Genomic DNA, 103,498 nt, shown 5'->3' on the forward strand with positions numbered 1-103,498 from the left:
GGGGGTGGGGTGGTCGGGGAGGAGGCGTGCCGTATGGCGGAGAGGGCGCGTGCGGTGGGATCAGCCGGTGTCCAGAGTGTGCGGCCGATGGGTCGGGGTGGGGTGGGTGGGTGGTCGGTCAGGACTGGGCGGCGGCGCCTACGACCATGGGGGGGTCGGTGGTGGTGATGTGGTCGGATTCGATGACGTCGGCGACGACGGCGGTGATGTTGTCGGGGCCGCCGTTCTCGCGGGCCAGTTCGATCAGCCGGTCGACGGCGCGCTGCGGGTCGGCCTCGGCGGACAGGATCTCGTAGATGCGCTGGGCGTCGACGGGGCCGCTCAGGCCGTCCGAGCAGAGGAGGTAGCGGTCGCCGAGCCGGGCCTCGCGGAGGCGCAGGTCGGGTTCGCGGTCCTCGCGTCCGTCCAGGACCCGGTACAGGACGTGCGACAGCCGGGACGTCTCCGCAGGGTCGGCCGTCTGGCCCGCCTGCTCGGCCTCCGCCTTGAGGAGCTCGTCCATGGTGTGGTCCTGCGTCATCTGGAAGAGCTCGCCGTCCCGTAGGAGGTAGCCGCGCGAGTCGCCGACGTGCGCGAGCGCGACGGACTCGCCCGACCACAGCATGGCGGTGAGCGTCGTGCCCATGCGGCTCAGGTCCGGACGTTCCTCCCGGACGATGCGCAGCTTCTCGTTGGCCTCCGCCACGGCGCGGCCGAGGCTCTCGACGAGATCGTCCTGCGGGGTGTCGGTGTCGAGCGAGCGCAGGGAGCCGATGACGGTCGAGCTCGCGACCTCACCGCCCGCGTAGCCGCCCATGCCGTCCGCGACCGCGATCAGCCGCGCACCGGCGTAGCCCGAGTCTTCATTGTTCTCTCGGTTGCAGCCGATGTCGCTGCCTGCTGCGTATCTGATAGCTACGTTCATACCAATTTCGATGACGATCCGGTCAGAGGAGTTGTATCAGTCGCGGGCGGCTGCCTCGCCATCGGCGCCGGACGTGCCGACACCGTGCCGGACGGCGTAGAGCGCCGCCTGCGTCCGATCCTGGACTCCCAGTTTCATGAGCAGATTACTGACGTGTGTCTTGACCGTCTTCTCGGACACCACGAGCGCGCGGGCGATCTCCCGGTTGGATCTGCCCCGCGCGATGTGCACGAGCACCTCCCGTTCACGTTCGGTCAGCGCGGCCAGGCCGCGGTCGTCCTGCGCGTCCGGCCCGTCCGCCAGCATCGCCTCGGCCGCGTCGGGCGCGAACAGCACGTGCCCGTCGTGGACCGCCCGGATCGCCTGGACGAGCGCCTGTGGGTCGACGTCCTTGTACAGGTACCCGGCTGCGCCCGCCTGAACGGCCGGCAGCACGTGCCCGCGTTCGGTGACGCTGGTAAGGACCAGGACCCGTGACGCCACCCCGCGAGCCCGCAGCTCCGTCAGCGCTGTCAGGCCGTCGGCGCCCGGCATCTTGAGGTCCATGAGCACGATATCGGGCTCCAGGGATTCGGCCAGTGTCACGGCCGACGTGCCGTCCTCCGCCTCGCCGACGACCTCGATGTCGTCCTGGATGCCGAGGAAGGTGCGCAGCCCCTGCCGGACGACCGGATGGTCGTCCGCGATGAGGACCCTGATCGGTGCCCTGCCCGGGGGGCGTCGGGGGCCGTCCCCACTCGGGGAGCCCGGCTCGCGCACGTTCGCCGTCACAGCGGCACCTCCAGCCGGACGGTCGTGCCCTGCCCGGGCGCGGCGTCGATCGTGAGCGCGCCGCCGATCGAGTAGGCGCGGTCGCGCATGGACGCGAGGCCGAGCCCGTTCTGCTGCTCGGCGGCCGCCGTGTCGGACGCGTCGAACCCGGACCCGTCGTCGGCGACCTCCAGCACGGCCTGCCCGTCCCGCGTGCCGAGCCGCACCTCGACAGTCCGCGCACCCGCGTGGCGGAGCGCGTTGTAGAGCGCCTCCTGGGTGATGCGGAACGCGACGGCCTCCTGATCTTCGGGCAGGACGACGGCCTCGTCGGCGGCGATGCGCACGGTCGTCTCGTGCGCCCGGTCGAGGACCTCGACGTGCTTGCGCAGCGAGGAGACCAGGCCGTCGGTGAGGTCCGCCGGGCGCAGCTCGAAGATCACGGCGCGGAGTTCGGCGAGGGCCTCGGCGGCGAGCCGCTCGACCTGCTCCAGCTCCTGGACGGTCCGGACGGGGTCGCGCTCGGCCAGCGCGGACGCGGTGCGCGCGGTGAGGCGCAGCGAGAACAGCTTCTGCGCGACGGCGTCGTGCAGCTCGCGGGCCATGCGGTTGCGTTCGGCGACGACCGTCAGCTCGCGGTTGTGCTCGTACAGGCGAGCGTTCGTGACGGCGATCGCGGCGTGCGCGGCGAACAGGGTGAGGAGCTCTTCGTCGTCGCCGGTGAAGCCGCCGGGACGCTTCTTGTTGGCCAGGAAGATGATGCCGATGACGTCCTCGCCGTCCCGGATCGGCACGCCCAGGAAGTCTTTCAGGACGGGATGCGCCTGCGGCCACCCCTCGAACTCGGGCTCCCTGCGGATGTCGGCGAGCCGCTTGGGCGTGTCGCCGTGCAGCATCGCGGCGAGCATGCCGTGCTGGCGCGGCAGCGGGCCGATGCGCTCCCACTGCTCGTCGGAGATGCCCTCGACGACGAACTCGGCGAACGAGCCCGCGTCGTCCGGGACGCCGAGGGCCGCGTACTGGGCGTCCAGCAGCTGCGCCGCCGCCCGGACGATCACCTGCAGCACCTCGTGCACGGACAGGTGCCGGGTCACCGCGAGCACCGCGGAGCTCACGGCGCGCAAGGTCGCGCCCTGGCCGCCGCTTCCGCCGTCGGTGTCCATCCCGGCCTCTCGTCTCCGCTGGCCCGCGCGCCTCGCGGCGCTCACATGTGAAGACCGTACTCGCTGTGCGGGATTTCTCGAATCAGCCTCCGGTACGAGGTCACCGCCGGTCCCGTCCGCGGGTCCGGGACGGCGGTCCTAGGACCATCTGACCACCGTCCAGCGGTCCCGACGGCCGATGCCGCAAGCGGCGCCGATTTCTAGCGTCGGAGGCATGAAGACAGCACTGATCACCGGAGCCTCCCGGGGCCTCGGCCGGGCCCTGGCCCGCGAGCTCGTCCGGGACGGCTGGCACGTCATCATCAACGCCCGCGACGCGACCGCACTGGCCGCAGCAGCAGACGACATCCGCACCGCGACCAGCAACAACGCCCCCACTGACACCGTCAACGCGGCCACCGACACCGTCGGCGCGGCCAACAGCGGCGGCACGGGCACCGCCGGCGGCAACGCGGGCACTGGCGGCGGCGTCACCGCCATCGCGGGGGACGTCACCGACCCAGCGCACCGCGCCGACCTCGTCCGGGCCACGGACGGCGGCCTCGACCTGCTCGTCAACAACGCGAGCACCCTCGGCCCGACCCCGATGCACCGGCTCGCCGCACTGCCCGTCACCGACCTTGCGGACACGTTCGCCACGAACGTCCTCGCACCGCTGGCGCTCATCCAGGACGCCCTGCCGAGCCTGCGGGAGCGGCACGGCGCGATTCTCAACATCACGTCGGACGCGGCAGTGGAGAACTACGAGACGTGGGGCGGCTACGGGTCGTCCAAGGCGGCGCTCGAGCAGCTCTCGAACGTCCTAGCCGCCGAGGAACCGGACGTGTCCGTCTGGTGGGTGGATCCAGGCGAGATGAACACCGACATGCTCCGCGCCGCAGGCGAGGACGCCGATTCCGCTCCCCCACCGGAGGAGGCCGCTGCCGCCCTCCACCACCTGGTGACCGACCACCTCCCCAGCGGCCGCTACCGCGCCTCAGCCCTGGCAGCCACCCAATGACCACCGTCCTAGAACCCCCCGACCAGACCAATCCCACAGCACAGCCGCGCCCCGAACCGCTCCCTGACCAGGCGGGGCCCGTCCCGGCGCTCGGCAAGACGACGCCCGAACAGGCGCAGCCCGGCCCAGATTTCGGAAAAGCGGCGGCCGAGCAAGCAGGGCCCGCACCGGCCCTCGGGAAGGCGGAGCCCGAGCTGGCCGCACCCAGCAAAGCGCTCGGAACGGTCGAACCCGAACAGACCGGATCTGCGCCAACGCTCGGGAAGCCGGCGTCCAAGCAGGCAGGGCCCGCACCGGCGATTGGGGAGGCGGCGGCCGAGCTGGCCGCGCCCAGCAAAGCGTTCGGGACGGCCGCGCCCGAGCAGGCTGGACCTGCACCGGCCCCCGGGAGGGCGATTTCCAAGCAGGCGGGGCCTGGCCCGGTTATCGGGAGAGCGGTGGACGAGCGGGCGGGGCCTGCACCGGCGATTGGGGAGGCGGCGGCCGAGCTGGCCGTGCCCAGCAGAGCGTTCGAGGCGGCCGGCCCCGAGCAGGGCGGGCCTGCATCGGCGATCGGAGAGGCGGCCAAGCAGGCAGGGCCTGCATTGGCGGTTGGGGAGGCGGCGGCTGAGTTGGACGTGCCCGGCAGAGCGTTCGGGACGTCCGTGGACGAGCAGGGCGGGCCTGGGTCGGCGACCGGGGAGGTGGCGGCCGAGCGGGCGGGGGCTGAGTTGGCGGGGTCGAGGGGTGCGCGGGGTGTGCTTGGGGGCGGGTTTCGGGGGACGACGTTCGGGATCGTCATGGTCGTCACGCTGCTGGCGTTCGAGAGCATGGCCGTGGGCACGGTGATGCCGCTGGTGGCGGGGGATCTGGACGGGCTGGCGCTGTACGCGTGGGGGTTCAGCGCGACGCTGATCATGAGCCTGCTTTCGACGGTGCTGGCCGGTGGATGGGTCGATCGGTCCGGGCCCGTGCGGCCGTTCATGATCGGGCTCGGGACGTTCGTCGCCGGGCTGGTGATCGCGGGGGCGGCGCCGTCCATGTGGGTGTTCGTCGCCGGGCGGGCTGTGCAGGGTCTTGGCACGGGTGTGTCGCTGGTCGCGATGTATGTCGTGATCGCTCGCGTCTATCCGGAGGAGTTGCGCTCCCGGGTGTTCGCGGCGCTGTCGGCGGCGTGGGTGCTTCCTTCGCTGATCGGCCCGGCGATCGGGGGGCTCGTCGCTGAGCACGTCGACTGGCGGTGGGTGTTCCTCGGGCTGGTTCCGTTGGTGATTCCTTCGGCGTTGCTGCTGGTGCCTGCGCTGCGCAATATCAAGACGGTGGAGGCCGCACCGCCGGCGGGCAGGGGGCGGCATGTGGCCGCCGTTGCCGTGGCGGCGGGGACCGGCGTCCTGCTGTACGGGCTGGACAGGCCCGGCTGGACGATGGCGCTCGCCGCCGTCGCCGGGCTCGCGGGACTCGGGTTCGGGCTGCCGCGGCTGCTGCCCGCCGGGACGCTCCGGCTCCGCCGCGGGCTGCCGAGCGTCGTGCTCGTGCGGGGGCTGCTGTCCGGCGCGTTCTTCGGCACCGACGTGTTCATCCCGCTCGCGCTGACCCGGCTGCACGACTTCAGCGCGGCGCAGGCCGGTGTCGTCCTGACGGTCGGGGCGCTGGGCTGGTCGGCGGCGTCGCAGATCCAGGGCAGGTCGGAGCGGCCGCGCGAGTTCTACGCGCTGCTCGGCGCCGTGCTCACCACCGCCGGGATTCTCGCCGCCGCCGTGGCGCTGCAGATCTCCGGCTGGCTGGCCGCGCCCGCGTGGATCATCGGCGGCGCCGGGATGGGCTTCGCCATCGGCAGCCTCTCCGTCCTGCTCCTCGACCTTTCACCCGAGGACGAGCAGGGCGTCAACTCGTCCTCGCTGCAGATCAGCGACACCCTCGGCTCGTCCCTCGTGGTCGGGGTCGCGGGCGCACTGGTCGCTGGCTTCGGCGCGGACAGGCTCGGCACGGGCCTGGCCGTCGCCGGAGCGTTGTTCGCCGCGATCGCCGCGTTCGGCGTGATCGCCGCTCTCCGGCTGGAGGCCAGGAAATGACCGTCGAATTCACCCTTCCCAGCGCCCTGGAGGCCCACGAGCCCCCCGAGGCCCGCGGCCGGGCCCGTGACGGCGTCCGGCTCCTCGTCTCGCGCCGCGCCGCCGGCGAGGTCTCCCATCACGAATTCCGCGAACTGCCCGCACTGCTCACCCCCGGTGACCTGCTGGTCGTCAACACGTCGGCCACGCTGCCGGCCGCGGTCCGGCTCGACAGGATCAGTGTCCACTTCTCGACACCGGTCCCGGGCGCGGACGCGAACCTGTGGATAATCGAGCTTCGGCGGGTCGCCGGGAAGTCCAGTCACCCCTACTCGGGCGGCAGCCCGGGCGAGTGGATCCCGCTGCCCGGCGGCGCCAATCTGACTCTCGTCGGACGGCATACAGACCGGCTCTGGCAGGCGCGGCTGAGCACCGATGTGGTCCCCTACCTGCGGCGCTACGGGGTGCCGATCCGGTACGGGTACGTCCGCCGTGACTGGCCGGCCGCCGCCTACCAGACGGTTTTCGCGGGTGATCGATCGACGGGCAGTGCCGAAATGCCCAGCGCAGCCCGCCCGTTCACGCCTGAGCTGGTGACGCGGCTGGTCTCGCGCGGCGTCCTGATGGCGCCGATCACGCTGCACACCGGGGTCGCGTCCCCCGAGGCGCACGAACCGCCCTACGCCGAGCGCTACGAGGTCCCCGAACCGACGGCCGCGCTGGTCGAGCACGTCCGCGCGCGCGGCGGCCGGGTGATCGCCGTCGGGACGACCGCCGTCCGCGCGCTGGAGACGTCCGTGAACGCCGCTGGACGCGTCCAGGCGTCCAAAGGGTGGACCGAGCACGTCGTGACGCCCGAACGCGGCGTCCGCGCCGTGGACGGCCTCATCACCGGCCTGCACGAGCCCAAGTCGTCCCACCTGATGATGCTCACCGCCATCGCCGGAAGCGAGCTGCTCACCGCCACCTACGAGGCCGCGCTGGCCGAGCGTTACCTCTGGCATGAGTTCGGGGACGCGAATCTGATCCTTCCTTGAAGGCTACGGGCGGGGTCGGACGCCAGGGATCGGCCAGGACGCTACGGGTGGGGTCGGGCGCACGGGCCGGTTTTCGCGGCCGGTACCGTTGTGAATAGTTATGGACGGGTCAGCGCAGCGCACACTGCTCATCACGCTCACCGGACGCGACCGCCCCGGCGTGACGTCGCGCCTCTTCACCACACTCGCCGAGTTCCCGCTCACCGTCGCCGACGTGGAGCAGGTCGTGATCAGGGGCAGGTTGATCCTCGGCGTCCTGCTCTCCTACACCGAGGGCGCCGACATCGGCCGCGTGTGGAACGCCGCCGAACGCGTCGCGAACGACCTCGACATGGAGATCGAGCTCTCCACGGGCCGCAACAAGCGGACGCCGAAGCGCAGCGGGCGCCTGCACGTCACCGTGCTCGGCGCCCCGCTGAAGCCCGCCGCGATGGCGGGGATCTCGGGCCGGATCTCCGCGCACGGCGCCAACATCGACCGCATCGAGCGGCTCGCGCACACGCCCGTCACCTGCATCGAGATGGACGTGTCCGGAGCCGACCCCGACGCCCTCCGCGCCGGGCTGGCCGTCGAGGCCGCGCAGCAGCAGGTGGACGTCGCCGTCCAGCAGAGCGGCCTGCACCGCCGCGCCAAGCGCCTCGTCGTCATGGACGTCGACTCCACCCTCATCCAGGGCGAGGTCATCGAGCTGCTCGCCGAGCACGCAGGCTGCCTCGACGAGGTCGCCAAGGTCACCGAGGCCGCCATGCGCGGCGAGCTCGACTTCGAGGGCTCCCTCCGCGAACGGGTCGCGCTCCTCGCCGGGCTGGACGCGTCCGCCCTGGAGGACGTCCGCGACAAGCTCCAGCTCGCCGCCGGAGCCCGCACCATGGTCCGGACGCTGAAGCGCCTCGACTACAAGTTCGCCATCGTCAGCGGCGGTTTCACCCAGGTCACCGACGCGCTCGTCGACGATCTCGGCATCGACTACTCCGCCGCCAACACCCTGGAGATCGAGAGCGGCAAGATCACGGGCCGGATCGACGGCCCGGTGATCGACCGCGCCGGCAAGGCCACCGCCCTCGAGCGCTTCGCCCGCGAGGCCGGCGTCCCCCTCAGCCAGACCGTCGCCATCGGCGACGGCGCCAACGACCTCGACATGCTCCAGGCCGCCGGGCTCGGCATCGCCTACAACGCCAAACCGGTCGTCCGCCAGGCCGCCGACACCGCAGTCAACGTCCCGTACCTGGACACGATCCTCTTCCTCCTGGGCATCTCCCACGAGGAAGTAGAAGCCGCCGACGCTCTTGATGCCCAGAGGGGCGACCCCGTGGAATCCCCATCACGAGCCGGGCGACCCTCACACCACAACTAAGAACCCAGCGACCGCGCGGCACCGCGACGTGCCGCTCCGGTCGCCCGGCTCACCGGATCATGTGACCTCCGCTCGCAGCTCTCGCTCCACCTGCCTGCCCCGCACCCCGGCTGAGGTCAGGTCCAAGAAAGCCCAGACGTCGCAGCAGCGACGCAACGCACGTCCGCGACGGGAAGGCAGACCGCAACGGCGGCGTGAAGATCGCCTGTGCCGTTACCTGGGGGTTCCAGGGGGTCGCCCCGCTGGGTAGAGACTGATCATGTTCAGGCGGGCTCGGGGGGCCTATGCCCAGGTCGAGGGGTCTGCGGCGCCCATGTACGGGTTGGCGGCGGCGCTCGCCATGGCCGTGCCGTTGTTCGTCGGGACACTGACCGGGCACGGCGCGCAGGGGGCGATGATCGCGCTGGGCGCGTACCTGGTCGCGCTTCGCACGCCGGAGGGGCCGTACGGGGCGCGGGCGCGGGACCTCGCGGTCGGGGTGCTGGTGGTGACGGTCGGGTCCACGGTGGGCGGGCTGCTGGCCGGGCACACCTGGCTGGCCGTGGCCGTCGTGCCGCCGCTGATCGCGCTCGGCGTGGCCGTGCCGCGGATCGGGCCGACGGCGGGGCTGGCGGTGCTGCTCAGCGCGATCCGGCCGCCGTCCGCCGACGTCGTCGCCATCGGGATCCTGGAGCTGATTGGCGGGTCGCTCACCGCCGGGCTGCTGCTGGCGCCGTGGCCCGCGCGGCGGCTGCGGCCGCTGCGGACGGCGCTGAGCGAGGCCGCCGACGCGGTCGCGGAGGCGCTGGACGCCGTCGCGCAGGACGTCGGAACCCCCGACAGCACCCCTCTCGACGAGGTCGACCTCACGAATCCCGACCTGCTCGACGTCATCCGCATCCCTGACTGGGAGGTCAAGCGGCGGGCGGCGTCCGAGGCGCTGTCGGCCGCGCGCACCACCTACGGGCTGTACCGGTCCGGGCGCGGGGGCGGCGACCCCACCCGGCCCGAGCGGCTGCTCGACGCGCTCGGGCGCGTCCTGCACGAGACGGTGACGCTCCAGGCCGTCCTGGAGGCCGCGAAGAACTATCCGCCGGACCGCGAGTGGGAGCTGGAGACGCAGACGGCGATCTCGGCGCTCGCGGCGCGGCTGCGGCTGCTGTCGGGCGGCGTGGCGAGCGCGGGCGAGGCGCCGCTCGGCCGCGAGGAGTCGGCGGCCGTCCGGCGGATGGGCCGGGCCGCGGAGCACATCAGGCGCGCCGGGCAGGCCGGGGACGAGGACCTCATCGCGGTCTCGCTGATCGGGCAGGTGCGCCGGTCGATCGAGCGGATCGCGGGCGAGGTCGCCTCCGCCCGCCGGATCGTCGCGGGCGGGCTGCGGTTCGGTTTCGGCGCGCCGCGGATGCCGGAGACGCTCGACCCGCTGCCGGTGTGGGCCCGCGTGCGCCGCGCCGTCCGCACCCGGTCGCCGATGTTCCGGCAGGTGTCGCGGGTGTTCGTGACGGCCGTCGCGTCGATGGCGCTGTCCGCCGCGCTGGGTCTGTCGCACGGGCACTGGATGACGATCACCGCGATGCTGAGCCTGCGCGCGACCTACGGCGAGACGGTCGAGCACGTCTTCCAGCGCGTCGGCGGCACCGCGGCCGGGTCGGTGATCGCGGCCGTCATCCTGACGCTCGCGCCCGACGAGCCCGCCATCGCGATGATCATCTTCGGGTTCGCGCTGGCCGGGTTCGCGATGCGCGCGGTGAACTACACCTACTGGGCGCTGTTCGGGACGCCGCTGGCGATGATGCTGCTGGACTTTTCCACACCCGCCGACTGGGTCATCGCGGGCGAGCGGATCGTGCTGACCTTCGGCGGGACGCTCATGACGTACCTCGCCGTCCGCCTGCTGTGGCCCGCCGGGCACGTGGAGCGGCTGCCGGTCCTGCTCGGGCGGCAGCTCGGCGCCCTCGCCCGCCTCGTCCGGACGACGGCGGACGTGCTCGCCGGGGAGATCGTCCGGCTGCCGGACGAAACGGTCGCCGCGGCCGGACGGTCGGCGGAGGCCGTCGACCGCACCCGGGATCGGCTCGGCCACGAACGGCTCCCCGACACCGAGCTGATCGACGAACTGGGCACCGCCGTGGACGCCGCGCACCGCACCCGCGACCACCTCATCGCCGTCGCGCGGCTGTCCCGCGAGGAGGCCGTGGACACCGGCCCGATCCCCGAGATCCTCGACCGCCTCGCCGACGAGCTCGAAGAGGCAGCGGAGCAGCTGGAGGACCCGGAGAACCTCGACCCGAAGGGCGCCCTGCCCGCCGAGGAGCTCAGCGAGGAGCTCGCCGACCTCGACACCCACCTGTCCACGCTCACCCGCCGCCGCCGTGCCGAGATCAAGTCGGGCGCGAGCGGGGACACGTTCACCCCCGTCCAGCACGCCCTCTTCCAGGTCTCCGGGACCCGCTACACGATCAGAGCGCTGCGCCGCGACACGGGAACGGTCATCGAGTCGTCCCTGGCCGCCGCGCAGCCACGCACCTGACCCGCCACGCCAGAGGTGTCAGTCCTTCGGGGTGCGGACGGTGCGGAGCGTTCCGGCGCCGGGCCGGACGCCGGTCCACGCGCCCGGCAGGTCGATCACGGCGAGCGCGCAGGTCGGGAAGGCGTCCGGCGCCTCCCCGGCCAGATCATGGACGATCTGGTGCACGGACGGGTTGTGCCCGACCAGCAGGACGCGCTCGGCGTCGTCCGACGACCGGGCGACGAGATCGAGAAGCTCGTCGGCGTCGTTGTCGTAGATCCCGGACTCGAAGCTCACCTCGGCGTCGACGTCCAGCAGAGCGAGCGTCTCCCGCGTCCGCGCCGCCGTCGAGCACAGCACCGAATCGGGGACGAGGTCGTTCGCCCGCAACCACTCACCGGTCGCCGCGGCGTCGCGCCGCCCCCGGTCGTTGAGGGTGCGGTCGATGTCGGGAATCCCCAGCCCGGCAACGGCCTTGGCGTGACGAAGAACGATGAGCGTCGGCATTATTTGATTGTATTTCTCTCCTCCTTCGGCCCTAGAGGGCCTCCATCGTCGAGAAACACGGGCGATCGCTGGCATCGCTCCGTCTCGCCTGGCGGCTCGCTGCGCGATCAGGTTCTCGCAAGCTCGAACCTGCCTTCGGACGCGATCGCGGTGGCTCAGGTTGTTGCGTGGTTGCGGTGGTGGTTGCTGTCGTTGCTCAACGGGTTCGCTCAACGGGTTCGCTCAACGAGAGGCCGCTCAGCGGCCGGTGCGTTGTCATGGTTGCTTGGGGGCGGCCATACGCTGTAGACGACGCGTTACGCGTCCACTGGACGAAAGCATGAGAAAGCGGGAGGCGCTGTGGCGAGCGGCGGCGGGAAGTCGACGATGTCGGGGCCCAAGGGCTTCGCGCTCATGCTCGGCGTGATGCTCGGCATCATCCTCGCCATCTGGGGTCTGGCCGCTCTCGTCGCCCCCTAGCCAAACCAAAAGGGGCCGGTGGCGTGATGCCACCGGCCCCTCTGGTTGGACGAGGTTATGCCTTGTTAGCGGACGATTCCTCGGTGCCCGACTCTGCCGGGGTGCCGTTGGAGTCGGCGCCGACCGACGCCTCCTCCGGAGTGGCCTCCTCGATGGCGCCGCCCTCGGCCTCGCCGCTCTCCGTGGCGGACGGCGCCGGGGCGCCACCCGCGATGGCGGGCTCGGCGATCGGGTCCGCGCGCCGCTTGGACACCACGATGGCGGCCACCACGACACCGACGGACAGCGCGGTCACGACGACGCGCAGGACGGTGTTGCCCGCATACGTCACGACCGCGGGCGCGATCAGCAGCGCGACCAGGTTCATCACCTTGATCAGCGGGTTGATGGCTGGGCCCGCGGTGTCCTTGAACGGGTCGCCGACCGTGTCGCCGATGATGGTGGCCTCGTGCGCGGGGCTGCCCTTGCCCCCGAGGTGGCCCTCCTCGACGAGCTTCTTGGCGTTGTCCCAGGCGCCGCCGGAGTTGGCGAGGAACACCGCCATCAGGACACCGGCCGCGATCGCGCCGCCCAGGTACGCGCCGAGGGGCGCGTAGCCGAGCGCGAAGCCGACCGCGATCGGAGTCATGATCGCCAGCAGGCCGGGGGTGGCGAGCTCGCGCTGCGCGTCCCGGGTGCAGATGTCCACGACCCGGTCGTAGTCGGGCTTCTCGGTGTAGTCCATGATCCCGGGCTTGGTGCGGAACTGCTCGCGCACCTCGACCACGACGCGTCCGGCCGCACGGCCGACCGCCGAGATCGCCAGGCCGGAGAACATGAACACGACCGCGGCGCCGATGATCAGCCCGATCAGCACGTTCGGGTTGTCGATCGACAGGCTGAACACGCCGAAGTCGCCGAGCGCGTCCTTGGCGTCGTCGGACGCGTCGTTCAGCGCGGAGATCACCGTCGTCCGGAAGGAGCCGAACAGCGCGGTCGCGGCGAGGACCGCCGTCGCGATCGCGATGCCCTTGGTGATCGCCTTGGTGGTGTTGCCGACGGCGTCCAGCCGCTCCAGGATGGACGCGGCCTCGCCCTCGACGTCCCCGGACATCTCGGCGATGCCCTGGGCGTTGTCGGAGACGGGACCGAAGGTGTCCATCGACACGATCACGCCGACCGTGGTCAGCAGCCCGGTACCGGCCATCGCCACCGCGAACAGCGCGACGGTGGTGTTGCCGAAGCCGAGCAGGAACGCCCCGTAGACGGCGCCGCCGATCACGAGCGCGGTGTAGACGGCCGACTCCAGGCCGAGCGAGATGCCCGACAGGATGACGGTCGCGGGGCCCGTCCGGGCGCTGTTGGTGACCTCCTGGACGGGCTTGCGGTTCGTCTCGGTGAAGTACCCGGTCAGCAGCTGGATCGCGCTGGCCAGGACGATGCCGATGATGACGGCGCCGAGCGCCACGATGCGCGGATCGGCGTCCAGGCTCCGGATCTCGGGGTCGGTGACGCCGGTCAGGTCGGCGAACGACGACGGCAGGTACGCGAACGCGGCGATCGCGACGAGGATCGCGGAGATCCCCGCCGAGATGAAGAAGCCCCGGTTGATCGCGGTCATGCCGGAACGGTCGCCGTCGCGGGGCATCACGGCGAAGATCCCGATCACCGCGGTGATCACGCCGATCATCGGGACGATCAGCGGGAACACCAGGCCCTCGGTACCGAACGCCGCGGTGCCGAGGATCAGCGCCGCGACCAGCATCACGGCGTAGGACTCGAACAGGTCGGCGGCCATGCCGGCGCAGTCGCCGACGTTGTCGCCCACGTTGTCGGCGATGGTCGCCGCGTTGCGCGGGTCGTCCTCCGGAATGCCCTGCTCGACCTTGCCGACCAGGTCGGCGCCGACGTCGGCGGCCTTGGTGAAGATGCCACCGCCGACTCGCATGAACATGGCCAGCAGCGCGGCACCGAAGCCGAAGCCCTCCAGGACCTTCGGCGCGTCGCCCTGGTAGGCGAGCACGACGACGGCCGCGCCGAACAGCCCGAGGCCGACGGTGAACATGCCCGCGACGCCGCCGGTGCGGAACGCGATCCGCATCGCCGTCTTCTCGCCGTCCTTCTCCCGGGCGGCGGCGGCGACGCGGACGTTCCCGCGGACCGCCAGCCACATGCCGGTGAAGCCGGTGACGGCGGAGAACAGCGCGCCGATGACGAAGAAGACCGACCGTCCGATCCGCTCACCGGTCGAATCGGCGGGGAGCAGCAGCAGGACGAGCGGGATCAGGACGACGAAGACCGCGACCGTTCGGAACTGGCGTTTCAGATAGGCACTCGCGCCCACCTGAACGGCCCGCGCGATCTCTTGCATCTTGTCGGTGCCCTGGCCCGCGGCCAGCACATCCCGCACGAGACCTGCGGCGACGGCCAGTGCCAACAGTGCGATCACAGCGACGACGACGACCAGTGAGAGGTCGCCGCCGCCGAGATCCACTTCTGCGCTGGCCGGGCTTGACAGGGAAAGCCCAGCAGACATCCATCCTCCTCGACAGGGGTGTTGCGATCTCGACCGTCCGGTCAAAGACGATCTTTACCGCGTTACCCCGCGAGTCACGATTCCGAACGCCTCGCACGGCAGCGCGGGTCCCGGGAGTCTACGCAGGCGGCACTCGAATGTTAAGGCCGCACGGCCCTTCAAGAGGATGTCGCCGAATTGCAACAGACGATACGCCGGAATTTGCCGGATAAGCCGCCGCACGGGGCATCTCCGCAGGTCAGCAGGGGTTAGCCCGCTATTACCCCGCGGCTACATCGACGGCCGCGCACCGCTGCGGACGCATCGGCGACCCCGCCGACGCTCTATTCAAGCTAGGCATTAACACGGAATATGTCCAGACCCAAATCGGGAAAAGCTAGATCAACTTGCCGGGATTCTCGCAACACCCGCCCCACCGACCCCACCAGCCCAGCCCTGCGGCCCTGCGAAGTCAGCCCGCCGAGGCGAGACGCACCAGCAACGGCGCACCCCGGGCGCCACAGCGAAGGCGCGGCCCCGGCGCAACAGGGAAGGAGCAGCGCAGAAGGAAGGCGCGCCCCGGGCGCAACAGGGAAGGCGCGCCCCGGCGCCACAGAGCGCGCCCCCGGGGCAACAGGAAAGGCGAGCCCCCTGCAGGCCGGCGCGGCGCTACGGGGAAGGCGCACGCCTCGGCGCAGCAGGGCGCCCTCGGGGCAAGAGGGAAGGCGACTCCCCCTACAGGCTGGCGCGGCGCTACAGGGGAAGGCGCGTGCCCCGGCGCAACAGGGAACCCAGCGCAACAGGGACGGGCAGCGCAGGTGGGACGGCGCAGGTGGACGGCGAAGGCCCCGCCCGGGGTGGGGCGGGGCCTTCGGTCGTTTGCGGGCGGCGGGCGCGTCAGATGGCCGCCTCCGCCTCGGCCGACGTCTCAGGCTGACGCCTCAGATGGTCGCCTCGGCTTCGGCCGGCCAGCTCATCCGTATCTGGACCCCCTTGGGCGTCGCGGCGATCTCCACGTCGTCGGCGAGGCCGGCGATGACGGCCAGTCCCAGCTCGGTGGTGCCCTCGCCCAAGCCGAACTCGAAGTCGGCCGCGTCCGGGGGCTTCGGGAGACCCCCCGTCGCTTCGTCGCCTGGGACGGTGTCGCTCACGGTCACCTCGAAGCGGCGGTCGGCGCTGCTCAACTCCAGGCGGACGGGCTCATCCGGGCAGTGCCGGCGGTGCGCCTCCACGGCCCGCGAGCAGGCCTCGCCGACCGCGAGCCTGACCTCGTCCAGCAGCGACTCAGCGACGCCGCTGCGGCGGGCCACGGCCGTCACGATCAACCGGGCGGTGCGGACATGGACGGGCAGCGCACTGAAGGACAGTTCAACGGTCGCCATCTCAGCTACAGGCCGCCTACTTGGCGCCCTTGCGCTTCTCCTCGGCATCGGCGATCGAGTCGTGGATGCCGAAGACCTTGGTCAGCCCCGTGATCCGGAAGATCTTGAGGATTCGCTCCTGGGTGCACACCAGTTCCAGCGATCCGTCGTGGGCGCGCACCCGCTTGAGCCCGCCGACGAGGACGCCGAGCCCGGTGGAGTCGAGGAACTCCACTTTCTCCATGTCCACGAGCAGGTGGAACTTCCCCTTGTTGACCAGGTCGATGAGCTTCTCGCGAAGCTTCGGCGCCGTGTAGACGTCGATCTCGCCCTCCACGTTGATGACGGTGAGGCCATCGTCGGTGGTGTAGTCGTTCACCTTCAGGTCCACAGATCCTCCAGCGCGCCGTGCAGCACTATCCGATCTCGATTTTTCCAGCCCCCGGGAGGTGGCCGTGCGTCGAGACTTCGCCGTGATTCAACCACGCTCCGGCGTCGTGCACGCACGTAATCGCCCACACGGACGAAAGTTCGCGCCGTCCCGTTTGACCTGCTGATCTCATGGCCAGGGCAGGGGGGACGGGCCCCACCGGCGCCGGGGCGTTCCCGTTGTTTTGCCCCGGCTGGCAAACTGAAAACCTGATGGGCGTCCAAAGATCCTCACCCCCGCTCGACCGGCTTCTCGCCGATCCCACGCGACGCGAACGCATCACCCATGTGGAGAACGTTCCCGCACGTCAGGGCCGTCGCGCCGGATGGCCTGCCTGGTCAACGCCGCTGCTGGTCGAACGGCTGGCCGCGGCCGGCATCGAGGCCCCGTGGGAACACCAGGCCGCCGCGGCCGAACACGCCCGGGCGGGACGCTCTGTGATCATCGCCACAGGGACCGCGTCCGGAAAGTCGCTGGCCTACCTGCTGCCTTCCGTCGAGGCCATCTATAAGGAGGAGAACCCCCGGCACGAGGGGACGATCCTCTACCTGTCGCCGACGAAGGCGCTGGCGGCCGACCAGCTCCGGGCGCTCCGCTCGCTGCACCTCACGCGGGTGCGGGCGGCGACGTACGACGGCGACACGCCGCAGGACGAACGCACCTGGATCCGGCAGCACGCGAACTACGTCCTGACGAACCCGGACATGTTGCATCGGTCGATCCTGCCGAGCCATTCCCGCTGGTCATCGTTCCTGCGCCGGCTCCGGTACGTCGTCGTCGACGAGGCGCACGGATATCGAGGGGTCTTCGGGTCGCACGTCGCGCACGTCCTGCGCCGGTTGCGCCGGCTCTGCGCCCGCTACCACGCCGACCCGACGTTCATCCTCGCGTCCGCCACCACGTCCGAGCCCGCGACGACCGCGTCCCGCCTCACCGGCCTGGACGTCGTCGCCGTAGACGACGACGCCTCCCCACGTGGGCCGGCGACGTTCGCGCTCTGGGAGCCGCCCCTAACAGAACTGCGCGGCGAGCAGGGCGCACCCATCCGCCGCACCGCCACCGCTGAAGCAGGCGACCTTCTGGCCGACCTAGTCGTAGAAGGCGTTCAGACGCTCGCGTTCGTCCGCTCCAGGCGCGGCGCAGAGTCGGTGGCACTCAGCGCCAAGCGCGCGCTACACGAAGTCGCTCCCGCCTTGGCCGACCAAGTCGCCGCCTACCGCGCCGGTTATCTCCCCGAGGAAAGACGCGCTCTCGAAACCGCCCTGCGTTCCCGCTCTCTTATCGGCCTGGCGAGCACGAACGCCCTAGAACTAGGTGTGGACGTCTCCGGACTCGATGCCGTCCTCGTCTGCGGCTGGCCCGGCACGCGCGCGTCCCTCTGGCAGCAGGCCGGACGCGCCGGACGTTCGGGTCAAGCGTCCCTTTCCGTCCTGGTAGCCCGGGACGACCCCCTCGACACCTTCCTCGTCCACCACCCGGAGGCGATCTTCGGTACCCCGGTCGAGGCCACCGTCCTCGACCCCGACAACCCATACGTCCTAGAACCGCACCTCTGCGCCGCCGCGTCCGAGATGCCCCTCACCGAAGACGACATCCCGCTCTTCGGGCCGTCGACCGCCGACCTGCTCCCCGACCTGGTCCGCCGCGGCTTCCTCCGCCGCCGCCCCGCCGGCTGGTACTGGACCCGCCGCGACAAGGCCGCCGGCCTCGCCGACATTAGAGGCGCAGGCGGCGACCCCGTCCAGGTGGTCGAATCGGGCACCGGACGCCTGCTCGGCACCGTCGACGAGGCGTCCTCGCACACCACCGTCCACGACGGCGCCGTCTACATCCACCAGGGCGACTCGTTCATCGTCCAGACCCTCGACCTGGACGACTCCGTCGCCCTCGTCGAATCGGCCGACCCCGACTACTCGACCACCGCCCGCGACGTCACCGACATCGCCATCGTCGAACGGCTCCGCTCCCGCTCCTGGGGCGAGGCCACCCTCTGCTTCGGCACGGTCGAAGTGACCCGGCAGGTCGTCGCCTACCAGATGCGCCGCCTGCAGACAGGCGAGATGCTCGGCGAGAAACCCCTCGACCTCCCGCCCCGCACCCTCCGCACCCGCGCCGTCTGGTGGACGCTCTCCGAAGCCCAGATCGCCCGCCTGGACGACATCGACCTCGACCTCAGCGGCTCCGCCCACGCCGCCGAACACGCCGCCATCGGCCTGCTGCCCCTTTTCGCCACGTGCGACCGCTGGGACATCGGAGGCGTGTCCACGGCCGTCCACCCGGACACGGGCCTCCTGACCGTCTTCGTGTACGACGGCCACGAGGGCGGCGCAGGCTTCGCCGAACGCGGCTACGCCGACGCCTCCTCCTGGCTCCGCGCGACCCGCGACGCGATCGCGTCCTGCGAGTGCGACACCGGCTGCCCGTCCTGCATCCAGTCCCCGAAATGCGGCAACGGCAACGATCCCTTGGACAAACAAGGCGCGCTGGCCCTGTTGGCCGTCCTCCTATCCGAGGCCCCCACCCCGTAGGCGGAGACCAGCGGCCTCAATCAACGCGTAGGGCGTCGAGCATGGTTGCCAGGGGCGCCCACACTTCGGCCAGACCGGCGTCGAGATCACCGGACGCGGCCAGCCACAGCGCCGCCTCGTTCATGGCGCCGGACAGCAGATGGGCCAGCGGAGCGACCGGCTGCGGCGCGATGATCCCCTCCGCGATCAACTCACCGATCACGTCGGCGAGGTGGCCGGCCGAGCCGGACTCGTCCATCGCCCGCCACTCGTGCCAGCCCAGCAACGCCGGGCCGTCAACAAGCATGATCCGCTGGACGTCCGGCGCCGTGCTGGCGGTGAGGAACGCCCGGCAGCCCGCCGTGAACCGTGCCCAGACGTCGTCCTCGGCGTCGGCGGTCTGCGCCACCGTCCGGGACACCTCTTCCTGAACCTGCTCCAGGACGGCCCGGAACAGTTCGGCCTTGCTCTGGAACAAGTGGTACAGCGCGCCTTTGGTGACCCCCGCCGCAGCGACGATCTCGGAGAGAGACACCTCGCCGTACCCACGCGTGGCGAACAACTGCCTGCTCTCACGCAGCAACGCCGCACGCGTCCGCTCCCGCTGACGGACTCTGACGTTCACGCCACCTCCTTGACATACCAGCGGTATGTAAGGTTAGTCTGGTTCACATACCAACGGTACGCGAAAGGAGCATCCATGCAACTGACCAGCTTCTACCCGGTGATCTGCACGTCCCGGCTCCAGGAATCCCACCGCTTCTACACGGAGCTGCTGGGCTTCGACACAACCTTCGAGGCCGACTGGTACGTGAGCCTGCGCCGCCCCGGAACGTCCCCCTACGAACTGGCCCTGCTCGACCACACCCACCCAACGCTGCCGGACGCCTACCGCACCCCCGTCCAGGGGCTCCTCCTGAACTTCGAGGTCGAGGACGTGGACGCCGAATGGGAACGGCTCGTCGTCCAGGGCGGCCTGCATCCCGAACTTCAGCTACGCAGCGAGGACTTCGGGCAGCGTCACTTCATCGTCCCCGACCCCAACGGAGTCCTCATCGACGTCATCACGCCCATCGCCCCGACCGCGGCCTACGCAGAGCAGTACACGACCTCTTAGTCAGTTCGGCGCGACCCGCTGCGCCGGAACCGGTTGCTGATCGTCCATCCCGCGCCGCGCCTGGGCCAAGGCCTGCTGCAGCTTCCGCCGCTCCAGCTCCAGAGTCTGCAGGGACTCCTCGTGCTCGTCCCGCAGATCCCGCAGCTCCCGCCGCATCCCGAGCGCACGCTTGAGACCCAGCGTCACGATCATGACGCCCACCATGAACACGATCGCCACCACGGCGCCGGCCATGAACACGTGCCACTGGTCGGTGATCCCCGGCACCTCGTCCCCGAACACGGTCATCTGGGCGTCGCCTGTGTTGTCCAGCAAAACCGCGACGCTCACCGCGACCGCGGCAAGAATCACGATCAGCCCCAAGAAGATCATGCGGAGGGTCTCCTCTCCATCGGGCCCCTTCCCCGAACGGGACAGGACCGAAGTCTCGGACGACAGGCACGCATTGCCGGACGACCCGGGCGGTCCGACTGGCAAGGCAGCCTAGACCCTGCCCCAAACCACCCGCCAGCCCTTCTTGATCACCAGTACCGCCACCCCCACATCTCACAAGGCCAAAAGCCGATTCCCACCAAACCCACCCCCCTCAGTTCTCATCAATCGAGATCCAACCCCCGCCAATGGACATTGCCCCTCAAACGAACCCGCCCCCGCCGACCCACGACAGCACACTCAAACCAGACAATTCAGACCACCACCAGGCCGACAGCACGACCAACAACGCCGAAAGCCACCCCTCCAGCCAACCGACGAAGCGCACCACCCAAACCGACACGCAACCTGCGAGCCGCTCGCCTCCAGAGCCACAGCCTGGGCATTAGAGACCGCGGCGCCTTCGAATACCAAGAACGATGCGCAACCTGCGACATCCACCCTGTGAGCCACTCCCTCCAAGACCCCCAGCTTGGGCACTCAAAGACTTGGGGCCGCCACAGGCACCCACGCCAGCCATGAGGCGCCCCAGACGACGCCAACAACCGCGGACCCTGCTCACAGGCGGAACTCACCGCTCAGAACTGAGTGCAACCTGTAGGGCGCTTACCTGCGGCAGCCACCAGGCTGAGGCAGAGCAGAGCTTCGAGACCACCGGCGTGCCACAACCCCTTAAGCGATCACTGGCGGCACCGACAACCGTGCCTCTGCTTATCGGTGATGTTCGCCGCCAGGACGACGCGCAACCTGTGTGGCGGTTACTTCCGGCGGCGGCCGCGCTTGGGCCCGGCGCTGGAGGGGGACCGAGCGATACGGACGTTCACACCGCTTGAACGCTTACCGAGCGATGCGGGACGACGAGTTGCCTTCGCCGTGCCTGACGACGGAGCGACGGCCTTCGCCTCACCAGCCGGCGGGACGCTCTCCCCCACCCCTTCCTTGGCCTTCTCAGCGACAGACAAGACCGGGGCCGTCTTGGCGCGAGCTTCGGCGCGGGCGATGTGCCGACGTGCCTGGCTGACCCGTTTCCGGCCCGTTCCACTGCGCGAGATGCGGGCCGCCATGCCGTTCTTGCTCATCCCGGCCTGGGCAACGCGCAAGCGCCGCGTCCAAGTCCCGAGATGCGCGGCGGCAATCAGCAGGACCAGCGCGATGCCCACGCTCTTGCCCCACTGGAGCTGGTCGCTCGCCGCGACGTTCTGGGCGCTCGGCGAGTCGGCGGCGATCTGCGGCGCGGGGTAGGCGAAGCCGGGCGTCGCCCCGTCCGGCCGGACGGACGGGAGGGTGACCGGCGACTCGTTGTTGAAGGGTGTCAACGGGGTTCCGGACCCGGGCACTCCGCCCCCCGAGGGGAGGGACGGTGCCGCGCCCCCGGGCAGCAGCGAGGTGGAACCGGCGGCCATGGCGCTGGCGGTGACCGTGCCCGAGGACAGCGATCCACCCGAGCCGGTAGGACGCTGTGCCCGGACGCCCACGGACACCGGCCCGCTCGACCTCGTCATCGAAAGGCTCGCGGAGCAGCTCGTCCCCGCGCAGAGCGAGCCGACCGAGCCGGACGTGGATTTGACGCCAGAACCCGAGAGGGCGTAGCCGCTGAGGTCGTCCTCAAGACCGCGGTTCCACTTCACCACGAGCTTGCTGCCGGACACCCGCGCGGACACCCCGGTCGGCGCGGCCGGCGCGATGCGCACCTGGAAGGTGTTCTGGTCGTAGACCTTGCCCAGACTGCCCTTCAGGTAGACCGTGTAGCTACCGTTTCGAGGAATCGGGAACGTCCCGGACAAGGTGCCCGTGAGAAACCGTTCCTGCAGGAACCTGTCGCCGATCCCGGGACCCTTGACCCGCAGCTGCATCGTCGTGAGCGCCAGGTCGACACGAGCTCTGGCGGTGAGCTGGGAACCGCTGGTGACGACCGTGCCGTTCGCAGGGGCTGTGACGCCCGTCGAGGCCGCCTGCGCAGGGCCGGCTGCAAGTACCGGGACACCCATCGCAAGAGGCGCCGCTAGTACGACCGCACCGATCCTGCGAGCGATGGCCACGGCCTCAATCCCTTCGACAACGTCCTGCTCGTCTCGTCCCGCCAAAGGCTCGCGGGGCGCACCGCGCCGAATGATAACTACGTGCTTACGGCACAGTAACGTACCACTGGGTAGCAAAGGTCGCGGAGAGATGACAAAGAGCCCGATGTTTCACGCTCCGCCCCCTCCGCTCCCTATTGACACTCAGTTCAACGAGCCGTGTCGCGCCAGGCTACGCCGATTCCACCCACAGGACCAGCCCGTGCCCGAGACACGACCGTCAACGCACCGATCCCCATCGGCACGATCACGTCCGCCGCCACCGAGACCTCCACGACGTCTCCTTCCACCTGACAGTGCACCAGCCGCGCCCCGGACCCGGCCGCAATGCTCTCCGCCCTCCGGCACGCGTCTCGTCCGCCCTCCGCCACCCGGGTTGCCCCCGCCAGCGCCGCCAGATCAGCCGCGGCGTTCGCCCGATGCCGAGCCCCGCGCACCCCACCGACCGCGACAGCGGCAACCCCACCAATCCAGATCACGGCAGCGAAGGCCACAACCCAGAGCGTTCCCGCGCCTCGATCCGACCCCACCAAGTCCCGTAACCGAAGATCCTTCACCAGCTCCCCAATCCGCATCGCATCTCATCCAGACACCTAAGCCCCCACGCAGGGACAAACTCACAGCCCAGCCCCGACCACGCCCTCCGAGTTCCTTCCTGATCGGAGGTGACAGGCGGGTGGCTTACGAGGCGTCGGGCGGGACGCCTGGTTCTGTGGCCGCGGTCGCGTGAGCGTGGACGGTCAGGGCCGGCAGACCTGCGGCCGCGGGCGGCTTGACAGGGACCGAGACGTCCACCTGGACGGTGGCTTCGTCTCGGCTCACCTTGACCGTTGCCCCACGCGGGACGGCCTCCGCCACGAGCTCGCGTACGGCGGTGAGGGACTCGCCTCTCGCCGCCGCGCGGGCACCGGTCCGAGCGGCGTCCGTGCAGGTGAGCTGGACGGAGGCGACCGCCAGGCCCCAGAGCGCGATCGCGGTGATCAGGACCAGGGTGGGGAGTGCCACGGCGATCTCCACCGTGGCCATCCCCCGGTCGTTCAGCCGGCCAGTTTGAGGGCCTTCTCGATGATCTGTAAGAGGAGCGACTTCACCTGGGAACTGGTCACGATCCTGAACAGCACGGCGGCGAACGCCGCGGCGGTGATGGTGCCGATCGCGTACTCGGCGGTGGACATCCCTCGGTCTCCGCATGTTCTGCACCATCGACGCACCGCCATCTGTTTCGGCCGCATACGGGCCCCTTTCGTTCGTTGTCCTTCTCAAGGCTGGTCGGTCAGGACGGCGGGTGACGGGTGAACGCCGTCTTGTGGATAACCCCGGGCGTCACTGCGGCAGAAGGATCGTGGAGGCGATCCCGGCGATGGCCGGGACGACGCCGAGCAGCACGAACGCGGGCAGGAAGCACAAGCCAAGCGGGGCGAGTGCGTGGATGCCCGCCGCTCGGGCCCTGGCGGCGGCGGCCGTACGTGCCACGCGGCGTTGATCTCGCGCCAGACGGCTCAGGGACGGCGCCAGCGCCGCGCCGGTGGACGCTGCACGGATGACGGTGCGCGCCAGGGGAGCGAGCATCGGTTCTTTCGTGAGCGCCAGCCAGGCCTCGGCCGGATCAGCCCCCAACCGGATCTGAACGGAGACGGCATCCAATTCCTCACCGAGCGGGCCGCCCACCGCGTCGGCGACTGCGGCGACCGCCTCGTGCCAGGGGGTGCCGCCACGCAGACACGCGGCCAAAAGATCCACCGCCACGGGCAGGTCAGCGATGAGTCGCATCCGTCTGCGTTTGCGGTCCGCGTTTCCGAGGCGCCCGAACGAGAGCCAGACCGTGACCGCGACGAGGATGCCAGCCACTGCGCCAACCGCTCCGCCCAGCGTCACCACGCATAGCACCCCAGCTGTGCCTGCGGCCATGCACTGGAGGAGAGCGTCACGTCGCCCACCCTCTTGGCCGGGGACGTTGAGTCTTGTCTGCTGCGCGGTGGTGCTTGGTTCCTCCCTTGGTTGGTTTGCACCACGGACCGCTTCTCGGTGTCCATCGGAGGCTGGTCGGTGTGGGCTTAGGGGTGTGTGGCGCTTCGCTGGGGTGTCTGGGTGCCGGGGTCCTGCCGCCCGAGAGCGGGCGAGGGCTCGAGGCCAGGTCGTTGACCTGTGGTCGCGAGGTGGTCCGGGCAACTGCCCCGCGAGTCTCTTTGCGGCCGGGGCCGTCCACCTTGGGAGGAGGAAGCCTGATGCGGCCGCACAAAGGACGCACAGAAGGGCTACGAGGTCCGTCATCGTTCACCTGTTCGTCGGGGCTAGGGCGTGTATCGGAATGGGCCTCAGGCGTGGGAGCGGCTGACCCACCGGGCCAGCCCAGGCGATCCAGCCCAGCCGAGGCGGTCCGGCCAGCCAAGGCGATCCGGCCGATCCGGCCCGGCCCAGAAGACCCGGCCCGACCAAGGAGGACCGGCCGAGGAGGACCGGCCGAGGAGGACCGGTTAGGCGGTGCGGTCCGGCGTCCGGCGGTCCGGCGGCTCGGCAGCCCGGCAGTCCGGCGGCTCGGCAGTCCGGCATTCCCGCAGTCCGGCAGCCCGGCAGTCCGGCGGCTCGGCAGTCCGGCAGTCCGGCAGTCCGGCAGTCCGGCAGTCCGGCAGTCCGGCGGCTCGGCGGTCCGGCATTCCCGCAGTCCGGCAGTCCGGCAGTCCGGCAGTCCGGCGGCTCGGCAGTCCGGCGGCTCGGCAGTCCGGCAGTCCGGCAGTCCGGCGGCTCGGCAGTCCGGCGGCTCGGCAGTCCGGCGGCTCGGCAGTCCGGCAGTCCGGCAGTCCGGCGGCTCGGCAGTCCGGCGGCTCGGCAGTCCGGCAGTCCGGCAGTCCGGCGGTTTGGCGGTTTGGCGGTTTGGCGGTTTGGCGGTTTGGCGGTTTGGCGGTTTGGCGGTTTGGCGGTTTGGCCAGGCTGTTTGAACGGGGCTGCTTGGACGGGGTGATGGGGCTCAGGTGGATTGGACAGGGTGGCTGGGTCTGGGCGAGGGGTGTGAGGCGGCGTCGTGGTCGGCTTGGGGTGTGGATTGGGGGGGAGGGGCGGTGAGCGTCGTTGCGAGGGGCTCTGTGGCATGTCCTAGCGGGGGGATTCGGCGGATCTGGCTAGGCGGCGGGTCCAGTAGAGGCCGGTGAGGTTGAGGGTTACGCCAGTGATCAGGCAGGCCAGGCCTGGGAGCGTCCCGACGAGGAAGGGCAGCGGGTGTGCGCCGAGGGCGGCGGCCATGGCCAGGCCCAGGAGAGGTAGGGCCGCGAGCAGGCGGGCTGTTGCACGAGGGCCGGCGAGTTGGACGGAGACGTCCTGGCGTTGTGCCTCCTCGTCGCGCAGGGCGGTGGCCAGGCCGTCGAGGACGGTGGCGAGCGTGCCGCCGCGCTCGGCGCCGACCTGCCAGCAGGCCGCCAGCAGGCGTAGTCCTTCGGCGCCTGGCCGGGTCGCCAGTTCGCCCAGGTGGTCGGGAGGTGGACGGGGCAGGCTGTGGAGTTCCGCGGCGACGTACGGGTCCAGGACGGTGGTGGCCGCTTTGAACGCCTCGTCGGGGGTTCGGCCGGCGGTGAGCTCGGCGGCCATGGCGTCGCAGAGTTCGATGACGGAGGTGCGTCGGCGGTGCGGAAGGGTCCGGCGGTCGCGCAGGGCCGTTGCTCTGGTTTTGAGGAGGAGGAAGGTGGTGGTCGGTGGGTTAGTTCGGAGGCGGCTCAGGCGACGGGCGGCGGTGGACGGGGACAGGAACGTCCAGACGGCGGCGGCTGAGCAGAGCGCTGCGAGTAGGACGATCATGCTCGTGTCCTTGTCGCCAGGCGGGCGGCGAGGGCGTCGGCGTTGGGGCCGAAGATGATCTCGCCGGAGGCGGTGAACGACACCGCGGGGACGACGCCGACCAGCCCGTCGGACGCCCGGCGGACCAGGCATATCTCGTCCACGCGTCGGCGGCCTCCGCCTGGGTCGCGGACCAGGTGGACCACGATGTCCAGGGCGGCGGCCAGCTGGCTGTGGACCGCCTCCCGGGTCAGGCCCGCCGCGCAGGCCAGTGCTTCGAGGCGAGCCGGTACGTCCGCGGCGGTGTTTGCGTGGAGAGTGCCACAACCTCCTTCGTGGCCCGTGTTCAGCGCTTGCAGGAGGATGACTACTTCTTCACTTCGGACCTCGCCTACCACCAGGCGGTCCGGGCGCATGCGGAGGGCTTGGCGGACCAGGTCGTTCAAGGTCACGCCCCCGGCACCCTCCATGTTGGGCGGGCGTGCCTCCAGCCGGACCACGTGCGGGTGGGACGGTCTCAGTTCGGCGGAGTCTTCCACTAGGACCAGCCGTTCGGTGGGATCGATCAGTGAGAGTAGGGCGCTCAGAATGGTCGTCTTGCCGGTGCCCGTGCCGCCGGTGATCAGGAAGGCGGCGCGGGATTTGATCAAGGCGCCGAGCAGCTCTGCTCCCTTGGGTGGGACGGTGCCTGCCGCGGTCAGCTCGTCCAGGGTGAAGGCGCGGCGGCGCGGGAGGCGCAGGGAGATGCATGTCCCGGTGGCCGCGATGGGCGGGAGGACGGCGTGCAGGCGCACTCCGCCGGGGAGCCTGGCGTCGGCGTAGGGGGACGCGTCGTCGAGGCGTCGGCCTGCGGCGGCGGTGAGCCGCTGGGCCAGGCGGCGGACGGACTGCTCGTCCGGGAAACGCAGGGCCGTGCGGACGAGACCTGTGCCTGTGTCGACCCAGATCTCGTCCGGGCCGTTCACCAGGACGTCGGTCACGTCCGGGCGACGCAGGAGCGGCTCTAGAGGCCCGGCGCCTACGAAGTCGGCGTGTAACTCGTCGGCCAGCGTCAATATCTCGCGGTCGCCGAGCAGGCGGTCTTCGGCGCGTAGTGCCGCGGCGACCCGGCCGGTTGTCGGTTCGTCGCCGGTGTCGGCCAGCCGGTCGCGGACGGCGTTGGACAGCTTGGTCATGCGGCGGCCTCCTCCCGGTACGCGTACGGCTGGAGGGCTAGGTCTGCCAGGACGCTGGTGCAGAACTCTGCGAGCGGGCCACGGCGGCAGGCGCGTTCGAGGCCGCCCTCGTCGATGGCGGCGGGGAGGCGGCGGTCGCGCTCGAAGGAACCGGCCGAGGGGAGGTCGAGCGCGTGGACGACCGCGTCGGCCGTCAGCCCGCCCGGCGCTGGGCCCTGGACGACGAGGCGCACGTCGCTGGAGTGGCGGCGGAGTGCGGCGGCGAGGCCGTCGGCGGCGACGGTCGCGCGGACCTCGGCCGGGACCAGGAGGAACGTCACGTCGGCGGAGCGCAGGGCCGCGCGGCCGATCTCGCCTGGGTAGCGGGGGACGTCCACGACTACTAGGTCGAAGCCGCGCACGGCTGCATCGAACAGGGAGCGAGCGGCGTCGTCGGAGACGGGGACGGGCTCGCCGCGCCGCCACGACAGGACCGACAGGTCGCCGCACCGGGGGAGGGTTTCGCGCAGGGTGGCGGTGTTCAGCCGGCCGCGCCGTTCGGCGAGGTCGTGCCAGCGGACCCCTTCGTGCTCCTCCAGCCCGAGCATGAGGTCGACGCCGCCGCCGTACGGGTCGGCGTCGACGAGCAGCGTGCGCAGGCCCTGGCCCGCCGCCGCGAGGCCGAGCGCGGTCGCGAGCACGCTGGCGCCCGCACCACCCCGGGAGCCGACGACGCTGAGGGTGGTGGCCCAGCCGCCTTCCGGTTCGCTTGCCGCGGCGAGCGCGTTGATCAGCCAGTCTTCGTGGTCAGGGAGCGCGGCGACGTCCTGCGCGCCAGCCTCGACCGCGAGGCGGTAGGACTCGGACGCGGCACCGTCGCCGGTGACGAGGACGACGCCGGGCCTGCGCTGGAGGCCGGCGGACGCGACGTCTTCGGCCACGTCCGCGCCCACCAGGATGAGGGCCGGCCACGTCCAGGCGGCCCTGGCCTCGTCGGCGCCGTAGGCGACCTCCGCGTGGACGTCGGCGGCGGCCGCGAGGCGGAGCAGGCCGTCGGCGAGGGCGGGGTCGCCCGTGACGATCAGTGCCGCAAGGTTCATCGGATGCCCCTTCAACTCAACGTTTCGGAGACATCCACCATGCGGGCCGGGGAGGCGGCGGCGCCCTACTCCCGCAAACTGTGGATAACTTCGGCCCGGCGGCGTCCGGCGACAGCATCCGGCGGCGCCAGCTCGTGGTGGGTGGTGGGTGGCCGTGGGTGGTGCGATGCCGTTAGCGGTCTCGACGGCGCTTGTGATGTTGGCCGCGCGGGTGGCGGCTGGCGGGGGTGGTGTTGCGGTGGCGCGTGTGATCGCAGTACTGGCTGTGAAGTCGTGTTGCGGTGGGCGCCATGAGGGGGTGCCGTTGGCGGTTGTGGCGGTGTTCGTGCGTGCGGCGGGTTTGGGGCGCAAACGGGTTGGGTGGGCCGTGGTCGTGTGGGGGCGTTCGTGTGTGAGGGGGGCTTGTTGCCACGAAAGCTTGGGCGGCGGGCGGTGGCACTTGGGAGTTGTGTTGCGTGCCACCGCCCGGCCGCTGAAGCTGGGCGACCCCCGCCGGGGGGGAGAGCGGGGGTCGCCAGGCGGTCCGGCTCCGGGGGGGTAGAGCCGGCCCGCTTTCCCAAGAAAGTCTCGGGGGAGTTCGGGCTATGCCGTACGCAAGTTCGCTCTATAGGAGAGGCAAACTCACTGACTCCAGTCTAGGCAGATACAACATATGCTGCCCGATCGTTGAGAGTTCCGTCGAGGCGCAAACTCGTCCGACAGGTGACGATTTTTCTCACTTCGTTGGGCGATCCGCTCGACGGATGGCGGCGCGGTACCGCAAGGCGCCGTCCCCTCATCGACAGGGCACCCCGATCCCCCTGCACAAGGAGTGCATCGGGACGGGAGTGGGAGCGTACAGGAGATCTAAAGATCTTTCCTGCCGCCCCGCCGGATCGACTGTTCAAAAGGAAAATGATCACCGTGAGTGATCAATTGTGGAGAGGTCCGGAACTAGAGAGGGTTTCCGGTTAGTCCGGAATAGGGCTCTCCCTCCCGAGTTGACCTCACCTGGCACCCGCGTCCCCGCTTGCACCGCCTTGTGGGTTTTCCGGACAGGGGCTTGTCAACTGGGCAAATGAGGCGTAGACAGGTTCTACGGACCACGTGTCCGCGCACGGCAGCCGGGCACCCACGCGCGATCAGCCGCGGGAGGCGCGTCGAGACGGGCTTGACCCGGTCCGACGAATATGAGGTGCACGCTTGGTAACCCGGTGTGACGTGCTTGGCGGCGGCGTCCCCTTGAGGGGCGCCGTTCGCTTTGCGAGTAAGGGGAGTTAGTCGCGGACGTCCAGCCCGAGTGCAGTTGCCAGCACGACCGCCTGAAACGGATCGATCACCGCGCGCCGTAGTCCGACGGTGAAGGGATCTATCGCCGAGATGTCGCTTCCGCGTAGATCGGCGCCGGAAAAGTCCGCCTTGTGGAGTGCCGATCCCGACAAGTCGACCTTGCGAAACTCAGCTCCGGCACAGCGCGCACCAGTGAGATCGGCCTCACGCATGCGCGCCTCACTGAACGACGCACGACGCAGGTCGGCTCCAGGCAGGCCAGTGAATGACCAGTCACCGCCCTTAACCTTCAACAGGTCAAAGGTACCGCCGTCGAACATGCTGCCAACGAGCTTGCAACCCGTGAAGGTGGCGTCGAAGAATCCGCAGCGCACGAAGGTGCAGTTCACGAACGCGGCGTCGGTGTGGGTGGAGGCGTTGAAGCGCGCACCGCGGAACGTGCAGTCGGTGAACACGGCACCGGTGCCGGTGGCCTCGGTCATGTCGAGGTCCACGAACAGGACGTTCTCGTGGTTCTCGCCGGTCAGGTCCCGAGAGTCCCAGTCCGCTGACGAGATGGTGGTGTCGGTGGGAGCCGCGGGTCGTCCGTACATGCGTTCGGCCATGCGCCCAGCATGGACCAGACCACCGACAGAGTCAGCCGCGCATGAACGCTTCGCAGATCGCCTGCGAATCCCTGGCCGCGGCGACCACGGCTGCGGAGCAGTGCCCGATCCACTGGGCGACGCCCTCTGAGGTGCCGGACGAGTAGGCGCGGAGCGCTTCGGCGTAGTCGTCGGCGAGTTCCAGGTGGCCCACCTCTGGGGCGACCAGTGATTTGGGGTCGAGTCCGCGGGCCACGAGGGTGAGTCGTTGCGCGGCGCGGGCGACGATCCCGTCTCCCCAGCCGAACGGGCGCAGGGTCAGCAGCTCGCCGTGCACGATGGCCGCGGCCACCAGGGCCGGTGCTTTCGTCGGCTCGATCAGGAGTCCGCTGAGCGCGTCCAAGCGGAGGGCCACTTCGGATGGTGAGGGCGCCCCGGGCAGGGGCGGTCCGTCGGCTGAGCGCGGGCGTCCTAGGTCTGCGCTTTCGACTGCGTCCGCTGCGGCGAGGACGTGTAGGCGGGCCAGTGCCTGCCGGGGTGCCTTCCGCCATGTTTCCGTGAGTGTCCCCAGTTCGGCCGACACACGGAGAGACCCCTGGACGACGGGATCGGACGGGTTCTCAGTGGTGCGGAGCTCGTCCAATGTGACGGTGGCCCCATCGAGGACGGCCGAGGCCCTGGCTCCACGCAACGCGGACTCAGTGGACACCTCTGCGCTGCGGCGCCGGAGGATGCGGTGGCCTAGCAGCCGGTCCACGGCGGAACGCGCCTCGTCTACGGAACCCGCGACTCCGGGCAGATTCGCTACATCAGCAAGGGCATCGGTCACGGGCCGACCCTACGCGCCGACCAGCGGCGCTCTAGCCTGACCCCAGGGCACCCGGCGATTCCCTGACGGCAGACTGGGAAGGGCTGGTGTGTTGGGTATCACACGGCACCATCCGGAACCGCGAGCGTCCTGCCACGACATCCAGAACGTGGCCTTGTGGGACCGAGGACCTTCCTGGTGAAGTGGGGATACCGGGCGACCCCCGCTTCAGCTAGCAAGGAGTTTCGCGTTGAGCCAGAGCCAAGAGACACTGTCGAACCTGCTGCAGGAGAAGCGCCGTTTCTCCCCGCCCGCGGAGCTCGCCGCGTCGGCCAACGTCAAGGCCGAGGCGTACGAGCAGGCGGCCGGGGACAGCCTGGGGTTCTGGGCCGAGCAGGCGGATCGGCTGTCCTGGACGAAGCGTTGGGACGAGGTCCTCGACTGGAGCAACCCCCCGTTCGCGAAGTGGTTCGTTGGCGGCGAGCTGAACGTCGCCTACAACTGCGTCGACCGTCATGTAGAGGCGGGGCGTGGGGACACCGTCGCGTACCACTGGGAGGGTGAGCCTGGCGACAGCCGTACGCTCACCTACGCCGACCTCCAGCGCGAGGTGAACCGGGCCGCCAACGCCCTTCTGGAACTGGGCGTGCGCAAGGGCGATCGGGTCGCGATCTACCTGCCGATGATTCCCGAGCTGCCGATCTCGATGCTGGCGTGCGCGCGCATCGGCGCCACCCATTCGGTCGTGTTCGGCGGGTTCTCGGCGGAGGCGCTCCGGACCCGCATCGACGACGCGCAGGCCAAGCTGGTCATCACGGCGGACGGCGGGTTCCGCCGCGGCAAGCCGTCCGACCTGAAGGGCATCGTCGACGAGGCCGTCGCGCAGACGCCGACGATCGAGAACGTGCTCGTCGTGCGCCGCACCGGGGAGCCCGTGGCCGAGAACGAGCGCGACCTGTGGTGGCATGACGTCGTCGAACGGCAGAGTGACCAGCACACGGCCGAGCCCATGGACTCGGAGCACCCGCTGTACATTCTGTACACGTCCGGTACGACGGGTAAGCCGAAGGGCATCCTGCACACCACCGGCGGCTACCTCACCCAGTGCGCGTACACGCATTACGCCGTGTTCGACCTGAAGCCGGAGACGGACGTCTACTGGTGCTCGGCCGACATCGGCTGGGTGACCGGTCACTCGTACATCGTGTACGGGCCGCTCGCCAACGGCGCGACCAGTGTCATCTACGAGGGCACCCCCGACACCCCCAACAAGGGCCGCTGGTGGGACGTCATCCAGAAGTACAAGGTGACCATCTTCTACACCGCCCCTACGGCGATCCGCACGTTCATGAAGTGGGGCGACGACATCCCTGCGCAGTACGACCTGTCGTCCCTGCGCGTGCTGGGGTCGGTGGGTGAGCCGATCAACCCGGAGGCCTACGTCTGGTACCGCAAGCACATCGGCGGCGACAGGACACCGGTCGTCGACACGTGGTGGCAGACGGAGACCGGCGCCATCATGATCAGTCCGCTGCCGGGGGTCACGCACGGGAAGCCGGGCGCGGCGATGCGCCCGCTGCCGGGGATCGCCGCGGACGTCGTGGACGACCAGGGGCAGTCCGTGCCGAACGGCGGCGGCGGGTTCATGGTGGTCAAGGAGCCGTGGCCGAGCATGCTCCGGACGATCTGGGGCGACGACGAGCGCTACGTCAAGACGTACTGGTCGCGTTTCGAGGGCCTGTACTTCGCGGGTGACGGCGCGAAGAAGGACGAGGACGGCGACATGTGGCTGCTCGGCCGCGTGGACGACGTCATGCTCGTGTCCGGCCACAACATCTCCACCACGGAGGTGGAGTCGGCGCTGGTCTCACACCCGAAGGTCGCCGAGTCGGCGGTCGTCGGCGCGACGGACCCGGTCACCGGGCAGGCCATCGTCGCGTTCGTCATCCCGCGCGGGGACGCCGAGGGCGTGGAGGGCGAGGAGTTCCTGCGGGAGCTGCGCGACCACGTGTCCAAGACGCTCGGCCCGATCGCCAAGCCCCGGCAGATCATGATCGTGCCGGAGCTGCCGAAGACCCGCTCCGGCAAGATCATGCGGCGGCTGCTGCGGGACGTCGCCGAGAACCGCAGCATCGGCGACGTGACGACGCTCGCCGACAGCACGGTGATGGATCTCATCTCGGAGAAGCTTCCGAGCGCCAAGTCCGAGGACTGACCCTCCAGCGAAGCGCTTCCTAGAGGTTCCTCTGCGAGAACGGCCCGCGCCCGGTGCACATCGCCACCGGACGCGGGCCGTCGCATGAGAGCACCGTTCCCATGGCGGCGGTGTCATCTGGGGCGTTGTTGTGCAGGTAAGGTCGTTTGTGGTGCGCCGGGAAGTCTGGTCGGCAGCGTCACGATCCGTTGCGCATGGCGGTTCGTGGCCGGTCCAGATGTTCGCCACCTTCCCGGGAGTTCTCCATGGCGCGCCCGCCCGTCCGCCATCGTGTCGCTGCGACGTGGCCGTTCCGTCCCACCGTTCGCTACGGGACGCAGGTCGCGGCCGCATTGCGGACGGAGACGATCGGCGGCGTGGTCATGCTGCTCGCCGCTGTCGCCGCGCTGGTGTGGGCCAACACGCCGTGGGCGAGCGCCTACGAGGATCTGCAGACATTCGAGATCAGCCCTGACTGGCTGGGCATCGGGCACATGGACGTGGCGCATTGGGCGTCCAGCGGGCTGCTCGCAGTGTTCTTCTTCTGCGCCGGGCTAGAGCTGCGCGAGGAACTGGCCCACGGAGAGCTGCGCAACCCCAGGGACGCCGCCCTGCCGGTCGTCGCCGCAGTGGCCGGCGTGGCGGTTCCGGCACTGATCTTCCTGGCGGTGAGCGTGGGCGAACCGGGCGCGTCGAGCGGGTGGGCCGTTCCCACGGCGACGGACATCGCGTTCGCGCTCGCCGTGCTCGCGGTGACGTTCACCTCATGCCCGGCGCCATTGCGCGCTTTCCTGCTGACCCTGGCCGTGGTGGACGACCTCATCGCCATCACCATCATCGCGTTGTTCTACACCCACGAGATGCACTGGACGCCGCTCGGTCTCGGAGTGCTCCTGATAGCCGCCTATGGGTTGCTGCAGAGCAGGGACGTCCGGTCGCCGTGGGTGTACGTGCCGCTCGCCGTCCTCGCCTGGTACTGCCTTCTACGAAGTGGTGTGCACGCCACCGTCGCCGGTGTCGCCCTGGGAATGCTCACCAGCCCGAAGGTGACACCGGACGGACGGCCGACGAACGCGGAACGCGCCGACCATGCGCTGCGTCCATTCTCGGCTGGTGTTTGCGTGCCGGTTTTCGCGTTCGTGTCGGCCGGTGTAGGGCTCGGCGCGTCGCAACTTGGTGCGGTGTTCACCGACCGTGTGGCCCTCGGTGTGATCGCCGGACTGGTGATCGGTAAGTTCGTGGGCGTCTTCGGCGGTGCGTGGGCGGCCGTCCGGTTCGGCTGGGCGAACCTCAGCGAGGATCTGCACTGGCACGAGATCGCGGGGGTCGCTTTGCTCGCCGGGGTCGGTTTCACCGTTTCGCTGCTGATCGGCGGTTTGGCCTATACCGACCCGTCACAATTCGAGAGAGTGACGACTGCGGTCCTGATCGCGAGCGTTCTCGCCTCGGCGGCCGCGGCCGTCGTCTTCCGGAGAAGGGTGCGTGTCCGCGCGCGCCCGGACTGAGGGGAATTTCTATATGTCCGAGGCACTACCGGGCGATCGCGTCGAGGACAAGTCGCTCGGCGACCTGGCCACGCTGGCGTTGAGCGAGATGTCGGACATCATCAGGCTGGAGATGGAGCTCGCCAGGGTCGAGCTCAAGGCCGACGCCAAGAAGGCGGCCGTCAGCAGCGTGATGTTCACGATCGCCGCCGTGATGGGCGGAATCGTCGTCATCCTGCTGTCGATCTCGTTCGCGTACGGGCTGATCGGGCTGGGGCTCTGGCGCTGGGCGGCGTTCCTCATCGTCGCGGGCGTGTACGTGGTGCTCGCGGGCGGGTTGATGCTCATCGCCAAGCGGCTCATCAAGAAGATCGAAGGGGCCAAGCGCACCCGGAAGTCGTTGAAGAGCGACCTGTCGAAGCTGCGCCGCCGCGGCGATTCCGACACGCCAGAGCTGACGGGCTGACCGATCGCGATGTCCGGGCACGACGCGTCCCTGGTCGAGGTCGAAGGGCCGTGGACCCACCGGCAGATCAGCGCCGGCGGGACGCGCTTCCACGTCACCGAGGCCGGTGACGGGCCGCTCGTCCTGCTTCTGCACGGCTTCCCCGAATTCTGGTGGTCATGGCACAACCAACTGGTGTCGCTCCCAGCGGCCGGTTACCGGGCCGCTGCGGTCGACCTGCGCGGCTACGGCGGGAGCGACAAACCACCACGCGGCTACGACCTGGTCACTCTCGCCGGGGACGCCGCTGGGCTCGTCCGCGCGCTCGGTGAGGCCAACGCGATCGTCGTCGGGCACGACTGGGGCGGGCTCCTGGCCTGGACGATGGGCGTCTACCACCCGAAGGTCGTCCAGCGGCTGGCGGTGGTGAGCGCCCCGCATCCGCTGCGACTGCGGCAGGCCGTCACCGGTGACCCGCGCGGCCAGGGATGGGCGACGCGCCACACGTTCGGTTTCCAATTGCCGCTGTGGCCCGAGCGCCGCCTCATGCGAGACGATGCGGCACTGGTCGGAAAGCTACTGCACGACTGGTCAGGCCCAGGCTGGCCTGACGAGCGCACTGAGCAACTCGTCCGCAGGGCGGTACAGATCCCTGGGGCGGCGCACAGCGCGCTGGAGTATCACCGCTGGCTCATCCGTTCGCAGGCCCGCCCGGACGGTATCCGCTACGCGCACCGCATGCGCGCACCCATCCACGTGCCGACGCTCCAACTGCACGGTGCGCTCGACACGTGCACTCTCCCTTCAAGCGCCCAGGGTTCCGGCCGCTACGTGTCGGCCCCCTACCGCTGGAAGCTCATCGACGGCGCCGGTCACTTCCCGCATGAGGAACGCCCAAGCACGTTCGACGCGCAGCTTCTCGGCTGGCTCGCCGACCCCGAGCCCGAACACTGAGCCTCCGCGGAACGGCCACCGGCGCGCGGGCGTAGCGTGGAGGGATGCGGGATCGGGACGAGTCCGGAAGGCCACGCAACGCACGACCGCGCGACGCGTTCGGACGGCCGCTGCCCCATGACGCGTCCGGCATACCCACGATGCCGGACGACCTCGACATGCCACCCGAGCAAGCCTTGGTCGAAGCGCAACGCCTCCTGGACGCCGACCGTCCGTTCCATGCACACGAGGTTCTGGAGGCGGTGTGGAAGGCGGCACCGGACCCCGAACGGGAACTGTGGAGAGGTCTCGCACAGGTCGCCGTAGGGATCACCCATATCCGCCGAGGCAACGCACGTGGCGCGGATGCGCTCCTAAGCCGCGCCGCTGAACGTCTCGTCCCGTATGAGGACGCTCCTCCGCACGGGATCGACGTCCAAGGGGTTGTTCAGCGCGCGCGCCATCTGGCCCGCCATCCCCAGGAGGGTCCCATATCCGTTCGGCTCACGAAGCCAGCGAGGCCCTGAATCAGTCAGAGCAGCGCTGCGTCGACACCGGGGTGGTCGCGTTCGCGCTGGCGCGCACGTCCGGGGCGACCTCTTCCGCGGTGAGCGCGTAGCCGGTGGACGGCGAGTCGAGCGCGGCGGCGAAGATGACGCCGTAGACGCGGCCGTCCGTGGACAGCAGCGGGCCGCCCGAGTTGCCCGGCTCGACCTTGCCGCGGATGGCGTAGATCTCGCGGGTGACCTGGCCGGAGTGGTAGATGTCCGGGCCGCGCGCCGTCTGCCGGGCGCGGATCCGGGCGGCGCCCGGCGTGAACGGCTGGTTCTTCGGGAACCCGGCGATGATCGCGCTGTCCCGGACGCGGGCCTCCCCGGCGAACTTCAGCGGCGGCGCGTCCAGCCCCGGCACGTACAGGACGGCGACGTCGCGCTTCGGGTCGTACAGGACGACCCGTCCGCGTGCGGTCTCGCCGTTCACGGTGGCCACCGCGGACGACCCGCGCGCACCCGCGACGACGTGCGCGTTCGTCATGATGTGCTTCGGCGCGAACACGAACCCGGTGCCCTCGATCCGGCGCTGGCACTGCGGCGCCGTGCTGACGATCTTCACGATGCTGTCGCGGGCGGCGCGCAGCCCCCTGGTGTTCAGCACCGACTCGTCCGGCGGCGGCACCTGCACCACCGACTCGCCGCCGAGCCCGTTGAAGACCTGCGGGAACTCGCTGCTCTTCACGAAGCCCTGGAAGGAGGTGAACCAGGTCTGCGCCTGCGGCGGCATCACGTCGTTGATGCCGTTGATGATGGCGGAGCCCTTGACCTGCGTCCGGACGGGCTGGAACTCGGAGTTGGCGACCAGCGTCCCGAAGAACCAGGCGACGATCAGGAGCGACAGGGCGCTGACGAAGGTGCCGCCGACCGCGTCCACCGTGCGGGCGTTCAGGCCGGTCACCCGGTTGCGCAGGACGGCGCCGAGCGAGGACGCGACCAGCTGTCCCATGGTGGCGGCCAGGAACGCGATCACGATGGCGAGGAGTGCCTGCTGCGCGGCGCCGTCGACCGCGGCCTCGGCGATCGGCGGCGCGATCAGCACCCCGGCGACGCCGCCGCCGACGAAGCCGATGAAGCTCAGCAGGCTGACGATGAACCCCTGCCGGTACCCCGAGACCCCGAACAGCACGACGAGCACGAGCAGGATGGCGTCGAGAACGTGGTCGTGCAGCACCGCTTCACCGTATAGTGCCGCACCGCTGCATAACGTCCCCTCGATGTACCAGATTGGGGTGTGCGGCGTAGCCGTTGGGTGTGACGTTCAGCGGCCTACGTCGTCTGATGGACGGACAACGACCACCTGACCTGCGGGTGCGGATTTCCGCACCTGCGGGGCCGATGTTCAGTCGCGGGCGGCGAGGTTCAGATCTTCCGGCGGCAGGTCCTCGACACGGTCGGCGTCCCATGGGCGGTTCCAGCCGCCCGCGTCCAGCACGCGGGTGAGCAGCGCCGCCGTGAACCCCCACACGAGCATCTCGCGGACGCGGAACGCGGGCCCCATCCTGACCCCGGACGGGTGCCGGATCATCAGCCGGTTCGCCGGGTCGACCAGCTCCGCGATCGGGACGCGCGCGACGGTCGCGACCTCGCCGGGATGGCCGGGCGCGATGTCCGACGGCTCCCGCCACCAGCCGGCGACGGGCGTGACCAGATGCCTGCTGTGCGCCAGGTACAGGTCGGGCAGCGTGCAGAGGACGTCCACGCCGGACGGCTCGACGCCGGCCTCCTCCCAGGCCTCGCGCAGCGCCGCCGCGACCGCTCCGTCGTCGTCAGGGCCGACACGGTCGCCGGGGTCGATGCGGCCGCCGGGGAAGGCGGGCTGCCCGGCGTGGCTGTTGAGCGTCGGCGCGCGCTCGGTGAGCAGCACGTCGGGGCCGTCCGGACCCTCACCGAAGAGGATCAGGACGGCGGCGGCGCGCGCTCCCGGCACGGGCCGGAACATCGGCGGCACCGCCATCCGCGGCCCTTCAGCGCAGAAGCGTTCGAGCCATGGGGGGCTGGTGCGGGCGATGTCGGTCACGTTCGTCCCAACTCCGGAACGCTCCTCTTCCTTCCCAGGGCGCCGGTCGTGGTCGCGGGGTCCGCGGGCTGGGCCGGTCAAGAGAAGGGGCCGGGCTTGACGAGTTTGCGCGCGGTCTCCTCGTCGGTCGGTCCTTCGCCGAACGCCGGGCAGAGGCGGGCGAGTGGGCAGGCCCCACAGGCCGGACGGCGGGCATGGCAGATCCGGCGGCCGTGCCAGATCAGTCTGTGGGAGAGCATTGTCCAGTCCTTGCGCGGGATGAGCTCGCCGATCTCCTGTTCGACCTTCACCGGGTCGTCCTCGCTCGTCCATGCGAAACGGCGGGCGAGGCGGCCGAAGTGAGTGTCGACGGTGATTCCTGGAACGTCGAACGCGTTTCCTAGGACGACGTTGGCCGTCTTACGTCCGACCCCAGGGAGAGTGACCAGGTCTTCAAGGTTCCCTGGGACCTCGCCGTCGAACCTGTCCCGCAGCGCGGCGGACAGCCCCATCACCGACTTGGTCTTGGCGCGGAAGAAGCCGGTGGGCTTCAGGATCTGCTCGACGTCCTCGGGGTCGGCGGCGGCCAGCTCCTCCGGCGTGGGGTACTTGGCGAAGAGGCCGGGCGTGGTCAGGTTCACCCGCGCGTCGGTGGTCTGCGCCGACAGGACGGTCGCGACGAGGAGCTGGAACGGCGTCCCGAAGTCCAGCTCGCAGTGCGCGTCCGGGTACGTCTCGGCCAGGATCCGGTTGATCCTGCGCGCCCGCCGCACGAGCCCGAGCCGCGTCTCGTCCTGCCATTTCCGGGCTCGCGGCCGTTTGGACGCCCCCGCCCCCGCCTTCGCTCCCGCTCCCGCCTCCGTCGCCATACCGGCCAGCCTAAAGCCTCGACGCGCCTGCGCCCGGAGCTCCACAGAAGACGAGACCTGGCGCACCGCCTTAAAAAGACGGCCTTGTTCATTTATGTTACGCTCGCCCGCATGATCCTCGACTCCGCCCGGTGGACCGCGACCCTCGCCGGGCGGCGCGTCCTGATCACGGGTGCCGCGCGCGGCATCGGCGCCGCGCTGGCCGTCCGGCTGCACGAGCGCGGCGCCCGGGTCGCGCTCGCCGGCCTGGAGCCCGAGCACCTCGCCTCCGTCGCGGCGGACTGCGGCTCCGCCCCCTGGTGGACGTGCGACGTCACCGACCGTGCCAGGGTCGCCGAGGTCTGCGACGCAGCGGCGGACGCGCTCGGCGGCGGCCTGGACGTCGTCGTCGCCAACGCGGGAGTCGCCGCGCAGATGCCGATCATCGGCGGCGACCCGTCCGTGCTGGAGCAGAGCCTTCGGGTGAACGTGCTGGGCGTCCACAACACGCTGCGTGCAGCCGGGCCGTACATCAGCCATGAACGCGGCTATGCGCTGGCTGTGGCGTCCCTGGCGGCGGCCGTCCACGCGCCTCTGCTGGGGGCCTATAGCGCGTCCAAGGCGGCCGTAGAGGCGCTGGGCAACACGCTCAGGGTCGAGCTACGGCCGTCGGGGGCCAGGGCAGGAGTCGCGTACTTCGCCGAACTCGACACCGACATGACGCGGCGAGGGTTCGACACGGAGGCGGCGCACGCCCTGGTGAATTCGGGACGCGCGAGCAGCCTCGTCTCAGCGGTCACGCCACTGCGCGTAGGGATCGATGCCCTGGAGCGCGGAATCGCACGCCGCTCCAAGCGAATCGTCGCCCCCTGGTGGGTCGCCGGGGTGCTGCCGGTCAGGATGGTCGCGCAGCCCGTCGTCGACCGCGTCGTCCAGCGAAAGCTGCGCGAAACCCTGGAAATCGCACGCAAGGAGCACGTGGAGCTGACCACGCCCCAGCCAGGGCCGACGGCGCCCAAGCCGGAGCCTCGTCAATGACGGAACAGCTTCTGCCTCGCGTCGCGCCGGGCGGGATCCGGGACGTCGGCGCCGTGAACTGGCTCATCTGCCGGGTCGCGGGCCGGGCCACCGGGACGGGCCCGCCGAACCTGTTCCTGACCCTGGCCCGCCGCCGCGGCCTGTTCCGCGGCTGGCTGTGGTTCGCGGGACGGCTCATGCCAGGCGGCACCCTCCCGCGCCGCGAGACGGAGCTGGTGATCCTCCGCGTCGCCCACCTGCGCGGCTGCCGCTACGAGTTCGACCACCACGTGCGGATCGGCCGCCGCGCGGGCGTCCGGGAACGGGACGTCCAGCGCCTCAAGGAGGGACCGGACGCGGCCGGCTGGAACCCGCGCGAGCGCGCGATCATCGCCGCCACCGACCAGCTCCATGACCGGCGTGACCTGGACGACGAGACCTGGACGCGGCTCCGCACCCACCTGTCCGAGGGGCAGTGCGTCGAGCTGACCATGCTCGCCGCCCACTACGAGATGCTCGCCACAGTGATCGGCACGCTCCGCGTCCAGCCCGATCACTGAGGGCCGGACCGGGCCGGGCTGGGCCGCTAGGCGCTCAGTGCCCCGGAGCGCAGCAGAAGGCGGACGTGCTCGATGACCGGGGGCCCGACCGCGCGCAGGGCCGCCATGTCACCCGCGGCGACCGCCGGAGTCACCATGGCACCGACCGCCGACACGACGATCTGGCAGGCGAACCGGGCCGTCTCGCCCGTCGCACCCATCATCTCGGCGAGGGCCACCGCCAGCTCGTGCTGGACCTCCGCACGCCGCCGGATGGCATCCGGCCCTGCCGCGTACACCTCCACAAGGAACAAGCGCGCGTACCCCGGTTCGGACGCCAGCGCCTCCAGGTAAGCGGTGAAGGCGCGCTCGAACCGTTCCGCCGGATCGCCTCCGCCCTCCGCCACGGCGCCTTCCAGCCGGTGGCGGAGCACCGCGATCGCCTGGTCGAACGCCGCCATAAAGCAGTCGAGCTTGGACGAGAACAACCCGTAGAAACTCTGCCGGGAGACCCTGGCCCGCTTCAGGACGTCCTCTACCGACGTCCCCACGTACCCCTTCTCGGTCATCGCCGCCGCCATCGCCGCGCAGAGGCGGTCGCGATGCACCCGCTCCACCTCCGAGCGGGACAGCGCGTGCCGACCCCTTGGGAGGCGGCGCGGCGAAGCCTGGGACACCCGATCAGATTAGGGCACGGACGCCACCCTTCCCCGGCGCCCGGTTCAGGGTGTTGAGACCGGTGTGATGCCATTCACCCAATGGTCCGTACACTGGGCGAACGGGACCGCGGCGGCCCGGGGAGGACGGAAAGCCAGGTCCTCCGTTTCGGCGCGCCGTGACCCAGCCTTCACGTACGCGGTGGGACGTACGTCACACTAGGCATGTCGGTGTTGGAGGAGGAGAAGCGTGACGGATCGCGACGTGGACGTTCTGAGCAGAGCCCCGCTCTTCGAGGCCCTCGACGAGCAGGGCGCCAAGGCGCTGCGCGCCAACGTGACCGAGGTGCGCCTCGCACGCGGTCAGACGCTGTTCAACGAGGGGGAGACCGGGGACCGGCTGTACGTCGTCCTCGAAGGCAAGATCAAGCTGACCAGGACGGCGCCGGACGGCCGCGAGAACCTGCTGAGCGTGCTCGGCCCGAGCGAGATGTTCGGCGAGCTGTCGCTGTTCGACCCGCGGCCGCGCACCGCGAGCGCCATCGCGGTGACCGAGTGCCGGCTGGCCGGGCTCGGGCACGACGACCTGCGGCCCTGGCTGACCGGGCACCCCGAGGTCGCAGTCCAGCTCCTGCGCGCCCTGGCGCAGCGGCTGCGCAAGACCAACGACGTCATGGCCGACCTGGTGTTCACCGACGTCCCGGGCCGCGTCGCCAAGGCGCTGCTCGACCTGGCGGAACGGTTCGGCCAGCCGTCCGAGGCCGGGCTGCACGTGCACCACGACCTCACGCAGGAGGAGCTGGCGCAGCTCGTCGGCGCGTCCCGCGAGACGGTCAACAAGGCGCTCGCCGACTTCGCCCAGCGGAACTGGCTGCGCATCGAGGCCCGCGCCGTCGTGATCCTCGACATCGAACGCCTCCGCAAACGCTCCAAGTGACCACGCCGCCGGCACGCTGAGCCGACGCGTGGGACCGGGAACGGGGACGGGGAAACCTGGGACAGGGGCGGGAACGGGACGGGGAACGGAACGGGGTCCGCAGGGACGGAAGGGCCTGCGGGGGACGGGGTCGGCCGGCTCAGCGGCGGCCGTTCAGGTAGTCGAGCTGAGCCTGGACGGAAGATTCGGCCGCCGGCCAGAGCGACTTGTCGACGTCGGCGTAGACCCGCTCGACGACCTCGCGCGCCGTGCGCGCACCCGCCGCGACGGCGGCCTCCACCTGCGCGAGGCGCGCCCGCCGGTGGTCGATGTAGTGGTCGAGGACGGCGATCGGATCGTCCAGCTTCGGCCCGTGACCTGGCAGGATCGTCGCGGCCTCGACCTCGGCGGAGAACGCGCGGAGCCGGTCGAGCGACCCGAGATAGTCGCCGAGACCGCCCTCCAGGACGGTCGTGCCGTACCCGAGGACGGTGTCGCCGGTGAGGACGGCGCCGTCCGCCGGAAGCCAGAACGTGAGCGAGTCGTCGCTGTGGCCGGGCGTCTCCATGATCCGCAACTCCAGCCCGCCCGTCGTGATCACGTCGCCCTCGGCGAGGCCCTCGTCGCCGAGCCGGTGCCGCGGGTCGAGCGCCCGCACCTTGACCGAGCCCCCGGCCAGCCGCGCGAACTTCGCGGCGCCGGCGGAGTGATCGGGGTGGCCGTGGGTGAGCAGGACGAGTCCGACGCGGCGTCCCTGCGCCTCGACCGTGTCCAGGACGCGCCGCAGGTGCTTGCCGTCCTTGGGACCCGGGTCGACGACGACGGCCTCGCCGGAACCGGGCTCCGCGATGATCCAGGTGTTGGTGCCGTCCAGGGTCATGGCGGACGGGTTCGGAGCGAGCACGCAGGTCGCCCGTTCAGTACCCATCCCATCGATCTCGGACATGTCCCCCATCTTCCCCGAGGCCCGATCCGGGTGCCGGACCGGGTTCCAGCCGAGCCGGTCGAGGTGCCGCAGCGCCGACGTGCCCGCCAGCCGGTACATGAGGGCCTTGGTGACCGCGTCCCGCCGCCGCCCGCTCAACCGGCCCGCCCCCTCGCTTCGCCGCGGCGCCCGCACGTCACCGGTAGTGCCAGGCCACGGAATCGGGCAGGACGAGGTACGCCTCACCCTCGATGATCTCCGCCGTGGGCTCGTAGGCGACGATCTCGCGGGGCGCGGCCAGCACGTCCGCGACCGTCTCGAACTCGGCGAGCTCGGTGAGCGTCGCGATCGTCGGCGGGAGCATCGTCCATTCGCCCGTGCTCCCTCGCTCGGCCGCCTCCTCCGGGCGCACCCAGAAGACTTGGTCCGCCTCGGTGCTGACGTCCCGGGCCCGCTGCCCCTCCGGCATCGCCGCGACGAAGAAGCGGGTGTCGTAGCGCTTCGGCTCGATCTTCGGGGTGATCCAGTGCGCCCAGGGGCGGAGCAGGTCCGTCCGCAGGACGAGGCCGCGCCGGTCGAGGAACGCGCCGAACGACCGGGTCCGGTCCAGCAGCGCCTGCCGGTCGGCCTCCCAGCCGGCGCCGCGCGTGTCGTCCACGACCGTGCCCGCCGTCGGGCCCGCGAGCAGCACGAAGGTCTCCTCGAAAGTCTCCCGGACGGCCGCGCACACCAGCTCGCGGGCCAGCGTCTCGTCGGCGTTGAACGCGCGTCCCCACTCCGCGGGCGCCGGACCCGACCAGGCGAGGTCGGCGTCCCCGTCGCGCGGGTCGACCCCGCCGCCCGGGAACACGTAGGCGCCGGGCGCGAACGCCATGGACCGGACGCGGCGGAGCAGGAACGCCTGCAGCCCGTGCCGCTCGTGATCGCGAAGCACGACAACCGTGGCGGCGGGCCGCGCCGGGACGGGCTCGGCCCGCCCGGCCCGGATGTCCTCGACCCGGCCGCGGAACGACTCCGGCAGCTTGAGCGCGTTCACCATCGCCCCACCGCCCTCCAGCCCCCGCCCACCGCCGGCCGGACGGCGAGCTCCGCCCGACCTCCCGGAATCATGACCCTCATGGCGGCCAATTCGGACATACCGAACGACATTCCGTCAACTCCGGATGCCCTGGCCCCGGCGGGCGGCGGGGCGTCAGGCGATCTCGGCGATCAGCTCGACCTCGACCGGGACGTTGCGCGGCAGGGCGGCGACGCCCACGGCGCTGCGGGCGTGCCTGCCCGCGTCCCCGAACACCTCGACCAGCAGATCGCTGGCCCCGTTGATCACCTGCGGCTGCCCGTCGAAGTCGGGAGCGCTGGCGACGAAGCCGACGACCTTGACGATCCGCGCGATCCGCGACAGCTCGCCGACCTCGGCCTTGAGCGCCGCGATCGCGTTCAGCGCGCAGATCCGGGCTTGCCGGGCGCCCTCCTCCGGGCTGACCTCGGCGCCCACCTTCCCGACGAGGCCCAGCTCGCCCTTGACCAGCGGGATCTGCCCTGCCGTGTAGACGAGCGACCCCGTCCGGGCCGTGGGGACGTACGACGCGACCGGCGGGACGACTTCCGGCAGCTCCATCCCCAGCTCGCGGATCCGTTCTTCAGGCGTGCTCATGACCACTCCCTCTAGGACTGCACTTCGCGCTTGAAGTAGGCCACGAGGTTCTCAGGGTTCGGCCCCGGCAGGACGGTGACGAGCTCCCACCCGTCCTGTCCCCAGTTGTCCAGAATCTGCTTGGTCGCGTGCACCAGCAACGGAACGGTCGCGTACTCCCACTTCTTCATGCGCCTCACACTAGCGATCGGCCTACCCGAACCCCCTCCTAACCCACCCGTTCAGCACACCACCGGAACCGATTTCAGCCCGAACCGTCCACTGCGTGCCGTCAGGGATGTTCGGCGCGGATCATGACGCGGCGGAGAAGGTCGGAGAGGGTGCGTCGCTCGTCCGCGCTGAGCGTGCCGAGCAGCCGGTACTCCTCGTGACCCACGCGGTCCATCGCGCCGAGCCAGGCGGCGCGCCCTTCGTCGGTGAGCTCGACGACGACCCGGCGGCGGTCGGTGGCGGACGGCGTCCGGTGGACGAACCCGCGGCGCTCCAGCGCGTCCAGCCGTCCGGTGATCGAGTTCGGCGCCATGCCGAGATCGGCGGCAATCAATCGACGAGCTCCGCTCCGCCCATCCGCTTCGCGGCCGGGACTTCCGGCTGCTGTTCGGCGCGCGCGTCCTGTCCCTGACCGGCGACGCCGCCGTACCGGCCGCGCTCGCGCTCGCCGTCCTGCGCGCGACCGGCTCCACGTCCGCGCTGGCCCTGGTGCTCGGCTGCGCGATGGTGCCGCGGCTGCTCCTGCTGCCGATCGGCGGCGTCGTCGCCGATCGCCTCAACGCGCGGGGCGTCGCCCTCGCCACCGACCTCCTCGGCTGCGCCGCCCAGCTCTTCGCCGGAATCGAGCTGCTCGGCGGGCAGCCGGACCTCTGGCATCTCGCCATCGCCCAGGTGATCGGCGGCACCGCCTCGGCGTTCCAGACCCCGACCATCTCGCCGCTCGTCGCCGGAACCGCCGACCCGTCCGGCCTCCACAAGGCCAACTCCCTGCTGGGCGCCGCCAACGGCGCCACCCGGCTCGCCGGACCGGCCCTCGCCGGGACGCTCGTGCTGACCGTCGGCCCCGGCTGGACGTTCGTTCTCGACGCCGCCTCGTTCGCCGCCAGCGCCGCGCTGCTCGCGATGGCGCGCGTCCGGCACGTCCCGATCCCGGCACGTCCCGACGGCGGCCGGGGCGCTTTCGGGCGGCTCATCAGCGACCTGACGGAAGGCTGGTCGGAGGTCCGCTCCCGCGACTGGTACTGGACGAGCCTGATTGCGCACGCCGTGTGGAACGGCGCCTCCGCCGTCCTGCTCACCCTCGGGCCCGCCATCGCCATCGACCGGCTCGGCGGCGAGGGGGCGTGGATCGCGACCGTCCAGGTCGGCGCCGTGGGCCTCGTCGCCGGTGCCCTGCTGGCCGCGCGCGTCCGGCCGCGCCGGCCCGTCCTCGTCGCGAACCTCGGCCTCGCCCTCTTCGCGCTGCCGCTCGTCCTGTTCGCCGTCGCGGCGCCCGCGCCGCTCGCCATCGCCGCGTACGGGCTGTCGGGAGCCGGGCTGGGCGTTCTCAACCCGACGTGGGAGACGGTCGTCCAGCTGACCGTGCCGCAGCACGCGCTGGCCCGGGTGACCTCCTACGACTGGCTGCTCTCCCTGGGCGCCGCTCCCCTCGGCTACGCACTCGCCCCATGGGCCGCGTCGGCTTGGGGGACGTCCACGCCACTGCTGATCGCGGCCTTCCTGGTAGCGACCTCATGCCTGGCGACGGCGGCCGTACCCGGCGTCCGCCACCTGACCATGCTCACCGAGGCCCCAGCCAAGCGACTCGCCACCCCCGGCACCGAGCCCGCCCCGATGACCTAGGCGCCCGTTTCGGGATCGGCGCCAGGTCGGCGGTCGCCGCCGGCGATGCCCTGCTGCTCGGCGGACGGCGATTCGACGGCCTGCGGTTCGTCGCGCTGCTTGGGCTCGTCGAGGCCGATGACCGGCGGGACGTCCTCCGGGGACTCCAGCGCGGACGACGCCTCCGCCGCCTTCGCCAGTTCCTCCTCTGCCTTGGCGAGGCGTTCCCCGAGGTCGAGCCTGGCCTTCTCGCCTTCGTCGCCCTCCCTGGAGCGCCCCAGACCGCCCGCGGCGCGCTCGAAGAACCGCAGGATCTCGACCGGCAGCGGCATGACCAGCGTGCTGTTCTTCTCGGCGGACACCTCCACGACCGTCTGCAGCAGCCGGAGCTGCAGGGCCGCCGGGTCCTGCGACATGATCTCCGCGGCCGCGGCGAGCCGCTTGGACGCCTGGAACTCGCCGTCCGCCGTGATGATCCGGGCGCGGCGCTCGCGCTCCGCCTCGGCCTGCCTGGCCATCGACCGCTTCATGCCCTCCGGCAGCGAGACGTCCTTGATCTCGACCATCTCGATCCGGATGCCCCACGGCCCCTCGGTGATCTCGTCGATGATCGCCCGCAACCGCGTGTTGATCTTCGCGCGCTCGCCGAGGAGTTCCTGCATGTCGGCCTGGCCGATGACCGACCGCAGCGACGTCTGGGCGACCTGCGAGACCGCGTAGCCGTAGTTCTGGACGTTCACGATCGCCTTCACCGGGTCGATCACCCGGAAGTACACGACGGCGTCGACACGGACGCTCACGTTGTCCTGGGTGATGCCGTCCTGTCCCGGGACGCCCATCGTGACCGTCTGCCGGCTGACCTTCTGCATCCGTTCGACGACCGGCACGATCGCCGTGATGCCGGGCGCCCGGACCGCGCTGGGACGCAGCTGCCCGCCCCGCTGCACCTGCCCGAACCGGAACACGATGCCGTGCTCGTACTGCTGGACGATGCGGATCGACGACGCCAGGCCCAGCAGCCCGCCCACCAGCACGACGAGCAGTACGACCAGGATCACCGCTTCCATCACGGCCACCTTTCTCGCGCGGTGGACGGGGCCGCGGGGAGCACCTCTGGCCCCGGCAGTCCGGACCCGTGGGGTCCGGACGGAACCACCTGGAGGGCGGTTCACGTTTCCCAGCTAACCGCGCGGGCAGGCCGATTGACAGTGCCCGCACGAACGATCTTGGACGCACCGTGTCAGGGATCACTTGCATGAGGGCGGGAGCACTCTGAAGTGTTTGCCGAGTGAACGATATGGTCGATCGGGTGAGTGCGAGAGACACCGACTGGGACGGCGTACGCCTCCATGTGGTCACCGGCAAGGGCGGGACCGGGAAGACGACGGTCGCCGCCGCGCTCGCGCTCGCCCTGGCCGCCGGGGGCCGCAAGGTCCTGCTCGTCGAGGTCGAGGGACGGCAGGGCATCGCCCAGCTGTTCGACTGCCCGCCGCTGCCGTACGGGGAGCGGCGCGTCGCCGTCGCACCGGACGGCGGCGACGTCTACGCGCTCGCGATCGACACCGAAGAGGCGCTCATCGAGTACCTCGAAATGTTCTACAACCTCAAGCGCGCCGGTAAGGCGATGACCAAGCTCGGCATCGTCGACTTCGTCACGACCATCGCGCCTGGCCTGCGCGACGTGATCCTCACCGGCAAGACCAGCGAATCGGTGCGCCGCAAGAAGAAGGACGGCTCGTTCATCTACGACGCCGTCGTCATGGACGCCCCGCCCACGGGCCGCATCACGAAGTTCCTGAACGTCAACGACGAGGTCTCAGGGCTCGCCAAGGTCGGGCCGGTGCGCAACCACGCCGACACCGTGATGAAGGTCCTGCGCAGCCCTGAAACGGCCGTGCACTTCGTGACCCTCCTGGAGGAGATGCCCGTCCAGGAGACGATGGACGGGATCCGCGACCTCACCGAGGTCGGCCTGCCCATCGGCGGCGTCGTGGTCAACATGGAGCACCAGCCCGTCCTGACCGAGGACGATCTCGCCGCGGCCGCCGCCGGCGCCCTGGACACCGACGAGATCGTCCGCGGCGTGAAGGCCGCCGGCCTGGAGCACGACGCCGAGTCGATCGCCGCGGAACTCGCCGCCGAGGCCGCCGACCACGCCCGCCGCACCGCGCTCCAGCGCCGCGAGAAGGAGCGCCTGGAGTCGATCGACCGTCCCCGCTACACGCTCCCTCTCCTGTCGGACGGCATGGACCTGGCCGGCCTCTACGACCTGGCCGCCGCCCTCCGCACCCAGGGCGCCGCATGACCAGCCGAGCCGCCACCTGGGCCTGGGCCCAGCCGAGCCGCCGCATGACCGCCCTGGCCGCGCCCTCGCCCGCGCGGCCCCGGACGACGGGAGAGGCGAACCGATGAGCCCGAGCACCAGCAAGGCCCCGCCCGCGCTCGACGTGGACGCCCTCCTCGACGACCCCCGCACCAAGATCATCGTGTGCTGCGGCTCGGGCGGTGTCGGCAAGACGACGACGGCCGCGGCGCTCGGTGTCCGCGCCGCGGAGCGCGGCCGGGACGTGGTCGTCCTCACCGTGGACCCGGCCCGCCGCCTCGCCCAGTCGATGGGCCTGTCCGAGCTGGACAACAACCCCCGCAAGATCGAGATCGACGGCGACGGCGAGCTGCACGCCATGATGCTCGACATGAAGCGCACCTTCGACGAGATCGTCGAGGCGCACGCCGACCCTGACCGGGCCAAGCAGATCCTCGCCAACCCCTTCTACCAGTCGCTGTCGTCCAGCCTGTCCGGGACGCAGGAGTACATGGCGATGGAGAAGCTCGGCCAGCTGCACCGCTCCGGCGCCTGGGACCTGATCGTCGTGGACACCCCGCCGTCCCGGAACGCGCTCGACTTCCTGGACGCGCCCGAGCGGATGGGCCGCTTCCTCGACGGCCGCTTCATGAAGATCCTCGCCGCCCCGGCCAAGACCGGCGGCCGGTTCGGCGTCAAGGTGATCAGCGCCGGGTTCGGCGTGTTCACCGGCGTCATCAACAAGGTCATCGGCGTCCAGCTGCTGCGCGACGTGCAGACGTTCGTAGCCGCGTTCGACACGATGTTCGGCGGCTTCCGGGAACGAGCCGAGAAGACCTTCCGCCTCCTCCAAACACCCGGCACCGCGTTCCTGGTCGTCGCGGCTCCAGAGCCGGACGCGCTCCGCGAGGCTTCCTACTTCGTAGAGCGCCTGGCAGAGGAACGCATGCCGCTCGCAGGACTGGTCGTCAACCGCGTCCACGAATCCTCGACCGACACGCTCTCCGCCGCCCGGAGCCAGGCCGCCGCCGAGACGCTGGAAGAACGCGGCGAGCACACGCTGACCGCCGCGCTGCTCCGCCTCCACACCGATCGCATGCAGCTGGCCGCCCGCGAGGAGCGGCTGCGGGACCATTTCGCGTCCACGCACCCGACCGTCCCGGTAACGGCGGTTCCCGCGCAGGCAGAGGACGTCCACGACCTGGACGGCCTACGCCAGGTGGGCGAAGACCTAGCCGCCGCTCCCACCACCGCCCCACCGACCGCCGCCGCCTGACGGCGAAGCCCCGTCACCCGCGGTCGACGAACTGGCCGTGCTGACGTGCCGACGCCTGTTCGGCACGACCTCCCACCAGGTGAGACTGCGCCATACCCACTCCAGTGGCCCATACCGGGCATGACGCAGCCACCATGAGCTGAACGCCAGCTCGGCCAGGAACACGCACATCCCCAGCAGGACGGCCGTCCCGTAACCGGACACCTCAGCGAAATGGCCGACCAGCACGACCACCAATGTGGCTCCGACATATCCGGTCAGCGCCATCCTCCCGAGCGGCGCCAGCACCTCCAACGCGCCCCGGACACGCGAGCGCAGCAGCAACAGAATCGCCATCACATATGTGGCGGCCGTCACCAAACCCGCGACCGCGGCAACCCGCGCGCCAGCCCCCGGGCCGTCACCGACCTGCCAGAAGTTCAAGACGGCGGCACACAGAAAGCCAACCGCCAACGCAACACCCAAACGCATCCCGGACACTTCCAGAAGCTTCTCCACCCCGTACCGCTGCGCTGCGTATCCGAGCAGGAACAGCCCCGGGATCAGCACGCTCCCACCCCCGCTGACCAGCACCGCAGCCAGAGTGGTCACAGCCCCGAGCCCCAGGACGTACCGTCCGGCAAGAAACGACGCGGGCAGCAGCACCACGACCCCGACGACCGCGTAACTCAGCAGCACTTCGTCCGGCTGGAGCACCCGATGAAGTGCACCAATGGGAATCAGAAACCCAAGCCGGGCCAGCATCACCACGCGGGGATTGCGTTCGGTCTCCCCGACGGCGTCCATGAACAGCCCGAAACCGACCCCGAACAAGAAGGAGAAGATCGGAAAGAATCGCTGATGAAGGAGCGTCTCATGGACCCAATAGGCCGCGCCGTCTCGCGTCGCGACCGAAGACGCCCCACTGATGGCGACGGTGTTCGCGATGGAGATACCGAAGAGAGCGAACCCGCGGAGGACGTCCACCTCCGTGATGCGCGGCCGCATCCCGGGGACCTCCCTCTCTCGGAGCCCGAGCCGGCAGAACCACCACATCGCGCCCGATCCGCCCACGCGACCATGCCACGGCAGAACGCGCCACGCGGCAAGACGAGCAGCCAGAACCGCCCACAGGACGGGTAGCTGCAACCGCCCGCAGGACGACCACAAGCGCGTTGGCAGGCCCGCACCCATCAAGGTGCGGGCCTGCCACAACGCTTATTCGGCCGTGCTAGTCGTTGAACCTGTACGGGCCACTCCCAGCCCGTGGCAGCTGGACGATCGCCTTCCGGCGGATCGGGTCAGCTGGCGACGAGCTCCTGCTCGTCAATGTCGACCGACCGCTCGTACTCCTCCTTCGCGGTCTCCAGCAGGTCGCGCCACGATCGCACGTCCGGCCGCCGTCGCAGCAGTGCACGGCGTTCCCGCTCCGTCATCCCGCCCCAGACACCGAATTCGATCCGGTTGTCGAGGGCATCAGCGAGACACTCCGTGCGCACCGGACAACCGCGGCAGATCATCTTGGCCCGGTTCTGCGCCGCTCCCTGCACGAACAGGGCGTCCGGATCCGCGTTACGGCAGGCGGCGCGGGCGGTCCAATCCGTGATCCACATCTTGGCCCCACTCCCCTAGGGTCTGTGTGTCGATTTGCGCTCCTTGGCCGGACGGGCGCGGACGTCAGGCCGCCAAACGAAAGCCGTGGGGAAGAACTTACGGAAGCGAGGGACGTTTCAACAGCCCCCGATGGGCCCATTCTCGATATAGCCCACCAGGGCCATATCACCGGAACGGACTAGTTACCTGTAGTTGACGCGCCAGACACGGCGCCGGTTGTCATCTTGAGGGCATAACGGACGAACGTCCCGACGGTGACGGGCCCGGAAGGTGGGGCTACGGGAGCCCTGTCCCGAATGCACTGGTCATCACGCGTACCCTAGAGCCCGTGCGCGTTGCGAACACGGATCGAATGACGGATCGGATGAAGGCGGCGTCGACGCTGCTCAGGCTGCTCGGCGCCGGAGTCGTCGCGGGCGTCCTCGTCGCGTTCATCGCGCTGCCCGCCGTCGGCAGCGCGGGGCTGACGGCCCGCGACGCCGCGAACAACTTCGAAGACATGGACAGCCATCTGAAGACGACACCACCGTCTGAGAAGACGGTGGTGTACGACTCGAGCGGCAAGCAGATCGCCACGTTCTTCGACAAGTATCGCGAGTCGGTCCGGCTCGACCAGGTCGCACCGATCATGCGCCAATCGATCATCGATATCGAGGACTCGCGGTTCTACGAGCACGGCGCCCTCGACCTGAAGGGCACCATTCGCGCACTGGCGTCCAACGTGGAGTCCGAGCAGACGCAGGGCGGCTCGACCCTCACCCAGCAGTACGTCAAGAACCTTCTGGTCGACGCCTCCAGAACGCCGGAGGAGTACCGCGAGGCCACCGCGCCCACGGTCGGCCGCAAGCTCCGCGAACTCCGCTATGCGCTCGACATCGAGAAGCGCATGAGCAAGGACCAGATCCTTGAGGGCTACCTCAACATCTCCTACTTCGGTGCGGGCGCATACGGCGTCCAGGCCGCGGCCAAGCGGTACTTCAGCGTTCCGGCGTCCGAACTGACCCTCGGCCAGGCCGCGCTACTCGCCGGCATCACCCAGAACCCGACGTCCTACGACCCCATCCGCAATCCGAAGGACGCGCGCAAGCGGCGCGACGTCGTCCTCTACCGGATGGCGCAGCTCGGGCACATCACCAAGGCCCAGGCCGACGAGGAGGCCAAGAAGCCCATCGAGCTGAACCGCACCGACCCGGTCGGCGGCTGCGAGTCCAGCTCGGTGCCGTACTTCTGCGAGTACGTGAAGTACGACCTGCTGAACATCCTGTCGGACGGCAAGTACTGGCAGCTCGATTCGCAGGAGCAGCGCAACGTCGTCAACAAGCTCAACCGGGGCGGATACACGATCCGCACCACCCTCGACATGCAGAAGCAGCGCGCCGTCGACAGGGCGCTGCGCTCGACCGTCCCGCCCGGGGGCCACCGCGTCGCGGCGGAGGCGATGGTGGAGCCCGGCACCGGCAAGGTCAAGGCGATCGGGCTGAGCAAGCGGTTCGGCCCCGGCAAGGGCAAGACCACCCTCAACCTCCCGGCCGACTCGCGCCACGGCGGCGGCAACGGCGTGTCCGCGGGCTCGACGTTCAAGATCTTCACGCTGGCCGCCGCGATCGACCAGGGCATCCCGGTCAGCACGTCGATCAACTCGCCCGAGACGACGACCATCGGCGGCTTCCAGCCGTGCAGGTACACCGGGATGTACGACGGCAAGAAGGTCAAGGACGCGATGATCGGCGGCGGCACCTGGACGGTGTCCAACGCCGGCGACAGCGAGTCGGGCAACTTCAACCTCAAGACCGGCACCTGGCACTCGGTCAACACCTTCTACGCGCATCTGGAGAAGCGCGTCGGCGTCTGCAACGCCGTCAAGATGGCCGAGAAGTTCGGCATGAAGCAGGGCAACGGGAACCCGCTGCTGCCGATCGCGTCGCAGGTCCTCGGCGTCAACGACGTCGACATGGTGCACCTCGCCGCCGCCTACGCCGGATTCGCCGCCCGCGGCAAGTACTGCGCCCCGGTCTCGGTGACGGAGGTCGTCGACCCCGAGGGCAAGCAGGTCAAGCTGCCCAAGCAGGAATGCCACCAGGCCCTCGACCAGGACGTCGCCGACAAGGTCAACTCGATCCTCCAGGGCGTCCTCACCAAGGGGACGGCGGTGGGACGCGGCATCGGCCGTCCCGCCGCGGGCAAGACCGGCACCTGTGAGAGCCACTCCTGCGCCGTGTTCGCCGGTTTCACGCCGAACCTCGCCGCCGCCACCGCCTACTGGGACTTCCGCGGCCCCTGGAGGTACAAGGTGTACGGCGTGTACGGCGCGGGCATCCCCGGCGGCATCTGGCAGCAGAGCATGCGGAGCGCGCTCGCCGGCGAACCCGCGCCCGGCTTCCGGACCCCGACCCGCGACTTCGGCGACTCCACCCGCGTCCCGCAGGTGAAGGGCGCCACGGTCGCCGCCGCCACCGCCGCCCTCAGGGGCGCCGATCTGCAGGCCCGCGTGGCGCCCGCGTCCATCCGGTCGAACCAGCCGAAGGGGACGGTCGTCTCCACCTCACCGTCCGCCGGGAGCCAGGTCCCGCCCGGGACCACCGTCATCCTCTACGTCAGCAACGGCAAGGGCCGCGGCAACGAGGGCCCCGGCGGCAGCGGCTGGCCCCCGTGGGGCGGCGACTGACGCCGGACGGCCGCACGCCGCCTACTGGACGAGCTGCCGCTTGACCTCGGCGGCGACGCGCCCACCCTCGGCGCGTCCCGCCACCTTGGGGCTCACGACCTTCATGACCTGCCCCATCCCGCGCGGGCCCGCCGCACCGGTCGCGGCGATCGCGTCCGCCACCAGCGCCGCCAGCTCCTCGTCGCCGAGCTGCGCCGGAAGATACTCCTCCAGCACGACACCCTCGTCCCGCTCCGCCTGAGCCTGCTCCTCGCGCCCGGCGTCCCCGAACGCGGTCGCCGCCTCGCGCCGCTTCTTCGCCTCCCGGCCGAGGACCCGGACGACGTCGTCGTCGGACAGCTGCCGCGACTGCTTGCCGGCGACCTCCTCGTTCTTCACCGCCGTCAGCGCCATCCGCAAGGTGCGGGTCCGCACCTCGTCACGCGCCTTCATCGCGGCCGAAAGGTCGGTCTCCAGCTTCTCCTTCAAGGTCATGTTCCACATCATGCCCGTAGCGCACCGGAAGCCTCATCGGGATTACCACGCGATGCAATTCTCTGGAAGCATGGGAGGCGTGCGAAAGTTCTACGCCGTGCCCCTGGCACTCCTGGGCGCGGGCGCCGCGACCTTCGGGTACGCCTCGGTGATCGAGCGGAACTGGTTCCGCCTCCGCCGCATCGACGTCCCCGTGCTGCCGCCAGGCCGCCCGCCGGTGAAGATCCTGCACATCTCGGACGCGCACCTCACGCCCGGCCGGTCCCGCCTGATCAGCTGGGTCCGCTCGCTGGACGCCCTGGAGCCCGACCTGGTCGTCAACACCGGCGACTCGATCTCGCACCGCGACACGATCGGCCCCTTCCTGGACGCCCTCGGCCCCCTCCTCGACCGTCCCGGGGTCTTCGTCTACGGCTCCAACGACCTCTTCTCCCCGATCTTCAAGAACCCCCTCCGCTACATCTGGCGGACCAGCAAGTCCGACTACGACCGGCACCGCCGCGAACCCGACCTCCCGTTCCGCGAGCTCGGCTCGTCCCTCCAGGCCGCCGGCTGGCTCGACCTCAACAACCGCATCGGCCGCCTCAAGGTCGGCGAGCTGGACGTCGAGTTCGGCGGCATCGACGACTCCCACATCAACCGCGACCGGTACGACAAGATCGCCGGCCCGGTCGACCCGCAGGCCGACGTCCACCTCGGCATCATGCACTCCCCGGAGCCCCGCAACCTCGACCGCTTCACCGCCGACGGCTACGACCTGCTCCTCGCCGGCCACACCCACGGCGGCCAGGTCTGCGTCCCGTTCTACGGCGCTCTCGCGACGAACTGCGGCATCGACCGTCCCCGCGTCAAGGGCCTGCACCGGCACCGCGGCTCCTGGCTCCACGTCTCCGCGGGCCTCGGCACGTCCCCCAAGGCCCCCATGCGCTTCTGCTGCCCGCCCGAAGCGTCCCTCCTCACGCTCGTCCCCCGCGCGTGACCCACTGGAAGACCGCCCGCCTAACCGTCGCCGCCTACGACTACGGCGTCCAGAACCCCTTCATCTCCCGCGCCGCCGCCCGCCTCCTGTGGAGTTACGACATCCGCCACCTCCACCAGGCGATAGCCGCCCAGGACCCGGACGCCCTGACCCTCGACATCCCCTGCGGCGGCGGCATAGCCGTCCGAGACAACCCGCGCCACATAGCCGTAGACCTCTCCCGGACGATGCTCACCCGAGCCCGCCGCAAGACAACGAACCTCCTCCAGGCAGACATCTACGCCCTCCCCTTCCCAGACGCGACCTTCGACGCCTGCGTGACCTACAACGGCCTACACTGCCTCCCGGACCCGGCACGGGCCATCACCGAACTGACCCGCGTCCTCCGCCCAGGCGGCACCCTCCGCGGCACGACCCTGATCCGAAACACAAGCCGCCGCACCGAAGCCCTCTACACCGTCATGCACCGCCAGGGCATCTTCGGCCCGTCCGGAGGCCTTACCGACCTCCACACCTGGCTGACGAACGCCGGCCTGACCGACATCCACCTCACCCCCAACGGCGCCATGACCGGCTTCACCGCCCGTAAATAGGGACGCACCACCCCCCGGCATCCGCTAAGGTGGACAAGGCGCCGGGAGACCGTACGACTCCCGGGCAGCCACCACCGGGGTGTAGCGCAGCTTGGCAGCGCGCTTCGTTCGGGACGAAGAGGTCGTGGGTTCAAATCCCGCCACCCCGACCCAGGTCAGAGGCCCGTATCCCTCCATGGGAGACGGGCCTCGGGCGTTATTCGGGAGCCGACTGGGAGATCATCTTCAGATCGTCCCCGTCCCTCTGCCGCGACAACACCGCGCTATGAATGGTGCTGGGCGGCGGTGACCCACCATTTCCACGACAGGCCGGCCCGGACGCACCTACGACCTCGACGGGCGCTAGATCACAGACCTTGAGGGCTTTACTGCGCCCTCGGCGAGGCCGTCAACGGACCCGGGTAGCTACTTCGGCTGGAACCACCAGGCGCACCGTGAGCGCCTGCGCGGCGAGTGGGGCGGCCCCTTCGTTCCATTTGCGCTGGCACCAGTCCGACGACGTGCGAGGCCATCTCATCCCGGGCTACGACATCCGCCGCTGGGGGCTACACGTCACTCTGGAGGAAATACTCGACGCCGGAATTCACCGTCGACCTGCAATGACCGCGAACCTGCGCACGGCGCCTGCGGCCTGCCAGGCGGGGAGGACGTCCGACTGGATCACCGTTCGGGGGTGGTGCGGCTCCCGGCGTTAGCGGAGGAGGGTAGAGCTGCGGAAGAGGCGTGCCCAAGGGCGTCCGAAGCCGAGTGTGGTGCCGGCGCCGGCGAGTGCGACCGCGACCAGCATCGCGGCGTAGACCCAATGCATGTCCCTGAAGGTGTTGGTGTCGGGCCACGGGGACACGGCGGCGAACCCGAAACCCTTGAAAAGATCAGTCGCCGCTACGACTCACCCGTGAACGAATTCGGCATCTGGAAGTGAAGGCGCTGGACCAGATCCGCGATCACCTTCCCGAGGAGCTCCGCAAACAACTCCCTGCACGATCCCGCAAGCTCACAAAGAAGACCACTAAGAAGAAGCCTCGCAAGCAAACACGGAGATCTAAGTCATCGTCAGGCAGGATCAAGCGCTAGAGCGACGCATTTGTGCGGGCCGTGGTCGGATGCGTCGTCGGGGCGATCGTCTCCCGTATCGAGGCCGGGTTAAGAGTCATGTGGATCCGGACCAGTACGTGGACGGAGCGGCCACCGGGCTTCTCAGCGCGACCCGACAGACTCGCGAGAATCCCCCTTAAATCAGGCATATCATGCTTGTGTGGACCTATCGGTGATCACACGCGAAGCCGTCCTCAAGGCGATCGCCGAGTGTGACGAGCTCGGGCGTCACCGTTTCCTCGCCCGCTACGGTTTTGCCCCCGCCCGCCAGTACTTCCTCTACAACGAGGGTGTCCCCTACGACTCCAAAGCCATCGTGGGGGTGGCGTACCGAAACGCAACAGGTCGGACGCTGACCGCCGATCAGTTCTCCGGCGGACGGCAGACCGTCGTCCGACTCTTGACAAGCTTGGGCTTCGAGGTAGTGGACGAGGAAACGACCTCCTTCCGGCGACGCCTGATCGGGGCCCTTGAGGGGCTACGCATCGCCAGCACCGCGGATGGGCCCGCTCGGCACCAGCCCATCACCCTCCTGTGGGCGTTCGGGCGGGCACTGCACCGACGTCCGCGCCTTGTGCCCTGGCAAGATGCCCACGCTCAACTACGCGTCCTTATGCGCGAGTTCGGCCAACCCAGTTCAAAGCCGACTCCTGAGTATCCCATCATTGCGCTTGCACACACAGATCTATGGGAATTGCAGGGGCACGTCGAAGCTATTCCCGCAGCACACGGCAAGCCGATTGTCTGGCTTGAGGAACAGGACCCTCACTGCGGCCTCACCGCCTGGGCTTATGAACTCATCGCAACGAGCGAATCAGCACGGGAAGAAGCTGTCGCCACCCTGGGTAGTCGATTCTTCGGAGGAGTCTCCCCAGCCGGACTGCTCGCGGAGACCGGCCTGCTCCGGCCAAGGAACACCATCAGAGCCCCGTTTGCAGAATCGAGCCCAGTTGAAGCTTATCTGCGCCTTTGCCGGACGGTAGAGGCTGCCGAAGCACGTGGCGACCATGACCGAACCTCCACCACCATCCGAGAGCAGCCGGTACGCTCTTCAGCCGCTACCAAGGCCGTACTGATCCGAAGCAGCGGTCATGCGAAAATCCACTGTGCACGGGCCAGCCCAACGACGTGACCACGAACGGTGACCCCCTTCTCGAGGTAGACCACGTTCAAGACCGGGCCAAATGGGGCCGCGACCACCCAGTCCAGATGATCGCCCTCTGCCCCAATTGTCACGCCATAAAAACAAGAGGCCGAACAGGCGAACAGCTCAGGATAATCCTTCGCGCAGAGGCTCAGGCGAGACACACGGCTTGGATATCCCTAGCTTAATTCCGGTCGTGATGTTCTGGTCTTGGTTCCCCGGCTTGCACCATGGCCAGGCCTCTTCTCAGAAGCTGGTGAAGCGGGTGGTTTCGGCTAGTGCTTTCTCGGCGCCGTCGAGGTCGGCGAGGCGGGCCGCTACGGTCGCGGCCGCTAGGTGTGCAGGGAGGGCGACAGAGAACTTCAGGCCCCGGACGGCGCGGGCGTCGACGTCGGGCAGCACGAGCGGGGTTTTCGCGCGGGCGGCCTTCCACATGTCGGGTGTCAGGTCTTCTCGCAGCCGCACGTACAGGTCGGTGGGACGCTGGACCGGATCGGTCACGGACGACAGAGTCGCCGTCAAGGTGGCGTTGGCACGGTATCCGGCCCACGTCCACCAGCGGACGTCGGTCCCCTTGCGCGTGATGACCGGGCCCGCCGGATGAACGGACTCGGAGGCACTGTCGCCTCGAAGGCGCTCGAGCCGCGCGCTCGCCCGGCGGGTGAGGGTGACGGGCGGGTCCGCGAAACCCGGGCGAAATCGAAGAGATCACTCCCCGACGGAGAGGCCAAGCCCCGATTGACGTCTCGCTCCGCTAACCATGACAGCCACTTTCGCAAAAAGCGGGAGGTTGTTAGGGGAGTTGGTGGGTGTGGCGTTCTTCTTTGGTTAGGTCGCGGGTTCGGCGGGTCTTGGCTAGGGCTAGGACCTGGGGGGCGGGGGCGCAGATCTCGCAGGGGCGGGTTCGGGTTAGGGCTTGGCCCAGGCCCGTGGGGCCGACGAGTTGGGGGCTTAGGCCGCGGATGATCTGGTTGCCGTCTGGGGTGAATGCGGCGAGGCTGCCGGTCGCTCCCCAGCCGGTTAGGTCCACTGGCTCTCCGCCGGTGGGGCGCCATAGGCGGAGAGCGCCGGTGGGTTCGTTGGTGAGGAGCCAGGATCCGTCGGGGCTGAAGGTGAGCTTGCGGATGGGGTTGGCGGGGCCCTTCAGGAGGGTTGGGTCGGCCTTGCCCTCGGTGTTCCAGACGCGGATCGTGCCGTCGGCCGCGGCGGCGGCCAGGTGGTTTCCGGCGGGGCTGAAGGCCAGGGCGGTGAGGTCGTCCTGGTGGCCGCGCATGATCTTGGGTTCGTGTGCTTCGGTCAGGTTCCAGATGAGGACGGTGCCGTCGTCGCGGGCGTCGGCCAGGAGGGTGCCGTCGGGGCCGAAGGCGATGGTGCCCTCGGCCTTGGCCGTGGGTTGCGTCTCCCAGCCGGTGACGCGTTTCAGGGCTGGGGAGATCTGCCAGACCATCGGGTCGGTGTTGGTGGCGCCTGCGGCCAGGTGCCGCCCGTCAGGGCTGAACGTCAGTGTCGAGGGGAGGCCGCGGAGGTCGGCGGGGGTGGTGGTCGAGGTGCCGGTTGCGAGATTCCAGAGGGTCAGGGTTCCGGCTCGTCCCAGGCCGGCCATGTGGCGGCCGTTCGGGCTGAGGGCGATCTTGTAGCCGGAGTCGCTGGGGCCTTTGATTTCGGTGGTGTGGGTGCCTTGCCATATGTGGATGCGGACGTCTTGGGGAGTGGTCAGGGACATGGGGGTGGCGGATGTCGCCAGGGTTTTGGTGTCGGCGCTTAGGGCTAGGGGCCTGCCCTGGGTGGGCGTGGGCGTGGTGGTTGTGATGTCCCATTGGCGCAGTTTGCCGTCGGCTTCGATGGTGACCAGGGAGTTGTCGGTGAACGCCACTCCGCGTGGGTTTCCAGGGGGACGGAGGGTCAGAGGGTCGGCGTCGGCGCCTGTCGTCCAGATGTGGATGAGGCCGTCGGCTCCGTAGGTGGCCATGCGTTGCCCGTCGCCGCTGAAGGCTAGGCCGTTCAGTTGGGGGGAGTGGGCGGGCAGTTCGATCTGTGGTTTCCACTCGCTGGCTTGAGTGCTGAGGACGTCCCAGACCTGGGGCACGTCGCCCTCGACTGTGGCGGCCCAGGGGCCGCGCGGGCTGAACGCCACCTGTTCCGGTTCGCCGCGGGCGGCTGTGCGTTCCGGCTGGGGGCGGCCTTTGGCCAGGGACCATATTCGGAGGGGTGACCCGCCTCCTCCTGTGGCGAGGCGTCGGGCGCTGGGGCTGAAGGCCGCGCTTCGGCCGGGAAGTTTGACCGGGGCGCGGCTGGGCTGCCCCCAGAGGCGGACGCCGTCGGGATGTGCGCTCGCCACCTGGCCGGTTCGGCTGATGGTGATGCCCAGGACTCCCTGGGGAGCGGTGCCCACGATCGTCGGTGGGGCGGTGGAGGTCAGGTCCCAGAGGGTGACCCGTCCGGTGGCGTTGCCTGTGGCCAGGTGGCGGCCGTCGGGGCTGAGGGCCGCGCTCTGGACGTTCTGTGTGTCGGCTGGTGAGAGGCGGAGTGCGTCGCGACGAGGGGTGGTGCCGGTGAGATCCCAGATCTCCAGGCCCGCGGGCGCCGGGCCGGAGCCCCAGATCGCCATCTTGCGGCCGTCCGGGGTGGTCGCCGCCCCGTCCACCCGGCGCAGGCCGGTGGACTGCGAACCGCGGAGGCGTGCGTCCACGGTGGCCTGGCGGAGCACGGTGTCGGCTTCGGGTGTGGGAGCCGCCTCGTACGCTTCGATCGCCAATAGCAGCGCCAGTTGCGGGTCCTGCTGGAGTTGGCGGCGGGCCTCGCCCGCGAGGCGGACGGACGTGGCGCGGTCACGGGCGTTGCCGGCGCTGCCCGTCTGGACCAGGGCCAGGACGAGCAGGACGCTCGTCGCCGCGGCTGCGAACGAGAGCCCGCCGATGGTGCGGCGCCTCCGGCGGCGGGCCGCGGCGGCCTGGACTCGGGAAGCCGCGAGGAAGGAGCGTTCGAGCTCGTTCAGCGGCGTGCGGCCCTCGGTGTCCCAGGCGGCGAGCCGGTCGCCCCGGTACAGGTAGTCCTCGCCGCGATGGTCGCGTTCCCAGTCGACCGCGTCGGTGGTGAGCCGCTGGTGGCGCAGCAGGGCGTCGCGGTCGTCGTCGAGCCATCCCCGCAGCCTGGGCCAGCCGTGGACGAGGGCCTCGTGCGCGATCTCGATCGTGTCGTCGTGGTCCAGGACGATGAGTCGCGCGGCGGCCAGCCGGTCGAGCACGGTGTCCAGCTCGCCTGCGGGACCGATGCCGGTCAGCTCGTCCCGGCCGATGCGTCGGCGAGTGTCGGCAGTGCCTTCGCCCGGTGAGGTGAGGCGGAGTAGGACGGCGCGGAGCAGGTCGTGATGGGTTTCTTCCAGGTCGTCCCAGAGCCGCTCGGCCGTCTGGGCGATGGCGCCGGCGACCCCGCCCGCGGCCCGGTAGTCGGCGAGCCGCAGGACGTTGCCGCGTTGCCTGCTCCAGGTCTCCCGCAGCGCGTGGGCGACCATCGGGAGCGCCCCCGCCTGCCCGGCGGCCTCGGTCAGTACGGCGGCCACCAGGTCCGGTTCCACCTGGAGCCCGACCTGGGCCGCGGGTTCGACGACGACGGCGCGCAATTCCCGCTCGTCCATCGGACCGACCGGCACGTGCACGCTGTCGCGGAAGGCCGTGACCAGCCCGGCGTGCCGCACGCAGCGTTCGTAGAAGTCGGCCCGGACGCCGATCACCAGCGCCGGACCATCTCCTGCGGCGGCCACGGCGCTCAGCCGGTCGAGGTAGGCGTCGCGCTCCCGCTCGCCGGCGACGAGCGTGAAGACCTCCTCGAACTGGTCGATGATCAGGACGGCGTCGTCGCTCTCCTCGTACGCGGGGTGCGCGCCCGGCGTGACCCGCCTGGCGGAGATGCCGTCGGCGGTCAGCTTCGCCAGCAGCCCGGCCCCGAGCAGCGACGACTTGCCGCTGCCGGAGGCCCCCGCCACCACCGTCAGCGGTGCCCGCTGCACGGCCTTCAGCAGGTCTTCAAGCAGCTGGTCGCGGCCGAAGAACAGGTCCGCGTCGGCGGCGTCGAGCGCGACCAAGCCCGGGTACGGGCTGCGGCGCCGCGACCGTTCGACCTCGTCCGCCGCCAGATGCCATTTGCGTTCCCACTCGGCGCGGTCACCGCCGCACGCGACGGCGTACGCGAGGGTCGCCTCCAGCGTCGGAAGGCGCATGCCGGTCGCCGCCTCGGCGAGCGTGCTGCGCGAGAAATGCGCGCGCTGGGCGAGTACGCGGTAGCTGGGCCGCCCGGCCTCGTCACGGAGGCGGCGCAGTTCCCAGGCGAGACGTTCGACGGGGCCGGCCGTCGGGTCCACCGGTTGCTCAGGTCGCCCCAACGTCCGCTCCCGCCGTTTCTAGATCGTCCGCCGCTGACCCTAGACAGCCGAAGATCTCCGGCACAACACGAGAACCGCCCGGACGCACGGCATCCGGGCGGTTCGTCGCCTCAGGTCACACCAGATCAGCGAATGGCGGCGTACGACTTCGACAGAAAGCCCGCGTGCCCCCGCTTGACGCGCGCGCTATGGCGTACCGGACGACCAACCCACCCCGGGCTTCCTCCTGGTGCCCATCGACACCGAAAGGTTCCAGGAGCGCGGTTGGGGCAAGGTTGCGCGGGGCCCTGACCTGCTTGTCCGGACCTGGTACGGCTTCGTCCGGAGCCTCCGCGGACTCATTTTGGACAACATCCGGCCGTCCTAGAACTGCAGTATGAAGTTTCACGTACTGGGTCCGACGGAGATCCACACGGAGAACGGGTCGGTCCCATTGCGACCCAAGTGGCGAGACCTGCTCGCGGTTCTGCTGTGCCACCCCAACAGGGCCGTCCCGACCGACTGCCTGATCGACGCGCTGTGGCCCTGCACCGCGCCCCGCACGGCGACCAAGACGCTGCACGGCTACGTCCACCACCTGCGCGGCGTCCTCGGGCCCGGCAGGCTGGAGTCGCGCCGCCCCGGATACGCCGTCGTCCTGCGGCCCGGAGAGCTCGACGCCGACACGTTCACCGTCCACGCCAAGGCGGGACGCCTGGCCGTCGCCGCCGGCCTGATCGAGCAGGGCGCGGCGGCGATCAAGGATGCGCTCGCCCTGTGGCGCGGGGCCCCGTTCGAGGGACAGGACCACCTCGCGGCGACGCAGGCGGAGGCGTTCCGGCTGACCGAGCTCAGGCTCGCCGCCGCCGGGGACTGGGCCGACGCCGAACTCGCCCTCGGCCGCCCCGAAGAGGTCGTCGGGGAGCTTTACGGCCTCGTCGCCGACCACCCGTATCACGAACGTCCCCTGATACAGCTCATGCGGGCGCTCTACGCGCTGGGCCGCACAGCCGAGGCCCTCGACGCCTGCCGCACGGGCCGGCGCGCCCTCGCCGACGAACTGGGCCTGGACCCCAGCCCCGCCCTCCGCTGCCTGGAACACGCCATCCTCACCCACGACGTCACCGCCCTCTCTTCGGCAGGCGCGACCGGCCGCTCATAGCGCCCTGGACGTCCAGCGGGCGGCAGGCAGCGGGCGGCAGGCAGCGGGCAGCGGACCTGCGGTTCAACCACCGCACAACCTTGTTCCAACCACTTTCGGCAACTCTGAAGACCATCAACCGGAAAACACCTAAGAGGGGCACCATGCGCATCAAGAGTCTGGTTCGTGCATCGCTTGTCGTCAGCGCGCTCGCCGGCGCCGCAGTGGCCGTTCCCGCCACCGCCGCCCAGGCCTACACCTGCAAGTGGACGTATGTGAAGACCATCGGCATAGCCTCGGGCGCCGCCGCCAACATCTACGCCAAGGACTGCAGCACCGGCCACTACGTCAAGGGCACGATCTACGACAACAAGGCGGACGGGCGCAACGCCGTGGTCACCATCGGCTACAGCCACGCCTGGGGCACCTGGGACGGCAAGGGCGACACCGCCACCTACTCCTACAAGGCCAGCACCAAGACGAAGGAAATCAAGGTCGTCGTCAAAGCGTGCAAGTACGAGGCCGCTTGGGGACCGCTCTGCAGCACCAAGGACAACCGGATCGTCTACTTCTTCTAACGAGCACCACGCAAAGGGAGATGGAGGAGCGGCCCCCGCTCCTCCATCTCCCTTTGTGCAAGGCCCCAGCACAGTCAAGCGCGGAAGCTCCCCGCTCGCGTCGCCGACCGGCCTGGCGCGGAGAATCGGGCAATTCGTCCGAGGCAGGTAGCGTTGCCGGCGCTACGAGCAGGGTTGATCGTGCATGGATGAGCTGTGCGACATCACCGACCATCACCGTCGACCTGCAATAGCCGTGCCCCTTCCACGAGACCCTGCGCAATCGGCCGTCGCCGGAGGGGCTTGCCCTACAGCGGAGCGCCGGCTTGGACGACGCCGCGGTGCGCAGCGTGATCCACGTGCCCGGGGTAGCCGGACGTCCTTCCGGCGCGAAGGACGTCCGGCTCGATCACCGTTCCGGGAAGACGCGCTTTCTTGGCTCCACTTTCAGCGGAGGAGTGCGGAGTTGCGGACGATCGGGAGGCGCGCCCAGGCTCGTCCGAGGCCGAGCGTGGTCCCGGCGTCGCCGAGCGCGACGGCGACCAGCATCGCGGCGTAGATCCAGTGCATGTCCATGAAGGGGTTGTTCTCGGGCCACAGGGACGCCACCCACAGCATGAACATCAGGATCGTTCCACCGAGCGCGGCGAGGCGGAGGCAGATGCCCAGGAGGAGAGCGACGCCGAGTCCGCCGAGTCCGAACATGAAGAGGGCGTCGACCCAGAACTGCCCGGCCATCGAGTGGAAGATCTCCTTGAACGGGCCGTTGTTATGGCTGAGGAAGCCCTTGGACGGAGACGCGCCCGACAGCCAGCCGGCCTCGGCGCCCTTTTCGATGCCGAAGAGTTTGTCGAGGAAGGCCCACAGGAAGATCCAGCCGAGGAAGATGCGTCCGGCGGCGAGGGCGTAGCGGGCGGGGTGCTCGGCGGTCAGGGAGAGGGAGGACCGCAGGCGGGTGTCGATGGACATGGCGTTCCTTGGGGGGTGGGAGACCAGAACGAGCCAATCAATAGGTAAGTTTCCTATCAGTGGAAGCCCGCTTCAAGTAGACCAGTGGTACCTGTTCGCCCCCGAAGCGAAACCGCTGTGCCACCCCGGACGACCGGCTCCCCGGCGCACGCTCCCCTTCGTACTAGACCAGCTGCGACTCCGGGCGACGCGACGCGACGGACCGCCGAGCATGTTCGCTGGTCGGACGATGCGGACGTTGCCGTCAGGTGGCCTCGTGCCCGTCGGCCCAGCCGTAGCGTTCGAGCCGCTCCCGCGCTTTGTCCCGGTCGTCGGCCGTGAACAGATCCTCGTATTCGGGCCGCAGGATGTGCGCCTCGACGGTGAGGTCCAGCCGACCGTGATCCCAGAGCGTCGTGAAGCCATCGGACGGCGTGTCAGACCACAGGAGTTGCTTGGCCGTGGCCAGTCCACCCTGGTTGCTGATCATCTGGAGGAACCAGGCGGCGTTGTAGCCCAGCTCCCGCTTGGCGGTCTGGTAGATCCCCACCATGGCCCGGTGGAACTCACGCTCACGCTCGTCCACGTTCGCCTCCTTGAACCCCCGGCGCAGGGTTACCGTCCCCAGAGCTCGCGAGGACGCGGCAGTGGAGCGCCGCGAGCTGCCATCGTCGCACGCCATTTAGCGGGGACGCTTCGCGACCACCTCAAGTGGACGGAATTCCTATAGCGTCCGGGCGCATGATCAGTGTTGAACTGAGCGAGCTGTTAGCGGACTTCGGACGCCTGATCGGCCATGTCGAGGAGACCGGCGAGCGGGTCCGGGTCACCGACGGCGACGAACCGATGGGCGTGCTCGTGCCGGCGGCCGAACTCGCCGAGCTGGAGCATTTCGCCCAGCGTGTTCGCGGCCGCCGCGAGCGGCGCCCCCGGTCGAAGGCGGGGCGGGAGCACCCCCTCGGTCCGGAGCAACAAAGCCCGTACGTGCGGTACGTGCATACCGACGGGGTACGGATGACATTCACACGGGACCACGCGATCGTGGCCGAGCTGCGCTCCGTTGAGGAGTTGGCCTGGCTGGAGAACAACGCGCGCATCGGCCGCCAGAGCTACATACCTCCAGAGCAGGCGGCTGCGTTCGAGGAATTCCTCGCCCGTCAGCCCCTGGCCGGCGACGGCATAGCGTGGATCGCCGACAGATGGAAAGGCCAAGAGCCCTTCACGGTGCTCGAGTTCATCAAGGGCCCGGCCCCCGAAGACGTCGCTCTCGCCTACGGGGCCGACGTTCAGGACATCAACGACGAGCTGATGCTGCACCAGGTGTGGGAGCGCGATAAACGCGAGGGCACAGACGACGTCTATCGCGTGCTCGTTTTCGGGAGCGAGCTCGGATGGACGTGGTTGGGCTACCACGACCTCGGCGACGCCTTCTCGCGTTCTCTCGATCCTCCTCCTTCGCAGCAGATCACACTGACCGCCATCGAGCCCAAGGCCATCTACGACTTCCGCTACTACAGGGACGGCGTATACCAGAACCCCTTCCCGCTCGAGGACGACCTCGACGAGCAGCGCGACATGTACGAGCTCATCTGGTACACCCCTGGCGAGCCACCATTCGAGCCGAACGCGCCGCTGGACTTTCTCAACACCTACATCCGCGTTGCGGAAAAGGTGTCCGGCTGGACGGGTGGCATCCCGTTGTTCTTCGCCGGGCTGGAACGAGCCTTCGACCTGTCCCTGCCCCGAGACGCGATCACGTCCGGTCAGGTGCGCTGCGCCCGCCCCACCCGCCGCTGACCAGGCAACCTCCCGCGCGCCCTCCTCCCACCGGAACGACCGGTAGGGAGTGTGGACGAAGATCACGCAGGTCGGCGCGCCGCGTCCGGCGAGGCTCCCGGTGGTTCAGCGTTTTGGGCGACGCAGGGCGCGGCCGTGGCGCGGTGCATTGTGAAGGGGTGATTGGCGAGCGTGGCCTGGACGGCGTGCGCCGCAGCAGCCATCAGCGCGCTGCCAGAGCCAAGGCCACCGCGCACCATTGGGCGTTCTTGGCGACACTGCCGGGGGCCGGATCCGCATCGCTCCCACAGTTCGCCCTCCAGGCTTATGGGGAGCGACATCGCTCATCGCGATCCGGCGGCGCGCCATTATCCAGGCGCCGACTTCCGCCTCGGTACCTCCGCAGGCGTGGACGAACAGCATGACCTGCACTTCTCGCGGCAGTCGCGGCCTGGCGGGATTGAGCATGTCGGCGATGGTCGCGGCGGGAAGGGTTGTCACCGGCCGCCTGGGATTTGCGCTCCATTCGCGAAACGATGCTCCCGTTGAGCACGGCACTCGCGCGTGGTCGGTCCCGGAGCCGGGCGCCTATGTCTAGCAAAGTCGGACGACTTCGTGCAGGCGAGAGCCACGCTGTCGGGGTTTGTGGGTGGGGGGCGGTACGGTGGCGGATCATGTATGAGATGGCCGGTATGGCTGGGTTTTTCGGGGCTCATGGAGTCTGGAGCGTGTCCGATGGGGAGACGCTGGTTCCGCTGCTCGGACACGAGTACGCGGACGGGCGGAAGGGGATGGACCGGCTGGTTCATGATGACCTCGATGACGCCGTCAGGGTGGGGCAGGCGGCGTTGGAGGCGGGACGGGAGGGGTGGGTTCGTGCCGTGCTCGTCGTGGATGCCTACCTTCATCTTGAGACGGGGCGTTTCGACGCGCTGATTGTGAACGCCGTCGAGTACGTTCCGGAGCGGCGCTCTTTGCAGATGGCCATTCCTTACCGGCCCGGGTCGTCCCCCGAAGGCTTCGCCGTCTACCGGCCTAAGTTCATGGACGTGGTGGGCTTCGACGAGCCGGACTACGCGGCATTGGCGGATGCCTTCTTCGCCGGGGTCGATTCCCATGAGCAGGCCGCGGCCACGTGGAACGCGCATCTTGTCGATGAGTCGGTTTGAGCCGTGGCGAAGAATCGTCTGGTCAAGGGACGGGTCGTGGGTTAGCGTTCAGTGAGGTGCGCCGGGAAGCCTGGTCGGCATTGGGAATGCGCTGTGGTGCGCGTTCACGACCGAGGAGTCGGCCATGTCGGATTCCGACAAGCGCAGTCCCTCCGGGCTTCCCTGGCCCGAGGGTTGGACGTTTCCCCTAATGAACGACCAAGTGCGGTTCGCTCTTGCGGCGGTGGTGGGAGTTCCGAGCCTGTACCTCGGCATCTGGATCCTGACCGATCCGGCCGAGGATCCATTCATGGGCTGGGCGTTCTTGATGCTTGCGGTGCTCTGTGCGTCGATGCCCGTCGTTATGCGACTCGGACGAGGGCGTGACGCGGTGTTCTGCGGGCAGGGCGGCGTCGTGTTTCCCAATCGCCGGTCGGCCGGGCCGGCCACCGCACTGCTGCTGACCAGCTTCGGGACGTGGGGCATTCTGCTGACCCTGTCGCCCGAGTCCGAGGCTCGTGGTGACCTGTGCCTGCTGCTGGGCGGGCTGGTAATGCTGGTCTGCGCCCCGCTGAACATCCTGTGGTGGCGGCGTAACAGAGCGGTCGTGCTCACTCCCGAAATCATCGTGTCGTCGAATGGCTGGAAGTCGCGGTCCGTTCCGTGGGACGCGATCCGAAGCGTCCGACCGCACGAATACGCACCTCGCACGCCGGTGGTGAGGATTCGCTTCCGGGACGAGCGCAAACGGTCCAACAAGAAGTTCGATGTGCAGGTTCATCAGCAGAAGGGCGATCCAGCGCTTCTGCTTTACGCGATCCTGCACTATGTCACGCACCCCGAAGATCGGGCGGAACTGGCGGGGTCCGCTGGGGTCGAGCGGCTGGTCTCCGGTGACCTGCGGTCCCTCGAGTCCAGCGTCTACCACGCTCCCATTAAGCCCTGGTGGTGGGTCCGCTGAGTCCGGTCAGGTAGAGCATGTTCGCCTGAAACATGACTGGGTGGTGGGGTTGCCCCCGGATCGTCCGGCTACGCGAGTAGAAGACGAAACGGGGGTCGGTGATGGTGCACAGGGCCGGGCGCGGCAAGTCGCCCAACTGGGAGCTGCTGCTGGGGTTGCTGGTGGCTGCGTTCCTTATCTATGTGTGGGTGTGGGCGGCCACGCAAGGCGGGCCGCCCTGGTAGGACGCATCGCGCGTCCGGCTAGCGGGTTAGTAGGTTTTTGAGGGTCTTGGCGATTTCGGCTGGGGCCTCTTCGGCCATGAAGTGGCCGTAGGGGACGGTCTCGTGGTGAAGGTTCTTGGTCCAGGCCTGCCAGAGGGCTTTCGCGTCGAAGCCCAGCGCGGCGCCCCAGTCCTGCTGGAGGACGGTTACCGGCATGGTCAGCCGGTTGCCTGCGTCGCGGTCGATCTGGTCGTGCTCGATGTCGATGCCTGCGGACGCGCGATAGTCGGCGATGATCGACGGGATCGCGTTGCGGGAGGCGTCCAGGTAGGCGGTGCGGATGTCGGGCGGTATCGCGGACGCGTCGTTCGCCCAGAGGTCGAGGAAGTGGCCGAAGAAGGCGTCCGGGGCCGCGGTGATCAGTTGTTCGGGCAGGCCGGGCGGCTGGGCCATCAGGTAGAGGTGGAAGCCGACGGCGGCGGTGACGCCGTGCATCGCGTCCCACATGTCGAGGGTCGGCAGGACGTCGAGGCTGGCCAGGTGGGTGATCGTCGAGGGGTGGTCGAGGCCCGCGCGGAACGCGACCAGGGCGCCGCGGTCGTGGCCGGCCAGCGCGAAGCGGTCGTGGCCGAGGGCACGGGCCAGGGCGACGATGTCGGCGGCCATGGTGCGCTTGGAGTAACCGGTGGCCGGCTTGTCGCTGGCGCCGTATCCGCGCAGGTCAGGAGCGATCACGGTGTGGTCGGACGCCAGGTCGGCGGCGACGTGGCGCCACATCAGGTGGGTCTGCGGGAAGCCGTGGAGGAGGACGATCGGAGGGCCGGAGCCCGCGACGGCGGTGTTGAGCGCCACTCCGTCGGCGACGGGGACGCGGTGGTAGTCGAAGCCAGGGATGGTCGGTGTGTTCTCATGCATGTCCTCAGGCTGCCCGGCGTGGATGAGCATCCGATGAGCGCGCTATAGCGTGGCTGGTGTGGGGGTCCTGTTCGGGGTGCTGGGGCCGGTGACGGCCTGGGACGGCTCCGGCGACGTGATCGCCTTGAAGGGGCCGAAGCATCGGGCCGTGCTGGCGCGGCTCATCGTGGCCAGAGGCCGGGTCGTTCCGGTGGGACGGCTGGTCGACGATCTCTGGATCGATCCGCCGGACGACGGAGTCGGTGCCGTTCGTACCTTCGTGGCGGCGTTGCGGCGGGCGTTGGAGCCTGATCGTCCGCCGCGGACACCGTCCCGGCTGCTGGTCACCGAGGGTCCGGGGTACGCGCTGCGGGCGGGGCCGGATGGGGTGGATGCCTGGCGGTTCGAGGAGGTCGTGGGGGCGTCGCGTCCGGCCGGAGCGTTGGTCGAGAGGTTGGACGAGGCGCTCGGGTGGTGGCGCGGCCCCGCGTACGCCGAGTTCGCGGACGAAGGGTGGGCGCGGGCCGAGCGTTCCCGGCTCGGGGAGCTGCGGCTGCGCGCCGTGGAGCGGAAGGCCGAGGCCAAGCTGGACCTTGGATGGGCCGCGGAGGCGGTCCCGGACCTGGACGCCCACGTGACCGAGCATCCCTGGCGCGAGGACGCCTGGCGGCTGCTGGCCCTGGCCCTGTACCGCACCGGTCGGCAGCGGGACGCGCTCGCGGTGCTGCGGCGGGCTCGGACGCTGCTGGCCGAGCAACTCGGGCTCGATCCCGGCCCTGCGCTGCGCCGGCTGGAGGAGGACATCCTCCACCAGGCCGATCATGCGGAGCTAGGTCAGGACGCGGCAGGGCGCGTGTGGGCGGAGGCGACCGCGGCCTACAACCGGGCGGTGGCGTCCGGCGCGCGGGCCCGGCTGGAGTCGACGGTGGGCATCCTGCGCGATCTCGCGGTGACGGGCGGCGGCGGGCTGGAGGCGGCCCGGGAGCAGCGGACGGCGGCGATCGCGGCGGCCGAGGAGCTGGGTGACGCGGAGCTGACCGCGCGGGTGATCGGCGCGTACGACGTCCCGGCGATCTGGACACGATCGGACGACCCGCGCCAGGCCGCCGAGGTCGTCGCGGCGGCCGAGCGCACCCTCGGCGGCCTGGCCGAAGGGAGCGATGTGCTGCGGGCGCGGCTGCTGGCGACGGTGGCGTTGGAGTCGCGCGGCGATCGGTCGGGGCGGGGGCGCGCGGCGGCGCTGGAGGCGGAGCGGATCGCCCGTGGGCTGGACGATCCCGGACTGCTGGCGTTCGCCCTCAATGGCGTCTACATGCAGACATTTCAGCGGGCGGGGCTGGCGCCGGAACGGGACGAGATCGGGGCCGAGCTCGTTGGATTGTCCGGACGGCATGGGATGGTGACGTTCGAGGTGCTCGGCCATCTTGTACGCGTCCAGGCGCGGAGCGCGCTCGGAGACTTCGCCGGAGCCGACCGGCACGCGGATGTGGCCGATGAGCTGGCCGCGCGTCATGAGCGGCCGCTGGTGAACGTTTTCACCCGGTGGTATCGGGCGTTGCGGCTGGCCGCGTCCAGCGAGGCGGGGGCGGAGGTGGTGGAGGCCGCGTACGAGGACGCCATCGCGCGGCTGGACGGCGCCGGGATGCCCGGCCTTGAGAGCGGGCTGCCGGCGCTTGCGCGACTGAGCCTGCGCGTGCGGCAGGGCCTGCCGCCTGCACAGACCGACGCGCACACCGATTGGGGGCCTTACGGGCCATGGGTCCGCCCCCTGGTGTGTCTCGCTCGCGGCCAGACACCCGAGGCGGTAGCGGCGCTCCGGCGAGCGCCCGAGCCGCCACGCGATCTACTGTTCGAGGCCATGTGGTGCCTGACAGCCCAGGCCGCCATAGCGGTGAACGACCGCGACACAATGCGCCGCGCGCACAGCGAACTGGCTCCCGCGGCAGCAGAACTGGCAGGAGCCGGCAGCGGCCTGATCACCTTGGGCCCTGTCGCGCGTTACCTGGCCGACCTGAGCATCGCGCTCGACCGTTCTTGATGGGGACGGGCGACAACGCTAGCGCCTGGTAAATGGATGCCCGTCGGCTCAGCGCTGGTTGGTAGGTTGGACGTATGACGACGTCCTGCTGCCAGGTGATGATGCCCCGCTCGCGGGGCCGCCGACGCTGACGCTGGACGCAATTCGAGGCCCTGTTCGCGGGGCCTCTTTCCTTTTGGGGCTCCGGGCCATCTGGCTCTTCTGGAGGTTCCCATGGCGGTTTACATCACCACGACGATCCCGTACGTCAACGCGCGGCCGCATCTCGGGTTCGCGTTGGAGCTCGTCCAGGCGGATGTGCTCGCAAGGCATCATCGGCGCCGGGACGAAGCCGTGCGGTTTCAGGCGGGGACGGACGACAACTCGCTCAAGAACGTGCTGGCCGCCGAAGCCGCCGGAATCGGCGTGCAGGAGTTCGTGGACGAGCTTGCGGCGGAGTTCGTCGGGCTGGCCGGCCCATTGTCGCTGTCGGTGGACGACGTCATCCGCACAAGCCGCGACCCGCGCCATCGGATCGGGGTGGAGCGGCTGTGGCGCGCCTGCGCCGAATCCGGGGACCTGTATCGGCGGCATTACGAGGGGTTGTACTGCGTCGGTTGCGAGCAGTTCTACGGCGAGGGCGAGCTGGTCGAGGGGCGGTGTCCTGAGCATGGGACCGTCCCGCAGCACGTGTCCGAGGAGAACTGGTTCTTTCGGCTGTCACGGTATGCGGAGCGGTTGCACGGCCTCATCGGCGATGGTGTGTTGCGCATCGAGCCGGGCGAGCGACGCAACGAGGTCTTGTCGTTCATCGCAGGCGGGCTGGAGGACTTCTCCGTATCGCGTTCCGTCGAGCGGGCGCGGGGGTGGGGAATTCCGGTGCCCGGCGATCCCGAGCAGGTCATCTATGTGTGGTGGGATGCGCTGGGCAATTACATCACCGCGCTCGGTTACGGTGGCGACGACGGTGAGGAGTTCCGGCGCTGGTGGACGGGAGGCGGCCGGCGTATCCATCTCGTCGGGAAAGGCGTGCTGCGGTTTCACGCGGTGTACTGGCCGGCGATGCTGCTGTCCGCCGGGCTGCCCCTTCCGGACGAGATCCTGGTGCACGGATACCTGACGGCGAACGGACGGAAAATCAGCAAGTCCGGCGATGTCACCGTCGATCCCGTCGCGCTGGCCGAGGAATACGGCGTGGACGCCGTGCGGTGGTGGCTGCTCCGGGAAGTGCCGAGGGTCGGGGACGCGGACTTCGTTGTCGAGCGCCTGATCGCCCGTGCGAATGACGAGCTGGCCAACGGGCTGGGGAACCTCGTCAATCGCGTCGTCTCGATGGTTCACCGGTACCGGGACGGTGTTGTTCCCGTAGGCGGGGACTCCTCGGCGGTGCTGGACGACGTATGCCGCAAGGCGCCCGCGCTCGTCGATGCCGCGCTCGCGGACTTCGATTTCCGGCGTGCCACCTCTGCGGTTTGGGCGATCGTGGACGAAAGCAATCGCTACATCAACCGCGTCCGGCCGTGGGAGCTCGCGAAGTCCGAAGGCGCGGGCAAGGGCGACGGGGATCTGCGGCTGGATGTTGTCCTGGCCGGGCTTGTTCGGGCGTGCCGGACGGCCGGCGAGCTGCTGGAGCCGTTCCTGCCGGACGCCGCCGCCCGCGTCACGGCCCAGGTCACGCCCGATGCGCCCGCTGGTGGGCGGCTTCCGCGGGCGCGGCCTGTGTTGGGGCGGCTCGGCTGACGGTGGGTTTACCTGGGACGCACGTTGGTTTGCTCCCTCTCGGGTAGGGCCGCACTGAACTACCGAGAGGAGAGGGCGTCGTGACGGACGTTTCGAGCATGGGAGCGCAGCCGGGGGACGACCGTCCGGTGCTGACCAACCGGCAGGGCCATCCCGTCTACGACAACCAGAACCAGCGCACCGTGGGAGCCCGGGGTCCGGCCACGCTGGAGAACTACCAGTTCCTGGAGAAGATCAGCCATTTCGACCGGGAGCGCATCCCGGAGCGGGTCGTCCACGCGAGAGGCGTGACGGCGTACGGGTTCTTCGAGGCGTACGGGAAATGGGGCGACGAGCCGATCGGGACGTTCACCCGGGCCAGGCTGTTCCAGGAGCACGGCAAGCGGACGCCGATCGCGCTGCGGTTCTCCACGGTCATCGGCGGGCGCGACTCGGCCGAGACGGCACGGGACCCGCGCGGCTTCGCCATCAAGTTCTACACCGAGGACGGCAACTGGGACCTCGTCGGGAACAACCTGGCGGTCTTCTTCATCCGCGACGCCATCAAGTTCCCGGACGTCATCCACGCCCTCAAGCCCGACCCGGTGACGTTCCGCCAGGAACCGGCGCGCATCTTCGACTTCATGTCGCAGACGCCGGAGTCGATGCACATGCTCGTCAACCTCTTCAGCCCGCGCGGAATCCCGGCCGACTACCGGCACATGCAGGGATTCGGCGTGAACACCTACAAGTGGGTGAACCAGGCGGGCGACACGAAGCTCGTCAAATACCACTGGATGCCGAAGCAGGGTGTGCGGAGCATGACGGAGGAGGACGCGGCGGCGGTGCAGGGCCGCGATCTCGGGCATGCCACCCGGGATCTGCACGACGCCATCGACCGCGGCGACTTCCCGGAATGGGAGCTGCTCGTCCAGATGATGGACGACCACGACCATCCGGAACTGGACTTCGACCCGCTCGACGACACCAAGGTCTGGCCGGAGGACCAGTTCCCCGCGCTGCCGGTCGGCCGGATCGTCCTCGACCGCAATGTGGACAACAACTTCGCCGAGAACGAGCAGATCTCGTTCGGCACGGGCGTCCTGGTGGACGGGCTCGACTTCTCCGACGACAAGATGCTCGTCGGGCGGACGTTCTCCTACAGCGACACCCAGCGGCACCGTGTCGGCCCCAATTACCTCCAGTTGCCGGTCAACCAGGCCAAGGGAACGCAGGTGCGGACGAACCAGCGCGACGGTCAGATGGCCTACTACGTGGATACTCCCGGCGAGAATCCGCACGTGAACTACGAGCCGTCCATCACGGGCGGGCTCCGGGAGGGCCAGTATCCGACGCACGACGAGCAGGGCCCGGAGATCCGGGGGCGGCTGACCCGCATGCGCATTCCGCGGCCGAACGACTACAAGCAGGCCGGCCAGCGCTATCTGCTGATGCAGGACTGGGAGCGCGGCGACCTCGTGCACAACTTCGTCAAGCTGATCTCGCAGTGCGCGCGTCCCGTGCAGGAACGGATGGTCTGGCATTTCCTGCTGGTCGAGGACGACCTCGGGCTGCGCGTCGGGGAGGGTCTCGGAATCGGCCCGGACGACGTCAAGCACCTCGAACCGCTGCCCGGCCAGGACCTCACGGACGAGGACAGGCAACGGCTGCGGAACCTCGGCAAGAACGGTTCACGCGACGTCGCCGGGTTGAAGATGACGCATTGCGTCCCGAACGAGAGGGCCGTCCACCAGCCCTAGTCCTCTGGCGATGAGTGGCGGCAGGTGCTGCCGACGTTGCCGCACGGTTTGGTGTGCATGCATGGGCCTGAGTGACGTTATGTGCTGGAGTTACTGCCTGCGCTGAAGTGACCCGCATGTGCTGAAGTGATCGCTCGCTTGGCGGCCTCGTGGGCGGGGTTCCGGGGCGGTCGTCGCGCGTGACCCCTAGCGCGCAGACTCAGGGTCGGTCAGGGTCATCCAACCTCGCGCGGCGTGCGAACTACCTACGAACCCCGCAGGTCAGAGCTGTGAATCCATGTTCGGCAAGTATGGAACAAAGTATTCCGTTCTGCTAGACTCAAGGTTGTGCAAAGGATCCGGACTACGGGTCTACCGGGGGATTACTCCACCGTGAATGGGGGTTTTCCCCTATGGCGATGAGTTTGCCGTAGCGGCAGAGTCATATTCAGCAGCCGGGGGACGAGGCCCCCTCCGCAGGAAGAAGGCACACGATGTCGAACACGCCAACCCTCACCTCGCTGAGCACCGCCGACCTGGCCGAGATCCTGTTCTGCTGCGGCCTGCAGGAGTCCGACCACCCCTCCACCGAGCAGGTCCGCAAGGCGATCGTCGACCGGTTCGGCGCCTGCGGCGGCGACCGTAACGCCTGCGTCGCCGTCGTCGCCCAGGAGGCGGGCGACCACCCGGAGACCTACATCACGCGGATGCGCTGGGCGCTCTCCACCGTGTCCGATGCGTACCGCGAACTCACCACGGCCGCCTGATCCGCCCCCACCCATCTGCCTACTCACCCGTTCCGCGACCAGGGAGAACATCTGATGCGTTCACCGTTCACCGACCGGCCCGAGGACATCGTCCCGCGCACGCTTCGCGACCTGCTCGACACCGAGGCGTCCCGGTCCCAGGTCACGAATGAAAGGCGCCCGCGCCGACAACGAAAGACCTTGACCGTCCGCCGCGTCACCTAGCTTCGGCAAGGCCCCGGCCCGCCCCGCACAACCGCGCGGCCCGCGCAACCGCCGGCGGGGCACGTTCGTTGGGGAGAACGTGGCATTGATCGCTTTCTTGACCATCCCCGGCCTCGTGATCGGGCTGGTCGCCTTCGCCGTCCTCGATCGCGCCGGCCTGTGGGCGAACCGCAGGCTCCGGCTGCCCTGGCGGCGGGACGAGACGGGCCGTCCGATCTCGGCGGTCGCGGTCGGTGAGCTGGACGCGTTCTTCCACGGCACCCACCGCCACCAGCAGGAACAGCGCCGCATCTCGCTGATCCTGCGGGACGAGGAGGGCGACGCCGCGCCGCGGCGCACGCGCCTCGATCTCGATGCCGGGACCGCCATCGTTCGCCGTCCCACCGGCTCCGGCTGACCCGCCCGAACGCACATCCGGGCCGTCCTCGGTGTCGAGAAGGCGGTCACCACGCCGTGGTCGGACGAGGTTCCGGTGACCATGACGCTCGACGAGCTCGCGCCGCTGTTCGGCCGGGAGACCCTGGAGCGTGCCATCGCACGCGGCCACATCGAGGCGGACGGCGACCGCGTGACCCACTGGAGCCGCCGCCAGCTCGACGCGACCCTGACGCTCGTCCGGGCCGGGGTTCCGCTGGAGGACGTCCTGTCCGCCGGGCGGGAACTCCAGCGCAGCATGGACGATCTCGCCGCGATGTTCGTCCGCATGATCGCCGCCCACGCCGCCCCCGGCAACGACGGCGACGACGGCCGGGGAGTCGGTGAGCTCGCCGAGACCATCGCCCGGCTGCGTCCCGGGGCCCAGATCACCGTCGAGGCGGGCTTCGCCCGTGCCATGGACCGCCAGGTCCGCGCCGCGATCGACCAGGCCATCGGCCGCCTCGCGGGCTGAACGCGGAGGGGCTGATCGGCCGCGATACTGGGGGCATGGTCGACGATGAGCGTTGGAAAGCGCGGTTCCGGGCCGCCCGGATCAGCCTGCCCCGATGGGCGCGGGACGCCCCGAGCCACAGCATCTACCGGTCGAACGTCACCGGGACATGGGAGATCTACACATGGGACCGCGGCACCGGCGCGCAACGCCAGGTGACCGAACGGCCCAACGGCACCTGGATGGGCACCATCGACCCGTCCGGCGAATGGGTGTGGTGGTTCGCGGACACCGACGGCGACGAGTTCGGCGTATGGAAGCGCATCCCATTCGACGCGGACGAAGGGGCTGAGAGCGTTCCGGCCGTCCCTGGGTTGGAGGCGTCGTATCCGTCTGGGTTGTCCCTAGGCCGTAGTGGGCTCGCCGTCATCGGGCGGACGACCGACGCAGGGAACACCATCCATTTCTGCCGTCCTGACGCATCGCCTGAGGTTCTCTACCACCACGCCGAAGACGCGCATGTCGCCGCCCTGTCGCAGGACGAGTCGCTGATAGCGATCGGGCACAGCGAGCATGGCGACAGCCGCCACATGGCGTTGCGCGTGCTGCGTCCCGACGGTTCCACGGTCGCCGACCTCTGGGACGGGCCAGGCAAGGGCGTCTACGGAGCCGGATTCGCCCCGGTCGACGGCGATTCACGGCTGCTCGTCAACCATGAGCGGCGGGGCCGCGACGAGATGCTGATCTGGGACCCGGTCGCCGGCACCGAGCGCGAGATCGTCCTCGACCTGCCCGGCGAGATCGGCGCCGGCTGGTACCCGGACGGGACCGCGCTGCTGATCTCCCACTCGCACGAGGCGCGCGACGAGCTGTACCGCTACGACCTCGCCACCGAGGCCCTGACCAGGATCGACACGCCGCGCGGGGTGATCGGCGGGGCGGCCGTCCGGCCGGACGGGACGGTCGAGTTCTTCTGGTCGTCCGCCGCCGAGCCGCCCGTGATCAGGTCCACGTCAGGGTCGGTGGTGCTGACGCCGCCGGGGCCGGTCGCGCCGCCGTCCGTCCCGGTGGAGGACGCGTGGGTGGACGGCCCCGCAGGCCGCATCCACGCCCTGATCAGCAAGCCGACGGACGGCACCGGCCCCTACCCGACCGTGTTCGACGTCCATGGCGGGCCGACGGCGCAGGACGACGACTCGTTCGTCGCGTCCGCCGCCGCCTGGGTGGACCACGGGTTCGCGGTCGTCCGCGTCAACTACCGGGGGTCGACGGGCTACGGGTCGGAATGGCGCGACGCCATCGAGGGACGGGTCGGGCTCACCGAGCTGGAGGACATCAAGGCCGTCCGCGACTGGGCGGTGGCGACCGGGCTCGCCGACCCGGCGCGGCTCGTCCTGACCGGCGGCTCGTGGGGCGGGTTCCTCACCCTCCTCGGCATCGGCACGCAGCCGGACGACTGGAGCGTCGCGGTCGCCGCCGTCCCGGTCGCCGACTACGTCGCCGCGTACGAGGACGAGATGGAGGGGTTGCAGGCGTTCGACCGGTCCCTGTTCGGCGGCTCCCCCGACGAGGTCCCCGACCGGTACCGGGAGTCGTCCCCGATCACCTATGTCTCGCGGGTGAAGGCGCCGGTGCTGATCCTGGCCGGGGAGAACGACCCGCGCTGCCCCATCCGGCAGATCGACAACTACCTCGGGCGGCTCGCCGAGCTGGGCCTTCCGCATGAGGTGTACCGGTACGACGCCGGGCACGGGTCGCTCGTCGTCGAGGAGCGGATCACCCAGATGGCCGCCGAAATGGACTTCGCCCGCAAGCATCTGGGCATGTCCTGATCTTTCCGGGCAACGGGTGACGGGTGACGGTGACGGGCGAGGGACGGGGTGGACGCCCCGCTCGTCCCTTCCCGTCACCCTCGCCCCGACCTCGGTGTTTACAAGATCAAAGGCTCGGGAATTCCTCCCATCGGCCGCTAGTGAGCAATGAGCCGTGCCGGTCACGGCTCGCCCCCCGGCGCTCGTTCGTCACTGATCGGGGGGATCGCATGACACGGCTCCGCCACGTCCATACGCTCGTCCGGCACGCAGCCCGGCATCGAATACCGGGGGCGCACGGCCCCGCGCACCGGCTGACGGCGCTGGCCACGGGTGCGGCGATGACGACCACTGTCCTCGCCGCCGGCACACCGGAGGCGTCCGCCGCCGAACGGCAAGCGGCCCCGCGGCATCCGGTCTCGACGCCGGCCAGGCCGGTGCCGCCCTTGGGGACTGGCCTGACCGCCACCGAAACGATCATCGAGGACGCCGAGGGGCAGGCGCCCGCGCCCCGACCGGCCTATCCCAGGGCCGTGGCGCAATCCGAGAAGCCGAGCCAGGAAGGCGCGGCGGCCCCCGCCTCCTCGCTGCCGGACGGGCCCAACTCCATGCGGCTCCAGCACCACCTCGCCAAGGACGTGCTGCGCGCCAACGGCATCGAATGGCGCTCGACCGGCGGCTGCTCCGACCGGACGGTCACGTCCTGCACATCGTTCGAGAACGTCCGGTGGGGGACGATCAAGGGCCTGATCCGCTTCGCGGAGTCGAGCGGCTGCGAGATCACCGTCACCGGCGGCACCGAACGCGGCCACGCGAGCGGCCCCTACAGCCACTGGAAGGGCTACAAGCTCGACATCGCGCCGAGCGAGTGCGTCGACCGCGCGATCAAGCGTTACCCGTCGGCCGGTGTCCGGAGCGACGGTGCGCGGCTCTACCGCGCACCGGACGGCACGCTGTTCGCCCGCGAGACGCACCACTGGGACATCACGTTCCGCTGAACCCGAGCCCAGGGCCAAGGCCAGGGCACAGCCTCAGGCGCGGACCTCGCGGATGATGCCGACCAGTTCCCGGGTCACCGACTTGAAGCCCGGCATCCGCGACATCGACACCATGCGGTTGACCAGCGGGACGGTCCGCTCCACGAGCAGGTACGTCTTGCGGCAGCCGGGTGAGCTGTCGTGCACCCAGTACAGGACAATGCCCATCGAGTAGATCCACAGCAGCTCCGGCAGCTCCGCCCGGAACTCCTTGTCGATCTTCAGGTCGGAGCCGTCCACGACCTCCCGGTAGATCGCGACCGCCGACTCGCGGGCCGGTCCCGACTCGGCGCTGAACGGGTTGAGCGGGCTGGTCGGCTCGGCGGCGAACTTGAAGAACTTCCCGGCGAACTCGTGGTAGGGGACCATCGTGTCGACCCGGGCCTTCAGGACGCCGAGCAGCCGGGGCGCGAACGCCGTCTCCGCGTCCAGGACGGCGCGGCAGGCGGCGACGTGCTCGTCCTGCAGCTCGTCGTAGTACGCCTGGATCAGCTCTTCCTTGGACCCGAAGTAGTAGTAGGCGTTTCCGACCGAGACGCCCGCCTCCTTGGCGATCGCGCGCATCGTCGTCGCCTCGTATCCGCGGTCCCTGAACAGCTTGAGCGCAGTCTCGACGATCAGGGACCGTGTCTGTTCCGACTTCACGGCCTTCGTCTCGGTCACGCCTGCCAGCCTACGGCCCCGTCCCGCCGCCGCGCTCGCACCGCGAACCCGGCCCCGACCGGCCCGTCCACGCCGCCGGACGCGGCCGCCGCCGTCCGCGCGGGTCTCACACCGCGAGTTCGGCGGCGATGAGCTCGGCGATCTGGGCGGTGTTGAGCGCGGCGCCCTTGCGCAGGTTGTCGCCGCAGACGAACAGGTCGAGGGCGTGCGGGTCGTCGAGCGAGCGGCGGACGCGTCCGGCCCATGTCGGGTCGGTGCCGACGACGTCGGACGGCGTGGGGAACTCGCGCGTCTCCGGGCTGTCGCACAGCACCACACCCGGCGACCTCGCGAGGATGTCCTGGGCCTCCCGCTGGTCGGTCCGCTCCTCGAACACCGCGTGGACGGCCACCGAATGCGCGGTCACCACCGGGACGCGGACGCACGTCGCCGCGACCTTCAGCTCCGGCAGCCCGAGGACCTTGCGGGTCTCGTCCCTGACGGCCATCTCGTCGGAGGTCCAGCCGCCGTCCTCGGGCGTCCCCGCCCACGGCACGACGTTCATCGCGAGCGGCGCCGGGAACGGCCCGAACTCGCCGACCACGCCGCGCACGTCGCCCGCGCGGTTGCCGAGCGTGCGGTCGCCGCCGACCTTCTCCAGCTGCGCGTACAGGGTGTCGATGCCGTCCCGTCCGGCCGACGATGCCGCCTGGTAGGACGCGACGACCAGCTCCCGCAGCCCGTACCGCCGGTGCAGCGCCCCGAGCGCGACGATCATCGACAGCGTCGTGCAGCCGGGACCGGCGACGATGCCGCGCGGACGTTCCCGCACCTGCTCCGGGTTCACCTCCGGGACGACGAGCGGGACGTTCCGCCGCATCCGGTACGCGCCCGAACCGTCGACGGCCACGGCGCCGCGCCCCACCGCGGCCGGGACCCATTCCTCGGCCACCGGCGCCGGGACGGCGAACATCGCGATGTCGACGCCGTCGAAGACCTCGGGTGCGAGCGCCGCGCACTCCGCCTTCTGGTGGCGCACCTCCAGCGCCTGCCCGGCGGACCGTTCCGAACCGACGAGGCGGATCTCGCCGTACACGTCGCGGCGGGTGGACAGCAGGTCGAGCATCACCGTCCCCACCGCGCCCGTCGCGCCGACGACCGCGAGCGTCGGCAGCCCGGAAGCCGAGTCCATCGTCGCACTCACATCCTCTGAACTACCGCCGTTCACGACCGGTTCCCGGAGGATGCTGCCACCGTCCGAACCGGACGACTGCGTCACGTGACGCGCCCGCCCACGAACGCCCCGGAACGACGTGCGGAACGACGTTGCGGAACCGCGCTCGGGCGCTGTGTCAGCGGCCGGAGTGCGGGGCGCGGACGGTCAGCGGCCGGTGCCGCCGTAGACGACGGCCTCGACCTGCTCGGCGTCGAGGTCGAAGGCGTGGTGCGCGGCGGCGACGGCGGTGTCGATGTCGTCCTGCGCGACGACGACGGAGATCCGGATCTCCGATGTGGAGATCATCTCGATGTTGACGCCGGCGTCGGCGATCGCGCCGAACAGGGTGGCGGTGACGCCCGGGTGCGAGCGCATCCCGGCGCCGATCAGCGACACCTTGCCGATGCGGTCGTCGTAGCGGAGCGACTCGAACCCGATCCGCTCCTTCAGCTTGTTGAGGGCGGTCAGCGCGCTCTGCCCGTCCGTGGACGGCAGCGTGAACGAGATGTCGGTGCGGCCGGTGGACGCCGCCGACACGTTCTGCACGATCATGTCGATGTTGATCTCGGCCTCGGACAGCACCGTGAAGAGCGCGGCGGCCTCACCGGGCTTGTCGGGCACCCCGACCACGGTGATCTTCGCCTCGCTCCGGTCGTGCGCGACGCCGGAGATGATCGCCTGCTCCATGTCCTGTCCTTCGATCTCGCTGCTGTCGACGACCCAGGTGCCTTCCTTCTGGCTGAACGAGGAGCGCACGTGGATCGGGATGTTGTAGCGGCGCGCGTACTCCACGCAGCGCAGGTGCAGGATCTTCGCACCGCTCGCCGCCATTTCCAGCATCTCCTCGTAGGAGATCTTCGGGATCTTGCGGGCGGCGGGCACGATGCGCGGGTCGGCGGTGAAGACCCCGTCGACGTCGGAGTAGATCTCGCAGACGTCGGCGTCGAGCGCGGCGGCCAGCGCGACCGCCGTGGTGTCGGAGCCGCCGCGGCCGAGGGTCGTGATGTCCTTGGTGCCCTGCGAGACGCCCTGGAACCCGGCGACGATGCAGATCGAGCCCTCGTCCAGCGCGGTGCGGATCCGGCCCGGCGTCACGTCGATGATCTTGGCTTTGCCGTGCGAGCCGTCGGTGATCACGCCGGCCTGGGAGCCGGTGAACGAGCGGGCCTCGTGGCCCAGGTTCGCGATGGCCATGGCGAGCAGGGCCATCGAGATCCGCTCGCCGGCGGTGAGCAGCATGTCCAGCTCGCGGCCCGGGGGCAGCGGGCTGACCTGCTTGGCCATATCGATGAGATCATCCGTCGTGTCACCCATGGCGGACACCACGACGACGACGTCGTTGCCCGCCTTCTTCGTCGCGACGATGCGCTGGGCGACCCGCTTGACGCCGTCGGCGTCGGCGACGGAGGAGCCACCGTACTTCTGCACGACTAGAGCCACGAGTGGCGCTCCTCGGTTCGGGGTCAGGCGTACCGGCGACGAGTCTACCCAGCCCCGCCGAATGAATTACGACCAGGTAACTATTGCCGGGACTAGGCGGTGGTCTTGTCCGGCTCCTGCGTGGGCTCGGCAGGTCGGGTGCTGATGTGGGCGGCGGAGCGGGCGGTGGCGGCGGTGGCGGCGCGCCTGGGACGGAGGCCGAACGCGCTGATCAGGGCCGCCAGGAGGGCCGCCGCGACCGGGACGGCCAGCGCGGTCCGGAGGGCGTCGAGGCCCGCGTCCGGGGACGTCGCGCCGCCGAGCACCGCGACCTGGACGGCGGTCACGCCGGAGAGGCCGAGCGCCGTGCCGAACTGGATCGAGGTGTAGAACAGGCCGCCCGCCAGGCCGTGCTCGCTCTCGTCCACGCCTTCGGTGGCGGCCATCGTCAGCGGCCCGTAGGCGAGCGCGAACGCCACCCCCAGCAGCGCGATGATCGGGAACATGACCGCGTAGGTCCAGTCGAGCGTGACCGGCAGGAACAGCGCGTACGCCACGGCCGCGAGGACGAGGCCGCCGAGCAGGACGCGGAGGTTGCCGAAACGGTGGACCAGGCGCGGGGTGAGCGTGGGCGCGAGGACGGTGTCGATGCCGGCGACGAGCATCGCGAGCCCGGTCTGCCAGGTCGTCCAGCCGCGAAGTTCCTGCAGGTACAGCGTCATGAGGAACTGGAAACCGGCGAAGGCGGCGAGGAACAGCGCGGCGCTGAGGTTCGTCCGGACGAGCGCGGCGGAGCGCAGGATGCCGAGCCGCAGCAGCGGGCTCGCTGCCCGCCGCTCGACCGCGACGAACGCGGCGAGCAGCACCAGCCCGCCCGCGAAGGCGCAGGCGGTGAGCACGGCGCCGTGCGACGGCCGCTCCAGCCGGACGACCCCGTAGGCGAGCAGCAGCATCGCGCCGGTGACGCTGAACGCCCCGACGAGATCGAACCCGCCCCGCGCCCGTCCGCGCAGCGCGGCGGGGGCGTCCGGCTCCTTGATCAGCGGGATCGCGGCGGCGAGGATCAGCGACGCCAGGATCACCGGGGCGAAGAACACCCAGCGCCAGCCGATCGCGGTCAGCAGCCCGCCCACGACGAGGCCGAGCACGTAGCCGCCCGCTGCCGTTCCCGCGTACACGCCGAGGGCCTTCGTCCGCGCGGGCCCGGCCGGGAACGTGGCGGTGACCAGCGCGAGCCCCGCGGGCATCATGAACGCCGAGGCGACCCCGGTGACGAACCGGGCGAGCAGCAGCATCCAGCCCTCGGTGGCGAACCCGCCGAGCCCGGAGAACGCCAGGAACACCACCAGCCAGAAGAGGAACACGCGGCGGCGGCCCAGCAGGTCGGCGGCGCGCCCGCCCAGCAGCATGAACCCGCCGTAGCCGAGCACGTAGGCGCTGATCACGCCGCTGAGCATTCCGGTCGACAACCCCAGGTCCGCCCGGATCGACGGGAGCGCGACGTTCAGCATCGCGACGTCGATTCCCTCCAGGAAGACCGCGCCGCACAGGACGAACAGCATCGCCCAGGCACGTCCGTCCATGCGGGCCGCGGGTGTTGACATGAGCAGGCTCCTCTCGCGCCGAGGGCCGGTTCCCTAACGGGAGGCCGGTTCCCTCTTGTTACCGGCCACATCCTCAGTCACTATCGGGACTCATGGAAGACGGAACTTTCGCGTCCCTCGGTAACTGCGGGGATACCGCCACCGACGATGACGTCCAGCAGTGGGACACCCGCAACGACTGCGAGGTGCGGCAGATCCTCGACCGCATCGCGGACAAATGGTCGCTGCTCGTCATCGCGCTCCTCGACCAGCGCTCGCTCCGCTTCACCGAACTCCGCCGCCGGATCGACGGCATCAGCCAGCGGATGCTCGCCAGGACGCTGCGGCACCTGGAGCGGGACGGGCTCGTCAGCCGAACCGTCCATCCGACCGTCCCGCCGCGCGTGGACTACGCCCTCACCCCCATGGGCTCGACCCTGCACGAGACCATCCGCTCACTCGTGACCTGGACGGAGGCGCACCAGAACGCGATCGCCACCGCCCGCGCCGCCTACGACGCCCGCATCGAGGCGGAGCGGAAGGCTGCGGAAGAGGAGGCCGCCGAGCGCGCGACCGTGGCCCGCGAGGCCCTCGCCGCCCGCCGCTGAACGCCGTCCCGCACCAGGGCGCACCTGCCGCATGTCACAACCGGCTCGGCCCCCGCGTCTTCTGGGGAACAGCCCCAGCGGAGGAGTCGAGCGTGTTCGGTCGCAAAGCCAGGCATGAAGCGGAGGTCTCCGATGTGCTCGGCAGAGCCCTCGCCCATCCGGCGGGTTCGCTGTCACGCATCGCGGCGCTGGAGGAGATCGGCCGGCTTGACGCCAGGGTCGCCGTCGAGCAGTCGCTCGCCCTCTGCCGCACCGGACCGCCGGACGCCGCCGGGGTCGGCCTCCAGGCGCTGGGCATCGTGCCGACCGCGCTCGTCCCGCGAAACCTGTGGCCGGAGATCGGGCAGGTCACGGGCGTCCTGTGCGGTCCCGGCCAGCGGGACGCCGAAGTCCTCGCCGCCGCGCTGCCCGTCCACGCGAGCGCGGCGGTCGCGCAGGGGCAGGACCCCGCGGACCTGCTCAGGGGGATGCTCCAGCACGAGGACGGCCGGGTCCGGGCCGCGGCCGCCAGGTCCGCCGCCGCGGCGCACGACCCCGTCCCGATGATCGGACCGCTCCTCGCGCTGCTGGACGAGGACCCGCTGCCGTCCGTCGCGACCGCCGCCGCCACCGGGTTGGCGCACACCGTCTGCCGGGACCCGTCCGCCGCGGACCTGCTCACCGAGCGGTTCGCGGCCCATCTGGACGACCCCGCCGAGGCCGTCCACGCATGGAACCGTGCCAAAGCGCTCTTTCGCGGCGCCCCCGATCCAGGCGAGGGCCCCGGCCCCGCCCTGCCGGACGATCTTCACGACGAGGTCCGGGAACGGCTCGCGAGCCTGCGCGGCCTTGACTGGTCGGACCACGATGTCCGTGCGCCGGTCATCGGCATGTTCATCGACGCGGTCAACGGGTCGACGCGCCGCCACGCGCCCGTTCCGGAGTGGGACGAGCAGGGCCATCGGGCCGCCGTCCGTGAGCTGCTCCAGCGGGCCCGCCGCGTCCCGCCCGGCAGTGACGAACGCGACGAGCTCTTCCTCCGGTTGGTCCCGGACGTGTCGGCGCCCGCCTGGACCGACCGCCACGCCGTCAACATCGCCGTCGATGAGGCACTCGCCCTCGGCGTGGATGCCCTGAGCGTCGAGGCGCTGGCGATCCTGGTGACCTTCGGCAGTCCTGGACGGTCGCGCCAGATCCGCGCCGCGCTGGCAGACCTGCGCGCCCGCCGCCCGGACGACCCGATCGTCCTGGCCGCGATGCTGCGCACCTACTCCGGGCTCGCCGCCCGCGGCCAGCTCGACCCGGCCGCCGACCGCGTCGACGAGCTCGTCCTTGACCTGCTCGAACACGAGAACGCCACCGTCAGGGCCACGGCGGCATCGACCGGACTGCCCGGCCTCACCGCAGCCGGCCGGATCGCGGAGCGGCTGATCCGGCTCATCGACCAGGACCCGGACCCCGCCGTCCGGGCGGACGCCGCCCTCGGGCTGACGGGCATGGCCGGCGCCGGCAACGCCACCGAGGCCCTCGTCCGCCTGCTCGACCATCCCGATCCGGTCATCCGCGCGCACGCGCTGACGTGGGCCGTCGAAGCGGGCCGCCCCGACGCCCTGCCACGGCTCCTGGACGAGCTCGCCGATCCCGGCGTCCGGTGGGAGTTCCTCTTCCTTGTCCAGAACCTGGACGACCACATGGACAGCCTGCCCCGCCGGCTCCACAAGGACTTCACGGACGCCCTGGCCCACCTGGACGAGACCGGCTGGACGAACCGCGCCACCCCCGACGCGGTCGACCCGGACGAGATCCTCGCAGACGCCTCCGCGACCATGCAGTTCCTCACCCCCATCCAATAAGCGCCGACCGCCCAAAGATTCAATTCCGGCGGGCGAGGATCAGCGCGGTTTCCTCGTCTGCCGGCAGGAACGCTTCGAGGCGCAGTTCGGAAAGCGTCACGTCCACGGCCGTCGCGAACGATGTCAGCGTCGTGATGAGCCGCAACTCGGACGAGCCATCCTCCCCGGCCGCCCGGAGCCGCAGCGGCACCGCGAAGCCGAGATGGTCTGCGGACGGCTCGACGTCGGGCACGTAGCCGTCGAGTTCGGCGATGAATTCGTCGAGCGCCGGGTCGGGGCTGCGGCGGGCCCGGTCACGCAGGCTGCCGGTGATGTGGCGGCCCCATTCGGGCAGGTTCGCGACCCTGCGGGCCATCCCGTCCGGGTGGAGGGCGAGGCGCAGCACGTTCACCGGCGGTTCCAGCAGCTCCGGGGCCGCGCCCTCCGTAAGGACGCCGAAGGCGGCGTTCGCGGCGACGAGTTCCCCGTACGGCCGGACGACGACCGCCGGGTACGGCAGATGCCCGTCGAGGATGCGGTCCAGTGCCTCGCGCACGGGACCGAGTTCGGGGGCGTCGAGGCTCGTCTCGGCGTAGACCGGCGCGTAGCCGCCGGCGAGCAGCAGTTCGTTCCGCTCCCGCAGCGACAGCCCGAGCGCCTCGGCGAGCCGCACCACCATGGCGCGGCCGGGGCGGGAGCGTCCCCGTTCGAGGAAGCTCAGATGGCGCTGGGTCGTGTCGGCCCTGATCGCCAGGTCGAGCTGGCTGACGCGGCGCCGCGTCCGCCATCGCCGCAGCTCGCGGCCGAACTGGCCAGGCCCCGCCAACACCGTCATACCTCCATTCCATGCGCCACGCCCGCACCTCCGCCATTCCCTCCAGGGAATCGCGGAACGACCATCGCCCGCCCAACACTTCTGCGCATGAGCAACCCACTTGATGCGAAGCGCGTGGCCGACGGTTTCGTCGCCCAGTGGAACGAGCCCGACCCGGCGACGCGGAGCGCGCTCGTCCGCAGGCTGTGGGCGCACGACGGCGCGCACATCCTGATCGACCCGCCGCAGGAGATGCGGGAGGCCGCCGCGTCGCTGGCGTTCCCCGTCCTGCCGCTGGAGGCCCGTGGCCACGAAGCCCTGATCGCCAGAGTGACACGCGCCTACGACATGTTCATCGCGTCCGGCGAGAACGTCTTCGAGGCGGATGGCGAACCGGCCGTCCTCCAGTCCAACGTGATCGCCCTCCGCTGGACGATGCTGTCCACCGGCACCCGCGAGGTCCTCGGGGGCGGCCTCGACGTCCTTTCCCTGGACGACGATGGCCGCATCCGCACCGACCACCAGTTCATCGCCCCGAACTGATCCACACGAATGGCCTTGACCCTGACGTACGGGTCAAGGGTTAGCGTCGCGAGGTCGTGCACGGGTTCACGGAATTGATGCGGTGAGGAGCGTTCACAATGCCCGGTACATCTCGCGAGGTTCGGCTTGCCGTCCGGCCGGAGGGCCTGCCCGAGCCGGAACACTTCGCCGTCGTCGAGGTGCCGATGCCGGTCCCCGGGGACGGCGAGGTGCTGGTCAGGAACCGCTTCTTCCACGTCTTCCCGGCATTGCGCACCCTGATCGGCGGGAGCGTGCGGGACGCGCCGTTCCCCGGCCTCCAACCGGGCGACACCCTGTACGGGAAGGCGATCGGCGAGGTCGTCTCGGCGCCGCCGGACGCGGCCGTGCGGCCGGGCGACCTCGTCGAGCACTGGCTCGGCTGGCGCGAGTACGCCGCCGTCCCCGCCGGTCAATGCGCGCCGCTGGGCGATGCGCTGCCCGATCCGGCGGCCTACCTGGGGCAGGCGGCGATCGCGTACACGGCGCTGACACGGGACGCGCGGCTGCGTCCCGGCGACACCGTGTTCGTGTCCGGCGGCGCGGGCGGGATCGGTTCGCTGGCCGGGCAGTTCGCCCGCGCGCTCGGCGCGGGACGCGTGATCGGCAGCACCGGCTCGCCGGACAAGGCGAAGCGCCTGGTGTCCGAGCTCGGCTACGACGCGGCCGTTCTCCGCGGGGCGGGGACGCTCCCCATCGCCGACCAGCTCGCGGAGGCCGCACCGGACGGCATCGACGTCCTCATCGACAACGTCGGCGGCGAGCAGCTCCGGGCCGCGCTCGCCACCGCCCGGACGGGCGCGCGGTTCGCCCTCGTCGGGACGCTGGCCGGGCAGCTGTCGCCGGACCTGTCCGGCACCACCGCCCCGGTCGAGATCGACACCTTCCAGGTGATCGTCAAGGGGATCGAGATCCGCGGCTTCGGCAGCTCCACCGGCCCGGCGGTGGACCCCGGGTGGGCGGAGCGTTTCGGCGGCTGGCTGCGCTCCGGGGAGGTCACGTTCCCGCATGCGCGCGTCGCGGGCATCGAGAACGCCCCGCGCGCGTTGCACGAGATGATCGGCGGGCGCCACCTCGGCACCGTCATCGTCGAACTGTAGGCGCCGGGCGGCTCGGGCGCCGGGCGCCGGGAACGGAGCACTGATGCGGATCAGCGACGCCGCGGCGGCGGCCGGGACCACGCCGCGGGCACTGCGGTTCTACGAGCAGCGCGGCCTGCTGCCGCCGCCGTCCCGCACGTCCGGCGGGCAGCGCCGGTACGGGCCGCGCGAGGTGGCGCGGGTGCGGACCATCCGCCGCCTGCTGTCGGTGGGGCTGACCGTCGAGGACCTCCGCCACTGCGCCGACCTGGACCGCATCCCGGACGAGAGCGCGCCGCCGTCCCGCAACGGCACGGTATGCGGGCCGGGGCCCGGGGTCGCGCGCCGGCGGCTCGACGCGCTCGACGCCGAGATCGCCCGCCTCACCCGCCTGCGCGACGGCCTCGCCGCCCAGCTGGGCCTGATCGGTCAGGACGCTTCCGGCACCGCTGTGAAGGACCGCCCGTGACGTGATGCGGGGCTCCCGGCGGACCGCACCGGGAGCCCCGCGCGAGCGCGGTTCTCAGCTCACTTCAGGGTGGCGCCCTGAGCCTGGAGCGCCTCGTCCAGCGGCTGGAAGAACGACTGGAAGTTCGCTCCGCAGCCACCGGTCGTGCCGCCGGAGGTGATCCCGACGGCGATGTTGCCGGCCTGCAGCGAGCCGCCGCTGTCGCCGGGCTGGCTGCACGCGGTGGTCTCGATCATCTGGCGGACGGCGCCCTCCTGGTAGTTCACCGTCCGGTCGTAGCCGACGAGCCGCCCGGAGGTCGTGCCGGTGGTGGAGCCCTTCTTCTGGATCTGGGTTCCGGTCGCCGGCCGTCCGACCTCGGTGAGCTGGGCGTTGTCCAGCTGCACCTGCCCGGCGCTGCGGATCGTGCCGTAGTCGTCGCCCGGGAACCTGCTGATCTCCCGGGTGCCGACGGTCTGGCCGCCCGCCGACCAGGTGGCGCCGATGTTCGTGCAGTGCCCGGCGGTCATGACGTACTCGGTGCTGCCGCCGACCACGCCGATCGCCGAGACCGAGCAGCGCGAGCCGCCGGTGGTGATCGCGTCACCGGGGCCGAGGTGCAGCCGCGGCGCCGCGGGCACGCGCCTGATCTGGACGGTCTGGCCGAGCGCGCGTGCGCGCTTGACGAACGCCTGGGTGGCGGCGTCGTCGTCGTTCTTCGGCACGCTGACGACCACGGCGTTCTTCACGATGTCGACGCCCCAGGACAGCCCGGTCGTCCCGGCGCTGCCGGCGAGCCGGTCGAGCGCGGTCTTGGCGGCGGTCAGCGGCTTGATGCCGTGCTTGACGATGCGGGCCTGGAGGCCCGTGGCGCGGACCTGCTCGGCGGCGGCCGCACTCGTGACGTTGACGACGAGGTTCCCGGTGTCGTCGACATAGAAGCCCGCGTGCTGGGAGCCGAGCCGGCCGGTCAGCTGATCGGCCTGCGCCTGCTGCGGGAGGTGAGCGAGCCGGACGGTTCCGGCGGCGTGGGTCTGGGCCGTTGCGGGAACGGTCCCGAGCGCGGGGAGCGTGATCAGCGCCGCGGCGCCGACCAGGGGGGTCATCACGCGCTTGACGTGCGATCCACGGTTCACTCTGGTTCCACCTCTCACCGCCGACCACCTTGTCGGCGGCTTCTCTCGGGGGTTGGCGGGGGACCACGAGCCTGGTGGTAAAGGCGTCGTGTGGCAGCAACGTACTTCGATGCCGTGTCAACAACCAGATTTCACCGCACTATTGAAATTTCAGGCCGAATCGATACGCCGCGCCCGCCCTTTAAAAGGCAAGGCGCTGATCAGCGCTATTGGGCCTGGAACTGCTGTGCCTTGGTGCCGGCGGGGAGGCCGAATGCGCGGGCGGCTTCGCCGTCCGGGGCGCCCGCTCCCTCGCCCCGTCGCCGGCGCCGGTCGTACTCGGCAAGCCCGCGGTCGGAGAACATGCGCTCCAGGGACGGCCGGAACCCTGCGCCGTCACTCGGCATCGCCACGTGGCGGACGGTCAGGGCAGCGGCTCCGCCCCGGTCCAGCGTCACCATCACCGGCGTCCGCACCCCGGCATGGGTCACCAGGCGCCCGCCGTCGCGCGCGTAGTCGTTGCACGCGACTTCCAGCGAAACACGCACCTGAGAGCCCCGCTGGACGGTCTCGATCACCTTCTCCACGCAAAACCATCGCGGACGCATTCGCGCGGGCATCGAACTGGGCCAGACGACCGCGCGCCCCGACTCCAGGAAACGATCGATCACCGGCAGCGCGGCACGAGCGACATTCCGATCGACATCCGGTTCAGGTGGCCACACACGCCAGGATTCCCGCCATACCGCGCCACCGCCCACAAGAGTTAAGGCGGCGAGAAGAACAGACCAAGTTCGAGCCTTCATGAGGTCACCCTAGAAGGATCACGAACCCCATGATCACCGCTAGATGAACCGGTCGCCGGTGGGTTCGGGGCCCCCGCTCCCGTCGAAGACCCGTCCTGGGGCGAGGCTTCGAGACAACCCACCGGCAGGTTCAACGGCGCTGAACACCGCCCTCGAACCGGTCAGGCGGCAGGGGCGGCAGGTTCAGCGGGCGCGGCGGGCAGGACGATCCGAGGCGTCACGACGAGGCGCAGGCCGAGGAGGCCGTACGAGACGCCGAGCCAGACCATGCCCGGGTAGGTACCGGCCTCGTCGCTGAGCACGGCCTCCCCCACACCGGCCACGACCAGCCACAGCCCGCAGAGGAGGAACTGCCAGCGCAGCAGCCCCCGGAAGCGGCCGACCTTGGCGACGGCGATGCCGAGGACGAGCATCCCGAGCATGGACAGCGGCCAGCACATGTCGAAGGGGATCACCCAGCCGGGCGTGTCCTCGGGGTAGGCGATGACGAGCGGGCACCAGATCATCGCGGGGACGAGCAGGACCATCTCCACGATCGCGATGTAGCGGCCCTTGCGAGCCCCCGTGGCGTTCGTGGACAGCGCGAGCACGACCAGCGACATGACGCCCACCAGGAACGCCATGCTGCCCCAGATCTCGACCGCGACGACCTCGTCGCGGATGCGGATCCCGCCTTCGAGCAGGCCGGCGATCCACGCGGTGGTGCCGGCGACGAGCGCGGCGCCGGCGATGCGGGTGCGGAGCAGGAGCCCGCCGGGACCCGGGTCGGACGGGTCGGGCGCGTAGACGGAACTGGGCCGGACGTGCATGGTCATCGGCTTCTCCCCGTGACAGGGGCGGCACAGGGGCGCGCCGCCGGTGACCATGACGCTCCGTCCCCGATGTCCCGGGCGGCCAGTGACAGGGCCGGCGTGGCGCCCGCGGCCACGCCCCTTCCTCCGGGGACCACCGTCCCGACCTGCAAGGACGCCGGCCCCAGGTAGCCGGGACGGCGCGCGGGTCAAGCTGGCTGGATGAGGAGCGCCCGCCCGACGGAGAGCGCCCGCCCGGCGCTTCGGGGCGAGCGGTTCCTGCGAACGTCCGCCATCGCGGTCGCCGTGCTGTGCGTGGCGGCGACCGCCGCGACCGTCTGGCTGGACGTCCTGCTGGCAGATGCCGACACACCACCGGACCCGCTGAACTGGGCGCACTGGGGTTCGGCGGGGTCCGGGCTGTCGGTGGCGGTCGCGGGCGGCGTCCTCGCGACACGGCTGCCGCGGCATCCGCTGACGTGGCTGATGCTGGCGGGCGGGTTCATCGCGGTCCTGGACGGGATCACCGCCGCGTACGCGTCGCTGTCGGTGCTGGAGCACGGCGGCGGCCTGCCGCTGACGGCGTTCACGGTGTACGCGGGCGGCCGGTTCGGCCCGATGATCAACATGATCGTCCCGCTGACGCTGATGTTCTTCCCGGACGGGCGGCTGCCCTCGCCGCGCTGGCGCTGGCCGGTGGCGGTGGCGATCACCGCGCAGGCCACCGGGGTCCTGGCGCTGCTGATGGTGCCGTGGGAGGTGTTCTCGCGGGGCGAGCCGATCGCGCCGGGCCTGCGGGACGTCCCGCTGGACCCGCTGACGCCGCCGCTGCCGGATGCGATCTGGCCGGTGTCCGGGTGGATGTTCTGGGCGGGTTTCCTCCTCTCCTTCGGGGTGTCGATCGCGGCGTTCACGGTGCGGTTCCGCCGGTCGGATCCGGTGCGGCGGACGCAGCTGCGCTGGATGCTGCTGGCGCTGATCGCCAACGTCGTCCTCATCGCCTCCGGCATCGTGCTGACCGAGGTGACGCCGCCCTCGGTGGACTGGTGGGTCGGCGACATCTCCCTCGTCCTCATGCACGCGGCGCTCGCGGTGGCCGTGCTGATCGCGGTCGCCCGGTACCGGCTCTACGACGTTGACCTGCTGCTCGGCTGGACGCTGCTGTACGCGGCGCTGGCGGCCGCCGTCATCGGCATCGACGTGGCCGTGTTCGTCCTCGCGGGGACGTTCATCGACGAGCCGATCGCCGCCGTGACGGGCGCGGGCGTGGTCGCCGTCCTGTACGCGCCCTTGCGCCTTCGGCTGCAACGCTGGGTGAACCGCGTCCTGACGGGCCGCGCGGAACCGTACGACGTGGTCTCGGCCCTGGCGCGCCGCCTAGAGCGTTCGCTGGGCCCGGACGAGCTCCTGCTGGAGGTGGCGCGGGTGGTGGCGGAGTCGTTCCGGTCGCCTTACGTGCGCGTCGAGCTGGACCGCGCCGACGGCCGGACGTTCGTCGTCGAACACGGCACGGCACGCGACGACGTCGTCGTGCTGCCGTTCGGATACCGAGGCGCGCCAATCGGACGCCTGGCGCTCGTACCACGCACAGGATCGCGGCTCCCGCCCGCAGACCAGCGCCTCCTCGCCGACGTGGTACGGCAAGCAGCCGCCGCCGCACGCGCCACAGCCCTGACCGAGGAACTGCAACGCAGCCGGGAACAGCTCGTGACCGGAATCGCCGAGGAACGCCGCCGCCTGCGCCGCGACCTGCACGACGGGCTGGGCCCATCACTCGCGGCCGCGGCACTGAAGATCGAAGCGGCCCGCAACCTCGCCCCGCGCGACGGCGTCGCCGCCGACGCGACGCTGGAGTCGGTGCGCACGGACCTGAAGACGGTCCTGTCGGACGTCCGGCGGCTCGTGCACGACCTGCGGCCCCCGTCCCTGGACCAGTTCGGGCTCGCCGGGGCGATAGAACAGCTCGCGGAGCGTTTCCAGGGGAGGTCCCTGCGGGTGCGGCTCCGCTGCGCGGGCGAGCTCGCGACGCTGCCGGCGGCGGCCGAGGAGGCGGCCTACCGGATCGTGGCGGAGGCGCTGGCGAACGTCTCGCGGCACGCGGAGGCGACGCGCTGCGACGTCCGGCTGGCGGCGTCCGCGGACGCGCTGGAGGTGGAGATCTCCGACGACGGGCGGGGCGTCCCGCCGGGCGCGCTCGTCGGCGTCGGGCTCGTCGGGATGCGGGAGCGGGCCGAGGAGCTCGGCGGGCGGTGCACGGTTTCGGCGCGGCCGGGCGGCGGGACGCGCGTCCACGCCGTCCTGCCGTTCGGGCCGCGCCCGCCGGCCGCCGCCGAAGAGGAAGAGCCGCTGACGCTCACGAGGAGCGCGCCATGACGCCGCGGGTGCTGCTCGCCGACGACCATCCGGTGTACCGGGACGGCCTGCGCCTGATGCTGGACTCCACCGGCGAGGTCGAGGTCGTGGGGACCGCGCCGGACGGGACCGTCGCGGTCGAGATGGCGGGACGCCTGCGCCCGGACGTCGTCGTGATGGACCTGCAGATGCCGCGGCTGGGCGGTGTGGACGCCACCCGCCGGATCCTCGCGGCGTACCCGGAGACCGGGGTGCTGGTGCTGACGATGCACGAGGACGACGAGAGCGTGTTCGCCGCGATGCGCGCCGGGGCCCGCGGCTACCTGGTGAAGGGCGCCGACCCGGACGAGATCCTGCGGGCGGTGGCCGCGGTCGCGCGCGGCGAGGTGATCTTCGGTCCGGCGCTGGCGGGCCGCGTCTCGGACTACTTCGCACGGATCGCGGCGGCCCCATCGGCCGACGAGCCGTTCCCTGAACTCACCGCCCGGGAACGGGACGTGCTCGAACTGATCGCGCTGGGCCTGCCGAACCCGGCGATCGCCGAACGGCTCGGGCTGTCGCCGAAGACCGTCCGCAACAACGTCTCGAACGTGTTCGCCAAGCTCCAGGTAGCCGACCGCGCCGAGGCGATCCTCCGCGCCCGCGACGCCGGCCTCGGCCGCTAACCCCCCGGGATCGCCCGCTGGCCGGTCGGGGACATGTTCTGGGGTCTGCTGGTGTTCGGCCCCGGCATGGGAGCCTGCTTCGTCACCGCCCAGATCTCCGCGCTGACCGGCGTACCGGAGGAGGAATCCGGCCTCGCCGCCGGCCTGGTGGACACGGTGTTCAACATCGGCAGCGCGATCGGCATCGCGATCGTCACCTCGGTGGCCGTGGCCGTCAGCCGCACCGCGATCAGCGAGACCGGCGCACCCGAGTCCGTCGCCGCATTCAACGACGGCCTGCGCACCGCCTTCGGCGTGGCCGCGGCGTTCGGTGCGATCGGCCTGCTGGCCGCCCTGTTCGTGCTGGAACGCCGCACACCGGCCACCGCGGAGACACCGGAGATCACCGCTCCGGGCTGAGAAGCCCCGGATCCCGGTCCGGCCTGGCGCGGGGTCGTCGGCGGGGACGCCCACCGGCTATCGCAGCCGATCCCCTCGGGCGTCTCCCGCCGAACCCGCGTCGCACTCAATTGCATTTCCCGGGACTACTTGCCGGTCCAGACCTGGAAACCCTCCCGCCAACTCGGGTATCGCGGCTCCCAGCCGAGTTCCTTCCGCGCCTTCGCATTGGACGACCCGCGCCATTCGGTCATCTGCGCCACGATGAAGCCGCCGGCGAGCAGCCGTCCGAGCCACGCGGGCACGCGCATCGGCGGCTTCGCGCCCAGGAGGTCCGCGAGGTACGGCAGCCATTCCGAGACCGGCGCCGGGTCGCTGTCCACGACGTTGTAGACACCGGGCGCGCCGCGCTCGATCGCCGCGAACGTCGCCGCGGCGGCGTCGGTGGTCTCGATGAACGACCAGATCCCGGTCCCGCCGCCGACCACCGGCACCTGCCGCTTCCGCACCGCCTCCAGCAGCATCTCCGACGCGCCGGGCCCGTAGAAGTTGCCGAAGCGCAGCACGAGCCCCTCCGGCACCCCCCGCCGGGACGGCCTCGTCCACATACTTGATCGCCGCCATCGACCGCTCCGAGGTCCGGGACGGGGCGTCCGGGGCGAGCGGGTCCTCCTCGGTCTGTACCGCGGCACCGGTCCGCGCCGTCGCGCCGATGTGGCCCTGCGCGACGACCCGGCGCACCCCCGCGCTGTTCGCGGCGGCGAGCAGGTTGTCGGTGCCGCGGGTGCGCAGCTCGTTGGTGGCGGCGAACGTCTTGTCCATGTTGCGGAGGCTCTTCATGTCCGCCAGCGCGGTCATCTGGTGGACGATGACGTCCGGCTGGGCGGCGGTGACGGCCTCGATCACGCCCTCGCGGTCGAGCCCGTCGACGATCACCGGCTCGGCGCCCGCCGCGCGCAGCTGCCCGGTCTTCCCGGCGGACCGCGTGGTGGCGGTGACGTCATGGCCCGCCTCGACGAGCATGGGAACGAGGTGCCGTCCGAGTGCCCCGGTCGCTCCGGTGAGGAAGATTCGCATGGCCTTTTCCTTCCGTGTGGTTCTTGCCCATGAAGACAAAGGCACCACCCGAATTCGTGACATTCCCCGCCACCCACCACGAAACGGCAGGTCGCGCTACCTCAGATCTCCTTGAGGAAGCCGGAGTCGACGGCGAAATCCGCGCCCGTGGTGCTCGCCGAGCGAGGCGACGCCAGCAGCGCGATCACGTCCGCGACCTCCTGCGGCGTGGCGAGGCGCCCGGTCGTGAGGTTCATCATCGCGGCGGCGCCCCCGTCCAGCACCGCGTCCCGGTCGGACCCGGTGGCGCCGGCGATGATGTCGGCCGCGCCGCCCTCGTCCGTCCACCACTCCGTCCGGACCGGGCCGGGCGACACCGTGTTCACCCGGACGCCCTGCGGCCCGTACTCCTCCGACAACCCCTTCGCCAGGTTCGTCAGCGCCGCCTTGGCCGCGTTGTAGTCGTAGTTCATCGGCCCCGGCCGCCGCGCGTTCCCCGACGACACGTTCACCACCGACGCCGCGTCGCTCTTGAGAAGGTGCGGGAGCGCGGCCCGCACCATCCGGACGACGGCGTGCACGTTGAACTCGATCATGTCGCGCCAGTCGTCGTCGGTCAGCGTCATGAACCCGAACCGCGGCAGGCTCGCGCCCGGCGGCGGGCCGCCCGCATTGTTGACCAGGACGTCGAGCCCGCCGAACGCCTCCACCGCCCGCTCGACCACCCGCGCCGGGGCGTCCGGGTCCATCAGGTCGGCGGGCACATGCAGCAGATCGGGCCCGGCGAGCGCGTCCAACCCCGCTCCCGACTTCCTGGACACCGCCACCACACGCGCGCCCTCCTCCAGCAGCGTCCGCGTGACAGCGACCCCGATCCCCTTGGACGCCCCGGTAACAACCGCCACGCGCCCAGCCAGCCGCAGATCCATGAAGACCCCTCTTATAGACGAGCACGCCCACCCCGGACGCGCCTCGCCCCATGAACCCCACCCGGCCCGGCCCGGTTGCACTCACCCCGGGACGGGATCGTCCAGCCGGCTCAACACGGTGTTGTGCACATGCTGGAAGATCACCGACGTCCGGAACCCGGCGATCTCCTTGCGCTTGCTCAGCCCGTCCAGCAGGAACGCGTGCAGGTGGTCGAGGTCCTGGACGCCGACGTGCAGCACCAGATCGTCGCCGCCCGCCACCACGAACACGCTGATGACCTCGGCCATCCCCGACACGTAGTCCTTGAAGGTGTTGATGACCGTCCGGCTCAGCGGCCGGACCTGCAACGACACCAGCGCCTGCACGCCGCGGTTCAGCGCCGCCGGGCTGATCTCCGCGTGGTAGCCGCGGATCACACCGCGCCGCGTCAGCGACCGGACCCGTTCGAGGCAGGTGGACGGCGCGATCCCGAGCGTCCGGGCCAGCTCGCGGTTGGACTGCCGGGCATCTGCCTGGAGAAGCCGCACGATCTCCGTATCAAGTTCGTCCATACCAACATTGTGAGCCAGAAATTCGATCAAACGTTCGCCAAACCGTCAACACTCCCAACCAGATGGCTACTTTCAACCCCGAACACCACTCATTCGGGGGAAGCATGGCGAACAACACCGGACATCGGCTCGGTCTGGGCCAGGGCACGGCGCTCTTCGTCGGCGCCGTCCTCGGCCCCGGCGTGCTGGCCCTTCCGCACCTGGCCGCCGCGGCGGCGGGCCCGTCGTCGATCATCGCGTGGGCGGCGCTGCTGGCGCTGAGCGTGCCGGTCGCGCTGACGTTCGCCGCGCTCGGCGCCCGCCATCCCGACGCGGGCGGCGTCGCGACGTTCGCGGCCCGCGCCTTCGGCCCCCGCCCCGCGATGATCGCCGGTTTCTGCTTCTACGCCGTCGTCCCGGTGGGCGTCCTCGCCGGCGCGATGATCGGCGCCGACTACACCGCCTCCGCCGCCGGTCTGGGACGCCCCGGCGCCATAGCCGTGACCTGCGCACTGCTCCTGGCCGCCTTCGCCACCAACTACAGCGGCCTGCGCCTCTCAGGCCGCATCCAATTGACGCTGGTAGCCCTCCTGACAGCCCTCCTCCTCATCACGGTCCTGACCACCATCCCGCACCTGAACACGGCGAACTTCACCCCGTTCGCCCCGCACGGCGGGCTGGGCGTCGTCCACGCCGCAGGAGTCCTGTTCTTCGCGTTCGCGGGCTGGGAGGCCGCAAGCCATCTCTCCGGCGACTTCGCCGACCCGCGCCGCCTCCTGCCCCGCGCTACCGTCCTGACCCTCGCCATCGTCGGCGTCCTCTACCTCGGCCTCGCCGTCACGGTGACGGGCGTGCTCGGCGGCCGCGCCGCCTCGTCCCCGGTACCGCTCGCCCTGCTCCTGGAGGACGGCATCGGCTCCGCCACGGCACGGCCCGTCACCGCCGGGGCGGCACTCGTCCTGAGCTTCGTCGCGATGAACACCTACATCGCGGGCGGCGCACGCCTGGGCTCCGCCCTGTCCCGCGACGGCGCCCTCCCGGACGCCCTCCGCACCCCGCGCCGCAGCCTCGCCCTGCTCGCCGTCGTGACGTCCGCGCTGACCACGATCGTCCTGGCCGCCGACCTCGGCCTGGACCCGCTCATGCGGACCACGGCCGCATGCCTGGCCACCGTCACCGTCATCGGCATGGCCGCCGCCACCCGGCTCCTCACCGGACGCCCACGCACCCTCGCCCGCGCAGGAACCCTCTTCACCGCCGCAGTCCTCCTGTCCTGCGGCGCCTACCTGGCCGTCCCCGCCTGCCTGACCTTGATCGTCCTGGCCCTCACCCACAAAACGACGCCACCGGCGAACACGCCCCCTACTCGGGCTTGGGCCCTTTCTTCCCATCGATGAAGTAGCTGTCGTGCTCAAGGAAGAACCGGCTCCGCTCCTCCTCGCTCATCTCGCCGACCGCACCGACCCCCTCGAAGTAGCCCTCACGAGGCGCACCAGGAGTGAACAGCATCAGAAACGACGCCGGCAGGTCCGACCGGTTGTAGAACGAGTGCAGCCCGCCAGGCGGGACGTAGAGAAAATCGCCCTTCGTCCCCTCGACCCAGCGCTCGCCGTCGAACAGCGAGACCGTCCCGTCCGTCACGAAGAACGATTCGGACATCGTCCGGTGGAAGTGGGTGCCCGTCCCGGCCCCCGGCGGCAGCCCGACGACGTTGTAGAGGCCGAACTCCCCGTCCGTGGCCGCACCGTGCTCGCGCCCCGTCGGCCGTCCGGTCGCCAGGTAGTAGGTCTTCGTCCCGGCCGGCGACACGAGCTCCGGTCCGGCGTCCGCCGCCCGGAAGACGGCGCTGATCTCGCCCTCGTCCCCGAAGTACCGGGGCTCCGGATATGACATGTTCATCTCCTCGCCAGACGTCCAGTAGGTCAGAACACGCCTCCCCTCCCCGAACACGGGGCACACCTAAACAGACCCACCAGCAGCCGAGGAGAGCACGCCATGAGCAACACGACGACCGGCGACCGGTTACAACGCCGCCTGGGCGTGTTCGACGCGGTGGTCATCGGCCTGGGTTCGATGATCGGCGCGGGCATCTTCGCCGCCCTGCCCCCCGCCTCACGCGCCGCCGGCTCGGGACTCCTGCTCGGCCTGGGCGTGGCCGCCGTCGTCGCCTACTGCAACGCGACATCTTCAGCACGCTTGGCCGCCCGCTACCCGGCGTCCGGCGGAACCTACGTCTACGGCCGCGAACGCCTCGGCGACTTCTGGGGCTACCTGGCCGGCTGGAGTTTCGTGGTCGGCAAGACAGCGTCCTGCGCCGCCATGGCGCTGACCGTCGGCTCCTACCTCTGGCCTGCGCATTCCCATGTGATCGCCGTAGCGGCCGTCCTGCTCCTCACGGCCGTCAACTACGCGGGCGTACAGAAATCCGCATTGCTGACCCGGGTGATCGTCGCCATCGTCCTAACAACCCTCATAACGATCATCATCACGACCCTGACCTCCACCGCATCCGACGCGACACACCTGGACCTAACCTCCGACACGAGCACCTCAGGTGTCCTAGAAGCCGCAGGCCTGCTCTTCTTCGCCTTCGCCGGATACGCGCGCATCGCCACCCTCGGCGAAGAGGTACGCGACCCGGCACGCACGATCCCCCGCGCCATCCCCATAGCCCTGGGAATCACCCTCGCCGTCTACGCAGCAGTCGCAGTAGCCGTCCTTACAGTCCTAGGCCCCGCCCTAGGCACCGCCACGGCCCCCCTAGCCGACGCAGTCGAAAAGGCAGGCCACCCCGCCCTCACTCCCGCCGTCCGCATCACCGCCGCCATAGCCGCCCTGGGGTCCCTCCTAGCCCTGATCTTGGGCGTCTCCAGAACCACACTGGCCATGGCCCGCGACCACCATCTGCCCCACGCCCTGGCCGCCGTCCACCCCCGCCACAAGGTCCCGCACCGCGCCGAGCTCGCCATCGGCGCCGTCGTCGCGATCCTGGCCGCAACACTCGACGTCCGCGGCGCGATCGGCTTCTCGTCCTTCGGCGTGCTGGTCTACTACGCCATCGCGAACGCCTCCGCCTGGACGCTCACCTCCGACGAGAACCGCCCACCCCGAGCCGTCCCCATCCTCGGCCTGCTCGGCTGCCTGATCCTGGCCTTCACCCTCCCACCCACGTCCGTCATCACCGGAGCAGCCGTCCTGGCCGCCGGCGCCGCCCTCTACGCCCTGCGCCGCACAGCCCGCCCGAATGGGACACAACCTCCCGGGTAGGGGCACGCCCACAGCAGAACGGAGGAGGCAAACCATGAGCATGACCCAGGAAACCGGCGACATCACCGGCACGAAGGACAAGGACTACAACCTGATCTGGTTCGTAGAGCAGTGCCTGAGCAACGCGCTCCGCCTGGAGACCTACATCGCCGACGCCGACCGCGCCGGCGACTCCGAACTGGCCGACCTGTTCCGCCGTGCGCAGGCGGAGAGCCGCAAGGGCGCCGAGCAAGGCAAGGACCACCTACGCCGCCGCCTGACCAACGCCTGACAGCCCCCCACACACACCGGCGCCGCCACCCCGCGGCGCCGGATCACTAACGGCAACAACCGGTCACCCCAAGCCACCACAACAACCTCAGCCGGCAGGGGGGCGTGGGGGGCGGTTCCCCCCA

General features: G+C 70.3%; 97 protein-coding genes, 1 tRNA gene and 1 pseudogene. 49 read left to right on the forward strand and 50 right to left on the reverse strand.

Annotated features, from left to right (window positions below; translation table 11 throughout):
- Positions 1 to 118 precede the first annotated feature (118 nt).
- The 3 genes from ACH34S_RS40070 to ACH34S_RS40080 form a co-directional block, all read right to left on the reverse strand.
- Complete coding sequence (locus ACH34S_RS40070) at positions 119 to 904, reverse strand: PP2C family protein-serine/threonine phosphatase (RefSeq protein ID WP_395958159.1); 786 nt, start codon at positions 902 to 904, stop codon at positions 119 to 121.
- A gap of 36 nt (positions 905 to 940) precedes the next feature.
- Positions 941 to 1,603 (reverse strand): response regulator, encoded by a 663-nt coding sequence (locus ACH34S_RS40075; protein ID WP_395958247.1) that lies wholly within the window; start codon positions 1,601 to 1,603, stop codon positions 941 to 943.
- Between the two features lie 68 nt (positions 1,604 to 1,671).
- The gene (locus ACH34S_RS40080) at positions 1,672 to 2,862 is read right to left on the reverse strand and encodes a GAF domain-containing sensor histidine kinase (protein WP_395958160.1); all 1,191 of its coding nucleotides are present in this window, start codon (positions 2,860 to 2,862) and stop codon (positions 1,672 to 1,674) included.
- Positions 2,863 to 3,031: 169 nt separating this feature from the next.
- On the opposite strand from ACH34S_RS40080, the gene ACH34S_RS40085 reads away from it, so the two are divergent.
- The 5 genes from ACH34S_RS40085 (at position 3,032) to ACH34S_RS40105 (ending at position 10,747) form a co-directional block, all read left to right on the forward strand.
- Positions 3,032 to 3,817 carry an SDR family NAD(P)-dependent oxidoreductase gene (locus tag ACH34S_RS40085; protein WP_395958161.1) on the forward strand — a complete coding sequence of 262 codons (786 nt, stop codon included), beginning with the start codon at positions 3,032 to 3,034 and terminating at the stop codon, positions 3,815 to 3,817.
- Entirely contained in the window at positions 3,814 to 5,868 is a 2,055-nt protein-coding gene (locus tag ACH34S_RS40090) for an MFS transporter (RefSeq protein ID WP_395958162.1), read from the forward strand. The genes ACH34S_RS40085 and ACH34S_RS40090 overlap by 4 nt, the downstream gene beginning before the upstream one ends.
- Positions 5,865 to 6,884 (forward strand): S-adenosylmethionine:tRNA ribosyltransferase-isomerase, encoded by a 1,020-nt coding sequence (locus tag ACH34S_RS40095; protein WP_395958163.1) that lies wholly within the window; start codon positions 5,865 to 5,867, stop codon positions 6,882 to 6,884. The genes ACH34S_RS40090 and ACH34S_RS40095 overlap by 4 nt, the downstream gene beginning before the upstream one ends.
- Positions 6,885 to 6,984: 100 nt before the next feature.
- Positions 6,985 to 8,238 carry a phosphoserine phosphatase SerB gene (gene serB, locus ACH34S_RS40100; protein ID WP_395958164.1) on the forward strand — a complete coding sequence of 418 codons (1,254 nt, stop codon included), beginning with the start codon at positions 6,985 to 6,987 and terminating at the stop codon, positions 8,236 to 8,238.
- Between the two features lie 313 nt (positions 8,239 to 8,551).
- Positions 8,552 to 10,747 (forward strand): FUSC family protein, encoded by a 2,196-nt coding sequence (locus tag ACH34S_RS40105; protein ID WP_395958165.1) that lies wholly within the window; start codon positions 8,552 to 8,554, stop codon positions 10,745 to 10,747.
- An 18-nt stretch (positions 10,748 to 10,765) separates the two neighbouring features.
- On the opposite strand, the gene ACH34S_RS40110 is transcribed toward ACH34S_RS40105, so the two are convergent.
- The 4 genes from ACH34S_RS40110 to ACH34S_RS40125 all read right to left on the reverse strand — a co-directional run bounded on the left by ACH34S_RS40110 (position 10,766) and on the right by ACH34S_RS40125 (position 15,938).
- Positions 10,766 to 11,233, reverse strand: coding sequence for a SixA phosphatase family protein (locus ACH34S_RS40110; protein ID WP_395958166.1), 468 nt, complete (start codon positions 11,231 to 11,233; stop codon positions 10,766 to 10,768).
- Positions 11,234 to 11,747: 514 nt separating this feature from the next.
- Entirely contained in the window at positions 11,748 to 14,207 is a 2,460-nt protein-coding gene (locus ACH34S_RS40115; protein WP_395958167.1) for a sodium-translocating pyrophosphatase, read from the reverse strand.
- A gap of 920 nt (positions 14,208 to 15,127) precedes the next feature.
- Entirely contained in the window at positions 15,128 to 15,568 is a 441-nt protein-coding gene (locus ACH34S_RS40120) for an ATP-binding protein (protein WP_395958168.1), read from the reverse strand.
- A 16-nt stretch (positions 15,569 to 15,584) separates the two neighbouring features.
- Positions 15,585 to 15,938 (reverse strand): STAS domain-containing protein, encoded by a 354-nt coding sequence (locus ACH34S_RS40125; protein ID WP_026402937.1) that lies wholly within the window; start codon positions 15,936 to 15,938, stop codon positions 15,585 to 15,587.
- 251 nt (positions 15,939 to 16,189) lie between these two features.
- Here ACH34S_RS40125 and ACH34S_RS40130 point away from each other — a divergent pair, with 251 nt between their 5' ends.
- The gene (locus tag ACH34S_RS40130; RefSeq protein WP_395958169.1) at positions 16,190 to 18,505 is read left to right on the forward strand and encodes a DEAD/DEAH box helicase; all 2,316 of its coding nucleotides are present in this window, start codon (positions 16,190 to 16,192) and stop codon (positions 18,503 to 18,505) included.
- Between the two features lie 16 nt (positions 18,506 to 18,521).
- Here the strand turns inward: ACH34S_RS40130 and ACH34S_RS40135 are convergent, their stop codons facing one another.
- Positions 18,522 to 19,109, reverse strand: a complete 588-nt coding sequence (locus ACH34S_RS40135) for a TetR/AcrR family transcriptional regulator (RefSeq protein ID WP_395958170.1) — start codon at positions 19,107 to 19,109, stop codon at positions 18,522 to 18,524.
- A gap of 75 nt (positions 19,110 to 19,184) precedes the next feature.
- Between ACH34S_RS40135 and ACH34S_RS40140 the strand changes: the two genes are divergently transcribed.
- A complete protein-coding gene (locus tag ACH34S_RS40140; RefSeq protein ID WP_395958171.1) occupies positions 19,185 to 19,601 on the forward strand; it encodes a VOC family protein in 417 nt (138 codons plus the stop codon).
- Here the strand turns inward: ACH34S_RS40140 and ACH34S_RS40145 are convergent, their stop codons facing one another.
- The 11 genes from ACH34S_RS40145 to ACH34S_RS40195 all read right to left on the reverse strand — a co-directional run bounded on the left by ACH34S_RS40145 (position 19,602) and on the right by ACH34S_RS40195 (position 30,812).
- Positions 19,602 to 19,973, reverse strand: a complete 372-nt coding sequence (locus tag ACH34S_RS40145; RefSeq protein WP_395958172.1) for a hypothetical protein — start codon at positions 19,971 to 19,973, stop codon at positions 19,602 to 19,604.
- A gap of 818 nt (positions 19,974 to 20,791) precedes the next feature.
- Complete coding sequence (locus tag ACH34S_RS40150) at positions 20,792 to 22,072, reverse strand: hypothetical protein (protein ID WP_395958173.1); 1,281 nt, start codon at positions 22,070 to 22,072, stop codon at positions 20,792 to 20,794.
- Between the two features lie 188 nt (positions 22,073 to 22,260).
- Positions 22,261 to 22,686 (reverse strand): Rv3654c family TadE-like protein, encoded by a 426-nt coding sequence (locus ACH34S_RS40155; RefSeq protein WP_395958174.1) that lies wholly within the window; start codon positions 22,684 to 22,686, stop codon positions 22,261 to 22,263.
- 106 nt (positions 22,687 to 22,792) lie between these two features.
- Positions 22,793 to 23,137 carry a TadE family type IV pilus minor pilin gene (locus ACH34S_RS40160; protein WP_395958175.1) on the reverse strand — a complete coding sequence of 115 codons (345 nt, stop codon included), beginning with the start codon at positions 23,135 to 23,137 and terminating at the stop codon, positions 22,793 to 22,795.
- Between the two features lie 11 nt (positions 23,138 to 23,148).
- Positions 23,149 to 23,328, reverse strand: coding sequence for a DUF4244 domain-containing protein (locus ACH34S_RS40165; protein WP_395958248.1), 180 nt, complete (start codon positions 23,326 to 23,328; stop codon positions 23,149 to 23,151).
- Between the two features lie 106 nt (positions 23,329 to 23,434).
- Positions 23,435 to 23,989 (reverse strand): type II secretion system F family protein, encoded by a 555-nt coding sequence (locus tag ACH34S_RS40170; protein ID WP_395958176.1) that lies wholly within the window; start codon positions 23,987 to 23,989, stop codon positions 23,435 to 23,437.
- 1,212 nt (positions 23,990 to 25,201) lie between these two features.
- Entirely contained in the window at positions 25,202 to 25,897 is a 696-nt protein-coding gene (locus ACH34S_RS40175; RefSeq protein ID WP_395958177.1) for a type II secretion system F family protein, read from the reverse strand.
- On the reverse strand, positions 25,894 to 27,051 hold the full coding sequence (locus ACH34S_RS40180; protein ID WP_395958178.1) for a TadA family conjugal transfer-associated ATPase: 1,158 nt from the start codon (positions 27,049 to 27,051) through the stop codon (positions 25,894 to 25,896). Before ACH34S_RS40180 ends, ACH34S_RS40175 begins: the two co-directional genes overlap by 4 nt.
- Positions 27,048 to 28,130, reverse strand: a complete 1,083-nt coding sequence (ssd, locus tag ACH34S_RS40185; RefSeq protein ID WP_395958179.1) for a septum site-determining protein Ssd — start codon at positions 28,128 to 28,130, stop codon at positions 27,048 to 27,050. The genes ACH34S_RS40180 and ssd overlap by 4 nt, the downstream gene beginning before the upstream one ends.
- 1,256 nt (positions 28,131 to 29,386) lie before the next feature.
- Positions 29,387 to 30,004, reverse strand: a complete 618-nt coding sequence (locus tag ACH34S_RS40190; RefSeq protein WP_395958180.1) for a pentapeptide repeat-containing protein — start codon at positions 30,002 to 30,004, stop codon at positions 29,387 to 29,389.
- A gap of 31 nt (positions 30,005 to 30,035) precedes the next feature.
- Positions 30,036 to 30,812, reverse strand: coding sequence for a Fic family protein (locus tag ACH34S_RS40195; RefSeq protein WP_395958181.1), 777 nt, complete (start codon positions 30,810 to 30,812; stop codon positions 30,036 to 30,038).
- 229 nt (positions 30,813 to 31,041) lie between these two features.
- Between ACH34S_RS40195 and acs the strand changes: the two genes are divergently transcribed.
- From acs to ACH34S_RS40220, 5 genes are all read left to right on the forward strand, one after another.
- Positions 31,042 to 33,006, forward strand: a complete 1,965-nt coding sequence (gene acs, locus ACH34S_RS40200; RefSeq protein ID WP_395958182.1) for an acetate--CoA ligase — start codon at positions 31,042 to 31,044, stop codon at positions 33,004 to 33,006.
- Positions 33,007 to 33,251: 245 nt separating this feature from the next.
- On the forward strand, positions 33,252 to 34,490 hold the full coding sequence (gene nhaA, locus ACH34S_RS40205; RefSeq protein WP_395958183.1) for a Na+/H+ antiporter NhaA: 1,239 nt from the start codon (positions 33,252 to 33,254) through the stop codon (positions 34,488 to 34,490).
- A 13-nt stretch (positions 34,491 to 34,503) separates the two neighbouring features.
- The gene (locus ACH34S_RS40210) at positions 34,504 to 34,935 is read left to right on the forward strand and encodes a phage holin family protein (RefSeq protein WP_395958184.1); all 432 of its coding nucleotides are present in this window, start codon (positions 34,504 to 34,506) and stop codon (positions 34,933 to 34,935) included.
- 9 nt (positions 34,936 to 34,944) lie between these two features.
- The gene (locus tag ACH34S_RS40215; protein ID WP_395958185.1) at positions 34,945 to 35,868 is read left to right on the forward strand and encodes an alpha/beta fold hydrolase; all 924 of its coding nucleotides are present in this window, start codon (positions 34,945 to 34,947) and stop codon (positions 35,866 to 35,868) included.
- A 158-nt stretch (positions 35,869 to 36,026) separates the two neighbouring features.
- Complete coding sequence (locus tag ACH34S_RS40220; protein ID WP_395958249.1) at positions 36,027 to 36,374, forward strand: DUF309 domain-containing protein; 348 nt, start codon at positions 36,027 to 36,029, stop codon at positions 36,372 to 36,374.
- 1 nt (position 36,375) lies between these two features.
- On the opposite strand, the gene ACH34S_RS40225 is transcribed toward ACH34S_RS40220, so the two are convergent.
- From ACH34S_RS40225 to nth, 3 genes are all read right to left on the reverse strand, one after another.
- Positions 36,376 to 37,572, reverse strand: a complete 1,197-nt coding sequence (locus tag ACH34S_RS40225) for a MarP family serine protease (protein ID WP_395958186.1) — start codon at positions 37,570 to 37,572, stop codon at positions 36,376 to 36,378.
- Between the two features lie 168 nt (positions 37,573 to 37,740).
- On the reverse strand, positions 37,741 to 38,418 hold the full coding sequence (locus ACH34S_RS40230; RefSeq protein ID WP_395958187.1) for an NUDIX hydrolase: 678 nt from the start codon (positions 38,416 to 38,418) through the stop codon (positions 37,741 to 37,743).
- Positions 38,419 to 38,495: 77 nt separating this feature from the next.
- Positions 38,496 to 39,266, reverse strand: coding sequence for an endonuclease III (nth, locus tag ACH34S_RS40235; protein ID WP_395958188.1), 771 nt, complete (start codon positions 39,264 to 39,266; stop codon positions 38,496 to 38,498).
- 111 nt (positions 39,267 to 39,377) lie between these two features.
- Here nth and ACH34S_RS40240 point away from each other — a divergent pair, with 111 nt between their 5' ends.
- The gene (locus ACH34S_RS40240; RefSeq protein WP_395958189.1) at positions 39,378 to 40,283 is read left to right on the forward strand and encodes an SDR family NAD(P)-dependent oxidoreductase; all 906 of its coding nucleotides are present in this window, start codon (positions 39,378 to 39,380) and stop codon (positions 40,281 to 40,283) included.
- Positions 40,280 to 40,822, forward strand: a complete 543-nt coding sequence (locus ACH34S_RS40245) for a carboxymuconolactone decarboxylase family protein (protein WP_395958190.1) — start codon at positions 40,280 to 40,282, stop codon at positions 40,820 to 40,822. The genes ACH34S_RS40240 and ACH34S_RS40245 overlap by 4 nt, the downstream gene beginning before the upstream one ends.
- 26 nt (positions 40,823 to 40,848) lie before the next feature.
- On the opposite strand, the gene ACH34S_RS40250 is transcribed toward ACH34S_RS40245, so the two are convergent.
- Entirely contained in the window at positions 40,849 to 41,409 is a 561-nt protein-coding gene (locus ACH34S_RS40250; RefSeq protein ID WP_395958191.1) for a TetR/AcrR family transcriptional regulator, read from the reverse strand.
- A gap of 298 nt (positions 41,410 to 41,707) precedes the next feature.
- Here ACH34S_RS40250 and ACH34S_RS40255 point away from each other — a divergent pair, with 298 nt between their 5' ends.
- Positions 41,708 to 42,394 carry a Crp/Fnr family transcriptional regulator gene (locus ACH34S_RS40255; protein WP_067483689.1) on the forward strand — a complete coding sequence of 229 codons (687 nt, stop codon included), beginning with the start codon at positions 41,708 to 41,710 and terminating at the stop codon, positions 42,392 to 42,394.
- A gap of 139 nt (positions 42,395 to 42,533) precedes the next feature.
- Here ACH34S_RS40255 and ACH34S_RS40260 read toward each other — a convergent pair whose 3' ends face one another.
- From ACH34S_RS40260 to ACH34S_RS40280, 5 genes are all read right to left on the reverse strand, one after another.
- Complete coding sequence (locus tag ACH34S_RS40260; RefSeq protein WP_395958250.1) at positions 42,534 to 43,319, reverse strand: MBL fold metallo-hydrolase; 786 nt, start codon at positions 43,317 to 43,319, stop codon at positions 42,534 to 42,536.
- A 175-nt stretch (positions 43,320 to 43,494) separates the two neighbouring features.
- Positions 43,495 to 44,337, reverse strand: coding sequence for an NUDIX hydrolase (locus ACH34S_RS40265; RefSeq protein ID WP_395958192.1), 843 nt, complete (start codon positions 44,335 to 44,337; stop codon positions 43,495 to 43,497).
- Positions 44,338 to 44,490: 153 nt separating this feature from the next.
- Entirely contained in the window at positions 44,491 to 44,952 is a 462-nt protein-coding gene (locus ACH34S_RS40270) for a RidA family protein (protein ID WP_395958193.1), read from the reverse strand.
- A gap of 11 nt (positions 44,953 to 44,963) precedes the next feature.
- On the reverse strand, positions 44,964 to 45,122 hold the full coding sequence (locus tag ACH34S_RS40275) for a DUF4177 domain-containing protein (RefSeq protein ID WP_021591512.1): 159 nt from the start codon (positions 45,120 to 45,122) through the stop codon (positions 44,964 to 44,966).
- Between the two features lie 101 nt (positions 45,123 to 45,223).
- A complete protein-coding gene (locus tag ACH34S_RS40280) occupies positions 45,224 to 45,496 on the reverse strand; it encodes a MarR family winged helix-turn-helix transcriptional regulator (RefSeq protein WP_395958194.1) in 273 nt (90 codons plus the stop codon).
- Here ACH34S_RS40280 and ACH34S_RS40285 point away from each other — a divergent pair.
- Positions 45,496 to 46,785 carry an MFS transporter gene (locus ACH34S_RS40285; protein ID WP_395958251.1) on the forward strand — a complete coding sequence of 430 codons (1,290 nt, stop codon included), beginning with the start codon at positions 45,496 to 45,498 and terminating at the stop codon, positions 46,783 to 46,785. The two genes, ACH34S_RS40280 and ACH34S_RS40285, sit on opposite strands and share 1 nt — an antisense overlap.
- Here ACH34S_RS40285 and ACH34S_RS40290 read toward each other — a convergent pair.
- Complete coding sequence (locus ACH34S_RS40290; protein WP_395958195.1) at positions 46,782 to 47,831, reverse strand: slipin family protein; 1,050 nt, start codon at positions 47,829 to 47,831, stop codon at positions 46,782 to 46,784. The genes ACH34S_RS40285 and ACH34S_RS40290 overlap by 4 nt on opposite strands.
- 242 nt (positions 47,832 to 48,073) lie before the next feature.
- Between ACH34S_RS40290 and ACH34S_RS40295 the strand changes: the two genes are divergently transcribed.
- Both ACH34S_RS40295 and ACH34S_RS40300 read left to right on the forward strand, forming a co-directional pair.
- Positions 48,074 to 49,069: an ArsA-related P-loop ATPase gene (locus ACH34S_RS40295; RefSeq protein ID WP_395958196.1), complete on the forward strand. Its 996-nt coding sequence runs from the start codon at positions 48,074 to 48,076 to the stop codon at positions 49,067 to 49,069.
- Between the two features lie 103 nt (positions 49,070 to 49,172).
- A complete protein-coding gene (locus tag ACH34S_RS40300) occupies positions 49,173 to 50,342 on the forward strand; it encodes an ArsA family ATPase (protein ID WP_395958197.1) in 1,170 nt (389 codons plus the stop codon).
- Here the strand turns inward: ACH34S_RS40300 and ACH34S_RS40305 are convergent.
- Entirely contained in the window at positions 50,298 to 51,329 is a 1,032-nt protein-coding gene (locus ACH34S_RS40305) for a DUF418 domain-containing protein (protein WP_395958198.1), read from the reverse strand. The two genes, ACH34S_RS40300 and ACH34S_RS40305, sit on opposite strands and share 45 nt — an antisense overlap.
- Positions 51,330 to 51,622: 293 nt before the next feature.
- A complete protein-coding gene (locus ACH34S_RS40310; protein WP_131969361.1) occupies positions 51,623 to 51,934 on the reverse strand; it encodes a WhiB family transcriptional regulator in 312 nt (103 codons plus the stop codon).
- A 353-nt stretch (positions 51,935 to 52,287) separates the two neighbouring features.
- Between ACH34S_RS40310 and ACH34S_RS40315 the strand changes: the two genes are divergently transcribed.
- On the forward strand, positions 52,288 to 54,600 hold the full coding sequence (locus tag ACH34S_RS40315) for a penicillin-binding protein (protein ID WP_395958199.1): 2,313 nt from the start codon (positions 52,288 to 52,290) through the stop codon (positions 54,598 to 54,600).
- A 21-nt stretch (positions 54,601 to 54,621) separates the two neighbouring features.
- Here the strand turns inward: ACH34S_RS40315 and ACH34S_RS40320 are convergent, their stop codons facing one another.
- On the reverse strand, positions 54,622 to 55,074 hold the full coding sequence (locus ACH34S_RS40320) for a GatB/YqeY domain-containing protein (RefSeq protein WP_395958200.1): 453 nt from the start codon (positions 55,072 to 55,074) through the stop codon (positions 54,622 to 54,624).
- A 70-nt stretch (positions 55,075 to 55,144) separates the two neighbouring features.
- Between ACH34S_RS40320 and ACH34S_RS40325 the strand changes: the two genes are divergently transcribed.
- From ACH34S_RS40325 to ACH34S_RS40345, 5 genes are all read left to right on the forward strand, one after another.
- Positions 55,145 to 56,053 (forward strand): metallophosphoesterase, encoded by a 909-nt coding sequence (locus ACH34S_RS40325; protein WP_395958201.1) that lies wholly within the window; start codon positions 55,145 to 55,147, stop codon positions 56,051 to 56,053.
- Complete coding sequence (locus tag ACH34S_RS40330) at positions 56,050 to 56,646, forward strand: class I SAM-dependent methyltransferase (RefSeq protein ID WP_395958202.1); 597 nt, start codon at positions 56,050 to 56,052, stop codon at positions 56,644 to 56,646. Before ACH34S_RS40325 ends, ACH34S_RS40330 begins: the two co-directional genes overlap by 4 nt.
- Positions 56,647 to 56,721: 75 nt before the next feature.
- Positions 56,722 to 56,795, forward strand: a tRNA-Pro gene (locus tag ACH34S_RS40335).
- 1,106 nt (positions 56,796 to 57,901) lie between these two features.
- On the forward strand, positions 57,902 to 58,873 hold the full coding sequence (locus ACH34S_RS40340) for a hypothetical protein (RefSeq protein ID WP_395958203.1): 972 nt from the start codon (positions 57,902 to 57,904) through the stop codon (positions 58,871 to 58,873).
- A complete protein-coding gene (locus tag ACH34S_RS40345) occupies positions 58,870 to 59,073 on the forward strand; it encodes an HNH endonuclease (RefSeq protein WP_395958204.1) in 204 nt (67 codons plus the stop codon). The genes ACH34S_RS40340 and ACH34S_RS40345 overlap by 4 nt, the downstream gene beginning before the upstream one ends.
- A gap of 58 nt (positions 59,074 to 59,131) precedes the next feature.
- Here ACH34S_RS40345 and ACH34S_RS40350 read toward each other — a convergent pair whose 3' ends face one another.
- Positions 59,132 to 59,386 (reverse strand): hypothetical protein, encoded by a 255-nt coding sequence (locus tag ACH34S_RS40350; protein WP_395958205.1) that lies wholly within the window; start codon positions 59,384 to 59,386, stop codon positions 59,132 to 59,134.
- A gap of 292 nt (positions 59,387 to 59,678) precedes the next feature.
- Positions 59,679 to 63,242, reverse strand: coding sequence for a hypothetical protein (locus tag ACH34S_RS40355; RefSeq protein ID WP_395958206.1), 3,564 nt, complete (start codon positions 63,240 to 63,242; stop codon positions 59,679 to 59,681).
- 397 nt (positions 63,243 to 63,639) lie between these two features.
- On the opposite strand from ACH34S_RS40355, the gene ACH34S_RS40360 reads away from it, so the two are divergent.
- A complete protein-coding gene (locus ACH34S_RS40360; protein WP_395958207.1) occupies positions 63,640 to 64,404 on the forward strand; it encodes a BTAD domain-containing putative transcriptional regulator in 765 nt (254 codons plus the stop codon).
- A gap of 143 nt (positions 64,405 to 64,547) precedes the next feature.
- Positions 64,548 to 64,961, forward strand: coding sequence for a hypothetical protein (locus tag ACH34S_RS40365; protein ID WP_395958208.1), 414 nt, complete (start codon positions 64,548 to 64,550; stop codon positions 64,959 to 64,961).
- Between the two features lie 426 nt (positions 64,962 to 65,387).
- Here ACH34S_RS40365 and ACH34S_RS40370 read toward each other — a convergent pair whose 3' ends face one another.
- Positions 65,388 to 65,909 (reverse strand): DoxX family membrane protein, encoded by a 522-nt coding sequence (locus ACH34S_RS40370; protein ID WP_395958209.1) that lies wholly within the window; start codon positions 65,907 to 65,909, stop codon positions 65,388 to 65,390.
- Between the two features lie 244 nt (positions 65,910 to 66,153).
- Complete coding sequence (locus ACH34S_RS40375) at positions 66,154 to 66,474, reverse strand: hypothetical protein (protein ID WP_395958210.1); 321 nt, start codon at positions 66,472 to 66,474, stop codon at positions 66,154 to 66,156.
- Between the two features lie 155 nt (positions 66,475 to 66,629).
- Here ACH34S_RS40375 and ACH34S_RS40380 point away from each other — a divergent pair, with 155 nt between their 5' ends.
- The 3 genes from ACH34S_RS40380 (at position 66,630) to ACH34S_RS40390 (ending at position 69,773) form a co-directional block, all read left to right on the forward strand.
- Positions 66,630 to 67,685, forward strand: coding sequence for a hypothetical protein (locus ACH34S_RS40380; RefSeq protein WP_395958211.1), 1,056 nt, complete (start codon positions 66,630 to 66,632; stop codon positions 67,683 to 67,685).
- A 707-nt stretch (positions 67,686 to 68,392) separates the two neighbouring features.
- The gene (locus ACH34S_RS40385) at positions 68,393 to 68,833 is read left to right on the forward strand and encodes a hypothetical protein (protein WP_395958212.1); all 441 of its coding nucleotides are present in this window, start codon (positions 68,393 to 68,395) and stop codon (positions 68,831 to 68,833) included.
- A gap of 124 nt (positions 68,834 to 68,957) precedes the next feature.
- Positions 68,958 to 69,773, forward strand: a complete 816-nt coding sequence (locus tag ACH34S_RS40390) for a hypothetical protein (protein WP_395958213.1) — start codon at positions 68,958 to 68,960, stop codon at positions 69,771 to 69,773.
- A 242-nt stretch (positions 69,774 to 70,015) separates the two neighbouring features.
- Here the strand turns inward: ACH34S_RS40390 and ACH34S_RS40395 are convergent, their stop codons facing one another.
- Entirely contained in the window at positions 70,016 to 70,891 is an 876-nt protein-coding gene (locus tag ACH34S_RS40395; protein WP_395958214.1) for an alpha/beta fold hydrolase, read from the reverse strand.
- 58 nt (positions 70,892 to 70,949) lie between these two features.
- Here ACH34S_RS40395 and ACH34S_RS40400 point away from each other — a divergent pair, with 58 nt between their 5' ends.
- The 9 genes from ACH34S_RS40400 to ACH34S_RS40440 all read left to right on the forward strand — a co-directional run bounded on the left by ACH34S_RS40400 (position 70,950) and on the right by ACH34S_RS40440 (position 80,993).
- Positions 70,950 to 72,908: a BTAD domain-containing putative transcriptional regulator gene (locus ACH34S_RS40400; RefSeq protein WP_395958215.1), complete on the forward strand. Its 1,959-nt coding sequence runs from the start codon at positions 70,950 to 70,952 to the stop codon at positions 72,906 to 72,908.
- A gap of 213 nt (positions 72,909 to 73,121) precedes the next feature.
- Positions 73,122 to 74,627, forward strand: a complete 1,506-nt coding sequence (gene metG, locus ACH34S_RS40405; protein ID WP_395958216.1) for a methionine--tRNA ligase — start codon at positions 73,122 to 73,124, stop codon at positions 74,625 to 74,627.
- Positions 74,628 to 74,707: 80 nt separating this feature from the next.
- Positions 74,708 to 76,366 (forward strand): catalase, encoded by a 1,659-nt coding sequence (locus ACH34S_RS40410; RefSeq protein WP_395958217.1) that lies wholly within the window; start codon positions 74,708 to 74,710, stop codon positions 76,364 to 76,366.
- Positions 76,367 to 76,839: 473 nt separating this feature from the next.
- Positions 76,840 to 77,112: a hypothetical protein gene (locus ACH34S_RS40415; protein ID WP_395958218.1), complete on the forward strand. Its 273-nt coding sequence runs from the start codon at positions 76,840 to 76,842 to the stop codon at positions 77,110 to 77,112.
- 54 nt (positions 77,113 to 77,166) lie between these two features.
- A complete protein-coding gene (locus ACH34S_RS40420; RefSeq protein ID WP_395958219.1) occupies positions 77,167 to 77,316 on the forward strand; it encodes a hypothetical protein in 150 nt (49 codons plus the stop codon).
- A gap of 85 nt (positions 77,317 to 77,401) precedes the next feature.
- Complete coding sequence (locus tag ACH34S_RS40425) at positions 77,402 to 77,713, forward strand: DUF6191 domain-containing protein (RefSeq protein ID WP_395958220.1); 312 nt, start codon at positions 77,402 to 77,404, stop codon at positions 77,711 to 77,713.
- Between the two features lie 75 nt (positions 77,714 to 77,788).
- Positions 77,789 to 78,205 (forward strand): hypothetical protein, encoded by a 417-nt coding sequence (locus ACH34S_RS40430; RefSeq protein WP_395958221.1) that lies wholly within the window; start codon positions 77,789 to 77,791, stop codon positions 78,203 to 78,205.
- Between the two features lie 35 nt (positions 78,206 to 78,240).
- The gene (locus ACH34S_RS40435) at positions 78,241 to 80,016 is read left to right on the forward strand and encodes a prolyl oligopeptidase family serine peptidase (RefSeq protein WP_395958222.1); all 1,776 of its coding nucleotides are present in this window, start codon (positions 78,241 to 78,243) and stop codon (positions 80,014 to 80,016) included.
- Positions 80,017 to 80,225: 209 nt separating this feature from the next.
- On the forward strand, positions 80,226 to 80,993 hold the full coding sequence (locus ACH34S_RS40440; RefSeq protein ID WP_395958223.1) for a hypothetical protein: 768 nt from the start codon (positions 80,226 to 80,228) through the stop codon (positions 80,991 to 80,993).
- A gap of 33 nt (positions 80,994 to 81,026) precedes the next feature.
- On the opposite strand, the gene ACH34S_RS40445 is transcribed toward ACH34S_RS40440, so the two are convergent.
- The 4 genes from ACH34S_RS40445 to ACH34S_RS40460 all read right to left on the reverse strand — a co-directional run bounded on the left by ACH34S_RS40445 (position 81,027) and on the right by ACH34S_RS40460 (position 85,913).
- On the reverse strand, positions 81,027 to 81,695 hold the full coding sequence (locus tag ACH34S_RS40445; protein ID WP_395958224.1) for a TetR/AcrR family transcriptional regulator: 669 nt from the start codon (positions 81,693 to 81,695) through the stop codon (positions 81,027 to 81,029).
- A 106-nt stretch (positions 81,696 to 81,801) separates the two neighbouring features.
- Positions 81,802 to 82,866 (reverse strand): aspartate-semialdehyde dehydrogenase, encoded by a 1,065-nt coding sequence (locus tag ACH34S_RS40450; protein ID WP_395958225.1) that lies wholly within the window; start codon positions 82,864 to 82,866, stop codon positions 81,802 to 81,804.
- 189 nt (positions 82,867 to 83,055) lie between these two features.
- The gene (locus tag ACH34S_RS40455) at positions 83,056 to 84,330 is read right to left on the reverse strand and encodes an aspartate kinase (RefSeq protein ID WP_395958226.1); all 1,275 of its coding nucleotides are present in this window, start codon (positions 84,328 to 84,330) and stop codon (positions 83,056 to 83,058) included.
- A 92-nt stretch (positions 84,331 to 84,422) separates the two neighbouring features.
- On the reverse strand, positions 84,423 to 85,913 hold the full coding sequence (locus ACH34S_RS40460) for an MFS transporter (protein ID WP_395958227.1): 1,491 nt from the start codon (positions 85,911 to 85,913) through the stop codon (positions 84,423 to 84,425).
- A 92-nt stretch (positions 85,914 to 86,005) separates the two neighbouring features.
- Here ACH34S_RS40460 and ACH34S_RS40465 point away from each other — a divergent pair, with 92 nt between their 5' ends.
- A complete protein-coding gene (locus ACH34S_RS40465; RefSeq protein ID WP_395958228.1) occupies positions 86,006 to 86,500 on the forward strand; it encodes a winged helix-turn-helix transcriptional regulator in 495 nt (164 codons plus the stop codon).
- A gap of 92 nt (positions 86,501 to 86,592) precedes the next feature.
- On the forward strand, positions 86,593 to 88,332 hold the full coding sequence (locus ACH34S_RS40470; protein ID WP_395958229.1) for a HEAT repeat domain-containing protein: 1,740 nt from the start codon (positions 86,593 to 86,595) through the stop codon (positions 88,330 to 88,332).
- Between the two features lie 19 nt (positions 88,333 to 88,351).
- Here ACH34S_RS40470 and ACH34S_RS40475 read toward each other — a convergent pair whose 3' ends face one another.
- A complete protein-coding gene (locus ACH34S_RS40475) occupies positions 88,352 to 89,146 on the reverse strand; it encodes a helix-turn-helix domain-containing protein (protein WP_395958230.1) in 795 nt (264 codons plus the stop codon).
- Positions 89,147 to 89,233: 87 nt separating this feature from the next.
- Here ACH34S_RS40475 and ACH34S_RS40480 point away from each other — a divergent pair, with 87 nt between their 5' ends.
- The 3 genes from ACH34S_RS40480 to ACH34S_RS40490 all read left to right on the forward strand — a co-directional run bounded on the left by ACH34S_RS40480 (position 89,234) and on the right by ACH34S_RS40490 (position 91,234).
- Entirely contained in the window at positions 89,234 to 89,668 is a 435-nt protein-coding gene (locus ACH34S_RS40480; protein ID WP_395958231.1) for a hypothetical protein, read from the forward strand.
- A 98-nt stretch (positions 89,669 to 89,766) separates the two neighbouring features.
- The gene (locus tag ACH34S_RS40485; RefSeq protein ID WP_395958232.1) at positions 89,767 to 90,786 is read left to right on the forward strand and encodes an MDR family NADP-dependent oxidoreductase; all 1,020 of its coding nucleotides are present in this window, start codon (positions 89,767 to 89,769) and stop codon (positions 90,784 to 90,786) included.
- 43 nt (positions 90,787 to 90,829) lie between these two features.
- Positions 90,830 to 91,234, forward strand: a complete 405-nt coding sequence (locus ACH34S_RS40490) for a MerR family transcriptional regulator (RefSeq protein ID WP_395958233.1) — start codon at positions 90,830 to 90,832, stop codon at positions 91,232 to 91,234.
- Between the two features lie 59 nt (positions 91,235 to 91,293).
- Here the strand turns inward: ACH34S_RS40490 and ACH34S_RS40495 are convergent, their stop codons facing one another.
- From ACH34S_RS40495 to ACH34S_RS40505, 3 genes are all read right to left on the reverse strand, one after another.
- Positions 91,294 to 92,349, reverse strand: a complete 1,056-nt coding sequence (locus tag ACH34S_RS40495) for a S1 family peptidase (RefSeq protein WP_395958234.1) — start codon at positions 92,347 to 92,349, stop codon at positions 91,294 to 91,296.
- 206 nt (positions 92,350 to 92,555) lie between these two features.
- On the reverse strand, positions 92,556 to 93,134 hold the full coding sequence (locus ACH34S_RS40500) for a hypothetical protein (protein ID WP_395958235.1): 579 nt from the start codon (positions 93,132 to 93,134) through the stop codon (positions 92,556 to 92,558).
- 161 nt (positions 93,135 to 93,295) lie between these two features.
- Positions 93,296 to 93,949 (reverse strand): hypothetical protein, encoded by a 654-nt coding sequence (locus tag ACH34S_RS40505; RefSeq protein WP_395958236.1) that lies wholly within the window; start codon positions 93,947 to 93,949, stop codon positions 93,296 to 93,298.
- A gap of 198 nt (positions 93,950 to 94,147) precedes the next feature.
- On the opposite strand from ACH34S_RS40505, the gene ACH34S_RS40510 reads away from it, so the two are divergent.
- Genes ACH34S_RS40510 through ACH34S_RS40520 form a run of 3 tightly spaced genes read left to right on the forward strand, consistent with a single transcriptional unit; the run spans position 94,148 to position 97,341 of the window.
- Positions 94,148 to 96,298, forward strand: a complete 2,151-nt coding sequence (locus ACH34S_RS40510) for a sensor histidine kinase (RefSeq protein ID WP_395958237.1) — start codon at positions 94,148 to 94,150, stop codon at positions 96,296 to 96,298.
- Positions 96,295 to 96,942, forward strand: a complete 648-nt coding sequence (locus ACH34S_RS40515) for a response regulator (RefSeq protein ID WP_395958238.1) — start codon at positions 96,295 to 96,297, stop codon at positions 96,940 to 96,942. The genes ACH34S_RS40510 and ACH34S_RS40515 overlap by 4 nt, the downstream gene beginning before the upstream one ends.
- 33 nt (positions 96,943 to 96,975) lie before the next feature.
- The gene (locus ACH34S_RS40520) at positions 96,976 to 97,341 is read left to right on the forward strand and encodes a hypothetical protein (RefSeq protein WP_395958239.1); all 366 of its coding nucleotides are present in this window, start codon (positions 96,976 to 96,978) and stop codon (positions 97,339 to 97,341) included.
- A 125-nt stretch (positions 97,342 to 97,466) separates the two neighbouring features.
- On the opposite strand, the gene ACH34S_RS40525 is transcribed toward ACH34S_RS40520, so the two are convergent.
- From ACH34S_RS40525 to ACH34S_RS40540, 4 genes and pseudogenes are all read right to left on the reverse strand, one after another.
- Complete coding sequence (locus ACH34S_RS40525) at positions 97,467 to 97,901, reverse strand: NAD-dependent epimerase/dehydratase family protein (protein WP_395958240.1); 435 nt, start codon at positions 97,899 to 97,901, stop codon at positions 97,467 to 97,469.
- A 124-nt stretch (positions 97,902 to 98,025) separates the two neighbouring features.
- A pseudogene (locus ACH34S_RS40530) lies at positions 98,026 to 98,460 on the reverse strand (NAD-dependent epimerase/dehydratase family protein); the annotation flags it as partial.
- A gap of 38 nt (positions 98,461 to 98,498) precedes the next feature.
- The gene (locus tag ACH34S_RS40535; RefSeq protein WP_395958241.1) at positions 98,499 to 99,305 is read right to left on the reverse strand and encodes an SDR family NAD(P)-dependent oxidoreductase; all 807 of its coding nucleotides are present in this window, start codon (positions 99,303 to 99,305) and stop codon (positions 98,499 to 98,501) included.
- An 81-nt stretch (positions 99,306 to 99,386) separates the two neighbouring features.
- Complete coding sequence (locus ACH34S_RS40540; RefSeq protein WP_395958242.1) at positions 99,387 to 99,857, reverse strand: Lrp/AsnC family transcriptional regulator; 471 nt, start codon at positions 99,855 to 99,857, stop codon at positions 99,387 to 99,389.
- A gap of 104 nt (positions 99,858 to 99,961) precedes the next feature.
- On the opposite strand from ACH34S_RS40540, the gene ACH34S_RS40545 reads away from it, so the two are divergent.
- Complete coding sequence (locus ACH34S_RS40545; RefSeq protein ID WP_395958243.1) at positions 99,962 to 101,233, forward strand: APC family permease; 1,272 nt, start codon at positions 99,962 to 99,964, stop codon at positions 101,231 to 101,233.
- Here the strand turns inward: ACH34S_RS40545 and ACH34S_RS40550 are convergent.
- Entirely contained in the window at positions 101,199 to 101,729 is a 531-nt protein-coding gene (locus ACH34S_RS40550) for a cupin domain-containing protein (RefSeq protein WP_395958244.1), read from the reverse strand. The genes ACH34S_RS40545 and ACH34S_RS40550 overlap by 35 nt on opposite strands.
- Positions 101,730 to 101,831: 102 nt before the next feature.
- On the opposite strand from ACH34S_RS40550, the gene ACH34S_RS40555 reads away from it, so the two are divergent.
- A complete protein-coding gene (locus ACH34S_RS40555) occupies positions 101,832 to 103,103 on the forward strand; it encodes an APC family permease (protein ID WP_395958245.1) in 1,272 nt (423 codons plus the stop codon).
- Between the two features lie 34 nt (positions 103,104 to 103,137).
- Positions 103,138 to 103,374, forward strand: coding sequence for a hypothetical protein (locus ACH34S_RS40560; RefSeq protein ID WP_395958246.1), 237 nt, complete (start codon positions 103,138 to 103,140; stop codon positions 103,372 to 103,374).
- Positions 103,375 to 103,498 lie beyond the last annotated feature (124 nt).

The sequence above is a fragment of the Actinomadura sp. 3N508 genome (assembly GCF_044326375.1).
In the GTDB taxonomy this organism is placed as follows: domain Bacteria; phylum Actinomycetota; class Actinomycetes; order Streptosporangiales; family Streptosporangiaceae; genus Spirillospora.

What these genes read in the sequence shown, in the direction of transcription:
- ACH34S_RS40070 (WP_395958159.1), bottom strand. Translation starts at nt 904, where the DNA reads ATGAACGTAGCTATCAGATACGCAGCAGGCAGCGACATCGGCTGCAAC.
- ACH34S_RS40085 (WP_395958161.1), top strand. Translation starts at nt 3,032, where the DNA reads ATGAAGACAGCACTGATCACCGGAGCCTCCCGGGGCCTCGGCCGGGCC.
- ACH34S_RS40090 (WP_395958162.1), top strand. Translation starts at nt 3,814, where the DNA reads ATGACCACCGTCCTAGAACCCCCCGACCAGACCAATCCCACAGCACAG.
- ACH34S_RS40095 (WP_395958163.1), top strand. Translation starts at nt 5,865, where the DNA reads ATGACCGTCGAATTCACCCTTCCCAGCGCCCTGGAGGCCCACGAGCCC.
- serB (WP_395958164.1), top strand. Translation starts at nt 6,985, where the DNA reads ATGGACGGGTCAGCGCAGCGCACACTGCTCATCACGCTCACCGGACGC.
- ACH34S_RS40105 (WP_395958165.1), top strand. Translation starts at nt 8,552, where the DNA reads ATGTACGGGTTGGCGGCGGCGCTCGCCATGGCCGTGCCGTTGTTCGTC.
- ACH34S_RS40110 (WP_395958166.1), bottom strand. Translation starts at nt 11,233, where the DNA reads ATGCCGACGCTCATCGTTCTTCGTCACGCCAAGGCCGTTGCCGGGCTG.
- ACH34S_RS40115 (WP_395958167.1), bottom strand. Translation starts at nt 14,207, where the DNA reads ATGTCTGCTGGGCTTTCCCTGTCAAGCCCGGCCAGCGCAGAAGTGGAT.
- ACH34S_RS40120 (WP_395958168.1), bottom strand. Translation starts at nt 15,568, where the DNA reads ATGGCGACCGTTGAACTGTCCTTCAGTGCGCTGCCCGTCCATGTCCGC.
- ACH34S_RS40130 (WP_395958169.1), top strand. Translation starts at nt 16,190, where the DNA reads ATGGGCGTCCAAAGATCCTCACCCCCGCTCGACCGGCTTCTCGCCGAT.
- ACH34S_RS40140 (WP_395958171.1), top strand. Translation starts at nt 19,185, where the DNA reads ATGCAACTGACCAGCTTCTACCCGGTGATCTGCACGTCCCGGCTCCAG.
- ACH34S_RS40145 (WP_395958172.1), bottom strand. Translation starts at nt 19,973, where the DNA reads ATGATCTTCTTGGGGCTGATCGTGATTCTTGCCGCGGTCGCGGTGAGC.
- ACH34S_RS40155 (WP_395958174.1), bottom strand. Translation starts at nt 22,686, where the DNA reads ATGCGGATTGGGGAGCTGGTGAAGGATCTTCGGTTACGGGACTTGGTG.
- ACH34S_RS40160 (WP_395958175.1), bottom strand. Translation starts at nt 23,137, where the DNA reads ATGGCCACGGTGGAGATCGCCGTGGCACTCCCCACCCTGGTCCTGATC.
- ACH34S_RS40165 (WP_395958248.1), bottom strand. Translation starts at nt 23,328, where the DNA reads ATGGCGGTGCGTCGATGGTGCAGAACATGCGGAGACCGAGGGATGTCC.
- ACH34S_RS40175 (WP_395958177.1), bottom strand. Translation starts at nt 25,897, where the DNA reads ATGATCGTCCTACTCGCAGCGCTCTGCTCAGCCGCCGCCGTCTGGACG.
- ACH34S_RS40180 (WP_395958178.1), bottom strand. Translation starts at nt 27,051, where the DNA reads ATGACCAAGCTGTCCAACGCCGTCCGCGACCGGCTGGCCGACACCGGC.
- ssd (WP_395958179.1), bottom strand. Translation starts at nt 28,130, where the DNA reads ATGAACCTTGCGGCACTGATCGTCACGGGCGACCCCGCCCTCGCCGAC.
- ACH34S_RS40190 (WP_395958180.1), bottom strand. Translation starts at nt 30,004, where the DNA reads ATGGCCGAACGCATGTACGGACGACCCGCGGCTCCCACCGACACCACC.
- nhaA (WP_395958183.1), top strand. Translation starts at nt 33,252, where the DNA reads ATGGCGCGCCCGCCCGTCCGCCATCGTGTCGCTGCGACGTGGCCGTTC.
- ACH34S_RS40210 (WP_395958184.1), top strand. Translation starts at nt 34,504, where the DNA reads ATGTCCGAGGCACTACCGGGCGATCGCGTCGAGGACAAGTCGCTCGGC.
- ACH34S_RS40215 (WP_395958185.1), top strand. Translation starts at nt 34,945, where the DNA reads ATGTCCGGGCACGACGCGTCCCTGGTCGAGGTCGAAGGGCCGTGGACC.
- ACH34S_RS40220 (WP_395958249.1), top strand. Translation starts at nt 36,027, where the DNA reads ATGCCACCCGAGCAAGCCTTGGTCGAAGCGCAACGCCTCCTGGACGCC.
- nth (WP_395958188.1), bottom strand. Translation starts at nt 39,266, where the DNA reads ATGGCGACGGAGGCGGGAGCGGGAGCGAAGGCGGGGGCGGGGGCGTCC.
- ACH34S_RS40240 (WP_395958189.1), top strand. Translation starts at nt 39,378, where the DNA reads ATGATCCTCGACTCCGCCCGGTGGACCGCGACCCTCGCCGGGCGGCGC.
- ACH34S_RS40245 (WP_395958190.1), top strand. Translation starts at nt 40,280, where the DNA reads ATGACGGAACAGCTTCTGCCTCGCGTCGCGCCGGGCGGGATCCGGGAC.
- ACH34S_RS40260 (WP_395958250.1), bottom strand. Translation starts at nt 43,319, where the DNA reads ATGTCCGAGATCGATGGGATGGGTACTGAACGGGCGACCTGCGTGCTC.
- ACH34S_RS40265 (WP_395958192.1), bottom strand. Translation starts at nt 44,337, where the DNA reads ATGGTGAACGCGCTCAAGCTGCCGGAGTCGTTCCGCGGCCGGGTCGAG.
- ACH34S_RS40270 (WP_395958193.1), bottom strand. Translation starts at nt 44,952, where the DNA reads ATGAGCACGCCTGAAGAACGGATCCGCGAGCTGGGGATGGAGCTGCCG.
- ACH34S_RS40275 (WP_021591512.1), bottom strand. Translation starts at nt 45,122, where the DNA reads ATGAAGAAGTGGGAGTACGCGACCGTTCCGTTGCTGGTGCACGCGACC.
- ACH34S_RS40290 (WP_395958195.1), bottom strand. Translation starts at nt 47,831, where the DNA reads ATGGAAGCGGTGATCCTGGTCGTACTGCTCGTCGTGCTGGTGGGCGGG.
- ACH34S_RS40300 (WP_395958197.1), top strand. Translation starts at nt 49,173, where the DNA reads ATGAGCCCGAGCACCAGCAAGGCCCCGCCCGCGCTCGACGTGGACGCC.
- ACH34S_RS40305 (WP_395958198.1), bottom strand. Translation starts at nt 51,329, where the DNA reads ATGCGGCCGCGCATCACGGAGGTGGACGTCCTCCGCGGGTTCGCTCTC.
- ACH34S_RS40310 (WP_131969361.1), bottom strand. Translation starts at nt 51,934, where the DNA reads ATGTGGATCACGGATTGGACCGCCCGCGCCGCCTGCCGTAACGCGGAT.
- ACH34S_RS40315 (WP_395958199.1), top strand. Translation starts at nt 52,288, where the DNA reads ATGACGGATCGGATGAAGGCGGCGTCGACGCTGCTCAGGCTGCTCGGC.
- ACH34S_RS40320 (WP_395958200.1), bottom strand. Translation starts at nt 55,074, where the DNA reads ATGACCTTGAAGGAGAAGCTGGAGACCGACCTTTCGGCCGCGATGAAG.
- ACH34S_RS40325 (WP_395958201.1), top strand. Translation starts at nt 55,145, where the DNA reads ATGGGAGGCGTGCGAAAGTTCTACGCCGTGCCCCTGGCACTCCTGGGC.
- ACH34S_RS40360 (WP_395958207.1), top strand. Translation starts at nt 63,640, where the DNA reads ATGAAGTTTCACGTACTGGGTCCGACGGAGATCCACACGGAGAACGGG.
- ACH34S_RS40365 (WP_395958208.1), top strand. Translation starts at nt 64,548, where the DNA reads ATGCGCATCAAGAGTCTGGTTCGTGCATCGCTTGTCGTCAGCGCGCTC.
- ACH34S_RS40370 (WP_395958209.1), bottom strand. Translation starts at nt 65,909, where the DNA reads ATGTCCATCGACACCCGCCTGCGGTCCTCCCTCTCCCTGACCGCCGAG.
- ACH34S_RS40380 (WP_395958211.1), top strand. Translation starts at nt 66,630, where the DNA reads ATGATCAGTGTTGAACTGAGCGAGCTGTTAGCGGACTTCGGACGCCTG.
- ACH34S_RS40390 (WP_395958213.1), top strand. Translation starts at nt 68,958, where the DNA reads ATGTCGGATTCCGACAAGCGCAGTCCCTCCGGGCTTCCCTGGCCCGAG.
- ACH34S_RS40395 (WP_395958214.1), bottom strand. Translation starts at nt 70,891, where the DNA reads ATGCATGAGAACACACCGACCATCCCTGGCTTCGACTACCACCGCGTC.
- metG (WP_395958216.1), top strand. Translation starts at nt 73,122, where the DNA reads ATGGCGGTTTACATCACCACGACGATCCCGTACGTCAACGCGCGGCCG.
- ACH34S_RS40415 (WP_395958218.1), top strand. Translation starts at nt 76,840, where the DNA reads ATGTCGAACACGCCAACCCTCACCTCGCTGAGCACCGCCGACCTGGCC.
- ACH34S_RS40420 (WP_395958219.1), top strand. Translation starts at nt 77,167, where the DNA reads ATGCGTTCACCGTTCACCGACCGGCCCGAGGACATCGTCCCGCGCACG.
- ACH34S_RS40435 (WP_395958222.1), top strand. Translation starts at nt 78,241, where the DNA reads ATGGTCGACGATGAGCGTTGGAAAGCGCGGTTCCGGGCCGCCCGGATC.
- ACH34S_RS40440 (WP_395958223.1), top strand. Translation starts at nt 80,226, where the DNA reads ATGACACGGCTCCGCCACGTCCATACGCTCGTCCGGCACGCAGCCCGG.
- ACH34S_RS40450 (WP_395958225.1), bottom strand. Translation starts at nt 82,866, where the DNA reads ATGGACTCGGCTTCCGGGCTGCCGACGCTCGCGGTCGTCGGCGCGACG.
- ACH34S_RS40460 (WP_395958227.1), bottom strand. Translation starts at nt 85,913, where the DNA reads ATGTCAACACCCGCGGCCCGCATGGACGGACGTGCCTGGGCGATGCTG.
- ACH34S_RS40465 (WP_395958228.1), top strand. Translation starts at nt 86,006, where the DNA reads ATGGAAGACGGAACTTTCGCGTCCCTCGGTAACTGCGGGGATACCGCC.
- ACH34S_RS40475 (WP_395958230.1), bottom strand. Translation starts at nt 89,146, where the DNA reads ATGACGGTGTTGGCGGGGCCTGGCCAGTTCGGCCGCGAGCTGCGGCGA.
- ACH34S_RS40480 (WP_395958231.1), top strand. Translation starts at nt 89,234, where the DNA reads ATGAGCAACCCACTTGATGCGAAGCGCGTGGCCGACGGTTTCGTCGCC.
- ACH34S_RS40485 (WP_395958232.1), top strand. Translation starts at nt 89,767, where the DNA reads ATGCCCGGTACATCTCGCGAGGTTCGGCTTGCCGTCCGGCCGGAGGGC.
- ACH34S_RS40490 (WP_395958233.1), top strand. Translation starts at nt 90,830, where the DNA reads ATGCGGATCAGCGACGCCGCGGCGGCGGCCGGGACCACGCCGCGGGCA.
- ACH34S_RS40500 (WP_395958235.1), bottom strand. Translation starts at nt 93,134, where the DNA reads ATGAAGGCTCGAACTTGGTCTGTTCTTCTCGCCGCCTTAACTCTTGTG.
- ACH34S_RS40505 (WP_395958236.1), bottom strand. Translation starts at nt 93,949, where the DNA reads ATGACCATGCACGTCCGGCCCAGTTCCGTCTACGCGCCCGACCCGTCC.
- ACH34S_RS40510 (WP_395958237.1), top strand. Translation starts at nt 94,148, where the DNA reads ATGAGGAGCGCCCGCCCGACGGAGAGCGCCCGCCCGGCGCTTCGGGGC.
- ACH34S_RS40515 (WP_395958238.1), top strand. Translation starts at nt 96,295, where the DNA reads ATGACGCCGCGGGTGCTGCTCGCCGACGACCATCCGGTGTACCGGGAC.
- ACH34S_RS40520 (WP_395958239.1), top strand. Translation starts at nt 96,976, where the DNA reads ATGTTCTGGGGTCTGCTGGTGTTCGGCCCCGGCATGGGAGCCTGCTTC.
- ACH34S_RS40535 (WP_395958241.1), bottom strand. Translation starts at nt 99,305, where the DNA reads ATGGATCTGCGGCTGGCTGGGCGCGTGGCGGTTGTTACCGGGGCGTCC.
- ACH34S_RS40540 (WP_395958242.1), bottom strand. Translation starts at nt 99,857, where the DNA reads ATGGACGAACTTGATACGGAGATCGTGCGGCTTCTCCAGGCAGATGCC.
- ACH34S_RS40545 (WP_395958243.1), top strand. Translation starts at nt 99,962, where the DNA reads ATGGCGAACAACACCGGACATCGGCTCGGTCTGGGCCAGGGCACGGCG.
- ACH34S_RS40550 (WP_395958244.1), bottom strand. Translation starts at nt 101,729, where the DNA reads ATGTCATATCCGGAGCCCCGGTACTTCGGGGACGAGGGCGAGATCAGC.
- ACH34S_RS40555 (WP_395958245.1), top strand. Translation starts at nt 101,832, where the DNA reads ATGAGCAACACGACGACCGGCGACCGGTTACAACGCCGCCTGGGCGTG.
- ACH34S_RS40560 (WP_395958246.1), top strand. Translation starts at nt 103,138, where the DNA reads ATGAGCATGACCCAGGAAACCGGCGACATCACCGGCACGAAGGACAAG.